This window comes from Streptomyces diastaticus subsp. diastaticus, assembly GCF_011170125.1.
Taxonomy (GTDB): domain Bacteria; phylum Actinomycetota; class Actinomycetes; order Streptomycetales; family Streptomycetaceae; genus Streptomyces; species Streptomyces diastaticus.
In genome coordinates, this window is sequence record NZ_BLLN01000003.1 from 1940193 (window position 1) to 2055535 (window position 115343).

The window sequence follows — 115343 nt, forward strand, 5'->3', positions numbered from 1 at the left end:
TCTGGGCTATGCGCTAGGGCGCCGGGCCCTCGGCTTCGGCGGCGGGGACGGGGCCCGCACCCGCGTGCGCGAGGCCGCCGCCGGGCGGCTGCACCAACTGCAGATCCAGACCGGCCTCGTCGTTCACCTGGCCGTCCTGGACGGCGCGGAGGTGTACTACCTCGACAAGGCGGGGGGCCGGTTCGCCGAAGCCGTCCCCTCGCGCGTCGGCGGCCGGGCGCCCGCCCATTCGACCGCGCTGGGCAAGGCCATGCTGGCCTGGCTCGAACCGGAGGAGGTCGAGGCCCGGGCGGGGGAGGCCATAGGGCGCCTCACCCAGCGCACGATCTGCGACGTGGGCACGCTCCACCAGGAACTGGACCGTGTACGGCGCCGCCACGGGCTCGCCTTCGAGCGCGGCGAGTGCTTCCCGGGCATCGCCTGCGTCGCGGCCGCGGTGCGCGGCCCCGACGGTCCGGTCGCCGCGATCTCCCTCGTCGGGGGAGCCTCGGCACCCCTGGAGAAGATCGCCCCGCTGGTGGTGGACGCGGCCCGGCAGGTCTCCCGTGAGCTGTTCCCGGGCGGCGGGACGGCGGCCCCGGCGTCGCACCGTACGACGGCCGAGCCGGAAGGGGCCTGGTCTCCGCAGGCCATGGACCGTCTGCTGGCCACCGGCCAGTACGGCGACTGGCAGTAGCCGCGCGGCGCTGCCCGGACGGGGATGCCCGGCGGCTGGTGCCGGACGCCTGGCTCCCGGTCCGGCGAGGACGCCGGCCGTTGCGGTGACGGTCCCGCCCGTCGCGGTGACGGTCCGGCCCCGCCCGCTCATCCCCAGTGGTCTCCCCAGCCCCACACGTCGGGGACCGCGAGGGCGTCCGCCGGGCCGCCGACGTCGAAACCGCCGCGGAAGAAGAGCATCGGCGGGCGGTCCGACACGGTCTCCAGGGCGAGCACCCGGCCCACGACCACGTCGTGATCGCCCCCGCCGTGCACGTCGTACACCTCGGCATGCACCCGGGATAGGACGTCCGGCAGGGACGGCGTGCCCCACGGGGACGGCTCCCAGTCCAGGTCCTCGTACTTGCGGCCCCTGCCGGATCCGAACCGGCCGCACAGGTCGGTCTGGTCCGCGGCCAGGATGTTGACGGTGAACCGGCCGGTCTCCCTGATCCTCGGCCACGCGCGCCCGCGGTGATCGGCGCAGAACAGCACCAGGGCCGGTTCGAGGGAGACGGACGCGAACGACTGGCAGGCGAAGCCGGCCGGGGCGCCGTCCCGCCCGAGCCCCGTCACCACGGTCACTCCCGACGCGAAGGACCCCATGACGCGCCGCATCCGCAGGGGTGTCGGCGCGGTCGCCTCGGCGGTGTCGGGCGGGGACAGGGACTCTGCGGCCATCGGTTTCACCTCGAGGGGGACGGGGGGAATGTGCCCGGGACGGGCGGAAGGCCGAAGCTAGGACACCGTCCGGACGGGCCGGGTGCCCGCTCTCGATGAGTGGAACCACCGGCCGGTGCGGGCCCGCGGGGCGCGCCTGCCCCGTTCCGGTCGCGCGCGTCCCGCTGACCGAGACGTGTCCCGCGCGGCCCCGCCGGCCCTGGTTACCGTCCAGAAACCGATCACGAACGGCACCGTGGCAACGCCCCGGCCGGCGGCCGCCCGGAAGCCGCCGACCGCCGAAGGCCCGGCCACCGGCCACGCCAGGGCCGCGGGCCACAGAGCACCGGCCACGGGCCGCCAGGAGCACCGACCACAAAGGTCAACCGAGGGCAGGGATGATGACGGAGCTGAGCCACGACTCCACACTGCGCGAACTCCCCACAGACAAGGGCGTCCTGCGTTATCACGAGGCCGGAGACGGTCCGCCCCTGCTGATGCTGCACGGTTCGGGTCCCGGCGTCACCGGCTGGCGCAACTACCGCGACAACCTGGGCACGTTCGCCGCCCACTTCCGCTGCCTCGTCCTGGAGTTCCCCGGGTTCGGCGTCAGTGACCCCGCCGGCGGCCACCCCATGGCGACCGCGGCCTCCGCCGTGACCCGGTTCCTGGACGGCCTCGGCCTGACGCAGGTCGACGTCGTCGGCAACTCCATGGGCGGCATCATCGGCACCCGCTTCGCGCTCCGCCACCCCGACCGGGTGCGCCGCCTGGTGACGATCGGCGGCATCGGCCGCAACGTGTTCAGCCCCGGGCCCGGCGAGGGCATCAAGCTGCTCACCGAGTTCACCGACGCGCCCTCCCGCGAGGGCCTGGTGCGCTGGCTGAACTCGATGGTGTACGACCCGGCGCTGGTCACCGAGGAGCTGATCGAGGAACGATGGGCGCAGGCCACCGACCCGGCGACCCTCGCCGGCGCCCGGCTGATGTACGGCAGCGAGGCCTTCGCCGCCCGGACCGCCGCCGCGGCCGATTCCGACGAGCCCCCGTACTGGGCGCTGCTGCACCGGCTGAAGGCCAAGACGCTGCTCACCTGGGGCCGCGACGACCGCGTCAGCCCCGTGGACATGGCCCTCCTGCCGATGCGCACCATCCCGGACGCCGAACTCCATGTCTTCCCCGACTGCGGGCACTGGGTGATGATCGAGCAGAAGGCCGCCTGGGAGAGCGCGGTCCTCGCCTTCCTGACCCGCCAGGACACGACCCGCCAGGACCCGGCGTGAGCGCCCCCGCCCAGCAGGGCTGGGACGAGGAGTTCGACTTCGTCGTGGTCGGCAGCGGCGGTGGCGGCATGGCCGCCGCGCTGACCGCGGCCGACAGCGGCCTGAGCACCGTCCTGGTCGAGAAGGGGAAGATGTACGGCGGCACGACCGGCATCTCCGGCGGCGGCATCTGGATCCCCAACAACCCCACCCTGCGCGCCGAGGGCCACGACGACAGCCGCGAGTCGATCCGCGCCTACCTGGACCTGCTCACCGAGGGACGCGTGCCCGCCGCCCGGCTCGACGCCTTCGTCGACCAGGGGCCCGCCACCATGGAACTGCTCGAGAAGAGCCGCTGGATGCGGTTCTCCTGGGTCAAGGGGTACGCCGACTACCACCCCGAGTACGAGGGCGGACGCCGGCAGGGCCGGTCGGTCGAGGCGAAGCCCTTCGACACCCGCAAGCTCGGCGAGGACGAGAAGTACCAGCGGCCCAACAGCCTCAAGGGCCCCCTCGGCCTCTGGGTCACCTCGAAGGACTACCACGACCTCGCCATGGTCAAGCGGACCTGGCGCGGGCGCCGGGCCTCGGTCGTGGCCGCCTGGCGGGTCTCCTCCAACGTCGTGCGCCGCCGCCACATGGCCACCGGCGGGCGCGCCCTGGTCGCCCGCCTGCGCATGGCGCTCAAGGACGCCGGCGTGCCGCTGTGGCTGCGCAGCCCGATGACCGAACTCGTCGTCGACGAGGCGGGCAAGGTCACCGGTGTCCTCGTCAGCCGCGAGGGCCGCACCGTACGCGTCGGCGCCCGGCACGGCGTCCTCCTCGCGACCGGCGGGTTCGACCACAACCCGCGGATGCGCGAGAAGTACCTCCCCGAAGGCGGCCGGGACGACCACAGCGCCGGCGCGGTCGAGAACGTCGGCGACGGCATCCTCGCCGGACAGGCTCTCGGTGCCGCCCTCGGCTTCATGGACGACGCCTGGTGGATGCCGTCCGTGCACCACCCCGCCGGCGCGACCGTCCCCCTGGTCTCCGAGCGCTGCATCCCGCCGTCGGTGATCGTCTCCGGCGACGGCCGGCGCTTCACCAACGAGTCGTCGCCGTACGTGAACTTCGTCCACGACCAACTGGCCGGCGGCCACGTCCCCGCCTGGTTCGTGATGGACGCCAAGGCCCGCGCACGCTACCCCTTCGCCCAGGTGCTGCCCGGTGCGCCGTTCCACAAGGCGTTCTACGAGCAGGGCATCGTGCACCGCGCGGACAGCATCGGCGCCCTCGCGGAGCGGATCGGCCTGCCGGCGGACACGCTGGCCGAGACGGTGGAGCGGTTCAACGGCTTCGCCCGCACCGGCAAGGACACCGACTTCGGCCGGGGCGACAGCGCCTACGACCGCTACTACGGTGACCCCACCCTCAAGAACCCCAACCTCGACGTGATCGACAAGGCCCCCTACTACGCCGTGCGCATCGAGGTCGGAGACCTCGGCACCAAGGGCGGCCTGGTCTGCGACGAGCACAGCCGCGTCCTGCGCGAGGACGGCACCGCCATCGCCGGGCTGTACGCCACGGGAAACGCCTCGGCGGCCGTGATGGGCAACGAGTACGCGGGACCCGGCGCCACCATCGGCCCGGCCATGGTGTTCGGCCACATCGCCGCCCGGCACGCGGCAGCCGCCCGCACCGGGGCCGGGACCGCCGGAGGTGCGCCATGAGCCCCGGACCGCTGACCGTCCGCGTCGTCAAGGTGATCAGGGAGACGGCCGACGCGCACTCCCTGATCCTGGAACCCGCGGAGGAGGACCGCGCCGCGTTCGCCTACCGGCCGGGGCAGTTCCTCACCCTGCGGGTTCCTTCCCAGCGGGACGGCGGTGTCGCGCGCTGCTACTCCCTGTGCAGCTCCCCGGTCCGTGACGAGGCGATGAAGGTCACCGTCAAGCGCACGGCGGGTGGCTACGCGTCCCACTGGATCTGCGACCACGTCACCGAGGGCGACACCCTCCAGGTGCTGCGTCCCGCGGGCTCCTTCACCCCGGAAACCCTCGACGGCGACTTCCTGCTGCTCGCTGCGGGCAGCGGCGTCACTCCCGTCATGTCGATCCTCACCTCGGCCCTGCACGCGGGAACCGGCAAGGTCGCCCTGGTCTACGCCAACCGCGACGAGCAGTCCGTCATCTTCCGGGAGGAACTGGCCGAGCTGGCACGGGAGTACGACGGCCGGCTGACCGTCCTGCACTGGCTGGAGTCCCTCCAGGGCCGGCCCACCGCGGCCGGACTGCGGGCCCTCGCCGGACCGTACGCCGGCCGTCCGGCCTTCGTGTGCGGTCCCGGCCCCTTCATGGACCTCGCCACGGGGGCCCTCGCCGACCTGGGGGTGCCGCCCGGCCGGATCACGGTCGAGCGGTTCACCTCCCTGACCGGCGACCCCTTCGCCCACCCCGGCAGCGACTCGGAGCCGGACGCCGACGGGCCGGTCAGCACCGCCGAGGTGGAGCTGGACGGTGTCAGCCGCACCGTCGACTGGCCGCGCGGCAAGCCCCTGCTCGACGTGCTCCTCGCCGCCGGGCTCGACGCCCCCTACTCCTGCCGTGAGGGCGCGTGCAGCGCCTGCGCCTGTGTCCTCGTGGAGGGCGAGGTCGTCATGGAGCGCAACGAGGTCCTCGACGCCCAGGACCTGGCCGACGGGCTGGTCCTCGCCTGCCAGGCCCACCCGGTCAGCGAGCGGCTGAAGGTCACCTACGACGGCTGACCGGCCGACCGTCTTCTCGTTCACCCCTCTCTTCTCTGGACTCCCCCGACTCGGATGAGGTTCGAAACAGTGACCAAGGCGACCGCCGCGATCGTCGGTTCCGGCAACATCGGCACCGACCTGATGTACAAGCTGCTGCGCTCCGGGACCATCGAGCCGCGCTGGATGATCGGCGTCGACGCGCGGAGCCCCGGCCTCGAACGGGCCGCCGACCACGGCCTGCACATCGGCGACGACGGTGTGGACGCCCTGCTGGCCGGCTCCGAACGGCCGGACCTGGTCTTCGAGGCCACCTCCGCCCACGTGCACCGGGCCAACGCGCCGAAGTACGCCGGACTCGGCATCCAGGCGATCGATCTGACCCCGGCCGCGATCGGCCCCGCCGTGGTACCCGCCGTGAACCTCGGCGACCACCTCGACGCGCCGAACGTCTCCCTCATCACCTGCGGCGGGCAGGCGACCATCCCGATCGTGCACGCCGTCTCCCGGGTCACCGACGTGCCCTACGCGGAGATCGTCGCCAGCGTCGCCTCGCCCTCCGCCGGGCCCGGCACCCGCGCCAACATCGACGAGTTCACCCTCACCACCAGCCGCGGCGTCGAGACCATCGGCGGCGCCGCCCGGGGCAAGGCCATCATCATCCTCAACCCGGCCGAACCGCCGATGCTCATGCAGGACACCGTCTTCTGCGCGATCCCCGCCGAGGCCGACCACGCCGCCGTCAGCGCCTCCATCCACGAGACCGTCGCCAGGGTCGCCTCCTACGTGCCCGGCTACCGGCTGCGCACCGAACCGCAGTTCGACGAGCCGACCCCGGTCAGCGGCGGACTCGCCCGCGTGGCGGTGTTCATCGAGGTGGAGGGCGCGGGCGACTTCCTGCCCCCGTACTCCGGAAACCTCGACATCATGACCGCCGCCGCCACCAAGGTCGGCGAGGGCTTCGCCCAGCGGATCACCGCCCGCCGTGCCGGCGCCTGAGACCCGCTCACCGAGGAGTACCCGAACCATGCCCTACAGCAGCGACCTGGACATCCGCGTCACCGACTCGTCCCTCAGGGACGGGTCGCACGCCAAGCAGCACCAGTTCACCGTCGACCACGTCACCTCCGTCGTGGCCGCCCTCGACGACGCGGGCGTCCCCGTCATCGAGGTCACCCACGGCGACGGCCTCGGGGGGTCCTCGTTCAACTACGGCTTCAGCCACACCCCCGAGCAGGAACTCATCAAGGCCGCCGTGAGGACCGCGCGGCGCGCGAAGATCGCCTTCCTGATGCTGCCCGGCCTCGGCCTCCAGGACGACATCCGCGAGGCGGCCGACAACGGCGCCTCGGTCTGCCGGATCGCCACCCACTGCACCGAGGCCGACATCTCCGTCCAGCACTTCGGGCTCGCCCGCGACCTGGGCCTGGAGACCGTCGGGTTCCTGATGATGTCGCACAGCAGCCCGCCCGGGGCACTGGCCCGCCAGGCCCGCGTCATGGCCGACGCCGGCTGCCAGTGCGTGTACGTCGTCGACTCCGCCGGGGCCCTCGTCATGGAGGACACCGGGGACCGCGTCGCCGCCTTGGTCGCCGAACTCGGTGACGACGCCCAGGTCGGCTTCCACGGCCACGAGAACCTCGGTCTCGGCGTCGCCAACTCGGTCCTCGCCGTGCGCGCCGGAGCCACCCAGATCGACGGCTCCACCCGCCGCTTCGGCGCGGGCGCCGGCAACACCCCCGTCGAGGGGTTCGCCGCCGTCGCCGAACGCCTCGGCATCCGCACCGGCATCGACGTACTGAAGATCGTCGACGCCGCCGAGGACGTCGTACGGCCCGTCATGGACGGCGAGTGCCTGCTCGACCGCATGTCCCTGACGATGGGCTACGCCGGCGTCTACTCCAGCTTCCTGAAGCACGCCGCCCGCCAGGCCGGAAAGTACGGGGTGTCCGGCGCCGAGATCCTGCTGGAGGCGGGACGCCGCAAGCTCGTCGGCGGCCAGGAGGACCAGCTCATCGAGATCGCGGTCGGCCTCGCCGAGAGGGACCGTACCACCGCACCGACCTCTCCCGGGAAGTGAGCACAGCCATGACCAATCCCGTACTCGAGGCCGTCGAGGCCCGCGCCGGTGAACTCAGCGCCCTCGGACCCGCCAACGAGGCGCTCGGCCGGCTCGACGACCGGGCCGCCGAGATCCTGCGGGACGTCGGCGCGATCCGGATGCTCCAGCCCAAGAAGTACGGCGGCCTGGAACTGCACCCGCGCGAGTTCGCCGAGACCGTCATGCGGATCGCCGCCTGCGACGGCGCCGCCGGCTGGGTGGCCGGCGTCGTCGGCGTGCACCCGTGGGAGATGGCGATGGCCGACCCGAGGGTCCAGGACGAGGTCTGGGGCGAGGACCAGGACACCTGGATCGCCTCCCCCTACGCGCCGATGGGGCTGCTGCGCCCGGTCGACGGCGGCTACGTCTTCAACGGGCACTGGCAGTTCTCCTCCGGCACCGACCACTGCGAATGGATCTTCCTCGGTGGCTTCCTCGCCGACGCCGACGGCGAACGTCTGAGCCCCCCGCGGTCCGTGCACGTCATCCTGCCGCGCGCCGACTACGAGATCGTCGAGGACTCCTGGGACGTCGTCGGCCTGCGCGGCACCGGCAGCAAGGACATCGTCGTCAGGGACGCCTTCGTCCCCGGCTACCGGGTCATCGAGTACCACAAGGTGGTGGACGGCTCCCTGGCCGCGGAGGCGGGACTGACGAACCCCGCCTACCGGCTGCCGTTCTCCGCCGCCTTCCCCCTCGGCATCACCGCCGCCCTCATCGGCATGTGCGAGGGAGCCCTCGCCCACCACCTCGCCCACCAGCGCGGCCGTGTGCAGATCACCGGCCAGGCCGTGCGGGACGACCCGTACGTCATGTACGCGGTCGGCGACGCGGCGGCGGAGATCGCCGCCTCGCGTGCCGCGCTGTTGCAGAACGTCTCCGAGGTCTACGACATGGTCGCCGCCGGGCAGGAGGTCTCCTTCGAGCGCAGGGCTGTCGGCCGGCGAGTCCAGGCCGCCGCCGCCTGGCGCGCCGCCCGAGCGGTGGACGAGATCGTGGCCCGCTCCGGCGGCAACGCCATGCGGCTCGACAACCCGATCCAGCGCTTCTGGCGCGACGTGCACATGGGCCTCGCGCACGCCATCCACGTGCCGGGGCCGGTCTTCCACGCCTCCGCGCTGACGGAGATCGGCGTGGAGCCGCCGACGGGCCCGATGCGCTCGATGATCTGACCACCAGAGAGGACCAGACATGACTCAGATCCGAGGACTCGGCTACCTCCGGGTCCAGACCCGGGACATCGACCGCTGGCGCGAACTCGCCGTGGACGCGCTCGGGTTCGCCGAGGGCACCGGACCGGACCCGGACGGCCTGTACCTGCGCATGGACGAGCGCCGGGCGCGGCTCGTCGTCCTGCCCGGCGACAGCGACCGTGTGCTGTCGGTCGGCTGGGAGGTGCGGGACCAGTTCGCGCTGGCCGCCGTCGGACGCGCCGTCGAGGCGTACGGCACGGCCGTGCAGACGCTCAGCCGGGAGGAGGCCGACGACCGGGGGGTGGAGGCGGGCGTCACCTTCGAGGACCCGGCGGGCGTCCCCGTCGAGGTGTTCTTCGCGCCGGTCCTCGACCACAGCCCCGTACTGACCGGCCTCGGGCAGCGGTTCGTCACCGGCGGTCAGGGGATGGGGCACGTCGTGCTGCCCACCACCGCCATGGACGACACGGTCGCCTTCTACACCGAGGTCCTCGGCTTCCTGCCGCGCGGCGCCATGCGGCTCGGCGGCCGGTCGTCCGGCGGCCCCGCGCGCCGACTGCGCTTCATGGGCGTCAACGAACGGCACCACAGCCTCGCCGTCGCCCCGGCCCCGCACCACTCGGACCCCGGGGTGGTCCACCTCATGGTCGAGGTGGACACCCTGGACGCCGTCGGCCGCGCCCTCGACAACGTGCGAGGGGCAGGCTTCTCGATCTCCTCCACGCTGGGCCGGCACACCAACGACAAGATGGTCTCCTTCTACGTGCGTGCCCCGGGCGGCTGGGACATCGAGTACGGCTGCGAGGGCATGCGGGTCGACGAGACCCACTACACCGCCGAGGAGATCACCGCCGACAGCTACTGGGGCCACGACTGGTCCGGCTCCGAGCCACTGGCCGCCTTCACCTCGCCGGCCGGGACGGACCGGTGAGCCAGGCCCGGCCGGTGACGCCCGTCCGGTCCGGGGCCGTCGCCCGCTACGCGGCCGAGACCGACGTGCTGATCGTCGGTTTCGGCTGCGCGGGCGCCGCCGCCGCGTTCGAGGCCGCGTCGGCCGGCGCCGACGTGCTGGTCCTGGAACGCGCGGGCGGCCCCGGCGGCTCCTCCGCCCTGTCGGGCGGCGAGCTGTATCTGGGAGGCGGAACCGAGGTGCAGAAGGCCTGCGGTTTCGAGGACGGTCCCGACGAGATGTTCGGTTACCTCCAGGCCGCGCTCGGACCGCACACCGACGACGAGAAGCTGCGGCTGTACTGCGAGGAGAGTGTCGCCCACTTCCAGTGGTTCGTGGACCGCGGACTCACCTTCGAGCCGACCCTGTGGGACGCGCCGACCTGGATGCCGACCACCCGGGACGGCCTGATGTGGCTGGGTGAGAACGCCTGGCCGTACAACGAGATCGCCCGGCCCGCGCCGCGAGGCCACCGCTGCGCCACCGAGGCGTTCGGCGGCTGGCTCGTGATGGAGAAGCTGGTCGCCGCCGCCGGGGCGGCGGGCGCGGTGACGCACGCCGACACCCTGGTCACGGCCCTGATCGTGGACGACGACGACCGTGTCGTCGGCGTCACCGCCCGCCGGCACGGCGAGGACCTGGCGTACCGGGCGCGCAAGGGGGTGGTGCTCACCACCGGCGGATTCGCCGACAACGAGGAGATGCTCGCCGACCACGCCCCGCAGCTCCTCGCCCACGGCAGGGTCAGCGACGGGCTCGACGACGGCAGCGGGATCCGGATGGCCGCCGCGCTCGGCGCCGCGACCCGGCGGATGGGTGTCGTCGAACTGGCCCTGACCGTGCTGCCGGGCCTGGCGGTCCGCGGCGTGGTGGTCAACGCCCACGGGCAGCGCTTCGTCAACGAGGACGTGTACCCGGGCCTGTTGAGCACGGCCGCCGTACTGACCCAGCCCGCGCCGTACTGGGTGATCGTCGACGAGGAGGGCTACGAGTCGGTGCCCGAGCGCGAACGCTGGGGTGTCGTCCCCCGGTTCGTGTCGGAGACCCTGGGCGAGCTGGAGGGCGAGCTCGGCATGCCGCCGGGCGCGCTGGAGTCGACCGTCGGTGCCTACAACACGTACGCGGCGCGCGGGCAGGACCCGTACTTCCACAAGGACGCCCGGTGGCTGCGTCCGCTGAAGGGGCCGTTCGCGGCCGTCGACCCGAGGGCCGGCTTCCGCCAGGGCGGCCGGCCGGGCGCGGGGGCGGGGACGGGAGCCGCCGGGTTCACCCTGGGCGGGCTGCGCACCACCGTGGACGGTGCCGTGCTCGACGTGTCCGGTGCCGTCCTGGCCGGCCTGTTCGCCGCGGGGCGGGCGGCGTCCGGCATCCACGGCGAGGGATACGTCAGCGGTACGTCGCTCGGCGACGGCACGTTCTTCGGCCGTCGGGCGGGGGCTGCTGCCGCGGCGGAGGGCCGGACGCATCCTTCGTCCGGAGGGTCCGCCTCCTGACGGGACCGTCCGCGGAACGCGGCGGGGCCGGGCGCGCGCGGGTGCGCGTACCCGGCCCCGCCCCTGTGCCCGCCGGGCCGCGGGACGTGTCCGGGCGGAGCGCCGCGGGGTCAGCCACGGTGTCCCGGTTCCTGGTGGGCGGCGGTGGCGGACCTCTCGTCCACGATCTCGATCCTCCCGGCCACCGCGGCCTCGCGGATCGTGTCGCGCAGCGACCGGCAGCCCTCGAAGGCCACGCCGGTCCGGCCCGCCGCCTCCCGCTCCGCGCAGGCCGCCGTGGCCCGCGCGTTCCACTGCACGCTCGTCTGCTGCCGACTGCTCTTGCGCACCAGCACCTCGGCCGCGCACCGCTCGCAGGCCAGCGGCCGCATCGGGACGCCGTCGGCGCGCCGGGTGTCGAACCGGTTGTCGATCCGGTGGCCGGGGCGCATCAGACGGGCCGGCTCTCGGCGGCGGCCTTGCGCGCCAGGTTCGCGTCGACCTCCCGCTGCCAGGCCTCGACGGGGCGGGTGGTGTCCAGCTCGAACTCGAAGCGGTCGGTCATCTCCGGCGTCACGTCGGCGACATCGACGTAGAACTGCTCGTACCAGCGGCGGAGCTGGTAGACCGGGCCGTCCTCCTCGCACAGCAGCGGGTTGTCGACGCGGGTCTTGTTCTTCCAGATCTCGATGTCCTGCTCGAAGCCGAGCTTGATGAACTGGCCCATACCCGCCGCGAGCTGGGTGGCCTCCTCGCCCGTCAGCGAGTCCGAGCGCTTGACGATGATGCCGTACTGCAGCACGAAACGGTTCTCGTCCACCGGGTAGTGGCAGTTGATCAGCACGGACTTGGTGTCCTCGCCGTTCTCGTAGAGATAGGTGAGGTCGTCGATCATGAAGGACGGGCCGTGGTAGGAGGCCACCGAGTCGTTTCCGATGGTCTCGGACCGGCCGGTCCGCGGGCGGGCGTCGGGCCGGCCGGTGCCGCGCATGTGCTGGGTGGCGACGTGCCCCTCGAAGACGTTCTCGAAGTACGTCGGGAAGGAGTGGTGGACGTAGAAGAAGTGCGCCATGTCCACGATGTTGTCGACGACTTCACGGCAGTTGGTGTCGACCACCGTTTCGTACCAGTGCCAGTCGGTCCACTCCTCGCTCGTGGCGCCCTCGATGCGGGGGATGATCACGTCCGGGGGCGGGGGGTTGCCCTCCGGGTCGTTCCAGACGAACAGCATGCCGTCCTGGTCCAGGGTCGGCCAGGCCGCTGTACGGGCCCGCAGCGGGACCCGCTTGGAGTACGGGATCTGCTTGCAGCGGCCGTCGCCGCCCCACCGCCAGTCGTGGAAGGGACAGGCCACCTGGTCGCCTTTGACCGTGCCCTGGGACAGGTCGCCGCCCATGTGCCGGCAGTGGGCGTCCAGGACGTTGAGCGTGCCGTCGCCCGCCTGGAACACCACGAGCTTCTGGCCGAAGGCCCGCACCGAGTGCGGCTTGCCGTCCTTGTACCTCTCGGCGAGGCCCAGGCAGTGCCAGCCGCGCGCGAACCGGGTCGGTGCCGCGGCCGCCTCGATGGCCCTGACGTCGTCGTGCGCTGACTCGACTGCACTCACGTTGCTCTCATCCCCTCAGGACGCGTGGTCTCCACGTTCCGGACGGTAGGCGGGGACTCGACCGCGCACGGCGGCCAGTCCCACTGACCGGTACCGGCGCTTCCCGGGGCGCGCGAGGTGCCGGTCCCGCTCGGTGGGACCCGCCCCCCCGCCGACGGGTGGAGCGGCGTACAGTCCGCCGCTCCGCCCGTCGGCACACGCCGCGACCACAAGGCGGCGACGAGGAGCCGTGATGAACCGCTTCGAGGATACGAAGGTCCTGCTCACCGGGGCGGGCTCCGGCATCGGGCGGGCCACCGCGCTGCGCCTGGTGGCGGAGGGCGCCGCCGTGTTCGCCGTGGACCTGTCGGGCGAGGGCCTGGCGAGGACGGCCGCCGAGGCCGCGGGGCCCGGCAGGATCGCGACCCGGGTCGCGGACGTCGCCGACGAGGACGCGGTCGTGGCCGCGGTGCGGGCGGCGGCGGACGAGTCCGGCGGCATCGACGTTCTCGTGAACGTGGCCGGCGTCCACCGCACCACGCCGATCGACCGGCTGACCGTCGACGACCTGCACCAGCTCTTCTCGGTCAACGCCGTCGGCACCGCGCTGTTCTGCCGGGAGGCGCTGCCCCTGCTGCCGGACGGCACCGGCGTCGTCGTCAACGTCGCCTCGTCGGCCGCGTCGCACGGCAACCCGTACATGACCGCCTACGCCGCCTCCAAGGGCGCCGTCCTCGGCTTCTCGCTGTCCCTGGCCGCCGAAGTCGCCCACCGGGGCATCCGCGTCGTGCCCGTCTCGCCGGGCTCGGTCGCCACCCCGCTGGTCGGACCGCACGTACTCCCGCCCGACCTGGACGCCTCCTACTACCGGCGTATCCACGCCCCCTTCGGTACCGCCCGCCCCGAGCAGATCGCCGGGGTGATCGCCTTCGCGGCGTCCCACGACGCGGGCCACCTCACCGGGGCAGAGCTGCGGGTGGACGGGGGTTCGCACATCTGACGGCGCGCGCCGAGCGGGAAGCCGGCGCCCCCCGGCACCCGATGATCCCGGTGGACTGCGGGGCTCCCCGCCTGCCCCGTCCTGTACCGGCCGGTGCCGACTCCGCCCGGCCGCTCCGGGCCACCCGGGGGCCCGGCCACTGAGCGGGACTGGACCTTGCTCATTTCGAGAACGAATTCTAGTTTTCATCCCGTAGCAGCCGGCCCGCCGTCCCCAGGACGACCGGCCGGCCGACCGACCGCCCAGACCGGGGCCCGCCCCCTACCCCTTACGGAGAGCCATGACCGAGGCCGTCATCGTCGAAGCCGCGCGGACACCGGTCGGCCGGCGCCGCGGCGCCCTGTCCGGGCTCCACCCGGCGGAGCTCCTCGGGATCGCCCAGAAGGGCCTCGTGGAGCGGGCCGGAATCTCCCCCGACACCGTCGATCAGGTCATCGGGGGCTGCGTCACCCAGGCCGGTGAACAGTCCAACAACGTCACCCGCAACGCCTGGCTGCACACCGGGCTCCCCCAGGGCACCGCCTGCACGACCATCGACTGCGCCTGCGGATCCTCCCAGCAGGCCGTGCACCTGGTCGCCGGGCTCATCGCCTCCGGCGCGATGGAGACCGGCATCGGCTGCGGCGTCGAGTCGATGACCCGGGTCTTCCTCGGCAAGGCGCTCACCCCTGACACCGGCGTCCCGGTGCCGGAGAACTGGTCCCTGGACATGCCGGACCAGTTCACCGCCGCCGAGCGCATCGCCCGGCACCGGGGCATCACCCGGGGCGACGCCGACGCCCTCGGCCTCGCCTCCCAGGACAAGGCCGCCAAGGCGTGGGCGGAGGGCCGCTTCGACACCCAGATCATCGGCGTCGACGCCCCGGTCATCGGCCCCGAGGGCCCCACCGGCGAGAGCGCTCACGTCACCCGCGACCAGGGCCTGCGCGACACCACGCCCGAGGCGCTGGCCGCCCTCAAGGCGGTCCTGCCCGACGGCATCCACACCGCGGGCAACAGCTCCCAGATCAGCGACGGCGCCGCCGCCGTCCTGCTGATGAGCCGGGAGCGCGCCGCCCGCGAGGGGCTGCGCCCACGCGCCCGGATCGTGGCCTCCACCATGGTCGGCTCCGACGCCTACTACCACCTGGACGGGCCGGTGCTCGCCACCGAACGCGTCCTGCGGCGGGCCGGCATGACGCTCGACGACATCGACCTCGTCGAGATCAACGAGGCCTTCGCCTCCGTCGTCCTGTCCTGGGCCCAGGTCCACAAGGCCGACATGGACAAGGTCAACGTCAACGGCGGCGCCATCGCCCTCGGCCACGCCGTCGGCTCCACCGGAGCCCGGCTGATCACCCAGGCCCTGCACGAACTCGAGCGCACCGGCCGGTCCACCGCGCTGATCACCATGTGCGCCGGCGGGGCGCACGCCACCGCCACCATCATCGAACGCGTCTGAGGAGCCGTCATGACCATCGGGCTCACCCAGGAGCACCGCGACCTGCGCGACGCCGTACGCGCCTTCGCGACCAGGCACATCACCGAGGACGTCCTCCGCGCGGCGGCCGACGCCGGCAAGGAGACCCTCCCCGAGTACTTCGGCGGGCTGGCCGAGCAGGGGCTGCTCGGCCTCCATCTGCCGGAGGAGGCGGGCGGCGCCGGATACGGCCTCGTCGAACTCGCCGTCGTCACCGAGGAACTCGGGCGGGCCATGGCGCCCGGCCCCTTCCTGCCGACGACGCTCGCCTCCGCCGTACTGCACGCGGGCGGACACCGCACCCACCTCGCCGCGCTCGCCGCCGGCGCCTCCGTCGGCGCCCTCGGGCTCGCCCCCGGCACCCTCGCCCTGACCCGCGCCGCCGACGGCACGGCCACGCTCACCGGCACCTCCGAACTCGTCGTCGGCGGCCACCTCGCCGACGTGTTCGTGCTGCCCGCCGCCGACGGGGGCCGCACCACCTGGGTCGCGCTGCCCCGCGCCGCCGTGGACACCACCGACCTGCGCAGCCACGACCTGACCCGCCGCTCGTCCCGGGTGACCGCGCGTTCGGTGCCCGTACCGGCCGCCGACCTCCTCGACCTCGCCCCCGAGCGTCCCCGGGACCTCGCCGCGACCCTGTTCGCCGCCGAGGCCTCCGGCATCGCCGACCGCTGTGTGACCACCGCCGCCGGCTACGCCCGGGTGCGGGAGCAGTTCGGGCGCCCCGTCGGACAGTTCCAGGGCGTCAAGCACCGCTGCGCCCGCATGCTCGCACACGCCGAGCAGGCCCGCGCCTGCGCCTGGGACGCGGCCCGGGCGGGCGAACCCGGCGACGCCGGCCCCGAGGAGGCGGCACTGGCCGCCGCCGTCGCCGGTGCCGTCTCCGTCGAGGCCGCGTTCGTCACCGCCAAGGACTGCATCCAGGTGCTCGGCGGCATCGGCTTCACCTGGGAGCACGACGCGCACCTCGCGCTGCGCCGCGCCCAGACCCTGCGCTCCACCCTCGGTCCCACCGCCGCCTGGCGCCGCCGCGTCGCCCGCCTCGCCCTGGACGGCAGCCGCCGCACTCTCGGCGTCGAGCTGCCGCCCGAGGCCGAGACCGTACGCGAGTCGATCCGCGCCGAACTGCGCACCGCCGCCGCCCTGGACGGCGCCGAGCGCCGCATCCACCTCGCCGACCGCGGCTACACCGCCCCGCACCTGCCCGCCCCCTGGGGCAAGGGCGCCGACCCGGTGACCCAGCTCGTCATCGCCGAGGAGCTGCGAGCCGCCCGCCTCACCCCCGTCGACATGGTCATCGGCGGCTGGGTGGTGCCCACGATCATCGCCCACGGCGACGACGCCCAGCGCGAGCGGTTCCTCGCCCCGAGCCTGCGCGGCGACCTCCGCTGGTGCCAGCTCTTCAGCGAACCCGGCGCCGGCTCCGACCTCGCCGCCCTCACCACCCGCGCCGAGAAGGTGGACGGCGGCTGGCGCATCACCGGCCAGAAGGTGTGGACGTCCATGGCCCGCGACGCCCACTGGGGCGTGCTGCTCGCCCGCACCGACACCGATGTGCCCAAGCACCAGGGCATCTCCTACTTCCTTCTGGACATGACCAGCCCGGGTCTGGACATCCGGCCGTTGCGGCAGATCACCGGGGACGCCGAGTTCAACGAGGTCTTCCTCGACGACGTGTTCGTCCCCGACGACCTGCTCGTCGGAGAGCCCGGTGCCGGCTGGAAGCTCGCCCGTACCACCCTCGCCAACGAACGTGTCGCCCTGTCCACCGACTCGGTCGGCTCCGGCGCCGAGACCCTGCTGGAGATGGCCGCCGCCTCCCACGGCCCGGACGACGAACGCCTGACCACCCTCGGCGGCCACGTCTGCGACGCCCAGTCCGGTGCCCTGCTCGGTCTGCGCACCACCTTGCGCACCGTCTCCGGACAGCAGCCCGGAGCGGAGGCGTCCATCGCCAAACTCCTCGGTGTCGAACACCAGCAGCGGGTCTGGGAGACCTGCGCGGACTGGGAGGGCACCGCCGCGCTCACCGGCGAGGGCCCGCACCAGGACACCATGTGGATGTTCCTCAACTCCCGCTGCATGTCCATCGCGGGCGGCACCACCGAGGTCCAGCTGAACATCATCGGCGAGCGCCTCCTTGGCCTGCCCCGCGACCCCGAGCCCACCCCCCGGAAAGGCTGATCATGCCCATCGACCGCGACAAGGCGCTGAACGCGGACCCTGGCGTCCGCGAGATCGGCTGGACCACGCGTGACGTCCTCCTGTACCACCTGAGCCTGGGCGCCGGTGCCGCCGCGGCCACCGACCCGGAACTGCACCTGACCTACGAGAAGGGCCTCACGGTCCTGCCCACCTTCGCCCTGGTGGCCGGCACCGGCATCTCCGCGGGGCAGGCTCCGGCGCCGGGCGTCGAGATGCCCGGCATCGACGTCGACCTGCGCGCCGTGCTCCACGCCGGCCAGGGCCTCACGGTGCACCGGCCGCTGCCCGCGGCGGGCACCGCGACCCTGCGCTCCCGCGTCGCCGAGGTGTGGGACAAGGGCAAGGCCGCGCTCGTCGTGCTGGAGTCCGCCGCCACCGGCCCCGACGGCGAGCCCCTGTGGACCACGACCACCGGCATCTGGGTGCGCGGCGAGGGCGGCTTCGGCGGAGAACCCGGCCCCGAGGAGCGGTGGCGGGCGCCGGACCGGGCCGCCGACGCCGTGCTCACCACCGCCACCACACCCCAGCAGGCCCTGTGGTACCGGCTCAACGGCGACCTCAACCCCCTCCACGCCGACCCGGCCTTCGCCCGCTCGGCCGGCTTCGAGCAGCCCGTCCTGCACGGCCTCGCCTCCTACGGCCTGCTCGCCAAGGCCCTGGTCGACGGTGTGCTCGACGGCGACGTCACCCGCCTCACCGGCCTCACGGTGCGCTTCGCGGGACCGCTCGTACCCGGCGAGTCGATCACGACGTCCGTGTGGCGCGACGCGGCACCGGCGGACGAGGGCACCGAGCGGCTCCTGCTGCACGCGGCCTGCCCCGACCGCGACGGCGCGCCCGTGCTCACCCACGCGACGGCGACGGTCCGCTCATGACCGAGGACGCCACCACCGAACAGCCCACGGGCGGAACCACCGGCCCCCGCCTCGTGGCCGAACCCCGCCAGGACGGCGTGGACGCCGCGGTCCGCGCCGCCCGCCGCCTGGTCACCGCGCTGCTGCGCAGCGGTGACGGGACCGGTGCCGACATGGCCGCGGTCGCCAAGGAGATCGACGCCGTCACCGACCGGCTCACCGAGAACGCCCCCGCCGTCCCGGAACGCCTCGCCGACATGTGGCGCGGCGAGGGCGTCACCCGCCACGACCCCGTCACCGGCCCGGAGAACGCGGTGGCGCCGCCGCTCACCCTGCGCGGCAGGGACGACGGCTCCGTCGCGGGCGTCGTCACCCTCGACCTGCCCTACCAGGGACCCCCGGGCCACGTGCACGGAGGCATCTCGGCGCTGCTCCTCGACCACACCCTGGGCGTGGCCAACCACTGGGCGGGGTCCGCCGGGATGACCGCGGAGCTGACCTTGCGCTACCTGCGGCCCACCCCGCTGTTCGAGCCGCTGACCGTCACCGGACGGCAGGTCTCGGTCGAGGGTCCGCGAATCCGCGCCGTCGGCGAGATCTCGGCCGGCGGCCGGCCCGTCGTCACCGCGGAGGGCCTGTTCATCCACAAGCAACTGCCGCGACCGAGCTGAGAGAGGAGAGGACGTGAACGAGCACCGCTCCGTACGCCCGCTCGAGGGCAAGGTGGCGGCCGTCAGCGGCGCCGGTCAGGGAGTGGGCCGGGGTATCGCTCTCGCGCTGGCCTCCGAAGGCGTCCGCGTCGCCGTGCTCGGGCGCACCGCGGCCAGACTGGAGGCGACCTGCGAGCTGCTGCGCGCCAGGGGAGCGGAGGCGGAGCCGTTCGTCCTCGACGTGCGGGACACGGAGCGCGTCCCCGGCACGGTGGAGGCTGTCGCCGCACGCTTCGGCGGCATCGACATCCTGGTGAACAACGCCTACACCGGCTCCTACGGCCCTCTGCTGACGCTGTCCGACGCCCAGTTCCGCGAAGGCTTCGAGAGCGGGCCGTTCGCGGCGTTCGCCTTCATGAACGCCGCCCACCCGTACCTGAGACGGAACGGCGGAGTGATCATCAACCTGGTCACCTCGGCCATGGTCCGCTGGGACCTGAGCACCTACGGGGCCTACGCGTCGGCGAAGACCGCCCTGCGCACCCTCACCAGGGCCGCGGCCGACGAGTGGGGCCGCGACGGCATCCGCGTCAACGCCATCGCCCCGCACGCCGTGTCGCCCGCCTACGCCAAGTGGCAGGACACCCACCCGGAGGAGGCCGCCGAGTTCTCCGCGACCATCCCGCTGGGCTACGTCGGCGACTGCGAGGAGGACATCGGGCGGGCCGTGGTGATGCTGTGCGGCCCGGACGCCCGCTACCTGACGGGCGCCACGGTGCCGCTGGACGGCGGCCAGGCCAACTTCGGCTGACCGCCGCCGCCCGCGGCCGGGGCGCGGGGCCCGTCGGGGCGCGGCCCGCGGTGGCTGTCGCCCACGGGGCGCGCTGCTCACGGGCGGGCGCTCACCGTGGGCCTGCCGCTCGCGGGCGGCGTGCGGCTCAAGGCGGGCCTGCCGCTTGCGGGCGGCACGCCACCACCCCGGCGGCCCGCGCCGCTTGCGGGTCGCGCTCTGCTCAGGGTGGCGGACCGCGCGGGTGACGTGCCGCCGTTCCTCCCGGTCAGCGGGATCGCCCCGGCCGCGCGACCCGTCCGTGGATAGCGTCGCGGACGGCGGGAAGGGCGGACCGGGGCGATGCCGCGGCGCACCTCACGACCACCGCGGAGCGACCGGTGTGTCCGCGCCTCGTCGCCGTACCCGTGCCCATGCCACCCCCGTGCCGCCGTACCCCCATCGCGAACCCCGTCCTTCGGGTGAAAGGGACCGACGTTGCCACACCAGACGATCGCCGACCAGTTGCTCGCCCGTGCCGGCGACGAGCACCCCGGCCTGCTGACCCGCGAGCGGTCCTGGACCTGGGGCGAGGTGGTCGAGGAGAGCGCCACCCGCGCCGCCTGGGCCGGTGAGCTGCGCGGCGAGGGGCCCTTCCACATCGGCGTACTGCTGGACAACGTGCCCGAGTACGTCTTCTGGCTCGGCGCCGCCGCCCTGGCCGGCGCGGCCGTCGTCGGCATCAACCCGACCCGGCGCGGTGCCGAACTCGAGCGCGAGGTCCGGCACACCGAATGCCGGCTCATCGTCACCGACCGGGCCGGTCTCGGCCTGCTCGACGGCCTGGACGTCGGCGTACGGCGGGACCGCCTCCTCGTCGTCGACGATCCCGCGTACGCGACCGGTCTCGCCGCCCGCGGCGGGCGGGGGCCCGCGCACGCCGCCCCGGACGTCACGGCCGCCACGACCATGCTGCTCCTGCTGACGTCGGGCACCACCGGCACCTCCAAGGCGGCGATCTGCTCGCAGGGCCGGCTCGCCGCGCTCGGCGCCGCCAACAGCGCCAAGTACGACATCACCCGCGCCGACACCTGCTACTGCCCGATGCCGCTGTTCCACGGCAACGCCCTGATGGCCCTGTGGGCACCGGCCCTCAGCGCGGGCGCCACCATCGCGCTCACCCGCAAGTTCTCCGCCTCCGGCTTCCTGCCCGACGTCCGCCACTACGGCGCCACCTACTTCACCTACGTGGGCAAGGCGATCGGCTACATCCTGGCCCGCCCCGAGACGCCGGACGACGCCGACAACCCGCTCACCCACGCCTTCGGCACCGAGGCGTCGCCGGAGGACACGGAGCTCTTCCTGAGCCGGTTCGGCTGCCGTCTCGTCGAGGGGTACGGCTCCAGCGAGGGCGCCGGCATGCTCAAGCGGGTGGCCGACGGGCCGGTGGGCGCCCTCGGCACGCCCGCCCGCGACGGCGTCCGCATCGTCGACCCGGTCACCCGCGAGACCTGCCCGCCCGCCCGACTGGACGCCTACGGCCGGGTGCGCAACCCGGAGGAGGCCATCGGCGAGATCGTCGACACCGAGGGCGCCGCCCGCTTCGAGGGCTACTGGAACAACGAGGCCGCCAACGCCGAACGCGTCCGGCACGGCTGGTACTGGACCGGTGACCTCGGCTACGTGGACGAGGCCGGCTACTTCTACTTCGCGGGCCGCTCGGGGGACTGGATCCGCGTCGACGGGGAGAACATCTCCGCCCTGCTCACCGAGCGCGTCCTGCGCAGGCACCAGGGCGTCGTCGCCGCCGGCGTCTTCGGCGTGCCCGACCCCCGCTCCGGCGACCAGGTCATGGCCGCCGTCGAGATCGCCGACGGCAGCCGCTTCGAGGACCTGGACCTGCCGGGGTTCCTGGCGGGCCAGAAGGACCTGGGCACCAAGGGAGCGCCGCGCTTCGTCCGTGTCTCGCACGCGCTGCCCACCACCGGTTCCAACAAGCTCCGCAAGAAGGAGATGCAGCTCGACGGCTGGCGCACCGGCGATCCGGTGTACCGCTGGACGGGGCGCGGCGGGCCCGCGTACGCGCTGATGACCGACGACGACAAGGCCGCCCTGTGCGGCGAGTTCCTCGCACACGGGCGCGCACGCTTCCTGCCCTGAGCGGCTACGACGGCCACCACGGCGCCGACGGCGACCACGTAAGGAGAACGACATGCACCTGCGCGAGAGCGCCGCGCACCGCGAGCTGCGGCGGGAACTGCGGTCCTACTTCGCGGGCCTGATGCCCGAGGACGAACGCCGCCGCGCCGGCGAGGAGGGCGTCGGCGGCGACCGCTTCCGCGAGGTCGTCAAACGGCTCGGCTCGGACGGCTGGCTGGGCATCGGCTGGCCCACCGAGTACGGCGGCCAGGGCCGGCCGGTCGAGGACCAGTACGTGTTCTTCGACGAGGTCCAGCGGGCCGGCCTGCCCTTCCCGTTCGTCACCGTCAACACGGTCGGCCCGACCCTGATGGCACACGGGTCCGAGGAACACCGCAAGCGGTTCCTGCCCGGCATCCTCTCCGGCGACATCGTGTTCGCCATCGGCTACACCGAGCCCGGGGCCGGCACCGACCTGGCCGCGCTCAGCACCCGGGCGGTGCGGGACGGCGACTCGTTCGTCGTGGACGGCTCCAAGATCTTCACCAGCGGCGCCAACACCGCCGACCACGTGTGGCTCGCCGCCCGCACCGACCCGGACGCCCCCAAGCACAAGGGCATCTCGATCCTGATCGTGCCCACCACCGACGACGGCTTCAGCTGGAGCCCCATCCGCACGGTGGGCGGCATGGTCGTCACCGCCACCTACTACAGCGGCGTCAGGGTCCCGGCCGCCGACGTGGTGGGCGAGGTGGACGGCGGCTGGCGACTGATCACCGCCCAGCTCAACCACGAGCGCATCGGCCTCGCCGCCCTGGGCGGCCGCATGATCCAGCTCTGGGAGAGCGTGCTGGACTGGGCGAAGGAGAACGGCACGGCCGGCATCCCGTGGGTGCGCCAGGAGTTCGCACGCACCCACGCCCGGCTGGAGGCGATGCGGCTGATGAACTGGAAGATGACCAGTTCCGTCGCCGCCGGCACCCTCACCGGCGCCGACGCGGGCGCCGCCAAGGCGTACGGCACCGAGACCCACATCGCCGTCCAGCGCTCCCTGACGCAGATCCTCGGCGCCGCCGGCCGGATCCGGCCCGAGTCGCCGGGCGCCGCGCTCGCCGGGCAGATCGAACAGCTCTCCCGGCAGGGCATCGTGAACACCTTCGGCGGCGGCGTCAACGAGATCCTGCGCGACATGGTCGCCACCCAGGGCCTCGGCCTGCCGCGCGAGGGACGTGGCGCATGACGGGACAGGACGAGAGCGCCGTGGCGCAGACCGGGGACGCCGGGTACGAGGAGCGGCTGCGGGCCTTCACCGGACGGGAACTGCGCCCGCTCACCCTGGCGCAGGATCCCGTCAACCAGCCGATGATCCGGCACTGGACGGAGGCGATGGGCGACACCAACCCCGTCTACACCGACGCCGGGGCCGCTCGTGCGACCGGACGTGGGGGAGTGGTCGCGCCCGCCTCGATGACGCACGCCTGGACGATGCGCGGCTACGCGGCCACCGCCTCCCCGCCGGCCGGGCGGGACGGCTTCGACGAGCTGGTCGACCTCCTCGACGAGGGCGGCTACACCTCCGTGGTGGCCACCGACTCGGAGTTCACCTTCCTGCGGGAGCTGGAGCCCGGCGACCACCTCGCGGTCCGCGAGACCGTGGAGTCGATCTCGCCGCAGAAGCGGACGGGGCTGGGCACGGGCAGGTTCGTCACCACCGTGAAGACGTACACCGACCAGCACGGCGAGACCGTCGCCACCCAGCGTTGGCGCACCCTCAGGTTCCGCCCGGCTCCCGAACCGGCCGAGCGGCGGAACGAGGCGCAGGAGCAGGCGTCCGCGCCAAACCCCGCCGGGAAGCCGGGCGCCGCTCGGGCGCCGCGTCCGCGACCCGCGGTCAACCTGGACAACGCCTTCTTCTTCGACGGCGCGAAGCAGCACCGGCTGCTCATCCAGCGCTGCGCCGCCTGCTCGACCCCGCGCCACCCGCCCGGCCCCTGCTGCCCGGAGTGCAACTCGCTGGAGTGGGACACCGTCGAGGCATCCGGCCACGGGCACGTGTACAGCTACGTCGTCAACCACCACCCCCGCCACCCGGCCTTCGACTTCCCGCTGGTCGTCGCGGTCGTCGGGCTCGCCGAAGGCACCCGCCTCATCACCAACCTGACCGGTGTCGCGCCCGAGGACGTCACGATCGGCATGCCCGTCGTGCTCGACTGGCTCGACGCCGACCCCGATCTGACCCTGCCGGTGTTCCGGCCCGCCCCGACGGAGGCGCCCTGATGGATTTCTCCCTGGGAGAAGAGCTCGAAGCGGTCCGTGACCTGGCGCGGGAGATCTTCACCGATCGCGCCACACCCGAGCGGCTGCGCGAGGTGGAGACCTCGCCCGACCGGACCGACACCCCCCTGTGGGCCGACCTGGCGTCGGCCGGACTGCTCGGCGCCGTACTGCCGGAACAGGACGGCGGTGCGGGCCTCGGCATGGCCGGACTCGCGGTCCTCCTGGAGGAACAGGGCCGCCGGGTGGCACCGGTCCCGCTGTGGCCGGCGCTGGTCGCCGGGCTCGCCGTCGCCGCCCACGGCACCCCGCGACAGCGGACAAAGCTGCTGCCGGGCCTCGCGAGCGGCGACGCCCGGGCGACCCTGGCCCTGGAGGAGTTCGGCCCCGCCGACCCGCTCTCGCCCCGGACGACGGCCGTACCGGACGGCACCGCGCGGGACTTGCCGCGGTGGCGGCTGACCGGCACCAAGGCCGTCGTACCGGCGCCGGACGGTGCCCGGCACGTCCTGGTCACCGCGACCACGGACGCGGGCCCCGGCCTCTTCCTGGCCGAGCCGGACGCGCCCGGAACGACCTGGGAGTTCGCCGAGACCACCACGCACGACCTGAGCGGGCACCTGACCCTGGAGGGCACACCCGCCGAACCCGTCGGCACGCCCGGTGACGGCACCGTCGCCGAAGTCGTCCGCCACGCCTTCGTCGCGCTCGCCGCCGTCCAGGTGGGCGTGGCCGACGGCGCGCTGCGGTACGCCGCCGACCACCTGCGTGAACGCGCGCAGTTCGGCCGCCCGCTGGCCACCTTCCAGGCCGTGCAGCACCAGCTCGCCGACTGCTACGTCGACATCGACGCGATGAGGGTGACCCTGTGGCAGGCCCTGGACGCGACGGCCGAGCCCTTCGACGCGGCGGACGCCGACCGGGCCGCCCTGGTCGCCAAGTGGTGGGCCACCGAGGCCGGCCTGAACACCGTCCACCGGATCCAGCACGTGCACGGCGGCATCGGCGTCGACGTCGACTACCCGGTGCACCGCCACTTCCTGTGGGGCAAGCAGATCTCCAGCACCCTCGGCGGCGCGGGCGCCGACCTGGAGCGCCTCGGCGACCTGCTGACCGCCGGGACGGTGACCTCATGAGCCGGCCGCCGGACACCCCTGCCGTCCCCGCCACCCGCGCCTACGGCGAGGTGGCGGTCGGCGACGTGCTGCCCGACCTGACGATACCGGTGACGCGCACGCTGATCGTCGCGACCGCGCTCGCGAGCCGCGACTACCAGGACGTGCACCACGACCCCGAACTCGCCCGCGAGCGCGGTTCCCAGGACATCTTCATGAACATCCTGACCAGCAACGGCCTGGTCGACCGCTACGTCACCGGCTGGGCCGGACCCGCCGGCGTCGTCCAGGCCATCCGTATCCGGCTCGGCGTCCCCAACCACCCGGGCGACACCATGGTGCTCACCGGCACGGTGACCGGGAAGTCCGACGCGGACCGCCACGTGGACATCGCCGTCAAGGGCACCAACAGCCTCGGCGCCCACGTCACCGGCACCGTGACCGTGCGACTGCCCGAGGAGGCGACGCCATGACCGCCGGCTCGCTCTCGCAGGCCGCCGCCGTGGTCGGCATCGGCGCCACCGAGTTCTCCAAGAACTCCGGACGCAGCGAACTCCAGCTCGCCTGCGAGGCCGTGCTCGCCGCCCTCGCCGACGCCGGACTGACCCCCGCCGACGTGGACGGCCTGGTCACCTTCACCGCCGAGACCAACTCCGAGATCCACGTGGCCCGCAACACCGGGATGGGAGACCTGACCTTCTTCTCCCGCGTCGGCTACGGCGGTGGCGCGGGCTGCGGCACGATCCAGCAGGCGGCCATGGCCGTCGCCACCGGCGTCGCCGACGTCGTCGTGTGCTACCGGGCGTTCAACGAGCGCTCCGGCGAACGCTACGGACTCGGCCAGGCCGCCCGCCCCATGGACACCACCGCCGACCGGGCCGCCTACGCCTGGACGACCCCCTTCGGCCTGAGCACCCCCGCCCAGTGGGTGGCCATGTTCGCCCGGCGCTACCTGCACGAGTACGGCGCCACCACCGACGACTTCGGGCGCGTCGCCGTCGTCGACCGCAAGCACGCCGCCAACAACCCCGCCGCCTGGTTCCACGGCCGCCCGATCACCCTCCAGGACCACCGCGAGTCCCGCTGGATCGCCGAGCCGCTGCGGCTGCTCGACTGCTGCCAGGAGACGGACGGCGGCCAGGCGGTCGTCGTCGTCTCCGCCGAACGCGCCCGTGACCTGCCGCACCCGCCCGCGCTGATCCACGCCGCCGCCCAGGGACTCGGCGCCGACCAGCACATGATGACCAGCTACTACCGGCCCACCATCACCGGCATCCCCGAAATGGGCCTCGTCGGACGGCAGTTGTACGGTCAGAGCGGCCTCGGCCCCGACGACGTCGACGCGGCTGTCCTGTACGACCACTTCACCCCGCTGGTCCTGCCCCAACTGGAGGAACTGGGCTTCTGCGAGCCCGGCGAGGCCAAGGACTTCATCGCCGACGGGCACCTGGAACTCGGCGGACGCCTGCCGCTCAACACCCACGGCGGCCAGCTCGGCGAGGCGTACCTGCACGGCATGAACGGCATCGCCGAGGGCGTCCGGCTGGTCCGCGGCACCTCCGTCAACCAGCCGGACGGCGTCGGCCACGTCCTGGTCACCGCCGGCACCGGAGTCCCCACCAGCGGCCTGATCCTGGGAGCCGACCACCGATGACCTCGACCCGCGTGTGGCAGGGCCACGACCTCGGCACCCGCACCGTCTCCTACACCGAGCGCGACGCCATCCTGTACGCCCTCGCGGTCGGCGCCGGGGCGGACCGGCTGGACCTCGTGTACGAGCGGGACCTGCGCGTGCTGCCCACCTTTGCGCTGACCCTCGCCCAGTGGGCGCCCGACGCGCTCGGCACGCTCGGCGCCTTCGACGTCACCACCGCCGTCCACGGCCAGCAACGCCTCACCGTGAAAGGCCCCTTGGAGCGCGCCGGAGAGCTGGTGACGTCCGCACGGGTCACCGACGTGTGGGACAAGGGCTCCGCCGCCGTCTTCGACGTGCGGGTGGACTGCGACCGCTTCACGGCCACCTGGTCGATCTTCGCCCCCGGCGCCGGCGGATTCGGCGGCGCCCGCGGGCCGTCCGCCCCAAGCCGCCCGGACCGGCCCGCCGACCACCGGCTCACCGTACCCACGCACTCCCGGCAGGCCGCCCTCTACCGGCTGCTCGGCGACCGGCACGCCATGCACATCGACCCCGAGGCGGCGAAGGCCGCCGGCCTGCCCCGGCCGTTTCTGCACGGACTGTGCACCCTCGCCGCGGCCCTGCTGCCGCTCGCCGACACCCTCGGCGCGCACCCCGCCGACCTGGCGGAACTGGAGGCGCGGTTCGCCGCCCCCGTCTTCCCGGGCGACCCGCTCGCCCTGCACGGCTGGACCGGTGACGACACCGGAGCCCGCTTCGAGGCGTCGGCCGGGGACGGACGCTCAGTGCTCACCGGCGGCCACGCCCGCTTCGCCCCCGCCGCACCGACCCGCGAGGAGACCCCTGATGCTTGACCCCGCGCGCCGCGCCGAGGCCGCCGAACTGCTCCGCGCCGCACAACGCGACCGGGCCCCCGTCGACCCGCTGGCCACCATCTGGCCGGAGATCGACGCCACCGACGCGTACGAGATCCAACTGCTCAACATCCGCGAGCGGGTGAGGAACGAGAACGTCACCGTCCACGGCCACAAGGTCGGCCTTTCCTCCACGGTCATGCAGCAGATGATGGGCGTCGACGAGCCCGACTACGGCCACCTGCTCTCCGACATGGTGCTGACCGAGGGGACACCCGTCGACCTCGGCCGCTACTGCCAGCCGCGGATCGAGGTCGAGATCGGGTACGTCCTGGGCCGGAGCCTGCCCGGTGAAGGGTGCACCACGGCCGACGTCCTCGCCGCCACCGAGTACGTCGTGCCGAGCATCGAGCTCATCGACAGCCGGATCAAGGACTGGAAGATCGGCATCGCCGACACCATCGCCGACAACGCGTCCTCGGCAGGCGTGCTCCTCGGTGCCGCCCGGGTCCGCCCGGCCGACCTGGACCCCGCTGACGTCGCCGCCGTCCTGTACCGGGGCGACGAGGAGATCGCCCGAGGCAACACCAGCGCCGTCCTGGGCGACCCGACCGAGGCGGTCGCCTGGCTGGCCCGCAAGGTGGCCTCCTACGGGGTGCGCCTGGAGGCCGGACACGTCGTCCTGCCCGGCTCGTGCACCCGGGCGGTGGACGTACGGCCGGGGGACGAGTTCCGGGCCGAGTTCGCGGGGCTCGGCCCGGTGTCGATCGCCTTCCTCCGAGCCGAACGCCCGCCGGGCGTCCACTCAACGGGACACCGCCGGGCCGGGAACCGGATTCGCCACTAGTTTGCGCGGCACGTCCAGCGGTGGGTCCGTCGGCTCGGCGGACACCGGGCCGCGGACCGGCGCGGAACAACACAGAACACGGAAAGAGGCAGCATGAGCTCGACGAAGACCCTGGAGGGCCGTACCGCCGTCGTCACCGGTGCCGGCGCCGGACTCGGCCGGGCCGAGGCGCTCGCCCTCGCGGGCCTCGGCGCCAGCGTGGTGGTCAACGACCTCGGCCCGGCGGCCGAGGAGGTGGCCGCCGAGATCAAGGACCTGGGCGCGGACGCGGTCGCGGTGCCCGGTGACGTCGGTGACTGGGCCATGGGCGAGCGCCTGGTGGGGACCGCTGTGGAGACCTTCGGCGGCCTCGACGTCGTCGTCAACAACGCGGGCGTGCTGCGCGACCGGATGCTGTTCAACCTGTCCGAGGCCGACTGGGACGACGTCATCCGCGTCCACCTCAAGGGCCACGCCGGCCTCTCCCGCGCCGCCTGCGTGCACTGGCGCGCCGCCTCCAAGGCGTCCGGCACCCCCGTCTACGGCCGGGTCGTCAACACCTCCTCCGAGGCCTTCCTGTTCGGCGCCCCCGGCCAGCCGAACTACTCCGCGGCCAAGGCGGGCATCACCGCGCTCACCCTGGCCACCGCCCAGGGCATGTCCCGCTACGGGGTGCGCGCCAACGCCATCTGCCCGCGCGCCCGCACCGCCATGACCGCCGACTCCTTCGGCGAGGGCGTCCACGCGCCGGACGACCTCGACATCATGGCCCCGGAGCGGGTCGCCACTCTGGTGGCCCACCTGGCCTCACCGGCCGCCGACGAGATCAACGGGCAGGTCTTCGTCGTCTACGGCGACATGGTCGCCCTGCTCGCGCCGCCCACGGTGGAGCACAAGTTCACCGCTGCCGACGGCACCTTCACCCCGAAGGAGCTCGACGCCCAGTTGACGCCGTACTTCAGCGGCCGGGACCCACACCGGACCTTCGCCGCGTACAGCGTCGCCGCACTCGACACGACCGGCACCCAGCAGACCCCGGCGGGCTGACCACGTCGCCCCCGGGACCGTCCGCCGGGTCCTGCTCGCCCGGAAGGGGCCGCCTGGTCCGGTCCACCCGGCCGAGCGGTCCGGATCCGGTCCCGGGGGCGTGCGCGTGGGTCTGTTCCGCCGGGCTCAGGCCCTCCGGGTCCGGACCGCCGTGCGGCCCAGGGCCCGGACCGCCGGGCCCGGAGAGCCGGGCCCCGCCCGTCAGGTCCCGTCGTCCTCCCCGGGGGCGAGCAGCAGCCGGCAGGCCATCCGCAGGTCGGCTTCCGCCTCCTCCGGGGTGATCCGCTCGTTGAGCCGGGACTGCAGGACGCCGTACCAGAGCAGGGTCAGCAGCCGCAGCCGGGCGACATGGTGTTCCGTGGGGTCCTCGACGCCCCAGGCGCGGATCAGCAGGTCGAGGAAGCCCGTGTCGACCCGCGCCAGGTCGGGGACGGTCGAGGCGCGCGCCACGTTCGCCGACTGGATCATGGCGGTGGCGAGCGCCGGCCGGCGCAGCAGACTGCGGGTGGCGCCGGCGAGCGTCGCGAAGACGGTGTCCTCGGGCGATTCGCGTGCGGGCACCTCCGCCAGCCGTGCGCCGAGCCCCTCGATCTGGTCGGCCATCACGGCCGTGAACAGGTGTGTCTTCGACGGGAAGTACCGGTACAGGGTGCCGATCGCCACCCCCGCCGACCTGGCCACCTCGTGCATCTGCACGCGGTCGAGCCCCGTCTCGGCGGCGATGTCCTCCGCCGCCCGCAGGATGCTCCTGCGCCGTTCGTGCTGCCGGGGCGAACTGGGCTCGGCACCCGCCCTGGCCTCGGCGATTCTCGGCACGCTCTCCCTCCCGGGACTCGACTCGACGCGACGTGACGCGACTGTGCTGGGCCCTGACCATACGCGTGTCACGAGAACCACGTCAGGGGCCGTCCGGCTCCGTACCGGTCAGTGAGACCGATCCGTGCCCCGCCGGCCCGGACGCGGTCTGCTGGGACCGCACACCCGTCGACCCACCATCGACCCGCACAAGGGGCCTCCATGCGCGACGACCGAACCGAAGCCGGCGCCACCCACGACGTGATCGTCGTCGGGTCCGGCGCGGGAGCACTCACCGGGGCGCTGGTGGCCGCCGCGGACGGCCTGGACACGGTCGTACTGGAACGGACCCCCCTGCTCGGCGGCACCTCCGCGTACTCCGGGGCCGCCTGCTGGCTGCCCGGCACCCAGGTCCAGGAACGGGCCGGTCTCGGGGACTCCACCGAGGCCGCGCGCACCTACCTGCGGGCCCTGGTCGGCGACGCCGGCGCGGACCGCCGCGAGGCGTTCCTGCGGCACGCGCCCGAACTGGTCGCCCGCCTGGAGAGCGATCCGGCGGTGCAGTTCGTGTGGCAGGCATTCCCCGACTACGTCGCCGCCCCCGGCCGGATGGACGCCGGACGGTCCTTCGTCCCGCGCGCCCTGCCGCAGGAGGAGCTGGGCGACTTGGCGCGTCTGGTCCGCCCGGCGGTGGACCGGGACCGGGCCGGCCGGGGCCACCCCGACGGACCGCTGGTCCAGGGCCGCGCGCTGATCGGCCGCCTCCTGCTCGCGGCCACCCGCACCGGCAACGCCACCGTGCGCACCGAGCACCGCGTCACCGGCCTGATCACCGGGAACGGGCGGGTGACCGGCGTCGAGGCCCGGACCCCGGACGGCACCGTCACCGTACGGGCCAGGCACGGCGTGCTGCTGGCCGCGGGCGGCTTCGAGGGCGACGCGGCGCTGCGCGCCGAGTACGGTGTGCCGGGCTCCGCCGCGTGGAGCATGGCGCCTTCCACAGCCACCACGGGCGACCTGCTGCGCGCCGCCGTCCGCCTCGGTGCCGCCACCGACCTCCTGGACGAGGCATGGTGGTGCCCCGGGACGCAACGGCCGGACGGCAGCGCGGCGTTCACCCTCGGCCTGCGCGGCGGCATCGTCGTGGACGCCGCCGGGCAGCGCTTCGCCAACGAGTCGCTGCCGTACGACCGGATGGGCCGCGCCCTGGCCGCCGCGCGGACGCCCGCCCACCTGGTCTTCGACTCCCGCACAGGCGGCGCCCTCCCCGCCGTCACGGTGCCTCCCGCCGACCCCGCGGCACACCTGGAGTCCGGCGTCTGGGTGAAGGCCGACACGCTGCCCGAGCTGGCCGGGCTCATCGGCGTACCGGCCGACGCCCTCACCGGCACCGTCGCCCGCTTCAACGGCCACGCCGCCGACGGCACCGACCCGGACCACCACCGAGGCGAGGATCCCTACGACCGGTTCTTCGCCGACCCCCGCGACGCTCCCGGCCCCAACCCCTGCCTGGTCCCGCTCGACCGCCCGCCCTACTACGCGGCCCGGGTCGTCCTCTCCGACCTCGGCACCAAGGGCGGCCTGCGCACGGACGCCCGCGCCCGGGTCCTCGACGCGAGGGGAGCCCCGATCCCGGGCCTGTACGCCGCCGGCAACACCAGCGCCTCCTTCACCGGCCGCGTCTATCCGGGCCCCGGCGTCCCCATCGGCACCGCCATGGTCTTCGCCTCGCTGGCCGTACGGGACATGGCGCTCCCGGCCAGTGGGACGGCCGGCGGCGGCCCGGACGGGGCGCGTTCTACGGTCACGGCACTGTCGGCCCAGGACTGAGAGGCAGCACTCGATGATCGACAAGAGCGTGTACGGACCGTGGGCGGTCGTCGCCGGCGGCTCCGAGGGCGTCGGCGCCGCGTTCGCCGAGCAGCTCGCGGACGCCGGGATCAACCTGGTCCTGATCGCCCGCACACCCGGGCCGCTGGAGGAGACCGCCGACCGGGCGCGCGCCCGGGGCGTCGAGGTCCGCACCCTCCCCCTGGACCTGCTCGGCCCCGGTGCTCCGGCCACGATCCGGGAGGCCACCGACGGCCTGGAGGTCGGGCTGCTGGTCTTCAACGCCGGGGCCAACAGCTACGGCCACGAGTTCGTCACCGGCGACCTCGAGAAGGTGCAGGGCGTCCTGGACCTGAACATCACCGCGCAGCTCGCCCTCACCCACCACTTCGGCGCCCTGATGAAGGAGCGCCGCCGCGGCGGCATCCTGCTGGTCGGCTCTCTCGCCGGGTACCTGGGCCAGGCGCACATCGGGGTCTACTCGGCGGCCAAGGCCTTCAGCCGCGTCTTCGCCGAGGGCCTGTGGCTGGAGCTGCGGGAGTACGACGTGCACGTCCTCGAACTGGTCCTGGGCGTGACCCGGACCCCCGCGATGGAACGCGCCGGACTCCGCATGGACCTGCCCGGCCTCCGTGTCGCCGAACCGGACGACGTCGCCCGGGAGGGGCTCGAGCACCTCGCCGACGGGCCGGTGCACCTCGCCGGCGGCAACGGGAAGACCGCCGAGCGGCGCAGCGGCTTCCCCCGCGCCGAACTGGTCCTCGGCGCGCACGAGGCGTCCCGGCGCCTGCTGCCCTCGTCCACCTGACGGAGCGGCGGCACCCCCTTTCCGCGCGCCGCCGGATCGCCGCATCGCACCGAGTCGAGCCGTACCGAGCCGCACCGAGCCGAACGTCCCCGAGCCGAGTCGAGCCGCACCACCGCACCGAACCGACCGCGCACGCCGCCCCGACGGAGAACCGATGAGCGAGACCGAGCCCCCGCTGACCATTCCCGGTGCCCTGGACCTCGCCGCCGAGCTGACTCCGGACGAGCAGGCCCTGGTGGACGGTGACCTCCGGCTGACCTGGGGGCAACTGCGCGAGCAGGTGCGGGCCGCCGTCAAGTCCCTGCTCGCCCTCGGGACACGTCGCGGTGACCGGATCGCCGTGTGGGCGCCCAACAGCCACCGCTGGGTGGTGACCGCTCTGGCGGTCACCTCGGCCGGTGCGGTGCTGGTCCCCGTCAACACCCGCTACCGGGGGGCTGAGGCCCGCCGGCTCCTGGAACGCGGTGCGGCCAGGCTGCTGTTCGTCGAGGACGGCTTCCTCGGCAAGGACTACCTGGCCATGCTGGACGACGGCGGGGACGCGGCACCCCGGGACGGGGCATGTCCCGTGGCGGGCCTGCCGGGGCTGGCCACGGTGGTGACGCTCGACGACGACGAGGAAGAACGCCCTGGCACCCTGCCCTGGCGCGAATTCCTCACCCACGGCATCCACCTCCCGGACGACGAGGCCGCCCTCCGTACCGCCTGCGTGCGCCCCGACGACCCGTCCGACCTGCTCTTCACCTCGGGCACCACCGGCCGGCCCAAGGGCGCGCTGACCACGCACCGCCAGAACCTCACCACCTACCGGGCCTGGAGCGCGCGGACCGGTGTCACCGGCGCCGACCGCTACCTGATCGTCAACCCGCTCTTCCACTGCTTCGGCTACAAGGCCGGCGTACTCGCCTGCCTGGTGCGGGGCGCCACCATGGTGCTGGAGCGGGTCTTCGACGTACGCAAGGTGCTGCGCGCGATCGAGGCCGAACGGATCACCGTCCTGCCCGGCCCGCCCACCATCTACATCGAACTGCTGGGTGCCGGGGACCGCGCGCTCTTCGACCTGTCGTCGCTGCGTCTGGCGGTGACCGGTGCCGCCGTGGTGCCGGTCGACCTGGTGCGGCGTATGCGGGCCGGTCTGTTCCCCGAGGTGCTCACCGCCTACGGACTCACCGAGTCCTGCGGCACGGTCAGCGTCTGCTCCGCCGACGACGACGCGGAGACCGTGGCACTGACCGCCGGCCGCCCCATCGACGGTGTGGAGGTGCGGATCACCGACGCTGACCGGCGTCCGCTGCCCGCCGGGGCGGACGGCGAGGTCCTGGTCCGCGGCTACAACGTGATGCTCGGCTACGTGGACGACCCGGAGGCGAGCGCGGCGGCCGTCGACGACGACGGCTGGCTGACCACCGGCGACGTGGGCCACCTCGACGAGCGCGGCAACCTGGTCCTCACCGGCCGCTCGAAGGACATGTTCACGGTCGGCGGGTTCAACGTCTACCCGGCCGAGATCGAGCAGGTGCTCGCCGGGCACGGCGCCGTCGCCGAGGCCGCCGTGGTCGGCGTCCCCGACACACGGCTCGGAGAGGTCGGACGGGCCTACGTGACGGTCCGGCCCGGGAGCGTGGCCGACCCCGGAGTTCTGCTGGAGCGGTGTCGCGACCGGCTCGCCAACTTCAAGGTCCCCCGCGAGGTCGTGGTCCTGGAGTCGTTGCCGCGCAACGCCGCCGGCAAGGTCGACAAGGCCGCGCTGCGGACCGACTGACACCCGCGGCGCGACGGCGCACCGCACGGACACGGCCCGCGAGGGCCCGGAGGACGGACATGGCCCCTCAGGTTCTGGAGTCGGTACGCACCCTGCTGCCCGGCATCGGCAAGCGGGCCGCCGCCGCCGACGAGGCGCGCCGCATACCGGAGTCCACGATCCGTGAGCTGACCGACGCGGGCGTCTTCCGCATGTTGCAACCGGTCCGCCACGGCGGCCTGGAGAGCGACCCCGTCGACTTCTACCGGGTGGTGCGGGCGCTCTCCGCCGTCTGCTGCTCCACCGGCTGGCTCGCCTCCATCCTGGGCGTGCACGCCTGGCAGCTGGGCCTGTTCCCACGCCGGGCGCAGGACGACGTGTGGGGCGACGACCCCGACACCCGGGTCTCCTCGTCGTACGCGCCGGTGGGCCGGCTGACCCCCGTCGACGGCGGCCACCGGCTCACCGGCCGCTGGAGTTTCTCCTCCGGCTGCGAGCACGCCACCTGGGCTCTGCTCGGCGCCCTGGTCGTCGGGGCCGAGGGGCGGCCGGTCGATTTCCTCACCGCCCTGGTGCCCCGCTCCGACTACACCATCGAGGACGCCTGGGACGTGGTCGGACTGCGCGGCACCGCCAGCAACGACATCATCGTGGAGTCGGTGTTCGTGCCGGACCACCGGGTGCTGCGCAACTACGAGCAGGCCCGGCTGAAGGTGCCGGGACAGCAGGTCAACAAGGGGCCGCTGTACCGGCTGCCGTTCGGCGCGCTCTTCACCTGCGCCGTCACGGCACCGGTGATCGGCGCCGTCTCCGGCGGCTACGAGTCGTACGTGTCGCTGATGAAGGAGCGGGTGCGGCTCAGCCTCGGCGGTGGCCGGTTCGCCGAGGACCCCTTCGCCCAGGTCGCCATCGCCCGCGCCGCCTCCGACATCGACGCGACCGTCCTGCAGATGGACCGTAACCTGCGCGAGCTGTCCGAACTGGCCGCGGCCGGTCGGGAGATCCCCATGGAACTGCGGCTGCGCACCCGGCGCGACCAGGTCCGGGGCACCGAGCGGGCCGTCGCCGCGATCGACCTGCTGTTCAAGACCGCCGGCGGCAACGCCCTGCGCCGCGGCAACCCCGTCGAGCGCGCCTGGCGCGACGCCCACGCGGGCAGCGTGCACGTCGCCAACGACGTGGAACGCGCGCTCGCCATGTACGGCCGCGGAGCCTTCGGACTGACGGTCGAGGACAACCTCGTCTGACCGGCGGCGAGGCGGCCCGGAGCCTCTCCGGCGCCGGGACGCCGGTCCACCGGCGACAACCAGTGGGAGGCAGGACATGCAGCTCGAAGGACGCGTCGCGGTCATCACCGGGGGCGGGGACGGAATCGGCGCCGGAGTGGCCCGGCGGTTCGCCGCCGAGGGGGCAGCGGTCCTGGTCGCGGACGTGAACGAGGAGACCGGCCGGGCCGTGGCCGACGAGATCGGCGGCCGTTTCGTGCGCACGGACGTCGCCGACAAGGCACAGGTGCTGGAGATGGTCGACACCGCGGTCCGTGAGTGGGGCAGCGTCGACGTCCTGGTCAACAACGCCTGGGCGGCCGGCGAACTGGGCCGGGTGGAGGACAAGACGGACGCCCTGCTGGCCCGGGGACTGGGCATCGGCTTCTACGGACCGTTCTGGGCCATGCGGGCGGCCTTCCCCCACATGAGGGAACGGGGATGGGGCCGGATCGTCAACATGTGCAGCCTCAACGGCGTGAACGCCCACATGGGCACCCTGGAGTACAACGCCGCCAAGGAGGCCCTGCGTACCCTGACCCGGACCGCCGCCCGGGAGTGGGCCTCCACCGGGATCGTGGTCAACGCCCTCTGCCCCGGAGCCAAGAGCGCGGCATTCCGGCGACGGATGCGGGACAACCCTGAGCTGGAGAAGGCGTCCGGCGCCATGAACCCCATGGGGCGGATGGGCGACCCCGAGCGGGACATCGCCCCGGCGGCGCTGTTCCTCGCGAGCGAGGGCGCGCGCTACGTCACCGGCAACACGCTCCACGTCGACGGCGGTGCGCACATCAACGGCGTCGCCTGGGCCCCCGAGCTGCCCTGACGTGTCCGGGCCCGGGAGAGACGGCACGCGCCCTCCCGGGCTCCGGCGTCTCCCTCACACCTGCCCGCTCGCCGACTTCGCGGCGAGGAACCGGGCCGGGAGCTCCCCGCCGCCGTGCACCGCGAGGTCCGCCCCGTTGACGTACGCGGACAGGTCGCTCGCCAAGAACAAGCAGGCGCGGGCGACGTCCGCGGGGACGGCCATCCGGCCCATCGGCACGACACCGGCCACCGAGGCGCCGCCGTCGGCGCCGTAGACGGACGCCGCGCTCCCGGTGCGGACCAGGCCGGTGGTGATGTGGTTGACCCGCACCTCCGGTGCCCACTCCAGGGCCAGAGCCTTCGTGAGGGCCAGCAGTCCCGCCTTGGCGGCCGTGTAGGCGGCGGTGCCCGGCTGGGGGTCGTGCGCGGAGACACTGCCGATGTTGACGACCGAGCCGCCGCCCGGCCGGGTCCGCATGGCGCCGTGCGCCGCCTGCGCCACATAGAACGGTGCGAGGAGGTTGAGCGCGACGATCTTCTCCACGAAGCGCGGCGAGACGGTCGCCGCGTCCGCGTCAGGAGAGCCGCCCGCGTTGTTGACGAGCACGTCGAGACGGCCGAAGCGCTCCACCGTACGGTCGACCAGCTCCGCCGCGGCCGCCGGATCGCGCACGTCGGCGGCGACGAAGAACGCCTCGCGGCCCGCTGCCGCCGGCAGCGCGGCGGGAGCGGTGCGCCCGCAGACCACGACGTCGGCCCCGGCTCCGAGGAACGCCTGGGCTGTCGCGGCCCCGATGCCCTTGGTGCCGCCGGTGACGAGCACCACGCGTCCGGTGAAGTCCAACGGGTCGTCGAGGTCGGACGCCATGTCCGCCTTCGTGTCCGATGCCATGCCCGGCGTGATGTCGCGCGTGTGGTCGGGCGTGTTCTCGATGTCCATGTCTGCCGGCCTCTCCCCTTCACCAGCGTGGCTGTTCAGTGCGAAGCGGGTACGAGCCCGAGCCCGGCGGCGAGCCGTGCCCGGTGCTCAGCGGGCGGGCCGAACAGCTCGCCCGCCCCGTGCGCCCGCTTGAAGTGGCGGTGCGCCTCGTGCTCCCAGGTGATGCCGATGCCGCCGTGCAACTGGATCGTCTCGCCGGCCACCGCCGAGAAGGCCTCGGAGCACACCGACTTGGCGACGGCGGCGGCCCGCGGCAGCGCGCCCGGGGTCTCGTCGGCGGCGAAGGCCGCGCCGAGCGCCGCCGAACGCGCCGACTCCACCAGCACGTAAGCGTCCGCCAGCCGGTGCTTGACGGCCTGGAAGGAGCCGATGGCGCGGCCGAACTGGACGCGTTCACGAGCGTAGGCGACGGTGAGCGCGAGACAGCGCTCGGCGGCACCCACCTGCTCGGCGGCGAGCGCCGTGCAGGCCAGGTCCCGCACGTGCGCGAGGACCCGTTCCCCGTCGCCCGCGACTCCGACCGGCCGTCCCTCGGCGCCCTCCAGGACCCACCTGGCCTGGCTCCGGGTGCCGTCCATCGTGACGACGGGCTCGCGGCGCGCCCCGGGGGCGTCCACCGGAACCTCGAAGAGCGAGACGCCGGCCGCCGTACGGGCCGCGACGAGCAGCACGTCGACACCGCCCGGCCAGTCCAGGACGTGCTCCTTGACGCCGCTGAGGGACCAGGCGTCCCCGCCGGGCCCCGGCACCGCGCGGGTGCGCACCGACTCCGCGTCCCACGAGCCCTGTTCGGCCCAGGCCAGCGCGCCGACAGAGCGGCCCTCGGCCAGCGCGGGCAGCAGACGCGCACACGCCGCCTTGTCGCCGGAGGCGAGCAGCGCGCCCGCCGTGAGCACCGCCGAGCCGAGCACGGGCAGCGGGCTCAGGCACCGGCCCAGCTCCTCCATCAGCACGTGCACGTCCCGGGCGCCGCCGCCGACACCGCCGTACTCCTCGGGCACGGCCAGCGCGGCCACGCCGATCTGCCCGGCCAACGGCCCCCAGGCCGTGGCTCCCTCGTACCGGTTCAGCAACGATCGTACGGCCGACCGTAGTTCTTCCTGCTCGTCCGTCAGCCTCATCGGGCTGCTCCCCTCGGTGTGTGACGCGGTCGCGGGCGCGTCAGACGGTCAGTACGCGGGCTCGGCACGCGGCCGGGGCGCCCCAGGCGTCGCGCAGCGGTCGTGCCTTGCGGATCCACAGGGACAGGTCCAGTTCGTCGGTGTAGCCGACCGCGCCGTGCAACTGGAGGGCGGTGCGTGCGGCCCGGTGGGCGGCCTCGCCCGCGGTGACCTTGGCGGCGGCGACATCCCGCCCGGCCTCGGCGGAGCCGGCGGCGAGCGCGAGGGCGGCACCGTGGATCAGCGGCTCCGCGAACTCCAGGGCGACCAGGGTGTCTGCCAGCCGGTGCTTGACCGCCTGGAAGGAGCCGATGGGCACCCCGAACTGGGTGCGCTGCTTGACGTACTCGACGGTGCGGGTGAGCAGCGCCCGGCCCAGCCCCAGACACTGGGCCGCGGTGGCCAGCGCGGCCACGTCGGAGGCGTGCGCGGCCGCCGGCACCACCGCGGGGCCCTCGGCGAGCACCGTTCCGCCGGACGGCCGGGACAGGCGCCGCGCCGGATCGGCGGAGGGCTGCGAAGGACCCGGCTTCGCGCCCGCGCGCACCACGTCACCGTCCACGACCAGCACTGTGTCGGCCGCGTCCGCGTCCAGGGCGTACGGGCCGAGGGCGGTCAGGCACAGCGAGGCCACGGTCTCACCGGAGGCGATGCCGGGCAGGTGGGCGGCGGCCGTGTCCGGGTCGCCGAGCCGGTCGAGGAACGCCGCGGCGGCGACCGTCTCCACCAGCGGGCCGGGCACGGCGTGCCGGCCCAACTCGATGAAAGCCGAGGCGAGTTCGAGCGGCAGGGGTCCGAACCCCTCGTGCCGCTCCGGCACCGCCAGGGCGAACACTCCGGCCTCGGCCAGCCGCGTCCACAGGGCCCGCCCCGGTGCGTGGTCCCCGGCGGCCCAGGACCGCACCGTGGCCGGGGTGTGGGAGGAGGCGAGGAGACCGCCGAGGGAGCGGGTGAACTCCCGCTGACCGGCGTCGAGGAAGAACCGCATCACCGGCGTCCCTTCGGCAGGCCGAGCAACCGCTCGGCGATGATGTCGCGCTGGATCTCGTTGGTGCCCGCGTAGATGGGCCCGGCCAGGGAGAACGTGTACCCCTCGGCCCAGGCGCCGTGGTCGGGCGACTCGGGTGCGTGATCGGCGAGTTCGCCGCACGGACCGAGCAGGTCCAGGGCCGTCTCGTGCAGGGCGATGTCCAGCTCGGACCAGTAGATCTTGTTGAGGCTGGAGGCGGCGCCGGCCGGGCCGCCCTCGTCGTGCAGGACGCGGGAGGCGCCCGCGTAGGAGAACAACCGGTAGGCGCGGGCGCCGATCACCGCGTCGGCGACCCGGTCGCGCAGTGCCGTGTCCCCGGGATCGCCGTGTTCGCGCCACAGCGCGGTCAGCCGGTCGGCGGCGGCGGTGAATCGGCCCGGGCTGCGCAGGGTGAGCCCGCGCTCGTCGCCGGTCGTGCTCATCGCCACCCGCCAGCCCTGGCCCACCTCGCCGATGACGTCCTCGTCCGGCACGAACACGTCGTCCAGGAAGAGCTCCGCGAAGGCCGGCCTGCCGTCGAGCCGCCCGATGGGCCGCACCGTGACGCCGTCGGCGTCCAGCGGGAACATCAGGTACGTCAGCCCGCGGTGCGGCCTGCCGGCGTCCGGGTCGCTGCGGAACAGGCCGAAGGCCCGGTCGGCGAACGCGGCCCGCGACGACCAGGTCTTCTGGCCGCTCAGCAGCCAGCCGCCCCCGGTGCGCCGCGCCCTCGAACTGAGCGAGGCCAGGTCGGACCCGGACTCCGGCTCGGACCAGGCCTGCGCCCAGATGACCTCGCCGCTCGCCATCGCGGGCAGGATCCGCGCCCGCTGCTCGGCGGTGCCGTGCTCGAAGAGGGTGGGGGCGAGCAGGTTGATGCCGTTCTGGCTGACCCGCCCGGGGGCGCCGGCGGCGAAGTACTCCTCCTCGAAGACCATCCAGCGCAGGATCGAGGCACCCCGCCCGCCGAACTCCTCGGGCCAGGACACCACCGACCAGCGGTCGGCGGCCAGTTCGGCCTCCCACCGCCGGTGCGCGGCGAAACCCTCGGCGCTCTCCAGGGACGGCAGGGGGGTGGCCGGCACGTGCGCCGCCAGCCAGGCACGGGCCTCGGCGCGGAACGCCTCGTCCGCCTCGCTGAAGTCGAGGTCCATCAGCCGCCCGCCTTCTTCATCGCCTTGATGTCCACGCCGCCGAGCGCGTCCGTCGCGGTCTCGGCGTTGTGCGCGTGCGCGAGGTGGTGCAGACCGAAGACCGAATCCATGCCGGCGTGCAGGCCCTGGAGGTCCTCGGCCTGGTTCACGGCGCGCTTGGTCAGCGCGAGACCGAGGCGCGGCATCTCGGCCACACGCAGTGCCAGCGTCTTCGTCTCGGCGGCCAGCTCCTCCCGCGGCACGACCCGGTTGACCATGCCGACCTCGTACGCGCGCCGGGCGCTCATGCGGTCGCCGGTGAAGAGGAACTCCTTGGCGACGCGCGGCGGCATCACCCACGGGTGGGCGAAGTACTCTACGCCCGGGATGCCCATCCGCACCACCGGGTCGGCGAAGAACGCGTCCTCGGAGGCGACGATCAGGTCGCACACCCAGGCGAGCATCAGCCCGCCCGCCACACAGGCGCCCTGCACGGAGGCGACGACCGGCTTGGGCAGCTCCCGCCAGCGTCGGCACATGCCGAGGTACACCTCGGACTCGCGGGCGAACCGGCTCTCCGCGCCCTGCTTGTCCGAGTGGTCCCACCACAGTCCCGCGCGGCGCTCGAACGGCAGGTGGGAGTCCCGTCCGGGGGTGCCGATGTCGTGACCGGCGGAGAAGTGCCTGCCCGCGCCGGCCAGCACGACGGTCTTGACCTCGTCGTCCTCGGCCGCGCGGTAGAACGCCCGGTCCAGGGCGTAGGTCATCGCGGAGTTCTGGGCGTTGCGGTACTCGGGCCGGTTCATGGTGACCGTCGCGACCGGGCCCCGCTTCTCGTAGCGGACGGGCACGTCGGAGGCGGCGGGCGGCTCGGACGCGTCGGGCGCGTCCGGCGCCTCGGGTCCGTGGTGGTGGGCAGCGGACATCAGGCCCTCCTTCCCTAACAAGTGTTTGGTAGATTAACGTAACGGCATGAGCAGCGTCGAGGAGTTCCGCGCCGAGATCCGCGGCTGGCTGGCCGCCCACCTCACCGGCGCCTTCGCGGGCCTGCGGGGCCGCGGCGGGCCCGGCCGCGAGCACGAGGTCTTCGCCGAGAGGCTGGAGTGGGAGAGGCACATGGCCGCCGCCGGCTGGACCTGCGTCGGCTGGCCCGAGGAGTACGGCGGCCGCGGTGCGAGCCTCGAACAGCAGGTCGCCTTTCACGAGGAATACGCCCTGGCCGACGCCCCCGCCCGGGTCAACCACATCGCCGAGCAGCTGCTCGGCCCCACCCTGATCGCCTTCGGCACCCCCGGGCAGCGGGCCAGGTTCCTGCCGCCGATCGTCGCCGCCGAGGAACTGTGGTGCCAGGGCTACAGCGAGCCCGACGCGGGCTCCGACCTGGCGAACGTCCGGACCAGGGCCGTTCACGAGGGCGACGACTGGGTGGTCACCGGGCAGAAGATCTGGACGTCACTCGCCCACGAGTCGCAGTGGTGCTTCGTCGTCGCCCGCACCGAACCGGGCTCGCAGCGCCACAAGGGGCTGTCCTACCTGCTGGTCCCGCTGGATCAGCCCGGGGTCGACATCCGCCCCATCACCCAGCTGACCGGCACCTCCGAGTTCAACGAGGTCTTCTTCGACGGCGCCCGCACCCGCGCCGAGCACATCGTCGGCGCCCCCGGCGACGGCTGGCGGGTGGCCATGGCCACCCTCGGTTTCGAGCGCGGCGTCTCCACCCTCGGCCAGCAGGTCGGCTTCCGGCGCGAGCTGGAGACCCTCATCGAGGCGGCGAAACGCAACGGCTCGGCGGACGACCCGCTGATCCGCGACCGGCTCGCCCGCGCCTGGACGGGCCTGGAGACCATCCGCTGCAACGCCCTGCGGATGCTCGGCGGCGTGGCGGACGGCGCACCGGGGCCCGAGGCGTCCATCGGCAAGATCTTCTGGGCCACCTGGCACCGTGAGCTGGGCGAACTCGCCATGGACGTGTGCGGTGCCGGCGGCATGCTCGCCGCCGGCGACCCCTACGACCTGGACGACTGGCAGCGGCTGTTCCTCTTCTCCCGCTCCGACACCATCTACGCCGGGTCCAACGAGATCCAGCGCAACATCATCGCCGAGCGCGTCCTCGGCCTGCCCAAGGAGGCCCGCCCGTGACCCCGAAGCCGCCGACTCCGGTACCGGGGCACGCCCTGCTGGCCGGACGCACCGCCGTGATCACCGCCGCCGCGGGTGCCGGGATCGGCGGCGCCACTGCCCGCAGGTTCCTGGAGGAGGGCGCCCGCGTCGTCATCGGTGACGCACACGCACGACGCCTGCGGGAGAGTGCCGCAGCCCTCCGTGACGAGTTCGGCGCCGGCAACGTCGCCGCCCTGCCCTGCGACGTCACCGACGAAGACCAGGTCGACGCCTTGTTCGCGCTCGCCGCCGAACACCACGGCGGCCTGGACATCGTCGTCAACAACGCCGGGCTCGGTGGCACCGCCGACCTCGTCCACATGACGGACGAGCAGTGGTCCAGGGTCCTGGACGTCACGCTGGGCGGCACCTTCCGCTGCACCCGTGCCGCCTTGCGCCGGCTCAAGGAACAGGACGGCGAGGGCGTCGTCGTCAACAACGCCTCCGTCATCGGCTGGCGGGCCCAGCGCGGCCAGGCCCACTACGCCGCAGCCAAGGCCGGCGTCATGGCCCTCACCCGGTGCGCCGCCCTGGAGGCCGCCGACTTCGGCGTACGGGTCAACGCCGTCGCCCCGAGCCTCGCCATGCACCCGCACCTGGCGAAGGTCACCACCCCCGAACTGCTCGCCGAGCTGACCGAACGCGAGGCCTTCGGCCGGTACGCCGAGCCCTGGGAGATCGCCAACGTCATCGTCTTCCTGGCCAGCGGCTACTCGTCGTACATGACCGGTGAGACGGTCTCCGTCAGCAGTCAGAGAGCATGAGCGGATGAAGAACAACTCCGCCGCCTCGTCATCGTCCGCCGCCTCCTCGGCCCCGGCCCCGTCCGCCGTGGAGCGCCGCGCCGAGATCCTGGCCACCGCCGCCCAGGTCTTCGCCGACCAGGGCTACAACGCCACCACGGTGCGCCGCATCGCCGACGCCGCCGGGATGCTCGCGGGCAGCCTCTACTACCACTTCGACTCCAAGGAGTCGATGCTGGACGAGATCCTCACCGCCTTCCTGGACGAACTGTGGGCCGGCTACGACACCGTGCTCGCCGCCGAACTCGGACCGCGGGAGACCATCGAGGCCCTCGTCACCGAGTCCTTCCGGCAGATCGACCGGCACGGTCCCGCGGTCGCCATCTACCAGAAGGAATCCAGGCACCTCGCCGTCCAGCCGCGCTTCGGCTACCTCTCCGACTCCCAGACGAAGTTCGAGAACGCCTGGCTGCGCACCCTGGAACGCGGCGTCGCCGAGCACGTCTTCCGTGCCGACCTCGACGTGCGGCTCGTCTACCGGTTCGTGCGCGACACCGTATGGGTCGCCGCCTCCTGGTACCGCCCCGGCGGCATCCACAGCCCGGAGGAGATCGCCCGCCAGTACCTGTCCATGGTCCTGGAAGGCATCACTCCGCGCACCTGACGCACCACCGCCCATCTGACGAAGGACATGAAGGAGCAGCCATGGCCGAGGCCTACATCGTCGAAGCGGTCCGCACCCCGGTGGGCCGGCGCAGGGGAGGGCTGTCCGCCGCCCACCCCGCCGACCTCGGCGCGCACGTGATCACGGCGCTGGTCGAGCGCACCGGCGTCGACCCGTCGGCCGTCGACGACGTCGTCTTCGGCTGCCTGGACACCGTCGGCCCGCAGGCCGGGGACATCGCCCGCACCGCGTGGCTCGCCGCCGGCCTGCCCGAGGAGGTGCCCGGCACCACCGTCGACCGGCAGTGCGGCTCCTCCCAGCAGGCCGTGCACTTCGCCGCCCAGGGCGTGCTCTCCGGCACCCAGGACCTGGTCGTCGCCGGGGGCACGCAGAACATGTCGATGATCCCCATCGCCTTCGCCAGCCGCCAGGCCGCCGAGCCCCTCGGTCTCACCGACGGTCCCTACGCCGGCTCCGAGGGCTGGCGCGCCCGCTACGGCGACGCGCCCGTCAACCAGTTCCACGGCGCCGAACTCATCGCCGCGCAATGGGGCATCACCCGCGAGGACATGGAGCACTTCGCCCTGCGCTCGCACCAGCGCGCCGTGCGCGCCCTCGACGAGGGCCGCTTCGTCCGCGAGACCGTCGCCTACGGTGACGTCACCGCGGACGAGGGCCCCCGCCGCGACACCTCGCTGGAGAAGATGGCGGGCCTGAAGCCGGTCGTCGAGGGCGGGCGGATCACCGCGGGCGTCGCCTCCCAGGTCTCCGACGGCGCCTCCGCGCTGCTCATCGCCTCCGAGCGCGCCGTCGCCGAGCACGGCCTCACCCCCCGCGCCCGCGTCCACCACCTGTCGGTGCGCGGCGAGGACCCGATCCGGATGCTGTCGGCACCGATCCCGGCGACGGCGTACGCGCTGAAGAAGGCCGGGATGTCCCTCGACGACATCGACCTCGTCGAGATCAACGAGGCCTTCGCCCCCGTCGTCCTGGCCTGGCTCAAGGAGACCGGCGCCGACCCGGACAAGGTCAACGTCAACGGCGGCGCCATCGCGCTCGGCCACCCTCTCGGCGCCACCGGCACCAAGCTGATGACGACCCTCCTGCACGAACTGGAGCGCACCGGGGGCCGCTACGGCCTCCAGACCATGTGCGAGGGCGGCGGCCAGGCCAACGTCACCGTCATCGAACGCCTCTGACCGCCCGCGGCGCCGGCAGCCCCTCGCCCGGGGCCGCCGGCCCGGCCCACCTGGTGGTCACCGCCTGCGGCGAGCGGCGCGGGTGGGGGAGGTACCGGCCCCTCGGCCTTCGGCCTTCGGCCGCCGGGACACCATCGAGAACGCCGCCCCGTCAGGAGCCGCGTGCCGGAGGAAGGCCGCCCACTTCGCGCGGCTGACACGTGACGTGGCTCCGGCGGCAGGGCCCCTGGGGTCCCGGACGAACACCGGGACGCGGGCGCGGGCCCTTCCTCCAGGCAGCCACCGCCGCACGATCCGCTGTGACGCTCCTACGCGAGGCGGGGAAGAGCTGGACGGGGGCCGGACGGGGTCGGTGCGGCCGGAAACGTTCCGGTCGCACCGACCCCGAGCCCGTGTTCCCCGGTCTCAGTCCGCCCCCGGCAGGGACTTCAGCGCGGTCCGCGCCTCCTCCAGGACCCGGTCGACCAGTTCCGCGCACGACGGCAGGTCGTCGATCAGGCCCGCCACCTGGCCCGAGGCCATCACGCCGATGTCCGTGCGGCCCTCGACCAGTGAGGCCTTGAGCAGCATCGGGGTGTTGGCGGCCAGCAGCACCTGGCTCCAGGTCAGCTCCTTGCCGTGCTTCATCGCCAGGCCGTCCCGGACCAGTTGGAGCCAGGACGCCCCGGACTCCTCGCGGAACGCCGCGGCGTGCCGCACCGAACGCAGCAGCGCGGCCGCGCGGCCGGAGTGTTCCAGCGAGTCGACCATCTCGGTACGGAGCATGCGGTGCGGCAGCCCGTCGACCCGCGTGGTGACCGTCACGTCCTTGACGCCGGCTGCCAGGTACCTCGCCTTCACCGCGTCGGGGACGGTGCTGTCGGAGGTGAGCAGGAAGCGCGTGCCCATCCCGATGCCGGCCGCCCCGTAGGCGAGCGCGGCGACCAGGCCGCGGCCGTCGTGGAAACCGCCGGCCGCGATCACCGGGATGCCGACCGCGTCCACGACCTGGGGGAGGAGCACCGTGGTGGCCACGTCGCCGGTGTGGCCGCCGCCCTCGCCGCCCTGCACCATGACCGCGTCCGCGCCCCACGCGGCGACCTTCTCCGCGTGACGGCGGGCGCCGACCGAGGGGATGACGACGACGCCGGCGTCCTTGAGGCGCGCGATCAGGTCCTTGGACGGGGCGAGGGCGAAGGACGCCACCGGCACCCCCTCCTCGACGATGACCCGCACCCGTTCCCCGGCGTCGGCCGCGTCGGCCCGCAGATTGACGCCGAACGGCGCGTCCGTACGGGACTTGACCTCCCGCACCGCCGAACGCAACCGCTCCACGCTCATGGTGGCGGAGGCGAGGACACCGAGGGCACCGGCGTTCGCCGACGCCGACACGAGCCGGGGGCCGGCCACCCAGCCCATGCCGGTCTGCACGATGGGGTACCGCACCCCGGTCAGCTCGGTGAGGGGCGTCGCGAAGGGCCCGGAACCCTCCCCGCTCACGCCGGGACCTCCCGCTCCCGAAGCCCCTTCGGGTCGACGACCTCGCGGATCAGCCGCAACTCCGCCTCGGTGGGCTCCCGGGTGCACGGCACCTCGTCGGGGACGGTGAGGGCGAAGCCGGTGGCCTCGGCCACCTGCCCGACGGTGACCCCGGGGTGCAGGGAGCGCAGCCGCATCGTGCGGTCGGGGGTCTCGAAGTCGAAGACGCCCAGGTCGGTGACCACCTCGGTGACGCGGTGGTAGCGGGTCGCGGACGGCCCGGCAGCCGCGGCCCGGTCGTACCCGACGCCGCTGACCATGTCGACGCGCTCGACGAACACCCGCGCCGAGTGCTTCGGGATCCAGTAACTCGTCGGGTTGTTCAGGGTGTTGACCGGCGCCCCGCGCACGCCGAGCAACTGGCGGGTGGGCCTGGCCCAGTCGCCGACGCAGGAGATGTTCTGGTTGCCGTACCGGTCGATCTGGCTCGCGCCCATCATCACGTGGCGGCGGCCGGTGGCCGTCAGCGCGAGGTGCTGGCGGAACGGCAGCCACCCCTCCACCGCCCCCGGCCGCTGCCCGAGGGCGGGCACGTCCGCCATGAGCAGCGCCTCCCCGTCGGTCAGCAACAGGTCGGGGGAGAAGGTGAGTTTCGCCAGGCGCGCCCCGACGGCCGGGACGGTGCCCATCGGGCTGGCCAGGATCTCCCCGGCGCCGCGCCATGCCTCGGCGCAGGCCACCACGCAGTACTCGGCGCGGGTCGCCGCGGGCCGGGCGGTCTCGGTGGCGCTCATGCGTCCTCCTGCTGTTCCTGGTGGAACGCCGTGACGGCGGTCTGGTAGGCGGCCTCGTCACCCGAGAGGAACCGGGCGGCGAAGGCCGGCCACGCCCCGGGCTCGCGGGCGGCGCGGACGTAGGCCCGCTGGAACTCCTCGTCCCGGGCGTGGTCGGGCTCGCAGGACGTGAAGTGCGCGCCGTTGGGTGTCTCCACGACGCCGTCCACGAACAGGCGCTTGACCAGCAGGGTCTGTGGCCCGTGCTCCTTGAGCAGCTCCGCGGTCTCCACGATCCGCTCGCAGGAGACGTAGGCGTGGTCGGCGGCCTCGCAGAACAGGTCGTCGAAGTACGGGTCGGGGCCCAGGTACTGGCCGTTGCCCCGGGCGTCGGCGCGGTTGAGGTGGACCAGGGCCGCGTCCAGGCGCAGGGCCGGGGCCGCGACCAGCTCCTCCCCGTCGGCGTAGGGCGAACGGACCGTGCGCAGCGAGGGGTTGACCTTCATCACGTCCGAGCCGATCCCCGCCCGCACGGGGATGAACGGCAGGCGCTGCGCACCGGCCGTCAGCCCCCACATGAGCATCGCCTCGTCCAGCTCCACCATCTCGAAGGCCCCGCGCTGCCGGGAGGCGGTGAAGTGCGGCTCCAGGGGTATGGAGTCCAGGGTGCCGAAGGCCGCGACCAGTCTGCGGATCTTCCCCGCGGCGGCGAGCAGACCGACGTCGGGGCCGCCGTACGACACCACCGTCAGGTCCGTCACGTCCGAGCGCAGCAGCGCCCGCACCAGCGCCATCGGCTTGCGGCGCGAGCCCCAGCCGCCGATGCCGACCGTCATGCCGCTGCGCAGCCGGCCGACGACCTCGTCCGCCGTCATCGTCTTGTCCTGGCTCACGCGCGCCGCTCCTTGTCCGTGCCGAAGGTGTCGCGTACGCGGTCGGCGACCCCGCTGAGGCCGGCCTCGAAGGTGAAGCCCTGCTCGAAGCGGTAGCTGCGGCGTACGTCGACGGGGTCGATGCCGTTGATGGCGGCCTTGGCCAGCCGGATCAGCTGGCCGTCCTTGGCGGCGATCTCGCCCGCCAGTTCCAGGGCGGCATCCCGCAGTTCCGCGCGCGGGACCACGCGCCACACCGAGCCGTGCCGGTGCAGTTCCCCGGCGGTCACGGTGCGGGAGGTGTAGTACAGGGCCCGCATCAGGTGCTGCGGGACCAGCCGGGCGAGATGTGTGGCCGCGCCGAGCGCACCGCGGTCCAGCTCGGGGAGCCCGAACGTGGCGTCGTCCGACGCCACGATCGCGTCCGCGTTGCCGACCAGCCCGATGCCGCCGCCCAGGCAGAATCCGTGCACCGCGGCCACCACGGGGACCTCGCACTCGTAGACCGCGGCGAATGCCTCGAAGCAGCCGCGGTTGGCCCCGACCAGCGCGCCGTGCCCGTCCTCGCGCTGGATCTCCTTGATGTCCACGCCCGCGTTGAACCCGCGCCCCTCGGCGATGAGCACCACGCAGCGCACCTCGGGGTCCGCGCCGGCCGCGCGCACCGCGGCGGCCAGCTCGTACCAGCCCCGCACGGGGAGGGCGTTGACCGGGGGGAAGTCCACGGTGACGACGGCGACGCCCTTTTCGGGGGCGGAGGTGGAGACACCCATGAGCAGATCAGCTACCTTTCCACCAAACGTTTGTTAGGCAGAAGGTAGCAGTGACACGAACGCCGGGGGAGTGCCCCGTGCCACTGAGCGGTACGGCGCATCCCCGGACCCTCCCGAAAGGACACCGTCATGCCCTCACCGACCGCCCTGTGCGCCGGCCGTGTCGTCGCCGTCACCGGCGCGGGCCGCGGACTCGGCCGCGCCCACGCCCTGGCCTTCGCCGCCGAGGGCGCGAAAGTCGTCGTCAACGACCTCGGCGTGGGCCTGGACGGCTCCGGCGCCGGCAGCGGCCCCGCGCACGAGGTCGTCGAGGAGATCCGCGCGGCCGGCGGCGAGGCCGTCGCGCACGGCGGCGACATCGCCACCGCCGACGGGGCCGCCTCCCTCGTCGCCGCCGCCCTCGACTCCTTCGGCCGGCTCGACACCCTGGTGAACAACGCCGGATTCCTTCGGGACCGGATGCTGGTGAACCTGGACGAGGACGACTGGGACGCGGTGATGCGCGTCCACCTCAAGGGCCACTTCCTGCCGCTCAAGCACGCGGCGGCGCACTGGCGCACCGAGGCGAAGGCGGGCCGTGTTCCCGAGGCACACGTGATCAACACCAGCTCCGGGGCGGGCCTGCTGGGCAGCGTCGGCCAGGGCAACTACGCCGCGGCCAAGGCGGGCATCGTGGGCCTGACCCTGGTCGCCGCCGCCGAGATGGGCCGCTACGGCGTCCAGGTCAACGCCGTCGCCCCGGCCGCCCGGACCAGGATGACCGAGGAGACCTTCGCCGGGACCATGGCGGCGCCCGGCGGGAGCGGCTTCGACGCGATGGCCCCGGAGAACGTGTCGCCGCTCGTCGTGTGGCTCGGCTCGACCGCCTCGGCCGGGGTGAGCGGCCGCGTCTTCGAGGCGGAGGCGGGCCGCATCACCGTGATGGAGGGCTGGCGCCCCGGCCCCACCGCCGACAAGGGCGCCCGCTGGACCCCGGCCGAGGCGGGGGAGACGGCGACGAAGCTCCTTGCCGCCGCCGGGACGCCCGAGCCGGTGTACGGCGCCCGCTGACCGCCCGGCCGGCCGGGCGGTCCAAGCGGATCCCGCCCCGGCCGGCCGCACCGCCGGCCTCTCCAAAGAGGGCCCCCGCCCCTGCCGGGAGGTCTGTGCCCGGTGCCCGGTGTCGTCCCGCGTCCGGCATCGCCGCTCGTTCAGCCCGCCGCCGGTTCCCCGTGCGCCCCGCGCGCCAGCAGGGCAGGGGACTCGGGGCGGCCGTCCAGGACCCGGTTGGTGCGGGTGACCACCTCCCACCCGGGGCCGGCGTCCATGCGGCGCAGACACCAGTGGTTGGCGGTCGCCCGGCGCACCACGTACCGGCCCTCCTCGTGCACCACCATCAGCGAGTGGCACACCGCGACCGCCTCGTCGCCGTCCACCGTGATGTGCGGCGGCCCCACGACGTGCGCGCAGCCCTGCCTGATCCAGCCCTGGTGCGCGGCGGACCGCACCATCGCGCCGATCCGCTCCTGGCCCGCGAGGAAGAGTTCGTCGATGTCGTAGACACCGTCCGTTGCCCAGAGGGCGGCGACACCGTCCGCGTCGCCGCCGTCGACCAGCGGTCCGTACGAGGCCATCATCCTGGCGATGTCCCGCTCGTCCTCCAGACGCCGCAGGCGCGCCTCGAAGCCGTCCGGCAGCCGCTCGCTCATGCCGCGGCCCCCTCGTCCGCCGCGACATCCGGGAGCTGCGCGATCTCCGCCAGAGCCGCCAACTGCTCGACGTAGTGACTCGCCGACTCGGCGGCCAGTGCCACGCTGACCAGCGTCGCCCCCGCCTCGGAGACGCCGCGCAGCGCCCTCGCCGCGGCGTCCGCGTCGCCGGACGGATCCAGCGGGCGCCCCGCGCTCAGCACCACCTCGAAGCCCGCCGGCAGCGGCGCCGCGCAGACCATCTCGCGCAGCCGGTCCAGCGGCAGCCCGAACGGCACCCAGCCGTCTCCGTACGTCACGGCCCTGCGCAGCGACCGCGGCGTACGGCCGCCGATCCACAACGGCACCGACTCCTGCACGGCGTGCGGCTCCACCACGAACCCCTCGTAGTCGAAGTGCTCCCCGTGGTACGCGGGCTCACGGCGGGACAGTGAGGCCCGCAGTGCCGCGAGCGCGTCGTCGGCGATCCCGCCGCGTCCTTCGAAGGCGGCGCCGAGCAGGCGGAACTCCTCCTCCAGACTCCCCACACCGAACCCGAGCACCAGCCGTCCGCCCGAGACCCGGTCGAGCGTGCCGTAGCGCTTGGCGAGCGCCAGCGGGTGGTGGTAGCCCAGCACCAGGACCTGGGTGGCGAGCCGGATGCGGCGGGTGCGGGCGGCGAGGTAGCCGAAGGTGGCGAGCGGGTCCCAGTAGGTCCCGCCCCGCTGCTCGGCGACCTCCACGGGCACCGCCACATGCTCCGAGCAGGTCAGATGGTGGAATCCGAGCCGGTCGGCGGCCTCGGCGACCGCCCCCAGCTCCTCGATGCCGGCGCCCCGCTCCCACGGGGAGTGGACCCCGGGCACGGCGGTGACGACAGGACTGGTGATGCCGATCCGCATGAGGGGACCTCTTTCGGAAGCGGGGGAGGGGAGGGAAGGGGGAGAACCATCCAAGTCCGCACCCCGTGCCTCGTGCCGCCCGGTCCCACTGACCGGAACGCCGCGCACCGCCCCAGCACCGCAGGCGGAAACATCGGCGGCCGACGGAAGGACCCCTGACCGTGCCCCGGACCAGCGGCGAAAGAGCTCCCGCACACCCCACCTCCGCCAAGCAGCGTCAGCGCCACGCCCGGATGCTGCGAAGCGCGGCGCGCCTCGGCGCGCAGTACGGCCTCGAACGGGTGCAGATGCACGACGTGGCCAGGGAGGCGGACGTCGCGATCGCCACCCTGTACCGCTACTTCCCGTCCAAGACGCACCTCTTCGCGGCGGTCATGCACGCCCAGGTGCTCCGCCTGGCCGCCGACACGCCACCGCCCGCACCGGGTGCCGGCCCCGTGGCGGCCGTGACCGAACTGCTCACCGGGGCGAGCCGGCAGCTCTTCGAACAGCCGCTACTGGCCCTCGCGATGATGCGGGCCAACAACGTCGCGCCCGTCGACGGCAGCGGCCGGGCCCGCCGCACCGACGAGGTCCTCGCCGACCTGATGCTGCGCACGGCAGGGGTGCACGAGCCCACCGAGCGGGACCAGCGCGTGGTCCGCATCCTCCAACAGGCCTGGTACGGCCTGCTCACCACCGTCCTCTACGAGCGTTCCCCGCCCGAGGCGGCGCACGACGGCATCAGGCTGGCCTGCCGCCTCCTGCTCGGCCCGCCCGGTGACCGGGAGCGCAGCGGTCCCCTCGGCCCGCGGTGCCTACGGTGCGCGAAAGGACATTGACCGACACGAGGAGTCCTCATGCCCCGCACCATCGTCGTCACCGGGTCCGGCTCCGGGATCGGTGCCGCCCTCGCCACCCTCTTCCGCGACCGGGGCGACCGGGTGATCGGCGTCGACCTGCGGGGCGGCGAGATCGACGCGGACCTGTCCACCGCGCAGGGCCGCGCCCGGGCGGCGGCGGCCGCCGCCCGGGCCGCCGGGGGAGTGGTGGACGCGGTCGTCACCTGTGCCGGCGTCTCCGTACCGGGCGGAGCCATGGTGAGCGTCAACTACTTCGGCACCACCGAGTTCGTCACGGCGCTGCGCCCGGCGCTCGCCGCGGCGCCGCGTGCCCGGGTCGTGCTGATCGGCTCGGTCTCCGGCACCCAGCCCCACGACCCGGCCGTCGTCGCCGCCTGCCTGGCCGGCGACGAGGACAAGGCATTGACACTCGCCGGGCGGGCCATCGCCGGCGGCCGCGCCCAGCAGCTCTACCCCTCGTCCAAGGCGGCGCTCGCCCAGTGGGCGCGGCGTACCGCGGTGGCCGAGGGCTGGGCCGACGCGGGCATCCCGGTGAACGTCGTCGCACCGGGCATCGTGCTGACCCCGATGAGCGCCGGCCTCTTCGACGACCCGAGGATGAAGAAGATCATGGACAAGGCGGTCCCCATGCCGCTGAACGGCTACTCCCGGCCGGAGGACATCGCGCGAGTCGTCCTCTTCCTCGCCTCGGACGCCAACAGCCACATCACCGGTCAGGTGCTCTACGTCGACGGAGGCGCCGAGGCGACGCTGCGCGGACCCGAGGACTTCTGAGGAGCCCCCTCCCCTCCCCTCCCCTCAGCACAAGGTGCCCCGGTCAGCACAAGGCGCCCCGGGCCGGTCACGTCGGCCGGGGCGCCTCCCGCACCCGTCCGGGGGCCCGCCGCGGAGCCCTCAGACCTTCACCGAGTGCCGGATGACTTTCCCGGTCGCGTTGCGCGGCAGTCCCTCCGTGGTCAGCCGCCAGCGCTCCGGCACCTTGAAGTGGGCCAGCTCGTTCGCCGCGTACTCCCGCAGCGCCTCCTCGGTCGCCGTCGCCCCCGGCCGGAGCACCACCACGGCGGCCACCCCCTGGCCGAACTCGGGATGCGGGACGCCGATCACCAGGCACTCGCTGACGTCCGGGTGCTCGGCGAGCACCGTCTCGATCTCGGCGGGATAGACGTTCTCACCGCCGCGGATGATGAGGTCCGAGCGGCGGCTGACCAGGAACAACCGGCCCTCGCGCAGGCACCCCAGGTCCCCGGTGCGCAGCCAGCGGTCCGTTCCGATGGTGTCGGCGGTGGCCTCGGGGTCGTTCCAGTAGCCCAGCATGTTGTACATGCTGCGCACCCACACCTCGCCCTCCTCGCCCTCACCGAGGACCTCTCCCAAGGGATCGCGGATCTCCAGTCGCACGCCGGTCACGGGCCGGCCGAGAGTGCCGGGCGCCACCGCCAGGTCCGCGGGACTCGCGGCGGCCACGGCGGTACAGGACTCGGTGAGTCCGTAACTGTCCACCAGTGAGTCCCTCGCGAAGGGCAGCTCCCGCCGCAGCCGCTCCTTGAAGGCCGTCGTCGAGGGAGCCGAGGCCAGCGCGAACGCCGTCAGCGACGACGTGTCGTAGCGGTCCGCCCCGCCGTGTTCGAGCAGCCGGTGCGCCATCGTGGGAACCGCCCCCCAGTTGGTGACGCGCTCCCGCTCGACCATGCCCAGCACGGCGTCGACGTCGAAGGCCCTCTGGTGCAGTGCGACCTTGCTGCCGGTGGCGAGGCGCGGCACCACGAGATTGTGCAGGCTCGCGATGTGGAAGAGCGGCAGGGCGAGCAGGTGGACGCGGTCCTTCGGGGCCGTCGGGTCGCCGGACGCCTGCGACAGCGCGTCGTTGAGCCGGTGGTACTCGATGACGGCCAGCAGGTTGCGGTGGGTGTGCACGGCCCCCTTGGGGCGGCCGGAGGTGCCCGACGTGTAGAGGATGACGGCCGGGTCGTCCTCGGCGACGTCCGCGGACGGCAGCGGCGCCTGCGGGTGAGCCGTCAGGAAACGGCGTACGTCGTCCTCGACGGAGAGCACCGGCACCGCGCAGTCCGCCAGCCGCGCGCACCGCTTGGCGTCGGCCACCACCAGCGCGGGCTCGGCGTTGCTCAGGCCGTGGGCCAACTCGCGCGCGCTCCACCAGGCGTTGAACGCGACGGCCACCGCCCCGATCGACACCGTGGCCCAGAAGACCTGGATCCACTCGGGTGAGTTCGCGGCGGCTATCGCCACCCGGTCGCCCTTGGCGACCCCGTACCGCTCGCGCAGCACCCGTGCCAGTGAGGCGACCTGGGCGGCGTGCTGGGCGTAGGTGAGCCGGCTGTCCGCGGTGACGACGTACTCGCGGTCGGCGTGTGCGACGGAGGCGTGAAGTACCTCGTGCAGGGCCCGCTGCCGATGCGCGAACACCGGCAGCCGGGAACCCAGCACGTCGTCCTCGGTGAGTTCGAACCGGCCGCCCGGGCCGGTGAGCGCGGCCACTCGGGCGCGGGGGGCGGAACGGTGATCCGTGTCGCTGGACATCGGGACTCCTGGTGCGTCGGGAACTCCACTGGGATCGCGGTCGGGGTCAGTTTCGGCCTGGGACGGGACCTGCGTGCTCGGCCGGTTCCGGTCACTGGGACACCGTGACACGGCGTGGAGGGCTGCCCGAAGAGTGGTTCGCACCGGCAGGTCCACGCCCTGCGCGGCTCCCGGTGAGTGGGATACGTCACGTCGACCGGATTTCGTCGGCCGTACCGTCCCCCACCCGGCGTCCCCCACCCGATCCGGCACCGGCTCCCAGCCCCGCTACCGGACACCTGGAGGAACACATGAACCGAGCATCACGGGCGAGAGCCCGCCTCGCCGCGGCCCTGTGCGCGGCCGCCGTGCTCACCTCGGCGTGCGTCTCGTCCGTCGAAGGGGGCGGAGACGAGCGGAAGGCCGAACGCGGCCGCTACACCTTCGGCAAGGTCGGCAGACAGACCGAGGCGGGCGAGCCGGTCCGCGGCGGCACCCTGAACTTCGTCGACTACGCCGAGGCCCGCAGCCTGAGCCCCGCCGTCACCTACGCCACGGGTGCCTCCGGCGGCTCCGCGCTCGCCGCCGTCTACGACGTGCTCATGCGCTACGACACCGCCACCCGGAAGTACGAGCCGTGGCTGGCCGAATCACTGCGCTCCACCGACGACTCCAGGACCTGGACGCTGAAACTCCGCGACGGCGTCACGTTCTCCGACGGCACCCCGCTCGACGCCGCGGCCGTGATCGGCAGCATCGACTGGTACCAGAAGAACAAGGGCGCCGACACCGCACTGCTCGCCCCGAACCTCGCGAGGATGGACGCCCCCGACGACGCCACCGTCGTCTTCACCCTCCGCAACCCCTGGGCCACCTTCCCCGCCATGCTGGCTCAGGCACCCGGCATGATCGTGGCGCCCGCAGCCTACGCCGAGAAGGAGTTCCGGCCGATCGGTGCCGGCGCCTTCACCCTGGGCACGTACCGGCCCCAGGAGGAAATGGTCCTCAAGGCGAACAAGAACTACTGGAAGGGCGAGCCGTACCTCGGCGCGCTGCGCTTCACCTGGCCGCAGTCCGACCGCGCCCGGCTGGACGCGCTGAACGACGGCACCGCCGACGTGGCGTACCTGCGCAGCCCCGAAGCCGTCGACGACGCGGTGAAGGAGGGCCACCCCGGTGAGATGACCCTGACCAGCGTCGGCAGCATGACCACCATCAACACCCGCGAGGGCCGGCCCGGCGCCGACCTCCGGGTCCGCAAGGCCCTGGCCCTGGCCCTCGACCCCGACCTGAACACCGAACGCGCGTACAACGGCAAGGGGCTGCCGGGCCAGGAACTCTTCCCGGCCGAATCGCGCTGGCACTCCGACGTCAAGCCCCTCGGCGTCGACCTCGACGAGGCGAAACGGCTTCTCGCCGAGGCCAGGAAGGACGGCTACGACGGCAAGCTCACCTACATGGACGGCACCGACCCCGTCGGCCGGGCCAACGCCGTCGTCACCAAGGCCATGCTGGAACGCGTCGGTTTCACGGTGGAACTCGACCTGGTCTCCTCCATCGCCGACCGGACCTCGAAGACCTACGTCGAGCACGACTTCGACATCAGCCGCGCCGCCGCCGGCGTCTCGGAGGGCGACCCCTACCACCGCCTGCAGAGCGTCCTGAACTCCCGGAGCCACGGCAACCCCGGCGGCTACGCCAACCCGCGGATGGACGCCCTGCTCGTGAAGTTGCAGGCGGCGAACGGCGAGGCGCAGACCCAGGAGGTCCTCGACGACGTCCAGACGCTGTTCAACGAGGACGTCCCGCTGGTCAACCTCGGTGCCAGCGCCGCCTTCACCGCCTGGGGCGACCACGTGCACGGCATCGAGCCGACCGACGAGTACATGGCCCTCTTCGGCGAGGCCTGGCTCAGCGAGTGACCACAGCGGCCCGCCGCCCGGCGGCACCGGGCAGATCTGGAGGAACCATGGGTCCGGCGCTGCGCCGACTGGCCCTTCGGGCGCTGGAACTTCTCGTCGTGCTGTTCATCGCGAGCATCGGGGTCTTCTCCCTGGTCGTCCTGATGCCCGGTGACCCCGCCGTCGACATCCTCGGAGCCGGCCGGGCGCCGTCCGAGTACGCCGCCCTGCGCACCGAACTCGGCCTCGACCAGCCTCTGGCCACCCGCTACTTCGACTGGCTGGGCGGCGCGCTCACCGGCGACCTCGGCCGCTCGGTGGTGCCCCCGCGGAGCGACGTCGCCGGCCGGGTGATGTCCGCCCTGCCCGTCAGCCTCGAGATCGCGGTGCTCGGACTGCTCATCGCCCTGCTGGTCGCGGTGCCGCTGGCCATGTGGTCGGCCTACCGCGAGGGCTCGGCGGCCGACCGGATCATCGGCGCGGGCACCTTCGGTGTGCTGTCCGTGCCCAGCTTCCTGGCCGGACTGCTGCTGATCCTGCTCCTGGTCGACTCCGGCGGCTGGTTCCCGCGTTCCGCCTGGGTGCGGATCGGCGACGGCGACCTGCTCGGCAACCTGCACCACGCCTTCCTGCCCGCGCTGACCGTCGCCCTCGCCGAACTCGCCATGTTCACCCGAGTGCTGCGCGGCGACCTGATCGTGACGCTGCGCGAGGACTACATCCTCGCCGCCCGCGCCAAGGGCATGAACCCGCTGCGCGTCCTGTTCACCGACGCCCTGCGCCCCTCCTCCTTCTCCCTGGTCACCCTGCTCGGGCTGAGCCTGGGCCGGCTGATCGGCGCCACCGTCGTCGTGGAGTACCTCTTCTCGCTGCCCGGCATGGGGACGCTCATCGTCAACGCCGCCAACCAGGGCGACTACCCCATGGTCCAGGGCACCGTGCTCACCGTCGCCGTGATCTACGTGGTGATCAACGCCGGCATCGACCTCTCCTACGGCTACCTCGACCCGAGGACGCGACGTGTCCATGCCTGACATCGCCCCGCGCACGCGGACAGCGTTCCCACCGCCCCCACTCGTCGCCGCGGCCCTGACCGTGGCCGGCCTGGTCCTGCTGGTGTCCGGCGCGACCACGCCCCAACTCGTCACGCCCGCCAAGGCCGCGCTCGCGCTGCTCGGCCTCGGTCTGCTCCTCGCCGGTGCCTCCCGGCTCGGCAAACTGTGGGCGGGGCCCGGCTTCGACGTGGTGTTCTGGTCCGGCGCGGCCTGGCTCCTGCTGCTCGGCCTCGCCATCGTGTGCCTGCCGTGGCTGCCGCTCGCCGAGGACCGGGACGTCGCGAGCACCGTCGCCGCACCCGTGTTCGCCACCCCGACGTTCACCGGCGAGCACCCGCTCGGCACCAACGCCTTCGGCCTCGACCTGCTCGCCCGGTCCCTGTACGGCGCCCGCTCCTCCCTGCTCATCTCGCTGTCGGCGGTCGCCCTCGGCACCGTGGTCGGCGGCGCGATCGGCATGGTCGCGGGCTACTTCCGCAATGGCGTCGACCGGGTGGTGGGTATCGCCACCAACGCGCTGCTCGCCGTGCCCCCGCTGATTCTGCTCATCGCGCTGGCGACCGTGCTCCAGCCGCACCTGGGCAACGTCGCCTTCTCCCTGTCCCTGCTCACCGTCCCGGGCATGGTGCGCCTGGCCCGCGCCACCACGATGGCCCACGCCAACCGGGAGTTCGTCGTCGCCGCCCGCGCCATGGGGGCCACCCGCTCCCGCGTCCTGCTGCGCGAACTGCTGCCCAACGTGCTGCTGCCCCTGCTGTCCCTGGCCGTGGTGATGATCTCGGTGCTCATCGTCGCCGAGGCCTCCCTCAGCTTCCTCGGCCTCGGCATCCAGCCTCCCGCACCGACCTGGGGAAACATGATCGCAGAGGGGGAGGACCGGGTCTTCGAGGAGCACCCGCACATCGTGCTGGTTCCCGGTGCCTTCCTCTTCCTCACCGTGTTCGCCTTCAACATCGTCGGCGAGAAGGCTCGCGGACGCTGGGACTCCCGGAGCGTGAAACTGTGACCCCCGAGCGGCAAAGAGAACCCCTGGAGCCAACGGCCCGGGCCGCCCCGCCCGGGCCCACCGGCGAGGCCCCGCTGCTCGACGCGTCCGCCACGGGCACCGTCTTCCACACACCTCACGGCCCGCTGCGGGCCGTCGACGAGGTCTCGCTGACCCTGGCCGAGGGCGAGACCCTCGGTATCGTCGGGGAGTCGGGATCGGGCAAGTCCGTGCTCGGCCGCACCCTCATGGGCCTGATCACCGACGGCCCCGGCACCACCGTGTCCGGCCGGGTCCTGATCGGCGGCAAGGACGTGCACGCCCTCACCCCCGCCGGACGGCGCGCCCTGTGGGGCACCGAGGTCGCCATGGTCTTCCAGGACCCGATGACCTCCCTCAACCCGGTCAAGAAGGTCGGCACCCACCTCTCCGAGAGCCTCCGGCTGCACCTGCGCCTGAGTCGCGCGGACGCCAGGGACCGGGCCGTGGACCTGCTCCGCCAGGTCGGCATCCCCGAACCCGTCCGGCGGGCCGGCCAGTACCCGCACGAACTCTCCGGCGGCATGCGCCAGCGCGTCGTCATCGCCATGGCCCTCGCCTGCGGCCCACGTCTCCTCATCGCCGACGAGCCCACCACCGCCCTCGACGTCACCGTGCAGAAGCAGATCCTCGACCTGCTGCGCTCGCTCGCCGAGGAACTGCGCATGGCGACCGTCCTCATCAGCCACGACCTCGCCACCGTCGCGGGCCGCACCGACCGCGTCGCCGTCATGTACGCGGGCCGCCTGGTCGAGTACGCGGACACCGCCGCCGTCTTCGACCGCCCCCGCCACCCCTACAGCAGCGCCCTGATCGCGTCCATCCCGCGCCTGGAGCTGCCACCGCACACCCTGCTGCCCGCCATCGAGGGCCACCCGCCCGACCTGCGGCACCCGCCCGCCGGATGCCGCTTCGCCCCACGCTGCGCCCTCGCCGACGCTCGCTGCACCACCGAGTCCCCGCGCCTGACCGCCTACGCCGGTGACCGCGGCGCCGGCGGCCTGGTCGCCTGCCACCACCCGCTGGGCGCCGCCGAGGAGGCCGCCGTATGACCACCACCCGGGACGCCCCCGCGCTGACGGCCACGGACCTCGTCGTCGAGTTCCCCGCCGGACGCGGCCAGAAGGTGCACGCCGTCTCCGGCGTCTGCCTGGAGGTCGCGGCCGGGGAGACCCTCGGCATCCTCGGCGAGTCCGGTTGTGGGAAGTCCACCGTCGGGCGGTCCCTGATCCAGCTGCCGCCCCCCGACGCGGGCACCGTCCGTCTCGGCGACCTCACCCTCACCGGGCTCGCCCCGCGCGCACTGCGGCGCGCCCGCGCCCGGATGCAGATCATCATGCAGGACCCTGTCTCCGCCCTGAACCCCCGCCGCAGGGTCAAGGACCTGGTGTGGGAGGGCCGTTCCATCTGGGGTGCCGGGGACGACCTCCGTGACCAGGAAGCCCGCGTCGACACCGCCCTGCGCGACGTCGGCCTCGACCCCGCGACCGTGCGGGACCGCCGGCCGCACGAACTCTCCGGCGGCCAGTGCCAGCGCGTCTGCGTCGCCCGCGCCCTCATGCTCGATCCCGAGGTGCTGATCTGCGACGAACCCGTCTCCAGCCTCGACGTGTCCGTGCAGGCCCAGATTCTCAACCTCCTTCAGGAGACGACCCGACGGCGTTCACTGAGCATGGTCTTCATCGCCCACGACGTGTCCGTGGTGAAGAACATCAGCGACCGCGTCATGGTCATGTACCTCGGCAAGGTCTGCGAGGTACTGCCCTCCGACGACATGCAGCACGAGGCCGCCCACCCCTACACCCGGCTGCTGCTCGCCTCCCTTCCCCAGGCCCAGCTCGCCCCCGCCGCCCCCGCCGCCGCAGCGCCGGCCGCCGAACTGCCCTCCCCCCTGAACCCGCCGTCGGGCTGCCGTTTCCGAACGCGCTGCCCGCTGGCCACCGACCTGTGCGCCGCCGAGGAACCCGCCCCGCGTGAAATCCGCCCGGGGCACCGGATCGCCTGCCACCACGCCGAACCGAGGAGGAACCGCCCATGACCGCCCACCAGACCCCCGAGCCGCCCACCGAGTCCCGGCCCCCCGCGGTCCCCGATGTCCTGGCCCCCGCCAGACTGGGCCCGCTGGAGCTGCGCAACCGCGTCATCAAGGCCGCGACCTACGAAGGACTCAGCCACAGGTCCCTGGTCACCAAGGACCTCGTGGACTTCCACGTCGGCTACGCCCGCGGCGGCGTCGGGATGACCACCGTCGCGTACTGCGCGGTCGCCAAGGAGGGCCGCACCGACCGCCACCAGATCTACTGGACCGACGAGGCGATGCCCGGCCTGCGCGTCCTCACCGAGGCCGTGCACGCCGAGGGCGCCGCGGTCGCGGCCCAGATCGGACACGCCGGGCCGGTCGCCAACCCCAAGGGCAACGGCGCGCCCGCCCTCTCGCCGTCCAGGCACTTCCACGCCACCACCGTGAGCGTCGCCCAGGAAGCGTCCCTCGACGACATCCGGCGCGTCACCGAGGCCCACGCGGAGGCCGCCCGCCGTGCGGTCGAGGCGGGGTTCGACGCCGTGGAGGTACACCTGGGCCACAACTACCTGGCCAGCTCCTTTCTCAGCCCCCGCGTCAACCGCCGCACCGACGCCTACGGCGGCAGCCTGGCCAACCGCGCCCGGCTGGCCCGGGAGGTCATGCGGGCGGTGTACGACGCGGTCGGCGGGCGCATCGCGGTCATCGCCAAGATGAACATGGACGACGGAGTGCCCGGCGGCTTCTGGCTCGACGAGGCCATCCCCGTGGTGCAGTGGCTCGAACAGGACGGCACCGTCGACGCGCTGGAGATGACCGCCGGAAGCTCCCTGCTCAACCCGATGTACCTCTTCAAGGGGGACGCCCCGCTCAGGGAGTTCGCCGCGGTCATGCCGCAGCCGATGAAGCTCGGGGTGAAGCTGGTCGGCAGCCGCTTCCTGCACAGCTACCCCTACCGGGACGCCTTCCTCCTGGAGGACGCCCGGCAGATCCGGGCCGCGGTGAAGCTGCCGATGATCCTGCTCGGCGGCATCACCGGCAAGCCCGTCATGGACCGTGCCATGAGTGAGGGCTTCGAGTTCGTCGCCATGGCCCGTGCCCTGCTGCGCGAGCCCGACCTGGTCAACCGCCTGCGCGAGGACGCGAGCACCCCCTCGCTGTGCATCCACTGCAACAAGTGCATGCCCACCAACTTCACCGGCACCCGCTGCGTGCTGGTCGACCGCGCCACCACTCGGCGCGAGACCTGGGGCACGCCCGACGGATACGTGGCGTGAGAGGAGAGGCCGGCACGAGGCGTGCAGCGGGGACGACCACCGGCGATCAGCCCGACGCGGTCGCCACGGCCGCCGCCGTACGCAGCGGTGAGACCGACGCCCGCACCGTCACCGAGGAGGCGATCGCCCGCATCGAAGAACGCGACCCCGGGCTCCACGCGGTGGTCCACACCCGGTTCGAGGCCGCCCTCGCGGAGGTCGCCGCAGGCCTGCCCGACGGCCCGCTGCACGGCGTGCCCATGCTGGTCAAGGACCTCGGTACCGAGGTCGAGGGGCTGCCCGCGACCGGCGGCAGCCGCCTCTTCAGCGAGGTCACGGCCCGCCGCGACAGCGAACTGGTCGCCCGCTACCGCCGGGCCGGCGCCGTCATCCTCGGCACCACCAACACCCCGGAGCTGGGCCTCAACGCCTCCACCGAACCGGCGCTGCACGGCCCGACCCGCAATCCGTGGAACCACGCGTACTCGCCCGGGGGCTCCAGCGGCGGCTCGGCGGCAGCCGTGGCGGCCGGGATGGTCCCCGTCGCACACGCGAGCAACGGCGGTGGCTCGATCCGTATCCCGGCGGCGGCCTGCGGTCTGTTCGGCCTCAAGCCGAGCCGTGGCCGGGTCTCGCCCGCGCCGCGGCCCACCACCCTGTCGGGCCTCGTCTCCGCGCACCACGCCCTCACCACCACCGTGCGGGACAGCGCCCTGCTCCTCGACGTCGTCGCCGGCCCGCTGCCCGGGGACGCCTTCGCCGCACCGGACCCGGGGGCCCCGTTCGCGGAACTGGCCCGGCGCGACCCGGGCCGGCTGCGGATCGGCCTGCTCACCACGGTGCCGGACGGCCCCGAGGTGCACCCCGACTGCGCGCGGGCGGCGCGGTCGGCGGCCGAGCTGTGCGCACGCCTGGGACACGAGGTCGTCGAGACCACCGCCCGGTACCGGCCCGCCGACGTCGCGGTCACCTCGGCGATGCTGATGGGTGCCGACGTGGTCTCCCAGATCGACGCCCGGCTGGAGCAACTCGGCAGGCCCCTGGCCGACGACGACATCGAGCCCTTCACCCGCGTCCTGTACGAGAGCTACCGGGCCCGGCCCGCCGCCGACGTCAGCCGGGCGCTGCGCCGCGTGCAGGAGATCGGGTGGGCGGTCGGCGCCGCGTTCGACGAGGTCGACCTGCTGCTCAGCCCGACCCTCGCCCAGCCGACGCCGCCGCTCGGCACCCTGGACACGGCGGACCCCGCGTCGGTCTACCGGCACGCCTCCGTGTACTCCGCCTTCACCAGCTTCTGCAACCTCACCGGAATGCCGGCCATGTCCGTCCCGTTCTTCGGCCCGGACCGCGAAGGGCTGCCGCTCGGCGTCCAGTTCGCCGGGCCGCTCGGCGGCGAGGGCACGCTGCTGGCCCTGGCCGCACAGCTGGAGCGGGCGGCCGCCTGAGACTCCGGCCGGACGCCACCGAGGGCTGCCGGGACACCTGCGGCGGAACCGCGTGGGTGTCCCGGCAGCACCTTCACCGTCACCGACGAGACCGCCCTGGAGTCGCTCGGCCCCGGCATCGGCGCCATGTACGTCCGTTCGCGCACCGTAAACCTGGCGCGCGGGGGACGCTCGACGCCTACGTCCCCGCGCCGCGACCGGGCCGGAGCCGTAGGCGCGGCGCGAGACCGAGCGCGTCGGACCCCTCCAGCCGGCGCCTGACCGCCCACCCCCGGCCCCCCGCCGTCCGGAACCGGGGAGGGCACCGACCACACAGCGGGGTGATCACCGGCCGGGCGCACCAGCATGCCGCCGATGCCCGTCGGCGCAGTGCTGGGCGGAAGGAACCGCGGGGCGCGGTCAGCACGCACCGAACCGGACGACCATGGGCTGGTGGCGACCCAGTGCGCCACCCGCGGTCCGAGGCAAGAGGTGACGGCTCAGGTCCCGGCGATGCGTCAGCGGCCGTGAACCTCACCCCCGCCGGTGTGCGGAGGCCACAGCGGCAACGGACAGCCGGCTTCGCGGTGACCACGGGGGAGGCGCGCCTCCCGGCGTCGGCGCGGCGCGTAGGGGGTTGCACCTTCCGTGGCGGCATGTGATCCGGTGGACTCACGTCCCGCTGCCTTGAGGAAGGTCCCCGCTCATGCATTCGTCTTTCACGCCGCCCCGCCAGGTCAAGATCGGCGCCGCGGCGGCCTTCGTCGGCAGCACGCCACGGGCGATTCGCCACTACCACGAGATCGGGCTGCTCCCCGAGCCGGAGCGGGGCGGCGACGACCGCCGCCGCTACGGGTACGAGGACATGGTCCGCTTGCTGTGGATTCGCAGGATGGCCGACGCCGGGATCGCCCTGGACGACATCCGTGACGCCTTCACCACCCCCCGGACGGCCTCCGTCAGCGCGGACAGCGGGGACGGCATCGCGGGGACCCTGGAGCGGTTGGAGGATTCCCTCGCCGAGCAGGAGGCGGAACTGCGGCGGCAACGGACTACCGTGCAGCGGATGCGCGCCGAAGGCAGCCGGATGGGCCTGCTCTCCGACTTCGTCACCGAACGCCTCAAGAGCCTGCCCGAGGGCTCCCTGCGCCAGGCGGACCTGGACAGTCTGCTGGTCACTGAGCGGATCTTCGGCCCGCTGGGCGCGGCCGTCCAGGCCACCCGCTTCATCGCCCTGGCCACGCATCCCGCTCTGCGGGAGGATTCCGACCGCGTCGACGACGCCGAGGAGGCACTCGACGACAGCGTCGCCGTCGATGATCCACGGGTGCTGCAAGTGGCCGTCGAGCGACACGCCTTCGAAACCGCCCTGCAAACCGTCATCGAGGAGTCCGGCCTGGCCGAGGACGAGGACGCCCTCTTCGACGCCTGGGACGCGTTGCACCCGGCCACCGCCGACGACGGCGAGGGCGACCTCGGCTCCGGCAGGCGGGAGCCTGACTCCATGAGCGCCTTCGAGGCCGTCGGCAGGATGCCCTACGCCTTCTCCCCGGCCCGCCTGCGCTGTGTGGAACTGGCGGAAGAGCTGTCCGCCCGTGCCTCCTCCGGCACGGGAAGCACGGCCTGAAGACCTCCGGACGGAATGATCTCCGAGGTGGTCGGACCGCTCGGGGAGGACTGCGGGCCCGCCGTCGTTCGCGCCCGTCGCCGCCCTGACGACGGCCAGCGGGCAGGGCGAACTCGCACGCGGGTCTGCGCACCGTCGCCGCACATGCTCGTCCGCATCTGGTGGCGTAGGGGCCTGCTCCGTCGGCCGGGTCGGAGGCCAGGGTCACAGGCTCGTCAGGATCTGGGGCGACAGGTTCTTGATCATGGTGTTGGTCCAGCGCATCTGGCGGAGCGTCTGGGGATGGCAGGAGGAGGCGAGGTCGAGCAGCCCGGTGTTCTTGGCGGCTTGTGCGGCCTGCGCGAGCATCTCCCAGCGCAGCGAGTTGTGCGTCGCGGCCAGGTGGAGGTCGCTCAGGTCGCGCAGGAGCAGAAGACCGGGGCCGGGCGAGTGGTCCGGGGGCGCTGCGGCCTCGTGCCGGGGCGTGGCCGACATGACGTCACCGGCGGTGCTGGCCGGATCCTCGGGGTCCAGGCCGTGGTCGGCGGCTGCTTCGGTGAGGCGCCGGACGTGTTCCAGGGACCAGGCGGCCACGTCGGTGGCGACGTGGTGGACCTCGTGTTCCGTGCGATGGCGGCCGGCCACGGCCAGGAGCGCGTCGGCCAGGTGCCGTTCTCCGTGGTGCAGGGCGCACAGGGCCAGTTGGATGCCGTTCACCGGTCGCCTCCCGACGCGTCCCAGGTGCCGGCCGGTGTCTGCGACACGCGTGCTCCCGGTCCTCCGGTGGTGGCCCGGACGCCGGTGGTGTCCTGCGGTGCCGACGCCGTGGTGGTGGGGGCGGGGGCCTGCCCGCCGTCTCCGCGTTCGATGAGGGTGAGGGCGGCCGCGGCCGTCTTGAACAGTGGCTGTTTGGAGGCGGGGTCCCAGTCGGTGATCGTCGTCTCGTTCGCCGCCCGGCCCGGTGTGGTGGCGTCCGGGCCCGAGCCGGCGGGCGTGTCCCAGTAGCCGTAGTGGAACGGCACGAACAGCAGCCCCTGGCGCAACGTCGTGACGCGCAGCCGGCCGCGCAGCGCCCCGCGGGGTGAGCGGACCTCGACCAGGTCGCCCTCGGCGAGGCCCCGTGCCGTGGCGTCGCTCCCACAGATCTCGACCCACACGTCCGGTGCGGCGTCGTTCAGCTGCGGTGCGCGGCCGGTCTTGGTGCGGGTGTGGAAGTGGTAGAGGGTACGGCCCGTCGTCAGCTGGAAGGGGTGGTCCTCGGTGGGCATCTCGTGGGGCGGCCGGTAGCCGGCCGACTTGATCATGGCCCTGCCGTCCGGGTTGAGGGAGCGGTACTCCACCACGCCGTCTGCGGCACCGGTCTCCAGATCCTTGCCGTAGTTCTCACAGACGTCGGGATGGGCCCAGCTGATGCCGTCGGTGTACAGGCGTTCGGTGCCGTCCGGGGCCTGCTCGTTGACCGGCCACTGGATGCCGCCGGCTTCGCGCAGTCTCGCGTGGGTGAGGCCGGTGTAGTCACAGGGCCGTCCGGCGCTGCAGCGCTTCCACGCTTCGAAAGCGGACTCCGGGTCGTCCCAGGTGATCAGCGGCCCGCCGTCCTTGTCGCGGAAGTCCATGCGGCGAGCGTAGTCAAGGAAGATGTCGAGGTCGGTTCGTGCTTCTCCTGGCGGTTCGACGGCCTTGTCGGACAGGTGCACGGTGCGGTCGGCGTTGGTGAACGTGCCGGTCTTCTCGCCCCAGGTGGCCGCCGGCAGCACGACATCGGCGAGCTGTGCCGTCTCGGTGAGGAACAGGTCCTGCACCACGGTGAAGAGCCGCTCCTGAGCGAGGATCGAGCGGACGCGGCCGAGTTCGGGCAGCGAGACGGCCGGGTTGGTGCCACTGACCCACAACATGCGGATCGAGCCCTGTTCGGCGTACCGGAACATCTGCATGGCGTGCGTCGGAGGGGCGTAGTGCGGGATCGTGCTCGGCTCCACGTTCCACACCCTGGCCAGATCGGCCACGTGCGCGTCGTTCTGCCAGTTGCGGAAGCCGGGCAGGTCGCCGTTGGCGCCGCACTCGCGGGTGTTCTGGGCGGTGGGCTGCCCGTTCATCTGCAGCACTCCGGCGCCCGGCCGCCCGAGCATGCCCCGGATCAGATGCAGGTTGTTGACCTGGACGGCGGCTGCGGTGGCCTGGTGGGACTGGTATACACCCTGCAGCACGGTGGACAGCAACCGGCCGGCTCCGCCGAGGAGTTCGGCGGCCTCGCCGATCAGTGCGGCCGGGACGTCACAGATGCCTGCCGCCCACGCCGGGGTGCACTCCGCGACCCGGGCGGCGAGCTCCTCGTACCCGACCGTGTGCGCCTGGACGTACGCGTGGTCGACGTGGCCGTTCCGGATGATCTCGTGCAGCAGGGCGTTGAGCAGTGCGACATTGGTGCCGACACGCGGGGCGAGGTGCACGGCCGCCTTGCGGGCCACCTGGGTGGGGCGCGGGTCCACGCAGAGCAGCCGCGGGGGTTCGGCGCCCTCCAGCCGGTCCAGGATCCGCATCCACTGCACCGGCTGGGTCTCGGCGAGGTTGTGGCCGAAGAGGGCGATGACGTCGGCGTGGTCGATGTCGTCGTAGCTGCCGGGCTGCCCGTCGCAGCCGAAGGTTTCCTTGAGGGCCTCCGCGGCGGTGGAGGTGCACAGCCGCGTGTTGCCGTCGAGATGGTTGGTGCCGACGCCCGCGCGGGCCAGCACCGCCAGGGTGTAGTACTCCTCCAGGAACAGCTGGCCCGAGGTGTAGAAACCGAGGGAGCCGGGGCCGCGCTCTGTCAGCAGCTCCCGTGAGCGGGCCACGACGCGGCCCATCGCGGTCTCCCAGTCGCACTCCACCAGCCGGCCGCCCTCACGCACCAGCGGCCGGGTCAGCCGGTCGGGCGAGGCGTTGGCCTGCCAGCCGAACAGGTCCTTCGGACCGAGCCGGCCTCGGTTGACCCGGTCCACCGCACGCCCTCGCACACCGGCCATCCGGCCGTCCACGACGGCGATGTCCATGGCGTCCCCGTCCGAGTGAAGGATCGAGGCCGCCTGCACCCACTGCTGCACCATGGACGGCTCCACACCGTCGGCGAGGAAGGTGTCCACCCGGACCGGCCACCGCTCGTGCCGGCCGTACGGGACACGGCCGCCCCAGGGGTCGCCGATCCGGTCCACCGAGGACTCCATCACTGCCTCCAGTCCGCCGATCTTCTGACAGGTACCCTCTGCCGGCACCTCCGCCCCGCCACGCCGGCCATTCCCCGGCGTTTTTTCAAGGTAGGGGGCCCCGACCGATTCGGAGCGCCGGGACTCGCTGCACGAGCGGCTCGACGCCGCCGCGCGGCCGGAGGGAAGGAGGCCGCTGCGACCGCCGGTTCTCCATGGTCTGGCGAGCCGGAGCACCAAGACGCGGAGCAACGGGGAAGGTCCCGCCCAAGGTGGTTCAGGTGGCTGCGGCACGCAACAGGCGGCCAGGACGCACCGGCCGCCGGGATGCCGCCGTACGGGCCATGCGGCCCTTCGAAAGGGGCGTCCCCGGCACCGGACGAGGGGACGGGACCAAGCCGTGGCGGCACGGACGGCCACCACGAGAGCGACGGGGCGTCGAGCAGTCCGGCGTCACACCGATGGCGGGCCCCGTCGCCGCGCACGGCGGGAGCCCTGCGCAGCGCGCCGCAGGCCGGTGGTGGCGGGACCTTGAGCCTCCCCTTCTCGCGCGGCGAGTGTTCCCCCGGTTCAGCGACCAGGCGCGGTCAGGATGCCTGACACGGACACATGAGGTTGTGTACCTGTACGAGCTCTTGCGGGGAGCGTGTGGTCACGAAGGCCCGGGAAAGGCGTCATACGTCCTGGTCGAGCGCGTGAGAGGGAAGCGGATCGGTGGAACCGGAGTCGGTACCGAGAACCGGCGGAGGGCCTGCCGGAACAGCCGTCGGCATGGAGCTTGACGTGGCCGGGCTGGAGAAGGCCCTGCGCGAGCGGGTACGCGGCGAGGTCCGCTTCGACGCGGGGAGCCGGGCCGCCTACTCCACCGACGGGTCGAACTACCGGCAGGTGCCGATCGGCGTGGTCGTCCCGCGGGACGTGGACGCCGGGGCCGAGGCCATCGCCGTATGCGCGCGCTTCGGTGCGCCCGTGCTGTCGCGAGGCGGCGGGACCAGTCTCGCCGGGCAGTGCGCCAACACCGCGGTCGTCATCGACTGGACCAAGTACTGCAACCGCCTGGTCTCCCTCGACGCCCAGCGGCGCACCTGCGTGGTGGAGCCGGGAATCGTGCTGGACGAGCTCAACAGACAGCTCTCCGCACACGGGCTGAAGTTCGGCCCCAAGCCCTCCACGCACAGCCACTGCGCCCTGGGCGGCATGATCGGCAACAACTCCTGCGGGGCCTCCGCCCAGGCGTACGGCAAGACCGTGGACAACGTGCGCCGCCTGGAGATCGTGACCTACGACGGGACGCGCTGCTGGGTCGGCCCCACCTCGGACGAGGAGTACCAGGAGGTCGTCGCGGCCGGAGGGCGCCGGGCCGAGCTGTACCAGGGGTTGCGGGACATCATCGACCGCCATGCGGATGACGTCCGGCTGGGTTATCCCGACATCCCCCGGCGGGTGTCGGGATACAACCTCGACTCGCTGTTGCCCGAGAAGGGCTTCGACGTGGCGCGCGCACTGGTCGGCAGCGAAGGCACCCTGGTGACGGTGGTGCGGGCCGAACTCCACCTGGTGCCCGTACCGGCCCACGAGGCCATGGTCGTACTCGGGTACAGCGACATCTGCGCCGCGGCCGACGACGTGCCGCGTCTGCTGGAGCACGGAGCCCCCGAACTGCTGGAGGCCATCGACGGGCGGATGGCCCAGCTCATGCGGCAGGAGCACTCCCATCTTGCCTCGCTGGACGAGTTCCCCGAGGGCGGGAGCTGGCTCCTGGTGCAGTTCAGCGGCGACAGCCAGGAGAGCGCCGACGCCCAGGTACGTGAACTCCTCGACGCTCTGGGCAAGAGCGAGGACGACTCCGACGTGTCGATGTCCGACGACCCGCGACGCGAGCAGAGGATGCTTCGCGCGCGGGAGGCCGGGCTGGGCGTGACCGCGCGGCCGCCGGACGGCAGGGAGACCTGGGAGGGCTGGGAGGACTCTTCGGTGCCGCCGGACCGGCTGGGGGACTACCTGCGCGACCTGCGCGCCCTCTTCTGCGAGTTCGACTACGACGCGGCCTCGCTCTACGGCCACTTCGGCCAGGGCTGTGTCCACACCCGCATCCCGTTCGAGCTGAAGAGGGCCGACGGTGTGGCGGCGTTCCGGTCGTTCCTGTTCCGCGCCGCCGACCTCGTCGTCTCCTACGGCGGGTCCCTCTCCGGTGAGCACGGCGACGGCCAGGCCCGCGGCGAACTGCTGACCCGGATGTTCGGCGAGAGGCTGGTCAGCGCCTTCAGCGAGATGAAGAGACTCTTCGACCCCGACGACCGGATGAACCCGGGCAAGGCCGTCGCCCCCTACCGCGCCGACGAGAACCTGCGCCTGGGGCCACTGTGGCGCCCCCGCGGCGAGCAGACCGCGTTCGCCTACCCCGACGACGACCACTCCTTCACCCGGGCGGTCATGCGCTGCGTCGGCGTCGGCAACTGCCGCAGCCACGAAGGCGGAGTCATGTGCCCCTCCTACCGGGCGACCGGCGAGGAGGAGCACTCCACTCGCGGCCGGTCCCGGCTGCTGTTCGAAATGCTCGGCGGCCACGCCGACTCCGCCGTCACCGACGGATGGCGCTCCACCGAGGTCAAGGACGCCCTCGACCTCTGCCTCGCCTGCAAGGGGTGCAAGTCGGACTGCCCGGTGGGCGTCGACATGGCCACGTACAAGGCCGAGTTCCTGTCCCACCACTACGCCGGCCGACCGCGTCCCGCCGCTCACTACTCGATGGGCTGGCTCCCCCTGTGGGCCCGGCTGTCCCGCCTCGCGCCCCGTCTGACGAACGCGGCACTCGGTGCCCCTGGGGTCGCCCGGCTGGGCAAGCTCCTGGCCGGGATGGCCGGCGAACGCGAAGCGCCCGTTCTCGCCGGGGAGTCCTTCGTCCAGTGGTGGATCGCGCGCGACACCCCCGAACCCGACCCCGCCGATCCGCGGACAGTCGTGCTGTGGCCCGACACGTTCTCCACGTACTTCCACCCCGCGATCGCCAAGGCCGCCGTGCGCGTGCTGGAGGACGCGGGATTCCGCGTCGCCGTGCCCGTCCAGGCCGTGTGCTGCGGACTCACCTGGATCTCCACCGGACAGCTGACCACCGCCAAGAAGGTGCTGCGCCGCACCCTGGACGTACTGCGGCCCTGGATCGAGGCAGGGACACCCGTGGTCGGCCTCGAACCCTCGTGCACCGTCGTCTTCCGCAGCGACGCGGTTGAACTCATGCCGCACGACCAGGACGTCCAGCGGCTGGCCGCGCAGTTCCGGACCTTCGCCGAACTGCTCCTCGACGACACCCCGGAAGGCTGGCAGCCGCCACGGCTCGCCCGGTCGGCCGTCGTCCAGAAGCACTGTCACCAGCACGCGGTGACGAAGTACGACGCCGACCGCGAACTGCTGCGCCGCGCCGGCCTCGACGCCGACGTGCTGGACGAGGGCTGCTGCGGCCTGGCCGGCAACTTCGGCTTCGAACGCGGACACCACGCCCTCTCGATGACGATCGGCGAGCAGGGCGTGCTGCCGGCCGTACGGAACGCACCCGACGAGACGCTCGTCCTGGCGGACGGCTTCAGCTGCCGCACCCAGATCGAGCACGGCGGCACCGGGCGGCGGGCCATGCACCTGGCTGAGGCACTGGCACTCGGGTTGGACGGGCCGCCGCCCGCCGGCCACCCGGAAAGGGCGATCAACCGGCCGGCGCCCGCGGCCGGGGACGCCCGCCTGTTCACGGCAGGCGTGATCGCGGCCGCCGGAGCGGCTGCCGTAGTGGGGTGTGCGCTGCTGGGCCGGTGCCGGCGCGAACGCTGACAAGTCCGCGGGGCACCGGTCCCGCAGGAGAAGGGAGCAGGGAACCGTGTCGATGAAGGTGTCCGACTACGTACTGCAGCGGCTGCGCGAGTGGGAGGTGGACCACGTCTTCTCCTACGCGGGCGACGGCATCAACGGCCTCCTCGCCGCATGGGGCCGAGCCGGCGACGACCCGAAGTTCGTCCAGGCCCGGCACGAGGAGATGGCCGCCTTCGAAGCCGTCGGCTATGCCAAGTTCTCCGGCAAGGCCGGAGTCTGCGCGGCGACCTCGGGGCCCGGCGCCATCCATCTGCTCAACGGGCTGTACGACGCGAAGCTGGACCGTGTCCCCGTGGTCGCGATCGTGGGGCAGACCGATCGCAGCGCCATGGGCGGCTCCTACCAGCAGGAAGTGGACCTGCTGAGCCTGTACAAGGACGTGGCCTCCGACTTCTGCGAGATGGTGACCGTCCCCGAACAGTTGCCCAACGTCATCGACCGGGCCTTCCGCACCGCCTACGGAAGGCGGACGGTGACGGCCGTCATCATTCCCGCGGACGTCCAGGAACTCGACTACTCGCCGCCCACGCACGCCTTCAAAATGGTGCCCTCCAGCCTCGGCCTGTCCCCCTCCGCACCCGTACCGGCCGAGGGGGACCTGGACCGGGCCGCCGAGGTGCTGAACGCGGGCGAGAAGGTCGCCGTCCTGATCGGACAGGGCGCCCGCGGCGCCCGCGCCGAGGTCGAGGCTGTCGCGGACCTCCTCGGCGCCGGCGTGGCCAAGGCACTGCTCGGCAAGGACGTCCTCCCCGACGACCTGCCGTACGTCACCGGCTCGATCGGCCTGCTGGGCACCCGCCCCTCCTACGAACTCATGATGGACTGCGACACTCTGCTCGTCGTCGGATCGAGCTTCCCGTACACGCAGTTCCTGCCGGAGTTCGGCCAGGCCCGCGCCGTCCAGATCGACATCGACCCGCACAACATCGGAATGCGGTACCCCTTCGACGTCAATCTCGTCGGAGACGCGCGGCAGACCCTCAAGGCGCTGCTGCCACACCTGAAGCGGAAGAAGCACGGTACCTGGCGCAAGAAGATCGAGAAGGACACCGCCCGCTGGTGGGACGTCATGGAGCGCCGCGCCGCCGTCGAGGCCGATCCCGTCAACCCGGAGCACGTCGTGCACAGCCTCGACGCGCTCCTGCCGGACGACGTCATCCTGGCCGCCGACTCCGGTTCCGCCGCCAACTGGTACGCCCGCCACCTCCGCATCCGCGGATCCATGCGGGGCTCCCTGTCCGGAACGCTCGCCACGATGGGCCCCGGCGTGCCGTACGTCATCGGTGCCAAGTTCGCCCATCCCGGCCGCCCGGCCCTGGCGATCGTCGGGGACGGCTCCATGCAGATGAACGGCATGGCCGAACTCATCACCGCCGCCAAGTACTGGCAGGAGTGGCAGGACCCGCGGCTCATCGTCGCCGTGCTGAACAACCAGGACCTCAACCAGGTCACCTGGGAGATGCGCGCCATGTCCGGGGCCCCGCAGTTCCTGCCCTCCCAGGCCATTCCCGACGTCCCCTACGCCGACTTCGCACGGTCCATCGGGCTCGGCGGCGTACGGGTCGAGGAGCCCGGCCAGGTGGAGGCGGCATGGCGTCAGGCGCTCGCCGCCGACCGGCCTTTCGTGATCGACTTCCGCACCGACCCGGACGTACCCCCCATCCCGCCCCATGCCACCCGGGAACAGGCCGAAGCTGTCGTGTCCGCGATCGTCAAGGGCGACAGCGACCGCGGAGGCGTGATCAAGCAGGGGATCAAGGCGAAGGTGCAGGAATTCCTCCCCGGCGGCCACCACGGCGGCCAGACCCCGGGCGGGCAGGGCAGGAAGAAGTGACTTCCCCCGCCGCACCGGGGGCGCAGCCCGTGGTCGACTCGGTCGACGCCGTCGCGTACACCGTGCCCACCGACACGCCGGAGGGCGACGGCACGCTGACGTGGCAGTCCACCACCTTGGTGCTCGTCCACGTGCGCTCGGGCGCCACCACGGGTCTGGGCTGGACGTACGGCGCGGCGGCCACCGCCCAGGTGGTCGAGCAGCAACTCGCCCCCGTCGTGACCGGGCGGGCGGCATGGTCGGCGCGGCCACGACGAGTCTGCCCGAGCGTGCGCGGGCGGGCCGCAACTACGACTACCGGTACGTATGGCTACGCGATCAGTGCTACGCGGGTCAGGCCGTGGCCGCCGCCGGGCCCCACCCCCTTCTCGACGACGCGGTGAGGTTCGTCGCCGCGCGCCTGCACCAGGACGGCCCCCGAACGTCCCCCGCCTACACCGCCACCGGCGGTCGCATCCCCGACCAGAGCGGGCTGGACCTGCCCGGATACCCGGGCGGCTACGACCGTGTCGGCAACTGGGTCAACCGGCAGTTCCAGCTCGACGTGTTCGGCGAGGCACTCCTGCTCCTCGCCGCCGCCCACCGGTACGGCCGGCTGGACGCCGACGGCTGGCGCGCCGCCGAGATCGCGGCCGACACCATCGCCACGCGGCGGCACGAACCCGACGCCGGCATCTGGGAACTCGACGACCGGATCTGGACCCACAGCCGGCTCATCTGCGCCGCCGGACTGCGCTCCCTCGCCCAGGCCGCCTCCGCCGGGCACTCCCGCCACTGGACCGCCCTCGCGGACTCCCTCCTCGCCGAGGCCGCGGCCACGAGCACTCACCCCAGTGGCCGGTGGCAGCGCTCCCCGGACGACCCGGGTCTGGACGCCGCCCTCCTGCTGCCCCCACTGCGCGGCGCCCTGCCGGCCCACGACCCGAGGACACTTCGGACCCTGCGCGCCTACACACGGGAACTGACGGACGACCACTACGCCTACCGCTTCCGTCACGACGAACGCCCTCTGCACGAGGCCGAAGGCGCGTTCCTGCTGTGCGGATACGTGATGGCCCTGGCCGAGCACCAACAGGGCGACCAGGAAGAGGCGCTGCGCTGGTTCGAACGCAACCGCGCCGCCTGCGGCCCCCCGGGCCTCTACGCCGAGGAGTACGACGTCGGTCAGCGCCAGCTACGAGGCAACCTGCCCCAGGCCTTCGTACACGCCCTGATGCTGGAGACCGCCACGCGGCTCAGCGACGCACCTTTGCCTCCCCCGAACTCCCGTGGAGGGTGACACGTCTGACGTCTCCGTCATCACCGGAGCCGGTACGGGCATCGTCCGGGCGACCGCCAGGGGCGATCGCGGCCTTCGGCACCGGGACGATCCGGGGCGGGCGGCACCACGTACCGTCCGCGCCGGAGCCGGGCGGCTGCCGCGTCCCCAGCGGCCCCGGAAGAGCCGCGGGCTCTGTTCCCCGCGGGAGCGGGCCGGGCTTCCGCCCGGCCACGTGGTGCCGTGTGGTGCGACTCGCCGGACGGATCGCACCGGGGTGGGGCGTCCCGGGCCCCTTCGCCGCCACCCGTGCCGCGTACTGTTCAGCACTGGAAGTGATCGATCAGGGTGATGACGGAGGACCAGGCAGTGCGTGATCCATCGGTCCCGGCACCATCGGCCAGGCCCGACACCGCTTCCGGCTCGGGCGGGCCGGTGCCCGACGGGCCCGTGGCGTTCTCTCCAGGAGTGCGGTCCGCCTCCTCGGCGCAGGAGGGGGGTCTCCCCGCACACGCGAGGCTGCCGGCCGCCGCGAACGCCCGACTGCGCCTCCTGGTGCGGTGGTGGGAGGCGCGTCCTGCCACGGTCAAGGACCGGGAGTTCGCGCTCGTCTTCACGGTGCTGTCGTTCGCGCCCCCTCTGGCGCTGATCGGAGCACGCTTCGGTGACCTCCCCGTGCACGGTGGTTCCGCCGTGAGCGTGCTGCTGACACTCGGCCAGTGCTTACCCATCGCTGTGCGGACGCGGTGGCCGGGCGCCTGCCTCGCCGTGGTGGGTACGTCCTTCGCGGTTCACCAGTGCCTCGGTTGCCCCCCGACCTTCGGCAGCCTCGGGCTGTACGTCGCGCTGTACTCCGTCGGTGCCCACCAGACGCGTTTCCGGCGGACCGTGCCCCTGGCCGCGACGGGCGCCTACGTGCTCTTCGGCGTCGTCCTGCACATGCTGGGCTCGCCCGCCGGTGTGACCGACTACCTGCTCTTCCCCCTGGTCCTGGCGGCGGTGTGGGGACTGGGTGCCCTGGTGCGCTGGGAACGAGAGCGCGAGGCCGTGCGCAGGCGGCTGGCTGCTCGGGTGGCCGTAGCCGAGGAACGCGACCGCATGGCCCGGGAATTGCACGACGTGGTGACGCACCATGTGACGGCGATGGTGGTGCAGGCCGGCGCGGCCCAGTACCTCACCGCCTCCCCGGACCGGCTCAACAGCGCTCTGGAGACCATCAACAGCACCGGCCGTCGGGCGCTCGCGGAACTCCGGTTCCTCCTGGGCGTGCTGGAGGCGACCGGGGACGCGGAACCTCAGGGACGGACGCCCACGCCTGGACGAGTGGCCGATCTGGTGGAGCAGACGCGCGCGGGTGGTCAGCCCGTCGAACTGATCGAGGAGGGGGAACAGCCCGCCATAACCACGGGTGCCCGGCTCGCGGCCTACCGCACCGTGCAGGAATCCCTCACGAACGCCGTGAAGCACGCCGCGGGTCGACAGACGCTGGTACGCCTCACGCACACCCCCCACTGGACGGAGGTCGAGGTCATCACCGCCGGGACGAAGGGCGGCACTTGCGGGAGCGCCGCCCCGCGTGAGGACGGCTCTCACCTCTCAGGAGGACGGGGCCTGACCGGCCTGAGGGAACGGGTGGAGACGCTGGGCGGCGCGTTCACGGCAGGCGCTCGCCCCGAAGGCGGCTTCCGCGTGCACGCGCGCATACCCGCAGGGGGTGGCGCATGAGCGCTTCCGCCACCGCGATCAGGGTGCTGATCTGCGAGGACCAGGCCCTCGTGCGCGCCGGCTTCGTCACGATCCTGTCCGCACAGCCCGACATGGAGGTCGTCGGGGAGGTCACCGACGGCCGGGCAGCCGTCCGCAGCGCCGAGGAGCTGAAGCCGGACGTCATCGTCATGGACGTCCGCATGCCCCTGCTCGACGGCATCGAGGCCACACGCCACCTCGCCGGCCCCGCCTCCCGCAGCCCCGCGAGAATCCTGATCGTCACCAACTTCAACGTCGACGCGTACGTGTACGAGGCCCTGCGCGCCGGCGCCAGCGGCTTCCTGCTGAAGGACGCCGCACCGCCCGAGCTCATCAACGCGGTACGCACCGTCGCCCGCGGCGAGGCCCTCCTGGCACCCGCCGTTACCCGCGCGCTGATCGGCCGCCACGCCGAGCGTCTGCGCCCCGCCGCCGCCCCCGTGCCGCCCGAGCGCGAGCGCCTGAAGGCTCTCACCCGACGCGAACACGAGGTCCTCCTCCTGATCAGTGAGGGCCTGTCGAACGCCGAGATCGCCACCACCCTGGTCCTCAGTCCCGAGACCGTGAAGACCTATGTCTCCCGCATCCTCACCAAGCTGGACCTGCGCGACCGCGTCCAGGCGGTGGTCCTGGCCTACCGGGCCGGCCTGGCGGGGAGCGGGAACGGGGAGCGGGCATGAGCGGTCCGGGATCCTGTGCACCGGGCCGCGAGCCTGACCGTGCTCCGTGCTTCACGGGAGAGGGGCAGCAGTCTTGGCCGGAGCCCGACGCACCCGCCGCACGCGGTACACCCGTTGGCCGACAAGCGAGCCGACCCCAGGGGTTCGCGCAGTCGCGTGAAGACGGCGAGGTGGTGGCGCGTGTCCGCCCCTCGGCGACGGCATGAGTCTTCCGCGGAGCCCACGACCACGACGACGCGCCCTCGAAGGCGGCGGGGCCGGCGTGCCGCCGCTTCCCGGTACACCCGTGAGTCACGTCGGTCCGCTGGCCGCGGCCCGTCGCGGCGGGTCAGGACACCGTGCGCGTCTCCTCGGACCGGAGTCGGCCACGGGAGTGGAGGCGCCCCCGGCGCATTGCCGAGCGCAGGAACACGACCGCGGGGACCGCGCAGACGAGGATCGCGAAGACGCTGGCCTCCGGCCCGAAGTCGCCTCCGGTGATCGCGGCGGGTCCCGACAGCACGCTGTGGAACAGCCCGGCGGGCATGTCCTGGTTGCCGGAGACCGTGACGCCGAAGACACCGCTCACGGCGAAGTTCCAGCCCAGGTGGAGACCGATCGGCAGCCACAGAGTGCGGGTGGCCGCGTAGGCCGCGCCGAGCATCAGGCCGGCCTCGACCGCGATGGCCAGCGCTCCCCACACCGTGGCGCCGGAGTTCACCAGGTGCAGCGCTCCGAACAGCACGCCGGAGACCGCCAGCGCGCCCAGCGTGCCGGTGAGCTGTTCGACGAGACGGAAGACGATGCCGCGGAAGAGGATCTCCTCCACGACCGCGACGCCCACCATCATCCCCAGAACGGTGAAGGCGCCACCGACGGACACTCCGCCTCGGGTGCCGTAGCCGCCGGACAGAGCGATCAGCGCGAGCGTGGCGGTGAAGAGCCCGAGCCCGACGAGGGCACCCCGCCGCAGGGTGGGCACGGCACCGGCGGTGTCCAGTTCGGACACGGGGCGCTGTTCGAGGAACCGAACCGCCGCCGCGTAGACCGCCAGCGCGATCACCGCTGCCGCCACCCCGAACGTCAGGGACAGCACCGGATTGTCGCCCGCCACGCTCCGCATCCCCGCGGCGAGCCCTGTCACCAGGAGGAACAGCACGACCAGCACCGCCAGCCGCACCCCGGTCGGCCACACGCGACGCGTCGACACGAACGGTGCCTGCGAGAACTGACGCTTCAACCACTGCACCGGCGGTGCACCCCACGGCGACATGATGCCTCTCCTCCTGGACCGGAGGCCAAGACGCCCCCTCGACCGGGACAACGCTAGGCGCGACCCCCACCCCGAAACGTCCCCCCGCAGTGGTCGTCGCGGGTAGCTCGCACGGGGGACAACGGCCTGGGCCGGCAGCGGCTGTCGACGCGAGGGACGTCGTGCCCGGGCACCGATGAGGCGGTGAGGTTTCCCGGAGCGCGAACACCTGGAGACTGAGGTCCAGAAGGCTCAGAGGAAGGAGCGCCAGCCCACCCATGAGGTCGTCCTCGGCGCCGCAGCCGGCCACCACACGTGTGGCTCACGAGTGCTCCCCCGGGTGCCTCCGGAGAACCTGCTGCTGGTGGCGGTCGCCGGGGAGCGACAACCATGGACGGCGCCGAAGGCGTGGAGGGAGTTCGGCGACGGCCCGACCGTGAGAGAGCGGCTTCCTGCCTGCCGGGAGGCTGCGGGGAAGGCGTTCCGTGGCGTCGTCCGCGGGAGCCGAACTCTGCTCGGCGGTCGGCATGCTCCTCGGCCTCGGCCCGCGCCGCCAGGTCGTTTCCTGGTACCCACCGCGGGCCGGACCTCCCCGCGCTGATGGGTGTCGGCCTGGTGATCGCGTACCACGTCTCTCGGCGAGAACAGCGACATAGTCATGACCGGCCTGTAAGGCACGGGTCCGTTCTGCCGTTGGAACAGAAGCGGCACGGGCGCCCTCCGAACCGATTCGTGGCTGTCGTGTGCGGCGAGTAGTGGTCAGGAGTTGTGAATGGGAGCCACACGCCTGCATCGACGGGGTCGGTAGCCTGTATCCATGGCTGTGGACGAGGGGGCCGAGCACAGCAGTGGTCGTGCTGATGACCGGGGGTGGGGCGCGACACGGGGCTGGGTGGAGAAGGGACTGTCCGGGGCGGAACGGATTGAGGATGTCGCGCCGTTGCGCGGAGGCTGGACGTCGGAGATGCGGCGGCTGGACATCTGTGGGCGGGACGGTCGACGGTCGCTGGTCTTGCGGTCCTTCGTCAATCCCTTCTACGTTCGCCACGCGCAGGGCCTGCTGACTCGCGAGGCAGCCGTTCTGCGTCTGCTCGACGGCACGGGCGTGCCCGCGGCCAGGCTGGTGGCCGTGGACGCGACAGCGCAGCACTGCGACCATCCGTCCTTGCTGATGTCCCTGTTGCCCGGGACCGTGCGCCTGGGCGATGAGGGGGCCGACCGGCGTGCTGAACTGCTGGCCCACCAGTTGCTGCGCATCCACCGGTTGCCGGTGACCGCCGAGGCGCGGCCGCGCGAATATCAGGCGTGGACCTCTCCCGAGCGGGTGAGTCCGCCGGAGGACACCGATCAGCCTGAGCTGTGGCAGCGGGCCGTGGACGTGATCCGCCACGAGCCCCCGGAATACCAGGCATGCTTTCTGCACCGGGACTTCCATCCCGGCAACGTCCTCTTCACCGGTGAGGGCGGCGGTCTGCGGATCAGCGGTGTCGTCGACTGGGTGGAGACTTCCTGGGGGCCCGCTGACCTGGACGTGGCCCACTGCTCGACGGCCCTGGCTCTGCTGCACGGGGTTTCCGCGGGCATGGACTTCGCCGACCGCTACGTTGCGGCGGGAGGGACGCTGGCCGAAGAGCCCGCCGCCCATCTCTACTGGCGGCTGCTGGACGCCTTGGCCTTCGCTCCGGACGCGAAGAAGGTCGCCGTCCCGTGGCGCGAGGTGGGCCGCGCCGATCTGACTCCCGCCCTGTTGACCAGGCGGCTGGAGGGATACCTCCACGCCCTCTGCGCGCGCTACACCTGAAGCCGGACCGACGGCGGGCGAGCAGGACCGCCCTGGCTGGGGACCGTCCGGTTGCGCGTGGTTCGTACTGGGGCATCCAGCAGGACGACGGGGCTCGACCAGGGTCCGTTCGGTCGCCGACGGGGATGGGGACTTCGAGGGAGAAGAGGCCTGAGCGGCCGTGGCAGCGTGAGGAGCCGATCAGCCGCTGACCGTACGCAGAAAGTGATCGGCGTCTTCCGGCTCGCCCAGTTGGCCCATCTCCAGCCAGGAACCGTCGGCAAAGACGAGCCGGAAGGTGGCGTACCCGCGAGGCTGGCCCGCCTCACCCTCGATCCTGGCTTGGTCGAGGGTGAACTCCGTGATGGTCCGGAAGTCGTCGGCCTTGGTCGGCGACAGCCGACGGCGAGGGGACGCGGCCACGCAGACACGGTTGCGGGTCAGCATCACCAGGCGCTTGGGACTGGGCGAGTGCCCGTACCAACGCAGCAGCAGCTGGCCCGCGGTCAGGTCCCAGTCCCCGTCGAAGACTCCGTCGGCCGGGTCCTGCCCGCGGTCCCCCTTGCGAGAGCGGCGACGGCCGGAGCGCTGTGTGTCGGGTGGGGACTGCGGCTGTCCGGTCTGACCGCCACGGCTCCGTCCCGACAGCAGTTGGTCGAACTTGCGACCGAGTGTGTCGATCAAGATGATCGGTACGATCACGAAGCAGAACACCACGACCCCGACGTACCACAACCAATGGTGGCGCGACTTCAGGGGTCCTTTGCCCGCTGCGCGGTGCACGTCCTTGGGTGGTGCGGGGACGGTGCGGATCTCACACCAGACCAAGGCCACGGGCTCCTCGCCCAGGATCTTCCGCGCCCGTCGCTCCACCTTGCGCTTCGCCATGCCGAAGATCCTAGTGCCGGCCTGCGGAAGCCCGTAGAGAGGTCTTGACGCGGAGGGAGCTGCCCGAGCACCCGGACCGCTCCCGCGTGCCGGCCGCCTGCAACGAAGCCGCCGGCCCCTCCGGCCCGAGACGTCCGCCAAGCCCTTGGCCGCGCACTGCTGCCGAGTACATCGAAGACACCCGCGCCGAACTGAAACCCTTCGCCAAGCTCGCTGTCCTCACCGACGTCGACGCCGGCGGCGCCACGAGAATCAGTAGCCGTCGAGACCATGACCGGCGACCTGGCCCCATGCTCATTGCGGAACGGACCACCTCGCGTACCGCCCTCTCACAGCACAGCCGAGTCTTCCGATGCGAGAGGAAAGGGAAGCCGTTGCGCTGGACAAGGGAAGGAAGCCGTTGCGCCGGAACGCCGGATCCATGCGCTGGGCCGTTTCGTGCGGTTCTCCGATCCAGAGACCCGCCGGGAGCCGGACTCCGCGAGTTGTTCCTTTGGAGCACTCTCGCAGGGAGCGATAGGTTGCCCGCCATGACTGAGCTCGGCCCCGTCGTCTGGCCGCCTTCTTCGATACGGACCGAACGGCTCGTGCTCCGCCAGTCCGAGGCCTGGGACCGTGCGGCCTTCATCGAGCTCTTCGCCTCGGAAGAGGTACACGCCTACCTCGGTGGTCCTCGTCCGCGTGAAGAGCTCGAAAGCGCGGTGCCCAAGGTGCCTGGGCGACGTCCTGGTCTCTTCGTGGTCGCTCTCAACGGGGCGATGATCGGCACGATCACGCTTCTTGACCGGCGCGGTGCGGAGCGTCCGGGGCACATCCGTCCAGAGGCCGGGGAGGCCGAACTCGGCTATATGTTCTTACCGGAAGCGTGGGGACGCGGGTACGCCGCCGAGGCATGCGCAGCAGCACTCGACTGGTTTGCCGGAACGTTCCCCGGCGAGCCGGTGGTGCTCTGCACGCAGACCGGCAACAACCGCTCGATGAGCCTCGCGGCGAAGCTGGGGTTCACAGAAGTGCAGCGGTTCGAGGAGTGGGGTGCGGAGCAGTGGTTCGGCGTGTGGTCCTCAGACGCACCCTTCGGTTGAGCTCGAGCCTGTCGCGAAGGCGCGGTGACCTGTCAGATCTGTCTGACCGCCCCCACCATGAAGGGCACGGTCTCACGGGTCGAAGGCCGATCCTTTCGAGTTCCCGACAGTGAACGAGCGGGAGTCCGGCACGGCCTGCCCTGTCACGTCAGGAACCTGCCCGACCGAGGTTCTGGTCCGTCCAGCACCTCCAGGAGATACTCGAAACCTGCCCCAAGACCAACAGGTGGACCCGTGCTCCCTGGTTCCTGATCGTCGCCTGCGGACTCCGTCCCCATGCTCAGACCAGTGGGGGGCGCCCCAGGCGCGTCATCCGCCACACCGTGCGCCACTTCATTGCCTTGCGGGAACCGCACGGACTCCGGAGCCCCTCCACGAAGCCGCCGCACCACGCTCTCAGCCCGCTGAGGGACCGGAGGCGCGAGAGAGTGAGCACGATCCACACGCCCAGATAGACCGGGATCAAGGGGAGGGGGAGCCGGCGCCGGGCAAGCCAGACTCGGTTTCGCGCGGTGAAGCGGTAGTAGACCGCATGTCTGGCCGGGGAGGTCTTGGGGTGCTGAAGTACAAGGTCGGGCTCATAAAGGATCTTCCAGCCGTCGTCCAGAGCACGCCATGCCAAGTCGGTCTCTTCATGCCCGAAGAAGAACTCGCCGGCCCAGTCGCCGATCCGTTCCAGCATCGGGACAGAGAAGGCATGGCCACCTCCGAGGAAAGCGGTCACCTGGCCCCGGCGCATCGGATCGTCGGCGCGAAGGCGCGGCACCCAGCGTCGCTCTGTGTGTCCGCTCTCGTCCGCGACCCGGAAGCCGATGATCCCGAGCTTGGGGTCTGCCGCGAACAGCTGCTGGGTCTGGCCGAACACGTCATCGGCGATGAGGAGCCCGTCGTCATCCAGCTCGATGACGACGTCGACGTCGCCGGACTCGCGCAGCAGCTTCAGCCCGACGTTGCGGCCACCGGGGCAGCCCAGGTTCTCCCCAAGCGGCACCTTGGTCGCGTCCGTCGCGACGTCCGTGAGCGGCGTCGCGTTCCCCACCAGCACCACCCGCGCTGCCGGAGCATCCTGCTTCGCCACGGAGGCCAGGAGAGCCTCGAGCTCATGCGGGCGAGTGCCCATCGTCACAATGACGACTCCGAGACGCGGCAACGGCATAACGGCAAACTCCAGGTGTCGGCGGACACGTCTGATCGCGGGCCTGGTGCTGCTTGGGGAGGCTGTGCTCGAGGTCGGCGTTGACCAGTTCGTCCGGGATCAGCTCGGGTGAGTAGGCGGGGCGGAAGTGTAGCTCGACGGCGTCGGGGTGGGCGGCGAGCCAGTCGCGGACCTTCTTCGAGCGGTGGGCGGAGTACCCGTCGACCACGAGGTGGTTCTCGTGGCCGAATTGGCCGGCGAGCCGGTCCAGGAAGCGAAACATCACCTCGGCGGTGAAGCTCTCGGTGAAGACCATGAAGTGCATCCGGCCCTTTGTACTGATCGCGGACATCGCGTTCACGGAGAATCGGTTGCCGCTCCGCCGCACGATCGGGGTTCGGCCCTTCTCTCCCCAGGTCCGGCCGGTGACCTGGTCGGAGCGGATCCCGACCTGGTCGGCGAAGAGGACCTCATCACCGTCGGCCCTCGCCCTCGCACCGATCCTTGGCCAGCTCTCGGCATGCCACTGCGCGACGGCCTCGGGGTCCTGCTCTACGGCCCGCTTGTCCGGGCGCTGGAAAGAGAGCCCCCAGCGCTTGAGGTACTTGCCCACCCCAGGCTCGGTGAGCTTCACCCGGTACAGCTTCGCGATCAGCTCACCGATCAGCCGACGCGTCCACAGTTGCCCGCCCAGGCCCACTTCGCTGGGCCGGCGGTCGAGGACGGTCTGCCGCACTGCGGCCTGTTCAGCCTCCCCGAGCACTTGACGCACCCCGACCGGCTTTCCGCGAGGGCGCATCACCAGCGCTTCCCGGCCGCCTGCCTGCCACTTCGCCCACCATTTTTTGACGGTCTTCAGTGACACCCCGAAGACTGCCGCCACGTCCTCACGGTCCCGGATCGCCGCCAACGCGGCCACCGCCCGCAACCGAAGGGCCTCCTGCGCCGAAGGCGACAGATGTCGTGCGTCCCCCACCAGACCGCTCACACACGTCCAACGACCCAGAACACAAACCGTTTTCGGATCAAATAGGGTGCCGCAATGAGGTTGCGCGGAATGGTCATCGCATTTTTCGTGGTCCCGCTAGCGTGGGGGGTGATCACCCTGCTGAGGGCCGGGGCGGCCCACGGCGGCCCGGACTGCCCGTGGCTCCAGCTGGGCGAGGACGGCGAGGAGCACCCCGGGCAGATGCGGCAGGGCTATACCTGCGTGCTCGACTACAACTACCACGGTGGCGATTCGACCGGCACGGCCACGTTTCGCCAGCGCAAGTACGCCCAGGAGGTGAAGCGCGGCGAGCTCCTGGGCCAGGGCCTGCTGTACACGTTGTACGGGGCGGCGGGCACGGCCACCACCGTGATCGCCACCCGGTCGCGACGCTAGCCGGCGCCCTTGTTGCACGGATGCGGTGCCTACCCCGCCCACCGTCCTGGATGAGAACCCCATGAGTTCCTGCTCAATTAGGCAGTTTCGTCCGGATCAGTCGGTCGGTGGTCTGGGCGTGGCGTCGAGTGATGCGCAGTGGGCGCGGATCGAGCCCCTCATCCCGGACCGGACGCCGAAGCGGTGTGGGCGCCGGCGTTGACCATGGTGAGGTGAGCGACGCGATCGCCTGCAAGTTCCAGACCGGTACGCAATGGGCGCACCTGCCGGGAGAGGTATGGCAACTGGCGGGGTGTCTACGACCGGCTGCGGATGTAGGCCGTCGACGGTACCTGGGAGCGAGTGTTCACCGCCCTGGTGGCCCAGGCCGACGGGGACGAGGACCTCGGCTGGGCCGTCTCGGGAAACTCCACGGTCGTGCGGGCCCACCAGCACGCGGGCGGGGACCGTAAGAAAGGGCCCCGGCCGGCGAACCCGGCGACCACGCCATCGGCCCCCCGGCGGCGGGCTGACCACGCAGATCCGCCCCGCCGCCGATGCCCGCTGCCGGCCCCTCGTCGGTCCTCACCGCCGGACAGGCCGGTGATGCACCTGCCTTCACCGAGGTCATGTTCCGCCCGCGTGTTCCGCGTCGGTGAGGACGGCCTCGCACCCGGCCGGACCTGGTCCCGGCGGACAAGGCGTACTCCTTCCGCGCGGTCCGCGAGCACCTGCGCAAGCGCGGAGGCCGGGCCGCGGGCCTCGTCCCCGCAGACCAGCGCGGCCACCCGGCTGCGTCGAGGCAGCCAAGGCGGCAGGCCGCCAGTTCCCGACCGCGAGACCTGCAAGCAGCGCAACACCGCCGAGGGGTGCAGGAACCGTCAAGCAGTGACGAGGCATCGCCACCCGCTAGGAGAGGACCGCCGCCATCTACCTCGCCGGACCCCGCAGCGCGGGCATCTTCCTCTGGCCCACCCGACGGTCCAAACGAAACTGCCTAATCACCGTCGCCGGTGGACCGGTTCAGGCTCCGGCGCCGGTTCTTCCCGGACCGACGCACCAACTCGCTCGCGGCGAGTGTCACGGTCGCCACGTAGCGGACCCAGCGGGGCCCGCCGCGCTCCGCCCACACCACGCACGCACACCCGCCAGCTGCGAGCGCCAAGACACCGAGCAGTACGAGACCGGCCATGTTCCCCACCTCTGCATTCATTCGTACGGGTCCTGCTGATCGTCTCAGGCCGGGGCGGTTGCAACGGGACGCCCTGGCTCGCAGAAGATCATCGGTCGAGACCAGGTGGCCGGAACTCCTGGTCGTCGCAATCTCCTGGCGAACGAACAAGATCATTCATCGGAGTGAAGTGCTACCGGGCTCCGTGCCACGGTACCGCTCCCCATTGAGCCTCTTTCATCCTGAACAGCTGCAGGTCAGCTGTGTGTGGACGGCCTGGACGTCTGCGGCCGGCGGGAGGCCGAAGAGCGGCGGCAGGTCGAGCAGCGATGCCGCTCAGGTCCCCGAGGACCCGGCTGCCCTCTACCGGCCGGCCACGCCGCGATCTACCTCGCCATTCTTGACATGTGCATACGTGACGCGGCCGGATGCCCCCGGGCCGGGTGATCACATGGTCGAGAGGCGGTATCGGTGAGAACGGATCAGTATCCAGTACCCGATGATCCCCGCCGCGCAGATCCGCTCCTCGCAGGTTCGCCCCGTGTGTCGACATCCTGCGACGTCGCACCGGACAGGCACGCCCCCGGGAGTTCAACGTCTTGCAGATTGACGCCGTGGTGAACGCAAACGCAAGACCCACCGAGTGCAGCGCCGCCCCGGACAGGCTGACACCAGTCAGGTCCGCATCAACGAGCCGAACGCGTGAAAGGCTCCGGCCTCTCGACCCCGGCCGGCAGGACGGCTCCGTGGCAGGGAGGAAGGACGCTCCGGCAGGTCAGCGAGCCGTCACTGAGCAATCGGTTGACGCACGTCTACCGGTCCGTGAGGAGAGGCAGGATTGTGGCGGCGCTCATGCACGCCAGTGCCAGGACCTCGGCCAGCAACGCAGCGAGCAGCGTTCGGGCCCGTCTCCGATTGACCGATCTCAGCCCGGACAACATGTCCGCAAGGATGCGAAACTCCTCGCGGGAACTCTCGTCGTCGTGTGCGTCCCAACTCTCTTCGACCGCCACATTCACCAGATCCCCGGCCGCGACCTTCGCGACCCGGGCCGGCAGATTGACGCAGAGTCCGGCGACCGAGGCGGCGACCAGAGCGATGAGAGCGGTGGCGTGCAGTGCCGTCACGGTTACGCCCGATGCGGGAGCGTCCTGGCCCGTGGTCAGCATGACGAAGCCCAGAACGATGGCCACCAGGGTCCCCGCGCTGGCGATGACCGCGATGCCTCGTTGTTCCAGCGAGTTCTTCGTGACCCGTTCGTCCGCGAGCTGGTCGAGCAGCAGCGCCCGGAAGCGGCCCTGGGCTGGAGGGCGGCCGCTCATGCCCACTCGTAGCTGATGGTGGGACGACGCCGTTCCGGCGCGGCAAGCACGGTGACGGGCCAGGTGCACTGCCGCCAGGTGAGCAGGCCGCGGGTGGTCTCCTGTTCCAGCCCGAGGCCGCGTGTCACAGACAGCACGAGGGGGCTGAGCGCGATGTTTCGCAGAGCGCGGCGCAGCCCGGCCTCCCGGGTGCGCAGACGTTCCCGGCTCAGACGAATCTGGCTGTCGACCACCCTGAGGTCTGCGTCGGTGCAGGGCTCAGGGGGCGTGCCCGGCACATCATCCAGGCTGTTGAGCTTGTCGACCGCTCGTCTCACTGCTCTGAGAAGCCCGCGCCGCTCCCGCAGAGGCAATACGCCGAAGCGTCCGTGCAGCAGGGCGAACAAGGCGTCAGCTTGCTGTCGTTCGTCGGTGGTCAAGGGCCGAGCGAGCAGGAGGCGGTCACTGAGCCAGTGGCTCAGCCGCACCGCGTCATCGTCCATCCCCTCCGCGGCCTCACGGAGTCGCCGGGCGATCCTGCCGCGATCGGCGGGACCGTAGGGCTCGGTCGCCTGCCACCTGCGACGTCGCCGGCCTGCTAGATCCTCCCTTGCCCGGGCCACTTCGGACCGGGCTTGATTGACGCGTGCGATGCCGGGTTCCATCGCGATCTTCAACTCTTTCAGAAGCCTGTACAACGTGATCCGCTCGGTCAATCCGACCGCGAACACCCGGCGTTCCCTGGGCTCGACGACGACCGCGCAGGGGAGGAGTGATTCGGAGATTCCGAAGAACTCCTGGAGTTCCGTCGCGACGCGGGTGACGGCGGACCCGTGTTCTCCTTCGTCACGTGGGATGACCGGTGCACTGCGGGCCATGGAGCCGTCCTCCGGGTTCTCCGTCATGCGGACGCGGTTTCCTGAAGGGCTCTGCAGCCTCCTTTCGTCTCCATGGAGTCGAAGATTCTGGACCACCTGCCCCACACCTTCGCGCGAAGGCCCTTGAACAATGAGAGCCGCGTCCGGCGCGGGAGTGACGACAGCGAGGTAACGTCCCGAAAGGTCGTGGAAACTACTCCAACTCCGGAGAAAGTCCAGCTGCACCCGAGGCTCATCTGCGGTTCGGCAGACCAGGAAGACGAGTCCCGCGAATCCGCCGTCCTCCACCGGGCCAGTCCGAGCCCGAACAGCCTGCTGACGGGTACGTTGATGACCATCAATCTAGGTCGGCCCCTCATGGTCGAAGGCTTGACACCGGCGACGCTACCAGGGGTGGCCCAAGGGCTGCCCCTGGTAGCGGAACTGCTCCGTGACGTTCAGGACTGTGAGCAGGGGTGTCGACGGCAACGGTCGGGCGGGTCGGCTGTTGGTCGTAGGCGGCGCTGAGGGCCGGCGCCCCACACGGGCGGTGGGGGACAGGTACGTGGACGCCGTCCGCATCGAGCGCGGCCTCCCGACGACGGCGTCGAAGCGGTCACGGCCCGCAGGCCAACCGTGTGGGTGGCCGATCGACGGGAGCGAGGTCCGCATACCAGACCCCGGTGCTCGGCATGGACTCCACCTTCCGGCCGCAGGCGTCGCCGGCCGTGCTGTGGGGCGCTGGGCGACGCCACCGTGTGCCGGAGCAGCGGGCGGGCCCACGAGCGGGCCGTCACCACGGCGCTGCGCCGGCTGGAGGATGAGGTCGCCGAGATCCGGTGGGGCGACGACGAGTGGCCCAAGGCCAAGCACCGTACCTACGGCGACCGCCGCGGCTGTGAACGCGTCCAGGTCCGGGCCGGTGCCCCCAGACCGAGCAGTCCCTCACCGCGACCCGGTACTTCCGCGGCATCATCGGCGCCACGCCGGCAGCAAGGGCAAGGAGGCCACCGACCACAGGGCGTACGTCGGGATGGCGCGGGGGGTTCGCCACGTACGAGGGTGACGGCGACAGCCTGCTGACGGCGACCTCCTCCACTCAGTAGCGGCGCAGCTCGGCGGGGGCTCAGTGGGCGGCCCGTCCACAGGGATGGTGGACGGGCCGTTCTGCCCAGCGGTAGTGGCACCCGGACGATGCATGTGGGGGCGGCGGCTATGCCCAATAGGCTCGGCTGTGCTCGAGGGCGGCGCGTATCGCCGCGTCCTTGCTTGGCAGCGCTTTGGCAACTTCGTCCATGGACCCGTAAGCACGCGTCTTCGCCAGAGCCATCCACACACCCGTCCCAGGGGGCGTCTCGATGACCTTGCCGATCGTCAAACCGTCCTTGTGGAGGGCACCGTCCAGATCCATGGATACGCCTCTTGGTAGGTTCCGCCTCATGCGTACTCCTCGATAAGTGGCGTTCTTGATCCTCAACTCCGTGACCAGGTTCTTCTTGCTGCTGGTGAAGCAGAAACCGCTCTTTGCCGGTGGCGCTCAGCGACAGCACCGGTGAGAGACCATGGTCTCTTTCGTACCCGTTCTTGGTGAGCACCAGCCCGCAGCTCAGTACAACTCCCTGGCTTCGTGTTCGGCAAGACCTGGGACGCCCGGATGAACTCCAGCCTGGCCGTCAGAGCCCTTGAATCCGCCGTCGCCCGCCGCGGTCAGGTCGCAGGATGCCTTGCGCGTTCCGGCCGCGGCGGGCGGTTTCGCTTACGGAAATTCGTCGCCGTTCTCGCACGTCGCAGCATGATCGGATCGATGGGCCGGGTCGGTGCCGTCGGTGACAACGCTGCCATGGAGAGCTTCTCCGCGCCATCGCAGAATACCGTCCTCAGCCGCGGTGCTTGGGCCACCCGTCAGGAGCTGCGGACGGGGTCGTCACCCGGGTTGAGCGCACCTACCACCGCCGCCGGGGCCAGAAACGCCAGGTCCGATTGACCCAGATCGAGTACGAAGCCACCTGCCCCCAACCCGCAGCCCTGGCTGCTCAACCTCACTGCCACCTACCGTGCGGCAGAGTCGGCATCCCCGTTGACCTGGGCGCTGCCCGAACCGATGCGCGCCACGCCTGCGGCCGACCCCGGCCTGGCGCCCGAGTCGGTTATGGAGCCCAGGGCATGGACGGTGTTTCTTCTTGTCCGTTGCCGGCCAGCCACTGCCGGATTGGGGTCCCACGGCTTTTGAGGCCGCCGAGGTGGTGGCCTCTCCGGGTGTCCGGGCTCCTCAGTCGGTCCAGGGTCGGTCCGGTGATGGTGGCGGAGTCGAATCCGTCGTCGACGGCCACCACGTCACGGCCCGCCGAGGCGGCTATCCCGGCGCACATGCCACCGGCGCAGTGCACCCACACGGTGCCCGCCGGGGCCTCGCCGAGCCGCTTGTGCAGCTCGTTGGATCGGGATGTGGCTGGGAGCGGCCAGTTCCTCGGTCAGGCGGGGTCCACCAGGTCGGGGCGGTCGACGGTGTCGATCAGCAGCGAAGCGCCGGTGAACGCGGCCACCGGATCGCCCTGCTCGGCCAGCACGGAGGTGGTGTGGTGCGGAATGTGGCCGGGGGTGGCCACAGCCCGCAGCTGCGGTCCTTCCTCGACCGTCACCGTGTCGCCGTCGGACACCGGCACCCGGGCGGACGGCACGTTCGCGTCGGCCGGTACCAGGTAGGCGGCGCCTGTGATCCGGGCCAGCTCCAGATCGCCGGTGACGTGGTCGTTGTGGACGTGGCTCGCCACCACGTGGGTGATCCGCACGCCGGGCCGCCGCCAGGACCTGATCGATGTCGCGCGGCGGGTCCACGGCCACGGCCGCGTGCTCGCCGCCGGCCAGGTAGTGACGGTTGTCGAGGCCCTGGGTGAGTACCTCGACCCGGCTTGTCGACAAACCGGTGGATGGCCGGCTGTGGCCGAAGGAGGGCAGGTCTGGGAGACCGCACGTCCGCATTCACGCCAGAGCGAGGAACAGCTTCTCCAGTTCCTCTTCCGTCATCGACGAGGATTCGGCCTCATCGCCTTTGAGGCACTGGCGCATACCGCTGGCGACGATCTTGAATCCGGCTCGGTCGAGAGCGCGGGAGACGGCGGCGAGCTGGGTGACGACATCCGCGCAGTCGCGGCCGTCCTCGATCATGGTGATGATTCCCGTGAGCTGTCCCTGGGCGCGGCGCAGCCGGTTGAGGACTGCGGTCACCGCGTCTTCCTGCATTTTCACCGGGTCTCTCCTTCGTGTGATGACATGTGAGCGTGCGGTTCCCCCTCTGTGTGCGGTGTCAGGACCGCACGGTCAGTCGGTGGGCGTTCTCCGGCGTCGTTCCGTCGGCCTCTTCCAGCCAGTGCTTGCGTGCCAGTCCGGCCCACGACCGCAGTCGCTGTGAGGCCGACGCCGCCGGCACCGATCCAGGTCCAGGGACTGGTCCACACTGCGGCGGGGAGCTGCTGGCTGAGGACGAAGACGCCCATGACGACGACGAACCAGCCAAATACCTTGCGCAGGGTGTCCTGGGGGATGCGTCCGGCGAAGCGGCTGCCGACCAGGCTGCCGACGACCGCCGCAGTGGTCACCATCAACGCCAGGCCCCAGTCGATCTGGACGCCGGCCAGGTGACCGGCGAGCCCGGAGAACGACTTCATCGCGATGACCAGTAGCGAAGTGCCGACCGCGACACTCATGGGCAGTCCGCCGAGCAGAGCCAGGGCGGGGACGACCAGGAAGCCGCCGCCGGAGCCGACCAGCCCGGTGACCGCGCCCACCACCAAGCCCTCGGCAACTACGAGCCTCACCGGCATCTCGGTGTGGGCGGCCTTGTGTCCGCCCTTTTTGAGGCCGGCGCCCTTGCGGAGCATGGCCACGGCGGTGGCCAGCATCATGAGGGCGAACGCGATCAACAGGACGGTGCCGGGGATGTACTCGGCGACGCGTCCGCCGCCGTAGGCGCCGACCATGCTGACCGCGCCGAAGATCAGCCCGGTGCGCCAGCGGACCCGGTGGGCGCGGGCGTGTGGGATCAGGCCGATCAGGCTGGTGACGCCGACAACGAACAGAGAGGTGGCGATGGCCTCCTTGCTGCCCTGCCCGGCCAGGTAGACCAGGATCGGCACAGTCAGGATCGATCCGCCGCCGCCCAGGATGCCCAGGCTGATGCCGATCAGGACGGACGCGGCGAGGACGACGGTGATCATGACCGGTCCCGCAGGGAGGTGATGACGGTGTGGATATCGGTGCGCGGGCCCCGGTTGTAGGGCAGCTTGGAGAGCATCATGCCCATGGCGCAGGTGTTGCTGAGGGCGGCGAAGGTCAGCCCGGCGCCGATTGCGGTGCCGATCAAGTGCACGCCGGGGACGAAGAAGCCCACGACACCGCTGACGAGGACGACCGAGCCGGCGATGAGGCGGACCTGGCGTTCCAGTTCCCAGCGCTGCGGGCCGCGGTTGGCCGGGGCGCCGGAAGCCTCCCAGGCCATCATGCCGCCGTCGAGGACCCGCAGGTTGGGCAGGCCCGCGTCGGCGAGGGCCTCCTCGGCCTGCGTAGCGCGGGCGCCGGAGCGACAGACCAACACCACGTTCTCGTCGAGGTGCCGCCCAAGCTCCATGCGGTGTTCGCGCAAGGTGTCCAGCGGTACGTTGCAGGCGCCGGGGATGTGACTGGTCTGGAACTCGCCAGGGGTGCGCACGTCCAGTAGGCGGGGGGCCTGGCCGGTCTTGATCAGGTGCTGGAGAGCGGCGGGGGTGAAAGTGGTGTCGTTGGCGGTCGTCATGAAAACTCCAAGGGTGATGCGGACCCGTACCAGGTACGGGCGGAGAACAGGGGAAACGCGGGGAAAGAACGTTGGGGGCCGATGCGCCCGCGCCGGGGGCGGTCAGGGCGGCAGTTCCCTGCCGCGGGCGCACCGGCAGCCTGTTGCGGTCCGCCGGGTCAGGCGGCGGCAGGCGTGTTCAGCAGGGCCCAGGCGGCCCAGCCGCCGAGCACGTCGGAGACGTCTTCGAAGCCGTGCTGGCGCAGCAGGCTGGCGGCGATGGAGGAGCGGTGACCGCCGGCGCAGTGCAGGACCAGCGGCTTGTCGCGCGGGATCTCGTCAAGATGGCGGGGCAGCTCGCCGAGCGCGATGTGCAGGGCACTCTCGATGAACCCGTTCTCGCCGCGCTCGCCGCAGTTGCGGACGTCGATCACGACCGGCGGGTTGTCGCCCTCCAGTTCGGCACGTAGCTGGGCAGCGGTCAGGCGGCTGGCCGGGGTGACCTCGTCGGCCACCGCCTCCAGCGCCTCGTCGGGGGAGGCCAGGTAGCCGACCACCCGGTCGAAGCCGATCCGGGCGAGGCGGGTGACGATCTCTTCCTCACGGTCCTCCGGGGCGACGACCAGCAGCTCCGCCTCGAGCGGTAGGACGGTACCGGCCTGCTCGGCGAATCGGCCGTCGGCAGGGACGTTGACTGCCTCGCGCAGGTGGCCGGCGGCGAACTCCTGCGGGTCACGGGCGTCGACCACGACGGCGCCCGCCGCGCGCCGGGCCAGGAAGTCCTGCGCGCCCAGTGCCCGCGGCGGGCTCGCCGGGTCGAACAGCTCTCGCTCCCGGCGGTTCAGGTCCGCGTCATAGGCGAAATAGCCCGGCGCGGCCGACTGCCCGGCGGTCACGATGGCAACGAAGTCCTTCTCGCTCATCGGCGCGCATGCGTAGTTGGTGGCGCGCTGCTCACCGATCGTCGACTGCCGCTCGGTGGAGAGGTTTTTGCCGCAGGAGGAGCCGGCACCGTGAGCGGGGAAGACGCGCACATCGTCTGGCAGGCTCATCAGCTTGTTCTGCACACTGTCGTGGAGCATCGCGCCGAGCTCGTCGGCGGTCACGCCCACCGAGGCCAGCAGGTCGGGGCGGCCGACGTCACCGATGAAGAGAGCGTCACCGGTGAGAACACCGTACGGGACGGAGTCCTCGGCGCGCTCGTAGACGAGCACGCTGATCGACTCCGGCGTGTGCCCGGGAGTCTCCATGATCTTCAGCGTGACGTCACCGAGGCTGATCGTGTCGCCCTCGGCCAGCTTGCGGATCGCGTACTCGGTTTCCGCGCGGCGCCCGTAGCCGATCCACGCGCCGGTGCGGGCGGCCATCTCCAGGTGACCGGCGACGAAGTCCGCGTGGAAGTGGGTGTTGATGACGCCGACCACGGTGAAACCGCGAGCCTCGGCGTCGTTCAGGTACTCGGACACGTCCCGGCGGGGGTCGACGACCACCGCGTGGCCAGTGGACTCGTCGGCGATCATGTACGACGCCTGGGAGAGGCACTCGAGGTAGTACTGCGAAAAGAACACGGAAACCTCCGTCACGAGATGGATTAAATACCCCCGGGGGTATTATTTCGGCCGCGAGGCGCCCTCTGAGGGGGGTGGGTACGGGTGGCGGGGGAGGGTGGGGCGGCGGCGTTGGAGTCGAGCGTCAACTGCGGACCGCGGCGTCAGGCCGGGCCTGAGGGGTGTCCAGTCGTGTTGATTGCCGCGACCGGACACTTCATACCCCCTGGGGTATTACGTATCGACCGTAAAGGGTCGCCGACCGGACTGTCAAACACCCCGGGGGGTATCCGTCGTAGTGCTTGGTGGAGAGGCAGGCCGTCGGCTCGCACCCGCCCGCCCTGTCGGCGCGTACGAGACCTTGCGGCGCCCCGGCGGCGCGGCCGTGGTCATGGCTATTTCCCAGCCCGATGCCAGCTCAAAGCTCGTGGCGGTGTAGCAGCGGGTCCGGCATCATCCCCAGGTGATGGTGATGCAAGCCGTTCTGGAGATCTCCGCAGCCGACGACTTCGCGCTCTGGCCTGTTCGCGAGCGCGAGTCATATGGCCACCTCGTGCTGAACGGGGAGCTCACTCCGGCGGAGGTCGGCACGGCGCGTTGCGCACTTGTCTCACCGGTTTCGCCCCTTACGGCTTGCGGGCGAGATGTCACCACCTCACGCTCAGCGCCGCGATCCTCCGTCGGTGGGAGGCGGACCCGGACGCGCTGTCGCGGGCGGTGGAGGAAGCGCACGAGGCGCGGGTGCTGTGGCTTGCGCGGGCAAAGGAGTACGCGGCGCAGCTCCGGGCGGAGAAGCAGGCGGGGCGGCGGGCTGTTCCGAACCCTCGGCCGTGGTGGCTGCAGAGCTGGTGGGAAAGCCCCGACCGTGCCTGGTACGAAGACCCGTTTCGCCGCCTGTCGCTGCGTCTGTCCGAGTACGTCCGGTGACAGCACGTGATTCTGGACGGGGCCGAGCCGCCCTGCTGCCCGCTTGCGGGGATGAGGGACCACGAGTGCTGAGCTGGACCGGGCACGGTTGGGCCGGGCTGTGCCGTGGGTGCGCGCGGGCGCCGGCGCCATGTCCGTGCGGGCAGCGGCACCGGTTCGTGCCGGAGACCCCGTTCAACTGGAACGAAATCGGAGCCTCCCCCTGAGTGGTGGACACGCTGATACTGGATCTGCTTGATCCGGAGGAAACGAGAAGACCGCCGATGGCGATGAGGGACTACTGAGCTTCTTCGATTTGGCCACCGATCGGGTGATGGTCCGTGAAGCGCAACGAGCGAGGCCCCCGGGCTGTTGATCGAGATGTCTGACGTCTCAATCACGTTGCTCGGGGGCCTCGTCGGTCACACACCCTGCCGCACTCGTCCTGCCGCACGCACTCGTGGAGTGGGTCACCATGCTGATCGGCACCCGTGAGGGCGACCGGCGCTGCAAGCTCCGTCCGTCCCAGCGCGCGATGGTGGCACTGGTGTACCTGTGCGAACGCACCACTCTCGCGAAGAACGCTGCCGGGTCCGGGATCAGCGAGTCCACCGCCCACGCCTGCACCAGCGGGGTCGTCGACCTGCTCGCCACCCCTGCACCGGGTCTGCTGAAGGCGCTGCGCGAGCACGATCCCGACTTCGTCCTGCTCGACGGCACCCTCGCCGAGTGCGACCGGGTCGGCGACGGCCGGGCCGACTACTCCCACAAACACCGGCGCCACGGCGTGAACGTGCAGGTCGTCACCGATCCCGGCGGCCGGCTGCCGTGGCTCTCGCCCGCCCTGCCGGGCCGCACCCACGACCTGATCGCCGCCCCGCACCCACCGGATCATCCGGATCTGCGAGCGCCAAGAAGCTCAGTCATTCCAGCCTGCTCTGCCAGCTCCGCCTGGGACAGGCCGAGCTCGATCCGACGGTTGTAGACCGCCTGCCCCAAGTCGCCGGCCAGCCGCGCATCGACGTACTCCTGGTCGTACTACACCGCCTCACCGCAAGCTGCCGGGCCTGGCGCGTCCTCCACGTGCTGTGCTGCATCAGCTCCTTGCGCCGCTCGTACGTGCGCTGGACATGGCCGTGCTCGGCCTCGCAGACCTTCTGCGCCTTGTGCGCACGCTCGACTTCCGCCGCCTCACGCATCCTCGCCTCACGGAAGACCGTCAGCAGAACGATCCGCTGCCCGGGAGTGACCCAGTACGGGATACGCACTGCCTCGCCGTCCAACTCGAAGCGGAGCTCACGCAGTTTGCCACCCAGGGTGCCGCGAGTACGGCTCGCCAAGGGTCGTCGGCTGCTTCCAGCAGTCGGCCGTTTTGTTCTCGACCCGCCGGTAGAGACGAAACGGAAGCAGCTCCAGCCAATCCCGCACCTCCGGTTCGGTCTCGATCTCCCACCGCTCCGTCATGCAATCAACGGCATATACCTCCAAATGCATAACGCAAGCTGTCGCGAACCTCGGAGCTGCACTGCCTCACACGCACCGTCACCTCAACCCGCCCGAAAAGGTCACTGCCTCCGGCCGACTCAGAACGGATTCGGTACACATGAGGACGGGAAGCCCCGCAAACCTGCCGGGGGCACAGCGAAAATGCCTGGTCAAAGGCCCTTCCGTCCGACGGACGGAAGGGCCTTTGACCAGGCATGAGCCCCTGGCCTCGGGGAGCTACGCAGCTGTTCTGAGCTCAGCGTTCTGCGAGGTCTTGGCGGGGGCCTCGGCGAGGTAGCGGTCGATCGAGTCGTCGAGTTCCTCGAGCCACGGTGTGTGGTGCTCGGCGGCCAGGGTTCCCGTCATGACCGAGCGGTAGACGCGGTCGCGGTAGCCCATGATGTCGGCCTTCTTGTCGCGCTTCCATGCGAGGAAGATCTCGACGACCCGGTCGAGGTCGAACTCGGGGTAGTCCGTCTGCCGCAGCAGATCACGCACGTAGTCGGCCTGGAAGCGGAGCTCTTCGGCGTCCGAGGAAAGCTTCTCGAAACGTTCCCGCCACTCGGTGATGGACGCGGAGCGTTCGGTCTCCGACGGCAGCTCGGCGCGGCCCAGGATGAGGTCGCGTACGTACCAGGCCTGCGCGTCGAACATGTTGAAGGTGAACCACTGGTCCTGCGCGCCGAGGTAGGCCAGACGCGGGTTGTCCTGCCACACGACACCGCGGTAAAGGCCGCCCGGGTACACGTTGTTCGGGGAGGCCAGCGCGAGCTCGTCGGGCAGGAACGGGTACTTGTGCAGGTAGCCGGTGCACAGGATGACGGCGTCGACGTGCTTGGAGGAGCCGTCGGCGAAGTGGACCGTGTTGCCCTCGATGCGCCTGATGGCGGGGCGTTCCTCGAAGCCCTCGGGCCAGTCGTAGCCCATCGGCCCGGAACGATAGCTCGCCGTCACCGAGCGTGCGCCCATCTTGAACGCCTGGCTGCCGATGTCCTCGGCCGAGTAGCTGGAGCCGACGATGAGGACGTCCTGCCCCTTGAAGGCTTCCGCGCCGCGGAAGTCGTGCGCGTGGGCGATGTGCCCGGGGAAGGTCTCGATGCCAGGGAATTGCGGCATGTTGGGGAAGGAGAAGTGGCCGCTGGCGACGACCAGATGGTCGAACTCCTCGGTCGTCGTTTCTCCGGTGGGGAGATGTTCGACCGTGAGCGTGAAGACCTCACGCTCAGCGTCATATTCCGTCCAGCGCGCGATGGTCTGAAAACGGATGAAATCGCGTACGTTCGTCTTCTTCAGCCGGGCGGCAATGTAGTCCCACAGAACCGGGCGCGGCGGGTATGAGGAGACGGCGCGACCGAAGTGCTCGTCGAAGGTGTAATCAGCGAACTCCAGTGCTTCCTTCGGCCCATTCGACCACAGGTTGCGGTACATGCTTGAGTGCACGGGCTCGCCGTACTCGTCGAGTCCGGTGCGCCAGGTGAAGTTCCACTGGCCGCCCCAGTCGGTCTGCTTTTCAAAGCAGACAATCTCGGGGATGTCCGCCCCCGCGCGCGCTGCGGTCTCAAAGGCCCGCAGCTGAGCCATGCCCGAGGGGCCGGCACCGACAATCGCCACTCTTTTTCTGTTCGTCACGTATTTCCTTAATTTTCACCCTGCAGCCCCTTACTCAAGAGGCGGCTTCTTTCAACCGTAGCAGGATCGGCTCGGGTAAGCTAATTTGCTGTCGCAATCGATGGTGTCAACCCGTTCGAGGTGTGGGCCCCGACGACCGGTCCGGCCGTGCGACCACAGAGCCACATCAAGCCCCACGCTCGGTAGGTGATGCGCAATTCTGCCACCTCGTCGGGCGCAATGGGGTCGCCTCTCCAGGCTCGCCGCGAAGGTCGCTGCCCTGCATGCCTTCACTCATTGGAATTCACACTGGCAATGCCATAGAAGACGTGGAGGACGCTCCGGCGAAAATTTTCCCAACCGCGGCGCCTTCCCGGTCTAGGAAATCTCATTCCTCCGAGACGCAGAAAGAAGCGGATTCGTAATCTGGTTCTCCACTTTGGACGAGTGAGCCTCTTTCGTCCTGTGCTGGAGGGTGAAATGGGCTGGCCAGCGAGGGTGATGACGAGGCAGTGCCCCTCGTCGTTGGCGTGGTGATCCACTCAACACACCGGCGGCCGAAGGGACCCTGTTGGTTCCGTATCGAGCCCCGCTCGACGTCCCGCATGAGCTCGTCGAGCATGTCGCCTGGCTGCTGCACGAGCACCGCCGAGCCCGTAACACCCGCTGGCGCAAGCTCGGCTGCTTCCAGCAGGCACTGAGCTTCTTCGAGTTGGGCACCGATCGGGTGACGGTTTGCGTAGCGCAACGAGCGAGGCCCCCGAGCTGTTGATCGAGATGTCTGACGTCTCAACAACACTGCTCGGGGGCCTCGTTGGTTATCTATCCTGCCGCACTCGACCTGCCGCATGCCCTCGTGGAGTGGGTGACCATGCTGGTCGTCACCCGTGAGGGCGACCGGCGCTGCAAGCTCCGTCCGTCTCAGCGTGCGATGGCGGCACTGGTGTACCTGCGCGAGCACACCACCCTGGCGAAGATCGCTGCAGGTTTCGGCATCAGCGAGTCCACCGCGCACGCGTACACCACTGCGGTCATCGACCTGCTCGCGGAACGCGCTCCGGGTCTGCTGAAAGTTCTGCGCGAGACCGACCCGGACTTCGCCCTGCTGGACGGCACGCTGGCCGAGTGCGACCGGGTCGGGGACGGCCGGGCCGACTACTCCCACAAACACCGCCGGCACGGAGTGAACGTGCAGTTGGTCACCGACCCCGGCGGCCGGCTGCTGTGGCTCTCCCCAGCACTGCCGGGCCGGACCCATGACCTGACCGCCGCCCGCGCCCACCGGATCATCCGCATCTGCGAGCGTCAGGACGTCCCCCTCCTGGCGGATCTCGCCTACCAGGGCGGCGGGCCCTGGTTGACCACGGGCATCAAACGCAGACCCCTGCAGGACCTGACTCCTACCGAGAAGACCCTCAACAGGGCACTGGCCGAGGCGCGAGCACCGGTCGAGCGAGGCGTCGCCCGCCTGAAGTCCTGGCGCATCTTCCGCCGGTCCCGATGCAGTCCCAACCGCATGACGTCAATCGCCAAAGCCATCCTCACCCTGGAGCGTCAACGCTGAAGAAGCTCACTGAGCCTTTTCCAACCTGCTGCTGGAGTACCACAGTTGGGCTGGCAAGGTGGTGAAGCCCCTGGTAGATGGGTTTTCGACCAAGAGAACCGTCTCCACCAGAGGCTTCGCATGCTTGTTTACCCGTCGGGTGTCGACGTGTCCAGTTCCGCCCTCCGCTTCCTCACGCAGCAGCTGCGGCGCCACCGCCGCGCGATCGGCTCCCGGTGGCGGCGCCTGACCGCCGGCCGCCAGGCCCTGCTCACCCTCGCCCATCTGCGGATGGGCCACACCTAGAGCGTGTCTCTTTGGTGAGTTGATCGGTTGATCGGATATGCCTGTCCGGTTAGTGATCACCGATGCGATGTGGGACCGGATCGAGCCGCTGATGCCGGCCGATCCGGTCCGTGGACGAAGGTGGGCCGACCACCGCCGAACCCTGGAAGCCATCGCGTGGAAGTACCGAACCTGCTCACCTTGGCGTGACCTGCCGGAGGAACTCGGGTCCTTTCAGACCGCGCACAAACGCCTGATCAGGTGGGCCGTGGACGGCACGTGGGAACGAATCCTCGCGGCGATCCTCGCTGTGGCGGATGCCGGTGGCGACGTGGGCTGGACGGTCTCGGTGGACTCCACTGTCTGCCGCGCCCATCAGCATTCGGCCGGAGCCAGGAAAAAAGGGCTTCCGACCGGCCCGAGCCCGAGGACCACGCGCTTGGACGCTCTCGTGGTGGCTTGAGCACGAAGGTTCACTTGGCGAGCGACAGCCGGGCACGGCCTCTGTCCATGCACGTCACGGCAGGCCAGGCTGGCGACGCGCCGGCCTTCGAGGCGGTCATGGCCGGAATCCGAATCCCACGAAGCGGACTCGGCAGGCCAAGAACCCGCCCTGCGGTCGTCCTGGCGGATCGCGCCTACTCCTCCCGCGCGATCCGCGGGCACCTCCGTCGACGCGGCATCCGTGCGGTCATCCCGCAGCCCGCCGACCAGATCGGCCACCGCCTGCGGCGAGGCCGCGCCGGAGGCAGGCCCCCCGGCTTCAACGTCGAGGCATACAAGGAGCGCAATACCGTCGAGCGATGCATCGCCCGACTCAAGCAGTGGCGCGGCCTCGCAATGCGGACGGACAAGCTCGCCATCGCCTACCAGGCCGCACTCCACCTTGCTGCCATCCTCATCTGGACCCGGTGCTGAGCAAGGCGCCGAAGGACTCTTCAGGCCAACCCGTGCTTGATCAGTCGGTTCTGCTCTCCGTCAAAGATGCTGGCCAGGGCTTCGGCCTCCCGCAGGTTCCCGCCGAAGAGACCCCGCCGGTCGACGTGAACGATCAAAATGTCGTGGCTGTCGATCACCTCAGAGATGCCCCGGGTCTCGATCGTGTCCGACCACGCATCCAGATTCCGGCCGAACCACTTCGGCAGCCCGCATGGCTCACTCACCGCGTCCCAGAAGTCGTTGAGGGTCTCGATCAGTCGACCACGCAGGTCAACGACCAGCTCGCTATCCGTCATCGCAGCAGACTAACCAGCCCACCCCATGAGGCACTCACCAGCCAAAGAGACAGGCCCTAGGCCCAGCTTGCGGCCGGGTTCGGCATCGGCACCACGACGGCCTACCGCTACGTCACCGAGGCGGTCGAGCTCCTGGCCGCTCTCGCCCCCGGCCTGACCGACGCGGTGCGGACCGCATCGGCGAAGGCGTACCTGATCCTGGACGGCACCCTCCTGCCCATCGACCGCATCGCCGCGGACCGGCCGTTCTACTCCGGCAAGCACAAGAAGCACGGGATGAACGTGCAGATCCTCGCCGACCCCTTCGGCCGGCTGCTGTGGGCCTCACCCGCCCTGCCCGGCGCCGTCCACGACATCCGCGCAGCCCGCGAACACGGGATCATCGACGCCCTCGCCGAGGCAGACGTCCCATGCTGGGCCGACAAGGCATACCGAGGCACCGGCGGCACGGTCCGCATCCCATGCTGGGGACGGTGGGAAACCCTCTCCACAGGCCAGCAGGCGGTCAACCGGTCCCACGCAAAGATCCGGGCCCTCGTCGAACAGGCCGTCGCCACCCTCAAGTCCTGGCGACTCCTCCGCAGGCTACGGTGCTCGACCACCCGGATCACCAGCCTCGTCCAAGCCATCCTCACCCTGCATCTGACCAGCTCGGAGTGAGGATGGAAAAGGCTCACTGCTCACGCTGGTGCCCCTCCGTGAACGAGACGTTCGCCCAGCTCGGCGCCGGGTTCGCGATATCACAGGTCACCGCCTGGCGCTACGTTGGCGAGGCCCTGGACGTGCTGGCCTCCTGGGCCTCAGGCCTCCATGAAGCCCTCACCGGCCCTCGGTGAGGGCGGCCACGTCATCGTTGACGGCACGCTGATCCCCACCGACCGCGTCCGCGCCGATCAGCCGTACTGCTCGCAGAAACACAAGAAGCACGGCATGAACGTACAGGTCATAGCCCGCCCTGACGGCACACCACGCGACAGTCGGCCGCGCACATGGCCTGACCGCGGCCCGCGCCCACGGCATCGTCCAGGCCGCCTGTCTGACCCGGCGGATCCTCGTGCCGGCGGACTGCGCCTACCAGGGTGCCGGAACTACCTTCCACACCCCGTACTACCACCACGGCGAACAGCCCGAGCAATACCAGCAGTTCAACCGCGACCACGCCTGCCTCCGAGTCCCCGGCGAACGCGCCTTCGCCCGACTCGTGCGTCATGCACAGAGCATGCTCCTCCACCCGCCGTATCAGCCGCACCGTCCAAGTCATCCACATGCTACTGACCTGCGACTATTCAGGATGAAGGAGGCCCACTGATGCAGCGGTACACCGTGCTCGTCCGCACCTGAAACCAGCTGCGAGCTGAGGGTGTGGTTCCGTCCGTAGATGCGCCAGCACCAACAGGGCTTGAAGGCCGGCCGGGAGCCGGCGCCAGCGGCTTTTGATCCGACGACGGTGTTCTCCCAGGCGAGCGGCGAGGAAGGGCAGGGACCGACTCGACACGTCCAGCACGCACGGGTGGACAAGTATGTGAAGCCTCTGGTGGGTACCGGGTGATCGTGGTCGTGAACCCGTCTACTGGGGGCTTCACTTATCTGTCGAACCAACCGGCCAGCACACACAGCAAGTTGGCAAAGGCGCACTGTCCGCGGTCTTGGCCACTCGTCGGACAATGCCGAACGGCTGATGGCCTTTCACCGCAGGTGCTGCCAGATGTTCACGCCGCTTCCCCGGCGAGATCGGCGAGTGCCAACACGGTGGGTGCGTCAGATGCCGTCCTCCGGCGGTATCGGTTGTTCCGTGGGCGGGGGGCTGGTCAGTGCCGTGCCCAGGGCGGTGGGTGCGTAGTAGACCGTGCGGCCCACGCGGTAGCGAGTGACCAGATCTGCGTCACGGAGCGCGGTGAGGTGCCCGGAGACGGTGGCGGGGCTCAGGCTGAGGTTTCGGGCCAAGGTGCTGGTCGAGACGGGCTTGTGCAGACTGGTCAGCACCCTGGCGCGGGTACGTCCGATAAGGCGCTGGAGGCTCTGTGAGGCTGAGGGGTGGGGTGAGGACTGCCAGAGGTCGCCGACTCCGCGCGCAGGGTAGATCAGGGTGGGCTGCCAGGGTGCTTCGACCACCACGGTGAGCGTCGGCCATACGAAGGCGCTCGGTAGGAGTAGGAGCCCTTGCCCGCCCAGGGGGTGCCGGGTCCGGTGAGGAGCCGCGATATGGAGTGCGCCGAGTTCGTGCCAGGTGATGGTGGGGTGCAACTCGGTGAGCATGCGATGGAGTCCGCCCTCGGCCAATTGACGGGACCTGACGGCGATGTCGGCATCGAGCAAGTCCCGGAGCTGGGGCCATTGCGGGGCGATGAGCCAGTTCCAGCAGGTACGGATCAGGGTGACGAGCTGAGCGAGGGTGCGGGCGGGGTCGGCGAGGAGACGGTCGGCGACTTCGGGGCGCGGAGGCGTCTTCCGTTCGGGCCCGTGGAGACAGCGGCGGAGTTCCTCCCTCACATGGGCGAGGGGGGTGTCCGCGACCCGGGCCAGTTCGTCCTCGATCTCTGAGAGCGGGCCGGTCGGGGGCGGGGTCAGGAAGTCCGGTGTGTACCCGGTACGCGGGAGGAGGGTCAGGAGCGGGGAGAGTTGTTTCTCGTCGAGCTCGGGGCGGAGTTTCCTCAGCCAGGGCAGGTGGTAGGCCTGGCGACGGGGATCAGCGAGGGTCCGTACGGCGGCGACGGTCTCCCACAGGGGGGAGAGCGCGAAGCGGCATTTCAGCAGGTCCGCTGTCTCCACGAGCAACTGCACCGCCATGACCGCACCTTGTCTCTCATGGCCGCAACAGGCCTGTGGATTCGGCTATTTCCGAATCCATTGAACCGCGGTCGGGGTGGTCTGGATGCTGCGTTCCATGTCTCAGCACAGCTCCCGCGTCCCTTTGCAGAGCGACTCCGCCGCCCCTTCCACTTCCACCGCGCCCGCGACGTACCGTACGGTCCTGGCGGTACGCGAGTTCCGCATGATCTTCCTCGCGCAGGTCATCGCGACTCTGGGCAATGTCGTCGCACAGATCACGCTCTCGATCATGGTGTACCAGCGGACGCAGTCACCGCTGTTGTCCTCGCTGACGTTCGCGCTGGGCTTTGTCCCCTATGTCTTCGGGGCGACGTTGCTGTCGGCCGTGGCTGACCGGCATCCCGCCCGGGACGTCATGGTGGCCTGCCAGGCGCTCAGTTGCGTGGTGGTCGGCGCCATGGCCATTCCCGGGATGCCCATTCCCGTCCTGCTCGTCCTGCTGCTGGTGCTCGGCACCGTCGCCCCGGTGTTCCAGGGGGCTCGTGCGGCGAGCCTGCCGGACCTGCTGTCCGGCTCGGGGTACGTGCTTGGCCGGTCCCTGCTGCGGCTCGTCTCGCAGAGCACCCAAATCATCGGTTTCGCGGTCGGCGGGCTGCTGCTCCTCGTGATGACCTCCTCGCAGGCCCTGCTCGCGGCGGCGGCGGGATTCGGTCTGGCGGTCTTGCTCCTCCGGTTCGGGACCCGCCGTCGGGCGGCCCGCGAGCCGGAAGGCGGTACTCAGGGTTCGGTGGCCCGTGCGTCCCTGTCGGGCGTACGGCAGGTGCTGGCCGTCCCCGGGCTCCGTCCGCTGCTGTTGCTGACCTGGCTGCCGCCGGCCTTCGCCGTCGCCCCTGAGGCTCTGGCCTCTCCGTACGCGGACGAGCTTGGTGGCGGCCCGGCTGCCGTGGGGCTGCTGTTGTGCGCCGCGCCGGCGGGCTCGGTGGTCGGCGAGTTGCTGGCCGGCACCCTGCTCACCGCACGAACCCGGGTCCGGATGGTGCTGCCGACTGCCGTGCTGATGTTCCTCCCGCTGCTCGGGTTCGCGTTCCGCCCCGGCCTGTGGACATCGGTGGCCCTGCTGACGGTGTGCGGTCTCGGCTTCACCTACGCCATGGGGCTGGACCAGCGGGTCCTCGACGCGACCCCCGAGGAACTGCGCGGACGGGCGCTGACCATTACGCTGGCGGGTCTGATGATCACCCAGGGGCTGGGGTTCGCCGCTGCCGGCGCGGTCGCGGAGTTCCTGCCGCCCCACATCGTGATCGTGATCGTGGGCTCCCTCGGCCTGCTGACCCTGGCGTGGTGCGGGGCGTCGATGCGCCCTCGCAAGGACAGGCAGGCAACCCGGCTGCCTGTGGCGGATCAGGCAGCGTAGGCAGAACTGGGGCTCGGCGGGAGGGCGTGTCCGGCCGAGCCCCAGCGCTGTACCGGCGTCGGAGTAGTCAGCGGGGCAGCGGCTGGAGCGCAGCCCATTCCTGGTTTTGGTCAAGCCATCGCATGAGGGCGAAACCGGCTGCCTCGACCACTTCCTCGAACTCCCGATCGGAGTAGACGACGTCGGTCCACGCATGGGTCCACGTGGTGTCGCCGTGGCGGCATTCCTGCGCCGCGTACAGCACCCCGGATTCGAGGCGGGCCTCGGTTATGGTCAGAACCATCCGGCCGGACCGCACGGTGTGCCCCGCCTTCAGGCCAGTGAGCCTCTTCCAACCTGTCACTGAAGTCCGCTAGTTGTATTGACCCGCTGCGTTGTTGACACGGCTGATCGGTGGTTGGCCGCCGAGTGCGGTGTGGCGGCGGTGGTGGTTGTAGGCGTGGAGGAACGGTTCGAGGACTTCGGCGCGGTCGGTGTTGTTGGCGTAGGGCCGCAGGTAGGCCCACTCGTCCAGCAGGGTGCGGTTGAAGCGCCCGGCCTTTCCGTTCGTCTGTGGCCGGTAGGGGCGGGTGCGTTTGTGAGTGATGCCTGCGGCCTTGAGCGTCTCGTGCCAGATGCGGGAGCGGTAACAGGAGCCGTTGTCGGTCAGTACGCGCTCGACGGTGATGCCGAGGTCGGTGAAGAACGCCTGTGCCCGGCGCCAGAAAGCGGTGGCGGTCTCCTTGCGTTCGTCGGTGAGGATCTCGCTGTAGGTCAGGCGGGTGTGGTCGTCGACGGCGGTGTGGATGAAGCTGTAGCCGATCTTCGGGGTACCGCTGGAGGTTCGTTCGGTGGTGGTGGCGTTCCGGTTGGACTCGCCGGCCTGACGGCTGTGGACCTTGTGGCCGCCGCCGTCGGGAATGTTGCCGAACTTCTTGATGTCCACGTGGACCAGTTCGCCGGGGCGGGAGCGCTCGTAGCGGCGGATGACCTTGCCGGTGGGCCTGTCCAGGAAGGCCAGGCGGTGGAGTCCATGGCGGGTCAGGACGCGGTACACGGTGGATGAACCGCCCCGGGTTCGGTAGAGACCTCAGATTGTGGTGGTGACCTGGGGTTTCGTGAGTTCCGTGTAGTAGTTGGTCTCGTACTCGACGGGTGGGACGTGGCCTATCTCACCGTGCAGTCGGCGGTGGCAGTACCGGTCGACCCACTCGGCGGTGGCCAGCTCGACCTGGGAGAGGGTCTTCCAGGGCCGCTGCGGCTTGATCAATTCGGTTTTGAACAGGCCGATCGTGCTCTCCATCAGGGCGTTGTCGTACGCATCGCCGACAGATCCGATCGAGGCCGCGATGCCGGCCGCGTCCAGGTGTTCGGCCAGCCGGAAACTGGTGTACTGGCTCCCCGCGTCGCTGTGATGTATCAACTCGCCGCGAACATGGGGGTGTTCATCGCGGTCGCGCTGCCACAGTGCCATCTCCAGAGCGTCCAGGACGAGCTGGGTCTCCTTCGACGTCGCGGCGGACCAGCCGACGATCCGGCGGGAGAAGGTGTCCACGACGAAGGCCACGTAGACCACCCCGGCCCAGGTCGCCACGTGCGTGAAATCCGCGACCCAGCAGCGATTCGGCGCGCCGGCGACGAAGTCGCGGTCCACCCGGTCCGGGGCCCGCTCGGCCTGGTGGTCCGGAATCGTGGTGAGGACCCTCTTGCCGCGGACCGCGCCGGCGATGCCCAGCTCGCGCATCAGCCGTTCGACGGTGCAGCGGGCCACCGCGTGACCCTGCCGGTTCAGCTCCCGCCAGATCTTCCGGGCCCCGTAGACACGGTAGTTGTCGGTGTGGACCTGGCGGATCCGCTCCTTGAGTTCCGCGTCCCGCACGGAACGGGCAGACGGGACGGCCAGGCGTTTCTTGTGCGCGTAATAGGTGGAAGGGGCGATCTTGCAGTCGTGCTCGGTGAGCATCCTGCAGATCGGCTCGACGCCGCCGAAGCGGTCCCGGTGCTCGTCGATGAACGCTACGAGCGTGTGTGTGGCCGGTCGAGCTCGGCCGCGAAGAAACTCGCTGCCGCCTTCAGGATCTCGTTCGCCCTCTTCAGCTCGGCGTTCTCCTTCTTCAATGCCTTGAGCTGGGCGGACTCCTCCGTCGTCGTTCCCGGCCGCGTCCCCGCGTCGATCTCGTGCTGCTTCACCCAGTTCCGCAGCGTCTCGCGGGACCCGATGCCGAGCTTGTCGGTGACCGCCTGCAGAGCGGCCGTCTCGTTCGGGTGGTCGTCGCGCACCTCGGCGACCATGCGCACCGCGCGACGGCGCAGCTCAAGCGGGTAACGGGAAGGTCGTGCCATGACTCGATCCTTTCATGAAATCGAGTCTCCATTCGAACCGGGGCGGTTCACCAGATGGCCTCTCGTCGCCCCAGCAGCCGGACTACGGCCCGGCGTGAGCGGAGACAGCCGAGCTTCGCGCTTTGGGCAGGACGATGCCCTCGGCCTGCGCAGCCTTCCCAGGGCGGAGCGTCCACGGCACCGAGGAGGTGTCCGTCAGCCACTCATTCGCCAGCAGACGCCCCACGATGAAGCCGCGCAGCGAGTGCTTCACGTCCCACCCCAGACCCGAGCACAGCTGGCGGTACGAGGGACCGTGTCCGTGTTCGGCCCGGAAGGCCACGGTGAACTCAGCTGCCAGAAGACCGCGGTCAGGGTGTGCGTTCTTCCACTCGCCGTAGGCGGCTTTGACGTTTTTGGAGAAGAACTGGGGCCGGCCGGGGGCCATGAACGCCTCGGCGACCTGCTCTGGAGGGAGAGCGCACACGGCGCAGTACTCGACGGACTCGACATGCCGTCGCAGCGCAGGGGTGGCGGTGCGTTTCCACTGCGCCCACGCATCGACATTGAACTGGAATCCCGGAGTTGAAGGGCGTACGGCCTCGGTGTCTCCCTCCGGCAGCTTGGCTGCTTGTTCCTCCGGGGTGGGAGGGCGCATGCCCGACAGATGGCGGACGGCGGGGTCGAGGCGGCAACGTTCCTCGGACAGCTCGGCGAGGAAGCCCTTCCGCAGGAGGTCGGGCAAGGTGGCCCGACAGATTTCGGGAAGGTCGGGCGGGATCTGGCCGATGAGCTTGGACGTGCTGTAGGCGGCGACGAACAAGCCGGCCAGCCGTGCGGCGGGAGGGAGCTTCTTGACCGGCTTGGCGGACACGGTCTTCGTGGTCCATCCGGACACCCGCGAGCGGACGTTCTTCCCGAACGGCAGGGGATGGCCGGTTTCCCGGGCCAGGTCGGGGACGGTGATGGGGACCGGCGTGGCGGGATCGCCGTCGAAGAGCGCATCGTCCATCTGCCAGCCCAGGCCGCGAAGAGCATCAACGGCGCCACGCGCATCGCCCAGCCGCAAAGCAGACAGGTCCGTCCCGGTGAGGTTGCCGACACCGCCGCGTGCAGCCCGGATGGCCACGACCGCAGCAACGAGCTGAGCGTCGGGCCCGGGCAGTTTTAGTGAGGCCACGTAGCGCAGCAGCGTGCGCGCCGCCTCGCCTTGTTGACTCGTCAGGAGGAAGGGCAGCGTCTGCGGGCTGCCGGCCGGGACAGTGCTGACGCTGCTGGGACTGGATGCGATCTTCGGCACAACCTGTCCAACGCGCGCCGAAGAGCGCTGGTCACTGCGCGTACGCCGTCTGGAGCGACGGCGCGCCACCCCTTTCACTCGAGCAGCCCAGGATCAAGGGCCTCTGTCATCCGGCAACGGGCTTCTTGACCTCGGATGTCTTGCGCCTGAGCCAGGTTGCCGCAGTCAGCACGAGCGTAGTGCCGGTGGCGATGAGGACGACGGTGTCGGGGGTCGTGGCGGTGAGGAGGAGGCCGGTGGCGGCGGCGCTGAGGCCGTAACCGATGCCGCTGCCCGCGTAGAGGGCGGAGTAGCCGACGGGGTGGAGGTCGCTGGGGAGTTCTTCACGAAGGGTGAGGTTGCGGGTGATCAGTACGACGGCCTGCAGGAGGCCGGTGAGGGCGAGGAGACCGGCGATAGCCGGCCAGGTGGAAGCAAGAGCCGTGGCGGCGACGCCCGCGATCATTACGAGAAGCAGGACCGTACTTTGGCGTTCAACGCGGCCGGGCCAGGTGCGGGCACCGTAGACCAGACCGCCGACGATGCTCGCAAGGGCGAAGCCGGTCAAGATCGGGCCACTGTAGGTGACGGGCAGATCCCGGTGCTCGAGGAGGGCGGGCAGCGTGAGCTCGATGCTCGCCAGCAGGTACATGGCAGCGATGCTGGTCACGTAGACGGGCCAGGCTGTCAGGGCCTGCTTGAGCGGGGCTCGCTGCCCCTCGCCTGTTGTGCCGGCCTTGTCGGGCAGCAGCCACAGCGAGGCGGTGGCGGCGAGCGTGGCCAGCGTGGCGAGGAGGAACGGGGTCTGCGGGCCGACTCCGAGCGCGAGCACAGACACCAGGGCTGGTGAGGCAGCCCAGGCAGCCATGTTGAGCGTGGATTCGAGGCTGAGGGCGGTGTGGATGTGCTTCCTGGGAGCGAGATCCTCGGCCATGGTGCGCAGTGCACCGGGTGCGGCGGCCGCGGCGGCGCCGGCGACCGCAGCCAGGGCCACGGCGAGCACGGTGCCGGGGGCCGAAAGGAACGTGAGCAGGGCGAAGGCGACGGCGGACAGGCCGAGCCCGCTGGCGATCTCTCGACGGTACGGGCGCGTGCGCAGGCGCGTACTGAGAAGCGGGGCACCTATAGCTTCCGCGATGGCGTACGCGGCGGCCATAGCGGCGCCGCCGCTGTATCCGGCGTCCGTACCGCGCCCGTAGAACAGGAACGCGAGCGGCGCCATTGCCACCGGGAGGCGGCTGGCCATGACGACCGCGGCCCAGATCGAGACGTGTTTGGTGAACAGGCCGCGGTACGCCACGGATGGTGATCCTTACTTGTCATGCCGGGTCAGGAGGGCGGCCAAATGGTCTTCAAGGGCATCGGCTTCCTCGTAGGTGTGCGCGAGGACCACGTATTCGAGGTTGCCAGTGGCGGCAGTGTCATCGGAGGCGATGACGATGCCGCACTGCTGCCGGGAATCCCAGGCGATCCCGTGTTCCTGCATGGCGTGCAAGAGCCGGTCAAGCGCGGGTGCCCGGACGTTGAACCTGCTGATCAGGACGTGGCTGTCCGTCCAGTCCGGCCCGACGAGCGTCTGGGCGATGTGGTGTAGGTGCGTGCTGCCGCCTAGACGCGCGTTGACCTCGTTGAACCATACGTTGCTGGCCTGGTCGATCACCGCGTCGATGCTAGCCAGGCCGCGATAGCCGAGGCTCTGCATGAAGCGGGCCATCCGCAGTGCCTCACCGGTGAAGGCTTCCCAGGCCCGGCCGGGCACGCTCCGGGGCGGCAGCGCGAGCCCGGCGAGTACCGGCGGGTCCTGGTCGGTACGCAGCTGGCCGCCGTTCAGGAGGGCCGGCTCGCCGTGCAGCGGGCAGTCCACCTCGACGTACACGGACGTGCAACCAGGGTGGAAGACCTCGAGGACGATCTCTCCCTGCGGGGCATGGGTGGCGGTCAGCCCGGCTTCCTTGAGGACCTGCTCGTGATCGGCCGGATCACCCAGGACAATCGTGCGCAGGGCTCCTGTGCCTTCCAGACCCGGGTCCGTGGTGACCACGATGTTGCCGTGGCCGCCGACCGCGCGGTCCCGCTTGAGGATGACTGCCTGGTGCGCGGCCAGGAGCCGCTGCAGCGTGCGGGAGAGGTCCTCGCTGGTGCGGCACGGAATGCCGTCCGGAACGGCGAATCCGGCCCCCGCCGCCAGGGCACGGAAGACGACCTTGCTGTTGAGTAGTTCCGCGCCGCCTTCCGCTACGAACGGCGATTCGGTGACAAGGCCGAGCTCACGTGCGAGCAGCTCGGCGCCGCGGTCGTGGATGTAGGGGCGGAACTCCCAGCCGGGAGTCACCAGCTTCTTCAGCCTGCCCAGGACCTCCTGCGAGTGCAGCAGGCTCTGGGTCAGGAGGTCGGCATCCGGTGCGATCACATGAACGCGGTCCGGTGAGATACCGGTGTGCTGCGTGACGTGATCAAGGAAGGCGTCAGGCACGGGCCGCGGCAGGACGAGGGCATCGCCGTCGCGCATCAGCCACACCAGGCGCTTCATCGCGAAGAGGATGCCGTCGAAGTCGTCCTGCGTGAGCAGGTCCATGCGGTCGACCATGTGCTCGGTGCAGGCGTTCCCGAGCCAGAGGCGGGGCATCAGAGCTCGGCCTTCCCACCGATGGCGTCCAGGTACCAGACTTGCAGGAACCCGTCGTCGTCGATTCGGGCGTTCCCGGGCAGCTGCCAGCCGGGCACCCAGGACATCCTCTCCTCGTACCGGTAGCCGGTCTGGATCAGGATCCGGTTGTGCTCGTCCCGGTCGATGATCGAGCCCTCGTACAGCGGCACCTTGCCGATGTCCGTCATCAGCGTGAAGTGCGGGCGCGTGCGGCCCGATGTCAGTCCCGAGGCTCCCAGCCTGCGGTGCAGCTCAAGGCCCTCCGCGACAGATGTGCGGTGGTGGTCCATGCCGCGGATAGGGACGCAGTGGAACAGATAGTGCGCCTCGATGTCCATGTACCGCAGCTCGTCGAAGAGCTCAACAAGGGTGTCGAGGTTGTCGTTGAGCCCGCGTAACAGCACCGTCTGGTCGTATATCCGTGCCCCGGCTTCCTGAAGCGCCGCGTACGCCTCCCTGACCTCGGGAAACAGCTCGCCCTTATGGTTGATGTGCGTGGCGACCTCGACCCGGAACGTCGAGCGGCGCCGCAGCGCACGCTGCATGCGGGCATCGACCCGCCGTGGGTCCTGGAGCGGCACTCGGGTAGCAATCCGCACGATCTCGACCTGGGGCGCCTGCTCTTCCAGCGCATCCAGCAGCCATTCGATCCTGTCGACCAGGATCAGCGGGTCACCGCCGGTGACCAGCACCTCGCGGACATCTTGGTTTTCCGGAGCCGTGCCGCAGTAGCGGGCGATCAGTTCCAGATCTTCACGGGAGAGCGTCGCGGTGTCGTACTGCCCGCGGATGCACCACCGGCAATGCGCGGCACAGATGGTGGTGGGCTCGACCAGCAGAGTCCGCCGGTACAGTTTTTCGACGCCGCGCAGTTCACGGCCCTCGAAGACGGGACGTAACTCCGATTGGTAGTGACGTGCGACCTCGAAGGTCTGCTCGACAGCCTCCGACGGATCGACAACGTACTGGAGGTCGAGGAACGGAAGCGGCTCACCAGCTTCCTCGATTTTCTTGCGCAGGTACGGGGAAATCTTCTCGGCGAAGACGCCGTTCTTGGCTCCAGCCATGACGGTAATAAGGCCTGTCTCTCAGGATCGCTGAACGGGACATGTCGCCTGGCCCCTTGGCCGAGGGCAAGGCGCGTAGGCCGACGGACCGGATTGGGTAGCGGTCGCAAGCCTGGTGACGCGGCAATTCCCCTGTTGCACTTAGATCGTGACCAGGAGTCACCGGCCGTCCAACTAGAACATATGCCAGATGCACGGGATATGGTGTGCGTCACGTTTCGTGACGCTGGGGGTCCGAGTGGGGGCAATCCGTAGCTGCGGGAAGGCATCCTTGCAGCTCAGGCGCGCACACCGTTCCACGAGCTAGATCAGGCCATTTCGCGCACCGCACCAGGCGTCTTGCCGAGCGTGCTTCCTCGCCCGGGGCAGTGTGGCATGCTTGCGGTCTTGCCCGGCACTGTTCAAAGGAGCATAGATTGGCTCCAGTTGATCGTCAGGGGGCGTGGTGGCAGGGCGGGATCTTCGAACGCTGTTCAGCTCGAATGACCGGAGTATCTCCGCGAACGAGGCGTTCACTAACCGGCAGGCGCAGTGGCAGGCGGTGACCACCGGCCTCGCCGAACACCTGCGCCGGGTGAACAGGGCGGGCTTTGACGTGGAGGACCTGGAAAGTCCGCGCCGTAACATCCTCGTCTTCCACGGGGTGGGAGGCATCGGCAAGTCCACCCTGTCCCGGAAGGTCGAGGCGTCGCTCGTCCACAGCGAGCACCGCCCCGCGCAGTGGGACTCGCCCTCGCTTGACCAGGAGCGGGTGCTCCCGGTCCGTATCGATCTCGCACGCTCGGCGGGCATGGACTTCGAGCGCGTCATCCTCACCATCCGCCTCGCCCTTGCCACGCTGGGACGGCCGATGCCCGCCTTCGACCTCGCCCTGCGCCGCTACTGGGAGCACAACCACCCCGGCGAGCCGATCGAGGACTACCTGCGCCGGGGCGGGCTGCTGAGCCGCTTCAGCGCCGCTGCCGCCCTGCCGCAGCAGATGCAGTCCGCCCTCAGCGACGTCGCCCAGGCCCTGCTCCTGCCCGGCACCGTGGGAGGGGCGCTCGGCCACGGGGCCGGCGCCCTCGTCAAGGCCCTGCGCGAGCGGCGCCAGGCGGTACGGGCCCTCGCCGGCTGCGGGCGGCTGGCGGATCTCCTTCAGGCCGAGCCCGACCTGGACGCCCTCAGCTTCTACCCGCACCTTCTCGCCTGGGACCTGGCCCAGTTACCGAAGGACAAGACGGTGCTTCCAGTGATCTTGCTGGACACCTTCGAGGACACCGGCGACCGCACGCACCGCGACTTCGAGCGCCTGCTCCAGCGCATCGT

The 115343-nt window shown here is 71.6% G+C and carries 95 protein-coding genes and 12 pseudogenes (2 of these 107 cut by a window edge); 62 read left to right on the forward strand and 45 right to left on the reverse strand.

The window, feature by feature from the left end:
* A protein-coding gene (locus Sdia_RS16525; protein ID WP_100457094.1) for an IclR family transcriptional regulator crosses the window boundary here: on the forward strand, positions 1-676 show its 3' portion. It extends 218 nt beyond the left edge of the window; the window shows 676 of its 894 coding nt (coding positions 219-894); the start codon falls outside the window, past its left edge; the stop codon is at positions 674-676.
* Between the two features lie 128 nt (positions 677-804).
* Here Sdia_RS16525 and Sdia_RS16530 read toward each other — a convergent pair whose 3' ends face one another.
* On the reverse strand, positions 805-1377 hold the full coding sequence (locus Sdia_RS16530) for a flavin reductase family protein (RefSeq protein WP_115069641.1): 573 nt from the start codon (positions 1375-1377) through the stop codon (positions 805-807).
* 380 nt (positions 1378-1757) lie between these two features.
* Here Sdia_RS16530 and Sdia_RS16535 point away from each other — a divergent pair, with 380 nt between their 5' ends.
* The 8 genes from Sdia_RS16535 to Sdia_RS16570 are packed head-to-tail and all read left to right on the forward strand — an operon-like array spanning position 1758 to position 11079.
* Positions 1758-2639, forward strand: a complete 882-nt coding sequence (locus Sdia_RS16535) for an alpha/beta fold hydrolase (protein ID WP_229831193.1) — start codon at positions 1758-1760, stop codon at positions 2637-2639.
* On the forward strand, positions 2636-4330 hold the full coding sequence (locus Sdia_RS16540; RefSeq protein ID WP_124288350.1) for an FAD-binding protein: 1695 nt from the start codon (positions 2636-2638) through the stop codon (positions 4328-4330). The genes Sdia_RS16535 and Sdia_RS16540 overlap by 4 nt, the downstream gene beginning before the upstream one ends.
* Positions 4327-5364, forward strand: coding sequence for a ferredoxin--NADP reductase (locus Sdia_RS16545; protein WP_189500199.1), 1038 nt, complete (start codon positions 4327-4329; stop codon positions 5362-5364). Before Sdia_RS16540 ends, Sdia_RS16545 begins: the two co-directional genes overlap by 4 nt.
* 54 nt (positions 5365-5418) lie before the next feature.
* The gene (locus Sdia_RS16550) at positions 5419-6342 is read left to right on the forward strand and encodes an acetaldehyde dehydrogenase (acetylating) (protein ID WP_207205743.1); all 924 of its coding nucleotides are present in this window, start codon (positions 5419-5421) and stop codon (positions 6340-6342) included.
* Between the two features lie 28 nt (positions 6343-6370).
* On the forward strand, positions 6371-7423 hold the full coding sequence (gene dmpG / locus Sdia_RS16555) for a 4-hydroxy-2-oxovalerate aldolase (RefSeq protein ID WP_100457100.1): 1053 nt from the start codon (positions 6371-6373) through the stop codon (positions 7421-7423).
* 8 nt (positions 7424-7431) lie between these two features.
* Positions 7432-8616: an acyl-CoA dehydrogenase family protein gene (locus Sdia_RS16560; RefSeq protein ID WP_115069640.1), complete on the forward strand. Its 1185-nt coding sequence runs from the start codon at positions 7432-7434 to the stop codon at positions 8614-8616.
* Between the two features lie 19 nt (positions 8617-8635).
* On the forward strand, positions 8636-9568 hold the full coding sequence (locus Sdia_RS16565; protein ID WP_115069639.1) for a VOC family protein: 933 nt from the start codon (positions 8636-8638) through the stop codon (positions 9566-9568).
* Positions 9565-11079, forward strand: a complete 1515-nt coding sequence (locus Sdia_RS16570; RefSeq protein WP_189500201.1) for an FAD-dependent oxidoreductase — start codon at positions 9565-9567, stop codon at positions 11077-11079. The genes Sdia_RS16565 and Sdia_RS16570 overlap by 4 nt, the downstream gene beginning before the upstream one ends.
* A gap of 110 nt (positions 11080-11189) precedes the next feature.
* Here the strand turns inward: Sdia_RS16570 and Sdia_RS16575 are convergent, their stop codons facing one another.
* A complete protein-coding gene (locus Sdia_RS16575) occupies positions 11190-11510 on the reverse strand; it encodes a ferredoxin (RefSeq protein ID WP_181844133.1) in 321 nt (106 codons plus the stop codon).
* Positions 11510-12664 (reverse strand): 3-ketosteroid-9-alpha-monooxygenase, oxygenase component, encoded by a 1155-nt coding sequence (locus tag Sdia_RS16580; protein ID WP_100457103.1) that lies wholly within the window; start codon positions 12662-12664, stop codon positions 11510-11512. Before Sdia_RS16580 ends, Sdia_RS16575 begins: the two co-directional genes overlap by 1 nt.
* Before the next feature lie 232 nt (positions 12665-12896).
* Between Sdia_RS16580 and Sdia_RS16585 the strand changes: the two genes are divergently transcribed.
* The 15 genes from Sdia_RS16585 (at position 12897) to Sdia_RS16655 (ending at position 29474) form a co-directional block, all read left to right on the forward strand.
* Positions 12897-13643, forward strand: a complete 747-nt coding sequence (locus Sdia_RS16585) for an SDR family NAD(P)-dependent oxidoreductase (protein ID WP_100457104.1) — start codon at positions 12897-12899, stop codon at positions 13641-13643.
* A 280-nt stretch (positions 13644-13923) separates the two neighbouring features.
* Positions 13924-15084: a steroid 3-ketoacyl-CoA thiolase gene (locus Sdia_RS16590; RefSeq protein WP_189500202.1), complete on the forward strand. Its 1161-nt coding sequence runs from the start codon at positions 13924-13926 to the stop codon at positions 15082-15084.
* A gap of 9 nt (positions 15085-15093) precedes the next feature.
* Positions 15094-17289 carry an acyl-CoA dehydrogenase family protein gene (locus Sdia_RS16595; protein ID WP_100457106.1) on the forward strand — a complete coding sequence of 732 codons (2196 nt, stop codon included), beginning with the start codon at positions 15094-15096 and terminating at the stop codon, positions 17287-17289.
* Positions 17290-17291: 2 nt separating this feature from the next.
* Complete coding sequence (locus Sdia_RS16600) at positions 17292-18185, forward strand: MaoC/PaaZ C-terminal domain-containing protein (protein WP_100457107.1); 894 nt, start codon at positions 17292-17294, stop codon at positions 18183-18185.
* Positions 18182-18835 (forward strand): PaaI family thioesterase, encoded by a 654-nt coding sequence (locus Sdia_RS16605; protein WP_100457108.1) that lies wholly within the window; start codon positions 18182-18184, stop codon positions 18833-18835. Before Sdia_RS16600 ends, Sdia_RS16605 begins: the two co-directional genes overlap by 4 nt.
* Positions 18836-18848: 13 nt before the next feature.
* The gene (locus Sdia_RS16610; RefSeq protein ID WP_100457109.1) at positions 18849-19625 is read left to right on the forward strand and encodes an SDR family NAD(P)-dependent oxidoreductase; all 777 of its coding nucleotides are present in this window, start codon (positions 18849-18851) and stop codon (positions 19623-19625) included.
* A gap of 456 nt (positions 19626-20081) precedes the next feature.
* On the forward strand, positions 20082-21743 hold the full coding sequence (gene casI / locus Sdia_RS16615; RefSeq protein ID WP_124288354.1) for a steroid-22-oyl-CoA synthetase: 1662 nt from the start codon (positions 20082-20084) through the stop codon (positions 21741-21743).
* Between the two features lie 52 nt (positions 21744-21795).
* A complete protein-coding gene (locus tag Sdia_RS16620; protein ID WP_100457111.1) occupies positions 21796-22962 on the forward strand; it encodes an acyl-CoA dehydrogenase family protein in 1167 nt (388 codons plus the stop codon).
* A complete protein-coding gene (locus Sdia_RS16625; protein WP_124288355.1) occupies positions 22959-23999 on the forward strand; it encodes a bifunctional MaoC family dehydratase N-terminal/OB-fold nucleic acid binding domain-containing protein in 1041 nt (346 codons plus the stop codon). Before Sdia_RS16620 ends, Sdia_RS16625 begins: the two co-directional genes overlap by 4 nt.
* Positions 23999-25132, forward strand: coding sequence for an acyl-CoA dehydrogenase family protein (locus tag Sdia_RS16630; RefSeq protein ID WP_124288356.1), 1134 nt, complete (start codon positions 23999-24001; stop codon positions 25130-25132). Before Sdia_RS16625 ends, Sdia_RS16630 begins: the two co-directional genes overlap by 1 nt.
* Positions 25129-25584, forward strand: coding sequence for a MaoC family dehydratase (locus Sdia_RS16635; protein WP_100457114.1), 456 nt, complete (start codon positions 25129-25131; stop codon positions 25582-25584). Before Sdia_RS16630 ends, Sdia_RS16635 begins: the two co-directional genes overlap by 4 nt.
* The gene (locus Sdia_RS16640) at positions 25581-26765 is read left to right on the forward strand and encodes a lipid-transfer protein (protein WP_100457115.1); all 1185 of its coding nucleotides are present in this window, start codon (positions 25581-25583) and stop codon (positions 26763-26765) included. The genes Sdia_RS16635 and Sdia_RS16640 overlap by 4 nt, the downstream gene beginning before the upstream one ends.
* Entirely contained in the window at positions 26762-27601 is an 840-nt protein-coding gene (locus Sdia_RS16645; RefSeq protein WP_100457116.1) for a MaoC/PaaZ C-terminal domain-containing protein, read from the forward strand. Before Sdia_RS16640 ends, Sdia_RS16645 begins: the two co-directional genes overlap by 4 nt.
* Positions 27594-28448 carry a 2-keto-4-pentenoate hydratase gene (locus Sdia_RS16650; protein ID WP_100457117.1) on the forward strand — a complete coding sequence of 285 codons (855 nt, stop codon included), beginning with the start codon at positions 27594-27596 and terminating at the stop codon, positions 28446-28448. The genes Sdia_RS16645 and Sdia_RS16650 overlap by 8 nt, the downstream gene beginning before the upstream one ends.
* Positions 28449-28541: 93 nt before the next feature.
* Entirely contained in the window at positions 28542-29474 is a 933-nt protein-coding gene (locus tag Sdia_RS16655) for a 3-oxoacyl-ACP reductase (protein ID WP_124288357.1), read from the forward strand.
* Between the two features lie 201 nt (positions 29475-29675).
* Here Sdia_RS16655 and Sdia_RS16660 read toward each other — a convergent pair whose 3' ends face one another.
* Positions 29676-30290, reverse strand: a complete 615-nt coding sequence (locus tag Sdia_RS16660; RefSeq protein ID WP_100457119.1) for a TetR/AcrR family transcriptional regulator — start codon at positions 30288-30290, stop codon at positions 29676-29678.
* Positions 30291-30491: 201 nt separating this feature from the next.
* On the opposite strand from Sdia_RS16660, the gene Sdia_RS16665 reads away from it, so the two are divergent.
* From Sdia_RS16665 to Sdia_RS16685, 5 genes are all read left to right on the forward strand, one after another.
* Positions 30492-32099 (forward strand): FAD-dependent oxidoreductase, encoded by a 1608-nt coding sequence (locus Sdia_RS16665; protein ID WP_124288358.1) that lies wholly within the window; start codon positions 30492-30494, stop codon positions 32097-32099.
* Between the two features lie 13 nt (positions 32100-32112).
* Positions 32113-32907: an SDR family NAD(P)-dependent oxidoreductase gene (locus Sdia_RS16670; protein WP_100457121.1), complete on the forward strand. Its 795-nt coding sequence runs from the start codon at positions 32113-32115 to the stop codon at positions 32905-32907.
* 154 nt (positions 32908-33061) lie between these two features.
* Complete coding sequence (locus tag Sdia_RS16675) at positions 33062-34669, forward strand: FadD3 family acyl-CoA ligase (RefSeq protein ID WP_124288359.1); 1608 nt, start codon at positions 33062-33064, stop codon at positions 34667-34669.
* 59 nt (positions 34670-34728) lie between these two features.
* Complete coding sequence (gene hsaA / locus Sdia_RS16680) at positions 34729-35895, forward strand: 3-hydroxy-9,10-secoandrosta-1,3,5(10)-triene-9,17-dione monooxygenase oxygenase subunit (protein ID WP_115069626.1); 1167 nt, start codon at positions 34729-34731, stop codon at positions 35893-35895.
* A 76-nt stretch (positions 35896-35971) separates the two neighbouring features.
* The gene (locus Sdia_RS16685; RefSeq protein ID WP_115069625.1) at positions 35972-36739 is read left to right on the forward strand and encodes an SDR family NAD(P)-dependent oxidoreductase; all 768 of its coding nucleotides are present in this window, start codon (positions 35972-35974) and stop codon (positions 36737-36739) included.
* Positions 36740-36793: 54 nt separating this feature from the next.
* Here Sdia_RS16685 and Sdia_RS16690 read toward each other — a convergent pair whose 3' ends face one another.
* The 5 genes from Sdia_RS16690 to Sdia_RS16710 form a co-directional block, all read right to left on the reverse strand.
* Positions 36794-37588 (reverse strand): SDR family oxidoreductase, encoded by a 795-nt coding sequence (locus Sdia_RS16690; protein WP_100457190.1) that lies wholly within the window; start codon positions 37586-37588, stop codon positions 36794-36796.
* A 107-nt stretch (positions 37589-37695) separates the two neighbouring features.
* The gene (locus tag Sdia_RS16695; protein ID WP_100457124.1) at positions 37696-38781 is read right to left on the reverse strand and encodes an acyl-CoA dehydrogenase family protein; all 1086 of its coding nucleotides are present in this window, start codon (positions 38779-38781) and stop codon (positions 37696-37698) included.
* A gap of 40 nt (positions 38782-38821) precedes the next feature.
* Positions 38822-39808 carry an acyl-CoA dehydrogenase family protein gene (locus Sdia_RS16700; RefSeq protein WP_115069623.1) on the reverse strand — a complete coding sequence of 329 codons (987 nt, stop codon included), beginning with the start codon at positions 39806-39808 and terminating at the stop codon, positions 38822-38824.
* Positions 39808-40983 (reverse strand): acyl-CoA dehydrogenase family protein, encoded by a 1176-nt coding sequence (locus Sdia_RS16705; RefSeq protein ID WP_100457126.1) that lies wholly within the window; start codon positions 40981-40983, stop codon positions 39808-39810. The genes Sdia_RS16700 and Sdia_RS16705 overlap by 1 nt, the downstream gene beginning before the upstream one ends.
* Positions 40983-41888, reverse strand: coding sequence for an enoyl-CoA hydratase (locus Sdia_RS16710; protein WP_229831197.1), 906 nt, complete (start codon positions 41886-41888; stop codon positions 40983-40985). The genes Sdia_RS16705 and Sdia_RS16710 overlap by 1 nt, the downstream gene beginning before the upstream one ends.
* A gap of 46 nt (positions 41889-41934) precedes the next feature.
* Here Sdia_RS16710 and Sdia_RS16715 point away from each other — a divergent pair, with 46 nt between their 5' ends.
* Genes Sdia_RS16715 through Sdia_RS16730 form a run of 4 tightly spaced genes read left to right on the forward strand, consistent with a single transcriptional unit; the run spans position 41935 to position 45728 of the window.
* Positions 41935-43101 carry an acyl-CoA dehydrogenase family protein gene (locus Sdia_RS16715; RefSeq protein WP_189500203.1) on the forward strand — a complete coding sequence of 389 codons (1167 nt, stop codon included), beginning with the start codon at positions 41935-41937 and terminating at the stop codon, positions 43099-43101.
* Positions 43098-43886 (forward strand): SDR family oxidoreductase, encoded by a 789-nt coding sequence (locus Sdia_RS16720; RefSeq protein WP_100457128.1) that lies wholly within the window; start codon positions 43098-43100, stop codon positions 43884-43886. Before Sdia_RS16715 ends, Sdia_RS16720 begins: the two co-directional genes overlap by 4 nt.
* A gap of 4 nt (positions 43887-43890) precedes the next feature.
* On the forward strand, positions 43891-44529 hold the full coding sequence (locus Sdia_RS16725) for a TetR/AcrR family transcriptional regulator (RefSeq protein WP_100457129.1): 639 nt from the start codon (positions 43891-43893) through the stop codon (positions 44527-44529).
* Positions 44530-44570: 41 nt separating this feature from the next.
* A complete protein-coding gene (locus Sdia_RS16730; RefSeq protein ID WP_189500204.1) occupies positions 44571-45728 on the forward strand; it encodes an acetyl-CoA C-acetyltransferase in 1158 nt (385 codons plus the stop codon).
* Positions 45729-46133: 405 nt separating this feature from the next.
* On the opposite strand, the gene Sdia_RS16735 is transcribed toward Sdia_RS16730, so the two are convergent.
* From Sdia_RS16735 to Sdia_RS16750, 4 genes are read right to left on the reverse strand one after another with little or no spacing between them, the layout of a single operon-like run.
* Positions 46134-47207 (reverse strand): NAD(P)H-dependent flavin oxidoreductase, encoded by a 1074-nt coding sequence (locus Sdia_RS16735; protein ID WP_100457131.1) that lies wholly within the window; start codon positions 47205-47207, stop codon positions 46134-46136.
* A complete protein-coding gene (locus tag Sdia_RS16740) occupies positions 47204-47980 on the reverse strand; it encodes a CoA-transferase subunit beta (RefSeq protein WP_189500205.1) in 777 nt (258 codons plus the stop codon). Before Sdia_RS16740 ends, Sdia_RS16735 begins: the two co-directional genes overlap by 4 nt.
* On the reverse strand, positions 47977-48834 hold the full coding sequence (locus tag Sdia_RS16745) for a CoA transferase subunit A (protein WP_100457192.1): 858 nt from the start codon (positions 48832-48834) through the stop codon (positions 47977-47979). The genes Sdia_RS16740 and Sdia_RS16745 overlap by 4 nt, the downstream gene beginning before the upstream one ends.
* Before the next feature lie 14 nt (positions 48835-48848).
* Positions 48849-49604 carry an enoyl-CoA hydratase family protein gene (locus Sdia_RS16750; protein ID WP_124288361.1) on the reverse strand — a complete coding sequence of 252 codons (756 nt, stop codon included), beginning with the start codon at positions 49602-49604 and terminating at the stop codon, positions 48849-48851.
* Positions 49605-49733: 129 nt separating this feature from the next.
* Between Sdia_RS16750 and Sdia_RS16755 the strand changes: the two genes are divergently transcribed.
* The gene (locus tag Sdia_RS16755) at positions 49734-50654 is read left to right on the forward strand and encodes an SDR family oxidoreductase (RefSeq protein ID WP_189500206.1); all 921 of its coding nucleotides are present in this window, start codon (positions 49734-49736) and stop codon (positions 50652-50654) included.
* A 140-nt stretch (positions 50655-50794) separates the two neighbouring features.
* On the opposite strand, the gene Sdia_RS16760 is transcribed toward Sdia_RS16755, so the two are convergent.
* Together Sdia_RS16760 and Sdia_RS16765 are read right to left on the reverse strand one after the other, a co-directional pair.
* On the reverse strand, positions 50795-51292 hold the full coding sequence (locus Sdia_RS16760) for a nuclear transport factor 2 family protein (RefSeq protein WP_115069620.1): 498 nt from the start codon (positions 51290-51292) through the stop codon (positions 50795-50797).
* Positions 51289-52173 (reverse strand): TIGR03619 family F420-dependent LLM class oxidoreductase, encoded by an 885-nt coding sequence (locus Sdia_RS16765; protein ID WP_115069619.1) that lies wholly within the window; start codon positions 52171-52173, stop codon positions 51289-51291. The genes Sdia_RS16760 and Sdia_RS16765 overlap by 4 nt, the downstream gene beginning before the upstream one ends.
* A gap of 161 nt (positions 52174-52334) precedes the next feature.
* Between Sdia_RS16765 and Sdia_RS16770 the strand changes: the two genes are divergently transcribed.
* Both Sdia_RS16770 and Sdia_RS16775 read left to right on the forward strand, forming a co-directional pair.
* On the forward strand, positions 52335-52994 hold the full coding sequence (locus Sdia_RS16770) for a TetR/AcrR family transcriptional regulator (RefSeq protein ID WP_100457137.1): 660 nt from the start codon (positions 52335-52337) through the stop codon (positions 52992-52994).
* Positions 52995-53012: 18 nt separating this feature from the next.
* Positions 53013-53789 carry an SDR family oxidoreductase gene (locus Sdia_RS16775; RefSeq protein ID WP_189400534.1) on the forward strand — a complete coding sequence of 259 codons (777 nt, stop codon included), beginning with the start codon at positions 53013-53015 and terminating at the stop codon, positions 53787-53789.
* Between the two features lie 120 nt (positions 53790-53909).
* Here the strand turns inward: Sdia_RS16775 and casG are convergent, their stop codons facing one another.
* Positions 53910-55553 (reverse strand): steroid-24-oyl-CoA synthetase, encoded by a 1644-nt coding sequence (gene casG / locus Sdia_RS16780; RefSeq protein ID WP_189400536.1) that lies wholly within the window; start codon positions 55551-55553, stop codon positions 53910-53912.
* 290 nt (positions 55554-55843) lie between these two features.
* Between casG and Sdia_RS16785 the strand changes: the two genes are divergently transcribed.
* The 8 genes from Sdia_RS16785 to Sdia_RS16820 all read left to right on the forward strand — a co-directional run bounded on the left by Sdia_RS16785 (position 55844) and on the right by Sdia_RS16820 (position 65839).
* Positions 55844-57454, forward strand: a complete 1611-nt coding sequence (locus Sdia_RS16785; RefSeq protein WP_124288364.1) for an ABC transporter substrate-binding protein — start codon at positions 55844-55846, stop codon at positions 57452-57454.
* Positions 57455-57501: 47 nt separating this feature from the next.
* Positions 57502-58467 (forward strand): ABC transporter permease, encoded by a 966-nt coding sequence (locus Sdia_RS16790; RefSeq protein WP_124288365.1) that lies wholly within the window; start codon positions 57502-57504, stop codon positions 58465-58467.
* Entirely contained in the window at positions 58460-59494 is a 1035-nt protein-coding gene (locus Sdia_RS16795; RefSeq protein ID WP_100457141.1) for an ABC transporter permease, read from the forward strand. Before Sdia_RS16790 ends, Sdia_RS16795 begins: the two co-directional genes overlap by 8 nt.
* Complete coding sequence (locus Sdia_RS16800; RefSeq protein WP_229831201.1) at positions 59491-60564, forward strand: ABC transporter ATP-binding protein; 1074 nt, start codon at positions 59491-59493, stop codon at positions 60562-60564. Before Sdia_RS16795 ends, Sdia_RS16800 begins: the two co-directional genes overlap by 4 nt.
* Positions 60561-61550, forward strand: a complete 990-nt coding sequence (locus Sdia_RS16805) for an oligopeptide/dipeptide ABC transporter ATP-binding protein (RefSeq protein ID WP_124288366.1) — start codon at positions 60561-60563, stop codon at positions 61548-61550. The genes Sdia_RS16800 and Sdia_RS16805 overlap by 4 nt, the downstream gene beginning before the upstream one ends.
* Entirely contained in the window at positions 61547-62809 is a 1263-nt protein-coding gene (locus tag Sdia_RS16810) for an NADH:flavin oxidoreductase (protein WP_124288367.1), read from the forward strand. Before Sdia_RS16805 ends, Sdia_RS16810 begins: the two co-directional genes overlap by 4 nt.
* Positions 62806-64233 (forward strand): amidase, encoded by a 1428-nt coding sequence (locus Sdia_RS16815; protein WP_189500207.1) that lies wholly within the window; start codon positions 62806-62808, stop codon positions 64231-64233. Before Sdia_RS16810 ends, Sdia_RS16815 begins: the two co-directional genes overlap by 4 nt.
* 685 nt (positions 64234-64918) lie before the next feature.
* Positions 64919-65839 (forward strand): MerR family transcriptional regulator, encoded by a 921-nt coding sequence (locus tag Sdia_RS16820; protein ID WP_189500208.1) that lies wholly within the window; start codon positions 64919-64921, stop codon positions 65837-65839.
* 204 nt (positions 65840-66043) lie between these two features.
* Here the strand turns inward: Sdia_RS16820 and Sdia_RS16825 are convergent, their stop codons facing one another.
* Positions 66044-66535, reverse strand: a complete 492-nt coding sequence (locus tag Sdia_RS16825) for a hypothetical protein (protein WP_100457146.1) — start codon at positions 66533-66535, stop codon at positions 66044-66046.
* A complete protein-coding gene (locus Sdia_RS16830) occupies positions 66532-69018 on the reverse strand; it encodes a molybdopterin oxidoreductase family protein (RefSeq protein WP_100457147.1) in 2487 nt (828 codons plus the stop codon). Before Sdia_RS16830 ends, Sdia_RS16825 begins: the two co-directional genes overlap by 4 nt.
* Before the next feature lie 750 nt (positions 69019-69768).
* Between Sdia_RS16830 and Sdia_RS16835 the strand changes: the two genes are divergently transcribed.
* The 5 genes and pseudogenes from Sdia_RS16835 (at position 69769) to Sdia_RS16860 (ending at position 78373) form a co-directional block, all read left to right on the forward strand.
* Positions 69769-72816 (forward strand): FAD-binding and (Fe-S)-binding domain-containing protein, encoded by a 3048-nt coding sequence (locus Sdia_RS16835; protein WP_124288370.1) that lies wholly within the window; start codon positions 69769-69771, stop codon positions 72814-72816.
* Between the two features lie 52 nt (positions 72817-72868).
* Entirely contained in the window at positions 72869-74689 is a 1821-nt protein-coding gene (locus Sdia_RS16840; RefSeq protein WP_100457148.1) for a thiamine pyrophosphate-requiring protein, read from the forward strand.
* Positions 74690-74915: 226 nt separating this feature from the next.
* Positions 74916-75968 (forward strand): annotated as a pseudogene (locus Sdia_RS16850) (glycoside hydrolase family 15 protein); the annotation flags it as partial.
* Positions 75969-76415: 447 nt separating this feature from the next.
* The gene (locus Sdia_RS16855; RefSeq protein ID WP_229831216.1) at positions 76416-77672 is read left to right on the forward strand and encodes a sensor histidine kinase; all 1257 of its coding nucleotides are present in this window, start codon (positions 76416-76418) and stop codon (positions 77670-77672) included.
* On the forward strand, positions 77669-78373 hold the full coding sequence (locus tag Sdia_RS16860; RefSeq protein ID WP_124288373.1) for a response regulator: 705 nt from the start codon (positions 77669-77671) through the stop codon (positions 78371-78373). The genes Sdia_RS16855 and Sdia_RS16860 overlap by 4 nt, the downstream gene beginning before the upstream one ends.
* A gap of 328 nt (positions 78374-78701) precedes the next feature.
* Here the strand turns inward: Sdia_RS16860 and Sdia_RS16865 are convergent, their stop codons facing one another.
* The gene (locus Sdia_RS16865; protein ID WP_229831231.1) at positions 78702-79562 is read right to left on the reverse strand and encodes a CPBP family intramembrane glutamic endopeptidase; all 861 of its coding nucleotides are present in this window, start codon (positions 79560-79562) and stop codon (positions 78702-78704) included.
* Between the two features lie 859 nt (positions 79563-80421).
* Between Sdia_RS16865 and Sdia_RS16870 the strand changes: the two genes are divergently transcribed.
* Positions 80422-81405, forward strand: coding sequence for a phosphotransferase family protein (locus Sdia_RS16870; protein WP_189500210.1), 984 nt, complete (start codon positions 80422-80424; stop codon positions 81403-81405).
* 180 nt (positions 81406-81585) lie between these two features.
* On the opposite strand, the gene Sdia_RS16875 is transcribed toward Sdia_RS16870, so the two are convergent.
* Positions 81586-82272 (reverse strand): hypothetical protein, encoded by a 687-nt coding sequence (locus tag Sdia_RS16875; protein WP_189500211.1) that lies wholly within the window; start codon positions 82270-82272, stop codon positions 81586-81588.
* A gap of 530 nt (positions 82273-82802) precedes the next feature.
* On the opposite strand from Sdia_RS16875, the gene Sdia_RS16880 reads away from it, so the two are divergent.
* Positions 82803-83354: a GNAT family N-acetyltransferase gene (locus tag Sdia_RS16880; protein WP_189500212.1), complete on the forward strand. Its 552-nt coding sequence runs from the start codon at positions 82803-82805 to the stop codon at positions 83352-83354.
* Positions 83355-83634: 280 nt separating this feature from the next.
* Here the strand turns inward: Sdia_RS16880 and Sdia_RS16885 are convergent, their stop codons facing one another.
* Both Sdia_RS16885 and Sdia_RS16890 read right to left on the reverse strand, forming a co-directional pair.
* Positions 83635-84510 (reverse strand): glycosyltransferase family 2 protein, encoded by an 876-nt coding sequence (locus Sdia_RS16885; RefSeq protein WP_189500213.1) that lies wholly within the window; start codon positions 84508-84510, stop codon positions 83635-83637.
* On the reverse strand, positions 84455-85477 hold the full coding sequence (locus Sdia_RS16890; RefSeq protein ID WP_443098645.1) for an IS630 family transposase: 1023 nt from the start codon (positions 85475-85477) through the stop codon (positions 84455-84457). Before Sdia_RS16890 ends, Sdia_RS16885 begins: the two co-directional genes overlap by 56 nt.
* Before the next feature lie 69 nt (positions 85478-85546).
* Here Sdia_RS16890 and Sdia_RS16895 point away from each other — a divergent pair, with 69 nt between their 5' ends.
* The gene (locus Sdia_RS16895; protein WP_189500214.1) at positions 85547-85873 is read left to right on the forward strand and encodes a hypothetical protein; all 327 of its coding nucleotides are present in this window, start codon (positions 85547-85549) and stop codon (positions 85871-85873) included.
* 976 nt (positions 85874-86849) lie between these two features.
* Here Sdia_RS16895 and Sdia_RS30190 read toward each other — a convergent pair.
* The 10 genes and pseudogenes from Sdia_RS30190 to Sdia_RS16935 form a co-directional block, all read right to left on the reverse strand.
* Positions 86850-87044 (reverse strand): hypothetical protein, encoded by a 195-nt coding sequence (locus Sdia_RS30190; protein ID WP_115069681.1) that lies wholly within the window; start codon positions 87042-87044, stop codon positions 86850-86852.
* 172 nt (positions 87045-87216) lie between these two features.
* Positions 87217-87729 (reverse strand): annotated as a pseudogene (locus Sdia_RS30755) (pentapeptide repeat-containing protein); the annotation flags it as partial.
* A gap of 106 nt (positions 87730-87835) precedes the next feature.
* On the reverse strand, positions 87836-88345 hold the full coding sequence (locus Sdia_RS16900; RefSeq protein WP_147289621.1) for a hypothetical protein: 510 nt from the start codon (positions 88343-88345) through the stop codon (positions 87836-87838).
* The gene (locus tag Sdia_RS16905) at positions 88342-89229 is read right to left on the reverse strand and encodes a hypothetical protein (RefSeq protein ID WP_189500215.1); all 888 of its coding nucleotides are present in this window, start codon (positions 89227-89229) and stop codon (positions 88342-88344) included. The genes Sdia_RS16900 and Sdia_RS16905 overlap by 4 nt, the downstream gene beginning before the upstream one ends.
* Before the next feature lie 1165 nt (positions 89230-90394).
* Positions 90395-90592 (reverse strand): hypothetical protein, encoded by a 198-nt coding sequence (locus tag Sdia_RS16910; RefSeq protein WP_100457162.1) that lies wholly within the window; start codon positions 90590-90592, stop codon positions 90395-90397.
* A 1013-nt stretch (positions 90593-91605) separates the two neighbouring features.
* Positions 91606-92100: pseudogene (locus Sdia_RS16915) on the reverse strand (MBL fold metallo-hydrolase); the annotation flags it as partial.
* Positions 92101-92160: 60 nt separating this feature from the next.
* A complete protein-coding gene (locus tag Sdia_RS16920; RefSeq protein WP_371874267.1) occupies positions 92161-92421 on the reverse strand; it encodes a metal-sensitive transcriptional regulator in 261 nt (86 codons plus the stop codon).
* A 2-nt stretch (positions 92422-92423) separates the two neighbouring features.
* Positions 92424-93395: a sulfite exporter TauE/SafE family protein gene (locus Sdia_RS16925; protein ID WP_100457164.1), complete on the reverse strand. Its 972-nt coding sequence runs from the start codon at positions 93393-93395 to the stop codon at positions 92424-92426.
* The gene (locus tag Sdia_RS16930; RefSeq protein ID WP_124288377.1) at positions 93392-93970 is read right to left on the reverse strand and encodes a rhodanese-like domain-containing protein; all 579 of its coding nucleotides are present in this window, start codon (positions 93968-93970) and stop codon (positions 93392-93394) included. Before Sdia_RS16930 ends, Sdia_RS16925 begins: the two co-directional genes overlap by 4 nt.
* Positions 93971-94128: 158 nt before the next feature.
* Entirely contained in the window at positions 94129-95517 is a 1389-nt protein-coding gene (locus tag Sdia_RS16935; RefSeq protein ID WP_100457166.1) for an MBL fold metallo-hydrolase, read from the reverse strand.
* A gap of 576 nt (positions 95518-96093) precedes the next feature.
* On the opposite strand from Sdia_RS16935, the gene Sdia_RS30195 reads away from it, so the two are divergent.
* Positions 96094-96423 carry a hypothetical protein gene (locus Sdia_RS30195; protein WP_229831234.1) on the forward strand — a complete coding sequence of 110 codons (330 nt, stop codon included), beginning with the start codon at positions 96094-96096 and terminating at the stop codon, positions 96421-96423.
* Between the two features lie 454 nt (positions 96424-96877).
* A pseudogene (locus Sdia_RS16945) lies at positions 96878-97316 on the forward strand (transposase family protein); the annotation flags it as partial.
* Here Sdia_RS16945 and Sdia_RS30615 read toward each other — a convergent pair.
* From Sdia_RS30615 to Sdia_RS16950, 3 genes and pseudogenes are all read right to left on the reverse strand, one after another.
* Positions 97297-97499, reverse strand: a pseudogene (locus Sdia_RS30615) (helix-turn-helix domain-containing protein); the annotation flags it as partial. The pseudogenes Sdia_RS16945 and Sdia_RS30615 overlap by 20 nt on opposite strands.
* A gap of 3 nt (positions 97500-97502) precedes the next feature.
* Positions 97503-97866 (reverse strand): annotated as a pseudogene (locus Sdia_RS30200) (type II toxin-antitoxin system RelE/ParE family toxin); the annotation flags it as partial.
* A 258-nt stretch (positions 97867-98124) separates the two neighbouring features.
* The gene (locus Sdia_RS16950) at positions 98125-99516 is read right to left on the reverse strand and encodes a trimethylamine monooxygenase (RefSeq protein WP_185392610.1); all 1392 of its coding nucleotides are present in this window, start codon (positions 99514-99516) and stop codon (positions 98125-98127) included.
* Between the two features lie 547 nt (positions 99517-100063).
* Between Sdia_RS16950 and Sdia_RS16955 the strand changes: the two are divergent.
* The 4 genes and pseudogenes from Sdia_RS16955 to Sdia_RS16970 all read left to right on the forward strand — a co-directional run.
* Positions 100064-100195 (forward strand): annotated as a pseudogene (locus Sdia_RS16955) (IS5/IS1182 family transposase); the annotation flags it as partial.
* 114 nt (positions 100196-100309) lie between these two features.
* Complete coding sequence (locus Sdia_RS16960; protein ID WP_185393359.1) at positions 100310-101059, forward strand: transposase family protein; 750 nt, start codon at positions 100310-100312, stop codon at positions 101057-101059.
* A gap of 120 nt (positions 101060-101179) precedes the next feature.
* Positions 101180-101341: pseudogene (locus tag Sdia_RS16965) on the forward strand (IS5/IS1182 family transposase); the annotation flags it as partial.
* A gap of 40 nt (positions 101342-101381) precedes the next feature.
* A protein-coding gene (locus Sdia_RS16970) for an IS5 family transposase (protein ID WP_229831709.1) occupies positions 101382-102241 on the forward strand; the annotation gives its coding sequence in 2 pieces (ribosomal slippage) (positions 101382-101733 and positions 101733-102241; 861 coding nt in all).
* Between the two features lie 20 nt (positions 102242-102261).
* On the opposite strand, the gene Sdia_RS16975 is transcribed toward Sdia_RS16970, so the two are convergent.
* On the reverse strand, positions 102262-102558 hold the full coding sequence (locus Sdia_RS16975; RefSeq protein WP_030700250.1) for a barstar family protein: 297 nt from the start codon (positions 102556-102558) through the stop codon (positions 102262-102264).
* 60 nt (positions 102559-102618) lie between these two features.
* Between Sdia_RS16975 and Sdia_RS16980 the strand changes: the two are divergent.
* A pseudogene (locus Sdia_RS16980) lies at positions 102619-103218 on the forward strand (transposase family protein); the annotation flags it as partial.
* A gap of 13 nt (positions 103219-103231) precedes the next feature.
* Positions 103232-103853, forward strand: a pseudogene (locus Sdia_RS16985) (transposase family protein); the annotation flags it as partial.
* A gap of 9 nt (positions 103854-103862) precedes the next feature.
* Here Sdia_RS16985 and Sdia_RS30205 read toward each other — a convergent pair.
* Positions 103863-104080, reverse strand: a pseudogene (locus tag Sdia_RS30205) (IS5/IS1182 family transposase); the annotation flags it as partial.
* Positions 104081-104316: 236 nt separating this feature from the next.
* Positions 104317-105345: an ArsR/SmtB family transcription factor gene (locus tag Sdia_RS16990; RefSeq protein ID WP_189501289.1), complete on the reverse strand. Its 1029-nt coding sequence runs from the start codon at positions 105343-105345 to the stop codon at positions 104317-104319.
* Positions 105346-105442: 97 nt separating this feature from the next.
* Here Sdia_RS16990 and Sdia_RS16995 point away from each other — a divergent pair, with 97 nt between their 5' ends.
* Complete coding sequence (locus Sdia_RS16995; protein ID WP_124288391.1) at positions 105443-106741, forward strand: MFS transporter; 1299 nt, start codon at positions 105443-105445, stop codon at positions 106739-106741.
* A 67-nt stretch (positions 106742-106808) separates the two neighbouring features.
* On the opposite strand, the gene Sdia_RS17000 is transcribed toward Sdia_RS16995, so the two are convergent.
* From Sdia_RS17000 to Sdia_RS17030, 7 genes and pseudogenes are all read right to left on the reverse strand, one after another.
* Positions 106809-107024 (reverse strand): hypothetical protein, encoded by a 216-nt coding sequence (locus Sdia_RS17000; RefSeq protein ID WP_124288392.1) that lies wholly within the window; start codon positions 107022-107024, stop codon positions 106809-106811.
* Positions 107025-107093: 69 nt separating this feature from the next.
* Positions 107094-107783, reverse strand: a pseudogene (locus Sdia_RS17005) (IS481 family transposase); the annotation flags it as partial.
* A 27-nt stretch (positions 107784-107810) separates the two neighbouring features.
* A protein-coding gene (locus Sdia_RS17010; protein WP_191835351.1) for an IS3 family transposase occupies positions 107811-109063 on the reverse strand; the annotation gives its coding sequence in 2 pieces (ribosomal slippage) (positions 107811-108781 and positions 108781-109063; 1254 coding nt in all).
* Positions 109064-109145: 82 nt separating this feature from the next.
* Complete coding sequence (locus Sdia_RS17015) at positions 109146-110342, reverse strand: hypothetical protein (protein ID WP_229831660.1); 1197 nt, start codon at positions 110340-110342, stop codon at positions 109146-109148.
* Between the two features lie 106 nt (positions 110343-110448).
* Positions 110449-111621 (reverse strand): MFS transporter, encoded by a 1173-nt coding sequence (locus Sdia_RS17020; RefSeq protein WP_124288393.1) that lies wholly within the window; start codon positions 111619-111621, stop codon positions 110449-110451.
* A 12-nt stretch (positions 111622-111633) separates the two neighbouring features.
* Positions 111634-112896, reverse strand: a complete 1263-nt coding sequence (locus Sdia_RS17025; protein WP_124288394.1) for a preATP grasp domain-containing protein — start codon at positions 112894-112896, stop codon at positions 111634-111636.
* A gap of 50 nt (positions 112897-112946) precedes the next feature.
* A complete protein-coding gene (locus tag Sdia_RS17030) occupies positions 112947-114035 on the reverse strand; it encodes a radical SAM protein (protein ID WP_124288395.1) in 1089 nt (362 codons plus the stop codon).
* Between the two features lie 445 nt (positions 114036-114480).
* Between Sdia_RS17030 and Sdia_RS17035 the strand changes: the two genes are divergently transcribed.
* On the forward strand, positions 114481-115343 hold the 5' end (the start) of the coding sequence (locus Sdia_RS17035) for an ATP/GTP-binding protein (RefSeq protein ID WP_189500873.1). The gene runs 1813 nt beyond the window's last position; the window shows 863 of its 2676 coding nt (coding positions 1-863); its start codon is at positions 114481-114483; the stop codon falls past the right edge of the window.

Bases quoted from the DNA above. Each gene is read 5' to 3' on its own strand.
- Sdia_RS16920 (WP_371874267.1), bottom strand. From the start codon at position 92,421: ATGCAGGAAGACGCGGTGACCGCAGTCCTCAACCGGCTGCGCCGCGCC.
- Sdia_RS16700 (WP_115069623.1), bottom strand. From the start codon at position 39,808: ATGCGGTTCTTCCTCGACGCCGGTCAGCGGGAGTTCACCCGCTCCCTC.
- Sdia_RS16665 (WP_124288358.1), top strand. From the start codon at position 30,492: ATGCGCGACGACCGAACCGAAGCCGGCGCCACCCACGACGTGATCGTC.
- Sdia_RS16740 (WP_189500205.1), bottom strand. From the start codon at position 47,980: ATGAGCGCCACCGAGACCGCCCGGCCCGCGGCGACCCGCGCCGAGTAC.
- Sdia_RS16585 (WP_100457104.1), top strand. From the start codon at position 12,897: ATGAACCGCTTCGAGGATACGAAGGTCCTGCTCACCGGGGCGGGCTCC.
- Sdia_RS16775 (WP_189400534.1), top strand. From the start codon at position 53,013: ATGCCCCGCACCATCGTCGTCACCGGGTCCGGCTCCGGGATCGGTGCC.
- Sdia_RS16550 (WP_207205743.1), top strand. From the start codon at position 5,419: ATGAGGTTCGAAACAGTGACCAAGGCGACCGCCGCGATCGTCGGTTCC.
- Sdia_RS16730 (WP_189500204.1), top strand. From the start codon at position 44,571: ATGGCCGAGGCCTACATCGTCGAAGCGGTCCGCACCCCGGTGGGCCGG.
- Sdia_RS16820 (WP_189500208.1), top strand. From the start codon at position 64,919: ATGCATTCGTCTTTCACGCCGCCCCGCCAGGTCAAGATCGGCGCCGCG.
- Sdia_RS16880 (WP_189500212.1), top strand. From the start codon at position 82,803: ATGACTGAGCTCGGCCCCGTCGTCTGGCCGCCTTCTTCGATACGGACC.
- Sdia_RS16810 (WP_124288367.1), top strand. From the start codon at position 61,547: ATGACCGCCCACCAGACCCCCGAGCCGCCCACCGAGTCCCGGCCCCCC.
- Sdia_RS16805 (WP_124288366.1), top strand. From the start codon at position 60,561: ATGACCACCACCCGGGACGCCCCCGCGCTGACGGCCACGGACCTCGTC.
- Sdia_RS16625 (WP_124288355.1), top strand. From the start codon at position 22,959: ATGACGGGACAGGACGAGAGCGCCGTGGCGCAGACCGGGGACGCCGGG.
- Sdia_RS16755 (WP_189500206.1), top strand. From the start codon at position 49,734: ATGCCCTCACCGACCGCCCTGTGCGCCGGCCGTGTCGTCGCCGTCACC.
- Sdia_RS16670 (WP_100457121.1), top strand. From the start codon at position 32,113: ATGATCGACAAGAGCGTGTACGGACCGTGGGCGGTCGTCGCCGGCGGC.
- Sdia_RS17000 (WP_124288392.1), bottom strand. From the start codon at position 107,024: ATGGTTCTGACCATAACCGAGGCCCGCCTCGAATCCGGGGTGCTGTAC.
- Sdia_RS16760 (WP_115069620.1), bottom strand. From the start codon at position 51,292: ATGAGCGAGCGGCTGCCGGACGGCTTCGAGGCGCGCCTGCGGCGTCTG.
- Sdia_RS16785 (WP_124288364.1), top strand. From the start codon at position 55,844: ATGAACCGAGCATCACGGGCGAGAGCCCGCCTCGCCGCGGCCCTGTGC.
- Sdia_RS16695 (WP_100457124.1), bottom strand. From the start codon at position 38,781: ATGAGGCTGACGGACGAGCAGGAAGAACTACGGTCGGCCGTACGATCG.
- Sdia_RS16595 (WP_100457106.1), top strand. From the start codon at position 15,094: ATGACCATCGGGCTCACCCAGGAGCACCGCGACCTGCGCGACGCCGTA.
- Sdia_RS16925 (WP_100457164.1), bottom strand. From the start codon at position 93,395: ATGATCACCGTCGTCCTCGCCGCGTCCGTCCTGATCGGCATCAGCCTG.
- Sdia_RS16905 (WP_189500215.1), bottom strand. From the start codon at position 89,229: ATGACGGAGAACCCGGAGGACGGCTCCATGGCCCGCAGTGCACCGGTC.
- Sdia_RS16635 (WP_100457114.1), top strand. From the start codon at position 25,129: ATGAGCCGGCCGCCGGACACCCCTGCCGTCCCCGCCACCCGCGCCTAC.
- Sdia_RS16975 (WP_030700250.1), bottom strand. From the start codon at position 102,558: ATGACGGATAGCGAGCTGGTCGTTGACCTGCGTGGTCGACTGATCGAG.
- Sdia_RS16715 (WP_189500203.1), top strand. From the start codon at position 41,935: ATGAGCAGCGTCGAGGAGTTCCGCGCCGAGATCCGCGGCTGGCTGGCC.
- Sdia_RS16835 (WP_124288370.1), top strand. From the start codon at position 69,769: ATGGAGCTTGACGTGGCCGGGCTGGAGAAGGCCCTGCGCGAGCGGGTA.
- Sdia_RS16995 (WP_124288391.1), top strand. From the start codon at position 105,443: ATGTCTCAGCACAGCTCCCGCGTCCCTTTGCAGAGCGACTCCGCCGCC.
- Sdia_RS16930 (WP_124288377.1), bottom strand. From the start codon at position 93,970: ATGACGACCGCCAACGACACCACTTTCACCCCCGCCGCTCTCCAGCAC.
- Sdia_RS16870 (WP_189500210.1), top strand. From the start codon at position 80,422: ATGGCTGTGGACGAGGGGGCCGAGCACAGCAGTGGTCGTGCTGATGAC.
- Sdia_RS17030 (WP_124288395.1), bottom strand. From the start codon at position 114,035: ATGGCTGGAGCCAAGAACGGCGTCTTCGCCGAGAAGATTTCCCCGTAC.
- Sdia_RS16990 (WP_189501289.1), bottom strand. From the start codon at position 105,345: ATGGCGGTGCAGTTGCTCGTGGAGACAGCGGACCTGCTGAAATGCCGC.
- Sdia_RS16600 (WP_100457107.1), top strand. From the start codon at position 17,292: ATGCCCATCGACCGCGACAAGGCGCTGAACGCGGACCCTGGCGTCCGC.
- Sdia_RS16630 (WP_124288356.1), top strand. From the start codon at position 23,999: ATGGATTTCTCCCTGGGAGAAGAGCTCGAAGCGGTCCGTGACCTGGCG.
- Sdia_RS16620 (WP_100457111.1), top strand. From the start codon at position 21,796: ATGCACCTGCGCGAGAGCGCCGCGCACCGCGAGCTGCGGCGGGAACTG.
- Sdia_RS16575 (WP_181844133.1), bottom strand. From the start codon at position 11,510: ATGCGCCCCGGCCACCGGATCGACAACCGGTTCGACACCCGGCGCGCC.
- Sdia_RS16685 (WP_115069625.1), top strand. From the start codon at position 35,972: ATGCAGCTCGAAGGACGCGTCGCGGTCATCACCGGGGGCGGGGACGGA.
- Sdia_RS16795 (WP_100457141.1), top strand. From the start codon at position 58,460: ATGCCTGACATCGCCCCGCGCACGCGGACAGCGTTCCCACCGCCCCCA.
- Sdia_RS30190 (WP_115069681.1), bottom strand. From the start codon at position 87,044: ATGGCCGGTCTCGTACTGCTCGGTGTCTTGGCGCTCGCAGCTGGCGGG.
- Sdia_RS16530 (WP_115069641.1), bottom strand. From the start codon at position 1,377: ATGGCCGCAGAGTCCCTGTCCCCGCCCGACACCGCCGAGGCGACCGCG.
- Sdia_RS16885 (WP_189500213.1), bottom strand. From the start codon at position 84,510: ATGCCGTTGCCGCGTCTCGGAGTCGTCATTGTGACGATGGGCACTCGC.
- Sdia_RS16840 (WP_100457148.1), top strand. From the start codon at position 72,869: ATGAAGGTGTCCGACTACGTACTGCAGCGGCTGCGCGAGTGGGAGGTG.
- Sdia_RS16765 (WP_115069619.1), bottom strand. From the start codon at position 52,173: ATGCGGATCGGCATCACCAGTCCTGTCGTCACCGCCGTGCCCGGGGTC.
- Sdia_RS16900 (WP_147289621.1), bottom strand. From the start codon at position 88,345: ATGAGCGGCCGCCCTCCAGCCCAGGGCCGCTTCCGGGCGCTGCTGCTC.
- Sdia_RS16860 (WP_124288373.1), top strand. From the start codon at position 77,669: ATGAGCGCTTCCGCCACCGCGATCAGGGTGCTGATCTGCGAGGACCAG.
- Sdia_RS16650 (WP_100457117.1), top strand. From the start codon at position 27,594: ATGCTTGACCCCGCGCGCCGCGCCGAGGCCGCCGAACTGCTCCGCGCC.
- Sdia_RS16675 (WP_124288359.1), top strand. From the start codon at position 33,062: ATGAGCGAGACCGAGCCCCCGCTGACCATTCCCGGTGCCCTGGACCTC.
- Sdia_RS16640 (WP_100457115.1), top strand. From the start codon at position 25,581: ATGACCGCCGGCTCGCTCTCGCAGGCCGCCGCCGTGGTCGGCATCGGC.
- Sdia_RS16560 (WP_115069640.1), top strand. From the start codon at position 7,432: ATGACCAATCCCGTACTCGAGGCCGTCGAGGCCCGCGCCGGTGAACTC.
- Sdia_RS16545 (WP_189500199.1), top strand. From the start codon at position 4,327: ATGAGCCCCGGACCGCTGACCGTCCGCGTCGTCAAGGTGATCAGGGAG.
- Sdia_RS16565 (WP_115069639.1), top strand. From the start codon at position 8,636: ATGACTCAGATCCGAGGACTCGGCTACCTCCGGGTCCAGACCCGGGAC.
- Sdia_RS16830 (WP_100457147.1), bottom strand. From the start codon at position 69,018: ATGGAGTCCTCGGTGGACCGGATCGGCGACCCCTGGGGCGGCCGTGTC.
- Sdia_RS16655 (WP_124288357.1), top strand. From the start codon at position 28,542: ATGAGCTCGACGAAGACCCTGGAGGGCCGTACCGCCGTCGTCACCGGT.
- Sdia_RS16690 (WP_100457190.1), bottom strand. From the start codon at position 37,588: ATGGCGTCCGACCTCGACGACCCGTTGGACTTCACCGGACGCGTGGTG.
- Sdia_RS16645 (WP_100457116.1), top strand. From the start codon at position 26,762: ATGACCTCGACCCGCGTGTGGCAGGGCCACGACCTCGGCACCCGCACC.
- Sdia_RS16790 (WP_124288365.1), top strand. From the start codon at position 57,502: ATGGGTCCGGCGCTGCGCCGACTGGCCCTTCGGGCGCTGGAACTTCTC.
- Sdia_RS16605 (WP_100457108.1), top strand. From the start codon at position 18,182: ATGACCGAGGACGCCACCACCGAACAGCCCACGGGCGGAACCACCGGC.
- casG (WP_189400536.1), bottom strand. From the start codon at position 55,553: ATGTCCAGCGACACGGATCACCGTTCCGCCCCCCGCGCCCGAGTGGCC.
- Sdia_RS16875 (WP_189500211.1), bottom strand. From the start codon at position 82,272: ATGGCGAAGCGCAAGGTGGAGCGACGGGCGCGGAAGATCCTGGGCGAG.
- Sdia_RS16710 (WP_229831197.1), bottom strand. From the start codon at position 41,888: ATGTCCGCTGCCCACCACCACGGACCCGAGGCGCCGGACGCGCCCGAC.
- dmpG (WP_100457100.1), top strand. From the start codon at position 6,371: ATGCCCTACAGCAGCGACCTGGACATCCGCGTCACCGACTCGTCCCTC.
- Sdia_RS17025 (WP_124288394.1), bottom strand. From the start codon at position 112,896: ATGGACCTGCTCACGCAGGACGACTTCGACGGCATCCTCTTCGCGATG.
- Sdia_RS16910 (WP_100457162.1), bottom strand. From the start codon at position 90,592: ATGGATCTGGACGGTGCCCTCCACAAGGACGGTTTGACGATCGGCAAG.
- Sdia_RS16895 (WP_189500214.1), top strand. From the start codon at position 85,547: ATGGTCATCGCATTTTTCGTGGTCCCGCTAGCGTGGGGGGTGATCACC.
- Sdia_RS16535 (WP_229831193.1), top strand. From the start codon at position 1,758: ATGACGGAGCTGAGCCACGACTCCACACTGCGCGAACTCCCCACAGAC.
- Sdia_RS16705 (WP_100457126.1), bottom strand. From the start codon at position 40,983: ATGGACCTCGACTTCAGCGAGGCGGACGAGGCGTTCCGCGCCGAGGCC.
- Sdia_RS16745 (WP_100457192.1), bottom strand. From the start codon at position 48,834: ATGACGGCGGACGAGGTCGTCGGCCGGCTGCGCAGCGGCATGACGGTC.
- Sdia_RS16750 (WP_124288361.1), bottom strand. From the start codon at position 49,604: ATGGGTGTCTCCACCTCCGCCCCCGAAAAGGGCGTCGCCGTCGTCACC.
- hsaA (WP_115069626.1), top strand. From the start codon at position 34,729: ATGGCCCCTCAGGTTCTGGAGTCGGTACGCACCCTGCTGCCCGGCATC.
- Sdia_RS16725 (WP_100457129.1), top strand. From the start codon at position 43,891: ATGAAGAACAACTCCGCCGCCTCGTCATCGTCCGCCGCCTCCTCGGCC.
- Sdia_RS16590 (WP_189500202.1), top strand. From the start codon at position 13,924: ATGACCGAGGCCGTCATCGTCGAAGCCGCGCGGACACCGGTCGGCCGG.